The sequence below is a fragment of the uncultured Veillonella sp. genome, from assembly GCF_934230905.1.
In the GTDB taxonomy this organism is placed as follows: Bacteria; Bacillota; Negativicutes; order Veillonellales; family Veillonellaceae; genus Veillonella.
In genome coordinates this window covers 1-88,687 of record NZ_CAKQFJ010000007.1, presented here as the reverse complement: position 1 = coordinate 88,687, position 88,687 = coordinate 1, and the positions used below count along the sequence as shown (strand labels likewise).

Below are 88,687 nucleotides of genomic sequence, written 5' to 3'. Positions count from 1 at the left end.
TATCACCAATTGTTAAGGAACCGGATGGAGTTAAGTTTACAGTATTGTTAAGATCGTATTTAACTACGCCATCAGCATCTACAGAAGCGGTTGTGTTGGAACCATTTGTGAAGTTCAAACCTTTATTCAAGTTAACTGTTTGAGCATTTTGATTATTCGCTTTGTAAGTAATTGTATTACCACCTGTAGGCAAGTTGCTTAAATCAATCTTAGCTGTTTTATCGATTTTCTTATCGTTGCCGTCAACATATTCCAATGTAACTGTTTTATCAGGATCTACAGTGTATGTTTTATCTTTAATGTGAATATCGTTAGCTTTGGAAATGTTTTTAACGTCGCCAATGTTAGCAGCATTTGTATTATCTGTATCATTGTTGTTAATAACGCCAGATTTAAGGTTAGTGATGTTGTTACCACCAAGACTTACATTACCGCCATTGAATGCGAAGTTGTCGCCACCAATTGTGAAAGTAGCATTGCCACCATTCTTAATTGTATTGATGTTGTTCAAATCTTTAGCCAAACCGATGTTGATTTCGCTGTTACCATCAGCACCTTGCGTAATGCTAGTTTTGATGTTAGAGGAATCATATTCGGAATCAGCTTTAGCGCCAGTACCTTTTACAGTGACTTTGGAACCAAGTTTATTTTTCTTTTCTCCACCGGAGTTAGCATCGAAACGTAAACCATCATCCAATGTAGCCACTTCGTGTTTATTGTTGTTGTTATCGTTGTAAACAATACGAGTGATACCATCAGCACCTTTTTCGCCTTTCATAGTAAGACCATCTTTACCGTCTTTACCATTAAGGCCAATGGAGCCGTCTTTACCGTTGATTACAACGGAAGAACCATCTTTACCATTTACGCCGATTGTACCATCAATGCCATCTTTACCGTCTTTGCCATCATTACCAATCTTGATATTGTTAGCCAAGTCGAATTCAACTTTAGCACCGTCATTGTTGCTAGTTTGTTTAACAGTCAAGTTTTTACCGGCTGCCATTTCAACTGTTTTACCATCAGAGATAGTTTTTGCAGTTGTTTCAGAGTCAGCAGTTGTATTACCTGTAGATTTCACATTCCATACGGATTGTGCAGCACCAGGAGCTACATGCAAGTCATAAGTAACTTGATTACCATTTTCTGTTTTATTAATTTTTACAGAATTATCGTTAGAAGTTACTACTGTGCGAGCATCTTTCAATTGTTTTACGTTAACTGCATCAGTATCGTTTACGCCAGCTTTTACATTAATAATGTTTGTATTATTAGCGTTGATACCAGTTTTAGTAATAGATGGACCACCTGTAATTGTTAAGCCACCATTGTTGAGAATCGTGTCACCAATTTTCAAGGAACCATTTGGTGTTAAATCAACATCATTGGACAATGCATATGTGTAAGTATGTTCACCAGTTGCATTATCAATATTTTGAGCAACAGTTAAGTTTTTACCTGCTGCATAAGAAACAGTTTTACCGTTTGCTACAGGTGTAACAGCATGGTTACCAACTACATTACCTTTAGCATCAGTAGAGAAAGAGTAACCGTCTTTGATTTGATCAGCCAAACCGGACAAGTCGATTTTTGCTACTGTACCAGATTGAGTGGCACCATTACCATCGTTATATTTCAATGTAACAGATTTACTTACTGCATCGTAAGCGTAAGATGTAGTTGTTTCACCTTGACGATTAGATGTTGTAGGTGCAATGTGTAAATCGTTTTCTTTAGAAATACGTTTTACGTCGCCGATGTTAGCTGCGTTATTGATAACATCACCACCAGATTTAAGGTTAGTAATGTTTTGGTCACCCATGTTGATAGGACCATTTGTGATGTTAATGGAGTTAGGACCGAATTCCATTTTTGGACCATTTGTAGTATTGGAAATGGAATTGATGTTTACTAAATCTTTATTAACATCGTATTTAACAACGCCTTCAGCATCAACGGAAGCAGTTGTATTTCTGCCATTTGTAAAGTTCAAACCTTTATCCAATGTAACTGTTTGAGCATTCTGGCCATTCGCTTTGTATGTTAAAGGAATTTGAGTAGCTGCTTTGTTACCATCGAATGTCACTGTGTATGTAGTATTATGATTTGGATCATTTTGTACAGGAGTTACAGTGATAGGGTTGTTAGTGGTATTAGTAGTATTGACAGTGATTGCTTCACGAGCTGCGTCTTTTACGTCGTTACGGGATACGTTTACTTCGTAAGTTGCGCCAGCATCGCCGTATTGGTCACCTGCTTGAGGTGTAACCTTAGCAATGTTTGTATCTGTAGAACTACTAGAATTAGCTTTCGCTTTTACCTTTTCAGTAGAAGCAGCTGTAGGTGTTACATTATCAACGTCTACTGTGTAGATTGTTTTAACGCCACCATCATTTGTATTTTCTGTTACAGACGTAACCTTCGCAGCATTTTTACCACGAACCTCTACAGTATTGTTCAATTTAGCTTTTGCTGCATCGGACAAATCAACTGCTACATTTTTACCAGCTGCTGTTGTTTTGATGTATTGGCCATTATTAGCACCAACTACGCCAAAGCTTAAGCCACCAGCTTGATTCAATTTTTGAAGATCAGTAGCACCGGTGTTACCAGTCAAACCAACTGTATTATTGAAACCGTTATTTACGATTTTCAATTGTTCTTCAGTAGCAGCACGACCTTTAGTTGCAAAGTCAGGTGCATTCAAAGTTACATTTGTTAAACCAGTGATGTCACCAACATTAGCATTCAAATTAATGTTGTGATCACCTGCTACGTTAACAGTTTGGTTGCCACCGAATACAACTTTGCCATCGCCAGCTTTATTCGTAATGGATGTAATATCTTGTAAATCACCTTCAACATCTACTTTGAAAGTTTTAACGCCATTTACATCGCGGTGAGAAGCAGTTGTGTTCTTACCGTTTTCCATATCAATGGATTCTTTAGCAAGATTTTTAATAACAGTCTTACCACCATTGTTGATATTGGAAAGATCTTGTTTAGCAATACCTGTGATAACAGCTGTTTCGTTAGGAACGTCTTTGTTATTACCATCAAGGTATGTCATTGTTACTTTGCCGTTGGCATCAACAGCATATTCACCAGGTTTGATGTGACGTTCGTCAGCACGAACTTGTTTCAATTGGCTAACATTAACTGCATCATTGTCGTTTACGCCAGCTTTCACATTAGTAATGTTCAAATCGCCAGCATTGATGCCAGTTTTAGTAATGGAAGGACCACCATTAATAGTCACCCCATTGTCAGTGATGTTAGTATCACCAATTTTAATAGAACCATCTGGAGTGAGGTCCACATTTTTATTCAAGGAGAATTCAACAGCCGCATTACCATTGTTATTAGTTTGTTTAATGGTCATGTTTTTGCCGGCTTGCATTTCTACAGTTTTGCCGTCACGGATTTCTTGAACACCAGCAGAACCTTGTGCCACTTTACCTTCTGTAGCCGTAGATTTTACGTTGAAGGAGCTCATATCGCCAGTTTTCAAACCGCTCAAGTCGATAACAGCTTTAGGACCAGTTACATTTGTACCATTACCATCTTGATATGTTAATGTTACTTTTTTGTTAGCATCTACAGTATATTCAGCTACATTATTGTTAGTACCGGCTGTAGGTGCTACATGCAAATCATTACCCTTGGAAATACGAATAACATCGCCAATGTTAGCAGCGTTGTTGATTGTATCGCCACCAGATTTTAAGTTAGTAATGTTATTGTCACCAAGGTCTAAGTTACCACCAGTAACACTAATGTTATGATCACCAAAGTTTAAAGTAGGGCCACCGGTCTTGTTAGTAATGGATGTAATACCACCAAGATCGCTATTTAAGGAATATGTATATGTTTGTTCACCAAGAGATTGGTCAATATCTTGTTTAACCGTTAAGTTCTTGCCAGCTGCATAGTTAACAGTTTGACCGCTTTGAACCTTTGTAGGTGTTGCAGAGCCATCTAATTTACCACCGTTAGCTTTTGCATTTGTTAAGAAATCGTATTTATCAGCAGCGTCTGCAGCGTTGATTGTGTAAGTAGTACGACCATTTACAGTTTTCTCATCAACAGTAACGTTTTTACCGGCTTTCACCATGCCAGTGTCATCGAATTTCAAAGTTAATTTGGAATCCTTAGCACCATCATCAGCAACAGCTGCGGATACACGACCTTCACCACGAACGTTTAATTTACCGCCATCAGTCAAGAAATCGCTGGAACCAGTATTACCAGTCAATGCAACGCCAACATTTTTCAATTGAGCTACGTTAACAGCATCAGTGTCAGCAGTACCAGCAGCAAGACCAGTCAATTGACGAGTCAATGTTTCGCCATTACCGATGGATACGGCAGCAGTTGTTGCGGTTTGTACATTACCTTGTAAATTTGTATATTTACGAGTATGTAAATCAGAAGGGTTATATCCTAGAACACCCTTATCTGTTGTTGCAACAGAAGAAGAACCAAGAGCTACACTATTAGCAATATTAGCTTGCGCTGCATTACCCAAAGCAGTAGCAGCCTCTGCATTTGCTTCAGTTGTACGACCTAATGCAACACCATATTTACCGCCTGCACGAGATCCAGGACCTTCAGCGATAGCAGATTCACCAGATGCTTGGGATTGCATGCCAATAGCAATAGCATTTACACCAGATGCAATTACTTTAGGGGATCCCTCGCCACTTTGACCAATAGCAATAGCATTATTGCCGGAAGCTTCAGCACGAGCACCGATTACAGTAGCACCAGAGCCAGATGCAGTTGTTTCACGACCAATAGCAATCGTATCTAATTCTGTTGCTTGGTTGTCACGACCGATGGCAATTTGGGAATTCTCTCTATTTCTACGTGCATCACCACGATTACCAGCTGCAGAGTCAGTCAAGTTGTTTTTACCAATGGAGATACCACCCATTGTTTTAGCATTATTTTGTTGACCTAATGTAATAGTATCTGCTACATGGGATGTATTTTCAGAACCAATGGCAACAGAGTTTTGCCCCAATGCATTGTCGCTATAACCAGCAGCAACGGAACCAGGACCAGCAGCATTTGTATATACACCCATTGCAGAAGCACTAGTACCAGTAGCACTGGAGTAGTTACCAATTACTGTAGAGTACTCACCAGCTTGTTTAGGTGTTGTTTGCCAAGTGCCTTGTGTGTAATTAACATTGTTATAGGAACCAACAGCAACAGCACTTCTTGCATTTGCATTACTTACATTACCTACAGCCAAAGAAGCATCGCCAGAAGCATTATTACCAGCACCAACAGCTGTAGCAGCACCACCTGTAGCCGTATTTCTATTACCTACTGCAGTAGTTGCGTTATTTGTTGATGTATTTTTAGCACCAATCGCTACTTTACCATCATTACCAGCTACATTGTCAGTTGTATTTTGGTAACCTACAACAATAGAGTTTTGACCTACATTATAATTACGACCATTAAATCCTGGTTGGGTATCTGCCCAAACATTTACATGGCTATTACCAGTGTCCATACCAGCCATTGCTTGTTGAGGCGCAATGCCGCCCATAGCACCAGCGACAGCTAAACCAGCCAATACGCTAGCTAGGACTTTCTTTTTGCCGCTATTATTTTTCGCAATTTCAGGTACTACAACGTAGCACTCTTTAGATTTGCTCCAAACGACTTTAAAGACCTTATTCATAAAACCTTTGAACCCCTTTCTCATAAGTACATAGAAAATGTAACTTTTACACTTAGTTCACTTCATGAAGAGTGTTTTTTCTCTCATTCACACACACTTCATATAGGATATTTAAATAATATCAATTTATTAATTAATTGTAAATACTTTTTCACCTATTTTTTTAATGAAATTTTATATTTTAGGTGAAAATAAACGAAAATTTATAGGTATGTGTAAAAATATTCTCACACGTATAAAATCAAGCTATTACTATGTTTATATCATAATTTATGCCATTTTCTTCATACAATTTTCATATACTCAACAGTTCTTTTTAGTTTATATTTATGTTAAATAATGTAAAATAGAGCAAAATCACAGCTATTATCCAACACCTTTTATATATAAATTTCATAAACTTGTATTTACAGATAATACAGTAAATATAAGGATTTATAGACATTTTATCAATTCATTAAATTAAACAAGTTATTCATGTATTTTATTATTTATTAATATATATCTATTAATATATGTCTTTATTACAGTACACATACTAACATCGATCTAGAATCAATTCGTATTCTATGCACAAAAAAACGCCCACACATAAGGAGCAGTACTTTCAAAATTGCATGCAATTCTGAAATCTGTTCACCTAGTGTGAGCGTCTTTATTATGGCCCCTATAGATAGAAAGGGGTCGGGATTAGAGAGTCTCTATAAGAGCCATCTGAATGTATCATTCATTATCAGCCAGATTATTTGCCAATAGCATCGCGTAAATTAACTTTACGGGATTGAGGTTGATCTACAGGCACTTTCGCCATAGCTGCACGAAGATCTACTTCATGATCATCATTAGCAGTAGGTTCTTCACTTGCTTTGTTTTTCACCGTTTGTTTTGCGGCGTACCAAATTGTTTCATTCATGTAATGACGAAGTTCATCATTATTTACATGTTCTTGATCATGAGCCATGATATCCAAAATAGAATCTTCCAAAGCTTGTGCTTCTTCGTCAGTCATAGGACCGCCGATTTTCTTTTGCTGTTGGATAACCACATTAATTTGATCTACCATGTCACGAAGTACATTGTAGCCATAGCTATTAGTAAAGCCATCTTGTTCGTTATATTTTGGCATATCAAAATATTCGTATTCATTTTTGTTGCGGTTTTCACCGTTCCAATTCATGAACACTTCTTGACCATGTACACGACCGATAGAATGTGTGCGGAAATAGTCAGCATAATTATGTTTATCATAAGAATGCAACCAAATCTTTTCAGACTTCGTCAATTGTTTATGATCATCGTATTTCACCTTAGCTTTTGCAATATTGATTTCCGCATTTTGCCAAGCTTTCACATAATCATGAACAGCTGCCACAGTTTGTGGGCTCGCTACTGGAACGAGTACAACAGAACCAAGTTGTGGCGTCATTACAGGGTTTTTAACAATTAATACATCATCATATGTAGGTGTGCTAGCTGCGTGACCAGTAAGGGATGCAGCGCTCATTAATACTGCTGCTGTGAAAGCAAGCATTGTAGATTTTTTCATATCTATTCCTCTTTTCTTAGTCGAATCAAAAGGGACGAGAGGGTTCTCGGAACCGAGTTCCCTCTTCCCACTATCTGTGAAAGTATTAGCTATCAAATTATAAACCTAATTTTGCCATCATCGCAGCAATTTGAGCTTTCATTTGTTCATTTTCTGCTTTCAAGTCAGATACTTCGCCTTTTAATCCGGCATTTTGAGCTTTCATAGCTGCCATTTCTTGTTGCATTGCATACGCGGAACTGATAGGGCCTTTGCGGTAACGATCTGCTACAGCAGCTTCGCTATCACGGTTACCAACTTTCCAAGTTACACCAGCATTCGCCATCATGTGGCTAGAACCACCAGCCCAGGAGATGCCACCATGAATCAATGTAGATTCATTTTTGTAGTGTGCAACGCCCATAGCGATTGCAGAAGTACCACGGTAGTTACCATAACCAGCCATGATTTGAGTTGGTTCCAATGGATCGTATTGGATAGGTTTCAAAGCGGAGAGAGCTGCGCCTTGAGCACCTACACGGCCGATTTCTTCGCCAAGCATATCTACACGAGGGTCAGCTGCAGGAGCACCTGGAGTACCTGATACTGCCAAATCGTAAACTGGAGCACCATCAGCATCTGTATATACAGGTTTAATGCTTATACTCCGATTACTAGATATAACCTTAGTCAATTGACCTACATTAGCAGCATCAGTTGGAGCAGTACCTTTTTTAACATTTGTAATTTTGTTACCACCCATATCAAGGTTACCACCTGTTACATTAATGGAGCTACCACCAAATGTCATTTTAGGACCACCAGCAGCATTAGAGATGGATGTAATACCTGTTAGATCACCCATTACATCAAATGTAACTTTACCATCAGCAGCTGTACGAGCTTTTGTATTTGTTCCGTCAATGAAGTTCAAGCCATCAGATAATTTAACTGTACGAGCACTACCACCGTTTTGTTTGTATGTTAAAGGAATTTGAGTTGCAGCTTGATTACCATCGAAACCAACTTTATAAGTTGTTTCATGAGCTACAGATGTATCTGGAGTTACTGTAATAGCAGGGCTCACGGATGTTACTTTAACAGCTTCTTTAGCGGCATCTTTAACAGCATTTTTAGATACGGACACTTCATATGTTGCACCTGCTGCGCCGAATGTATCGCCAGCTTTTGGAGCTACAGTAGCAATATTTGTATCACCAGCGGCTGCAGTACCAGCTTGTACTTTTTCAACAGCTTTTTTCTTAGCCTCAGTAAGAACTTTATCCAATTGTTCTTCAGTTGCTGCACGACCTTTTGTTGCAAATGTAGGATCATTAAGAGTTACATTTGTTAAACCAGTGATATCGCCAGTATGACCGTCGATTTTAACTTTATGAGTATCACCAATAGTTACAACAGGTTCCAAAGATACTTTGTAGTTCGTATGACCATCTGCTGCTGAATTATCAGTTTCAACCTTAACGTTAGTATCGCCAGCTTCTACTGTTGTTTTCGCTGCATCAGTGTATTTCTTCAATTGAGAACCATTCACTGCATCTTTAGATGTTGCATTTACAGCACCATCAGCTACGTTAGTAATTTTCTTGCTACCTGCATCTACACCAGTACTAGTAACGGAAGGACCATTAGCAATTGTCAAACCACCATTATTAATAGTAGTATCACCAATTTTTAAGGAACCAGTATTACCAAGATCAACATCTTTGTTCAATGCATATTCAATATGAGTACCATTAGCATCACTTGTTTGTTTAACAGTTAAGTTGCTAGTAGCATTGAAGTCTACTTTTTTACCATTATCAATAGTTTTACTTGTAGCACCATTGTTAGCAGTTACATCAAAACTATTCATTGTGCCAAGACCAGCACCGCTGATTTCAAGGTTACCAGCTGCATTTTTAGCTACAGTAATGCCATCTGTACCAACAACATTAACTTTGCCATTCGTAGCAGGAACATCTGTACCATTAGCTTGGATAGTCCACAATTGATCTGTAGTAGCTACAGTTTTTGTAGTACCACCTTTTGTAGTGAATTCAATGTTATCGCCATTGCTCTTAATAGTATTATCACCAAGTTGGATACTATTTAAACCTTTAAGGTTTTTATTCAAACGGATTGTTAATGTATCAGTACCATTAGCAGTAACTGCGATATTACCAGTTGCAGATTGGAACGCAGCTTCATCAGCAGCAGTTACACCTTCACCTTGTACTTTTACTAAAGAACCAAGTTTATGTTTATTTTCAGTAGAAGTATTGTTACCAGTGAATTTCAAGCCATCATCCATAGTAGCAACTTCACGTTTAATATCGTTACCATCAGTATCTTTCAATGGATTACCATTAGCATCTTTTGGTACGTATACGATACGTTCAGATTGGTTATTGTTGTTAGCTTCTGGTTTAACAAGTGTTTGTGTACCATGATCTGTAGAAATATCTAGGTTTGCACCATCAGCACCTGGTGTACCAGGAGTACCTTTAGGTCCTTGTAAACCAATGTGGCCTACGCCGTCTTTACCAGAAATGGATACTGCGTCTTTACCATCTTTACCAGCAATACCTACTTTACCGTCAATACCATTTGTACCAGGTATGCCTGTAGCACCAGTTGCGCCTTGTGGGCCAACGATAGTTACACCATCTTTACCAGCAACACCATCTTTACCATTAACAACAACTTTATCTAGATTAGTTAAGTCTTTATCAAGGCTATACGTATAAGTATGTATTTTATTAGTTGCATCAATGTCTTGTTTTACAGTCAAGTTTTTACCTGCTGCATAGTTGATTGTGCCACCATTTGCGACAGCAGTCACTGCAGCTGGATGAGTTGTATCATTAGCAACAGTACCACCATTTGCAGTAGCATTCGCATTAAATGTATAACCAGATGTAATTTTATTAGCCAATGCAGATAAATCGATAACCGCTTTTGGAGCAGCCACTGCTGCGCCATTACCATCTTGGTATGTCAATGTAACTTTATTATTAGCATCAACTGTATATTCAGCTACATTATTTGTAGTGCCAGCTGTTGGTGCGATGTGTAAATCAGTATCTTTAGCAATTTTCTTAACATCACCGATGTTAGCACCATTTTTATTATCTGTATCATTATTGTTTACAATACCTGATTTAAGATTAGTAATGTTGTTATTGCCAGCATTGATGTTACCACCAGTGAATTTGAAAGCATCACCATTGTTACCAGTAGCTGTTGGATTTTGGAATACCAATTTACCAGAATTAGTATCGCCTGTAATAGAGTTAATACCAGCTAAATTTTTATCGAGTTTTACATCAATTGTAGTATCATCACCAGTTTGATTGATGAAAGTTTTGATATTAGCACCGCTATAATCAGCATCTGCACTAGCACCGGCACCTTGTACTTTCACAACGGAACCTAATTTATTAGTTTTTACACCACCAACATTAGCGTCGAATTTCAAACCTTTATCAGTCAACGCATCAGCAGTATTTTTCAAATCGGTTACGTTAACCGCTGCATGTTTTGTATTATTATCACCAACTGCAGCATCTAATTTATCTAAATATGTTGCACCAGTTTTACCATTAATAGCAGAACCAACGTTGTTAACGATCATAGTACCGCCAGTTGTAGAACCTTTTGTTGTACCATTAGCAGGAGTTTCGAAAGATGTAATCACATCACCTGCATTAACTACTGTACCAGTACCATCAGGGCTTGTATTCCACGTAACAGCACCACTTGTAGGATCTACAATTTTATATACTTTAGTACCATCAGCTTTAGTGTAAACCGCTGGTGTTACAGCATTTACAGTATAAATATTATGACCATCTGTTGTATCAGTTGTAAGTTTAACAGTTACATTGTCACCAGCTTTTACTTCTGTTTTAGCTGCTTTCAATTGTTTTAAGTTAACTGCATCGCTATCATTAGTACCATCATCCACATTAGTAACCTTGTTACCACCAACGGATAAGTTACCACCAGAGATTGTTACGGCAGGTGTATTAGCAGCACCACCAGGAGCATTATTCAATGTAATCGTTGTACCACCATTTTTAATAGTGTTAATACCATTAAGATTTTTAGACAATTGAACGAGTAATTTACCATTGCCATCGTTGTTTACACCGATGTTATTCGTAGTTAAATCAGCTTTAGTAGCGCCACCAATAATGTCTACAACATTATTGAGATGTTTTTTAATAACATTAGCATTAGTTGCTTGGTTTGCTTGACCATCATCGCCAGCAAATTTCATGCCATCATCATGTGTTGCCACTTCATGTTCAACATTATTTTTATCTGTGTAAACGATACGAGTCAAGTTAGTACCAGGAGCACCATCAACACCAGGAACACCATCTTTTACTTTCAATGTTGCACTAGCACCAGGAGCACCTGCAGTGCCTCGAGGACCTGTTAGACCGATAGAACCGTCTTTACCATTGATAACTACGGATGCACCGTCTTTACCATTAACACCGATTTTACCATCAACACCATTAGCACCATTAGCACCATCTTTACCAACTGCAATTTCATCGGATAGAGCAAATTCAACCTTAGCACCATTAGTATCGCTAGTTTGTTTAACAGTTAAGTTTTTACCAGCGATCATTTCTACTGTTTTTGCATTAGCAATAGTTTTAGCGGCTGTTTCATGGCCTGCCGCCGTTGCACCACCATTAGCAGCATCTGCAGAGGATTTAATATCCCAAGTAGAAGTGGTACCAGTAGCTGGTGCTACTTGCAAATCGAATGTTGTTACACCATTAGCTGTTGTAGTATTAATTGCTACTGAATTATTACTAGAAGTTACATTATATGTTTTATTTAATTTATCTTTAGCAGCTTGTGTCAAGTCTACTTTGATATCGGAGCCACTAGCAGTTGTGCTGATGTATTGGTTTGCACTACTTGCACCAGAACCATCACCTTTGATGTTGAATTTGATACCACCAGCATTATCTAATGTGAATTTAGTAGTTTCTGTGCTACCATCTGCACCTAAATTGATTTTATTGTTGAATTTTTGATCAACAGTATATAATTGACTACCATTTACAGCATCTTTGGATGTAGGGTTTACATCACCATCTTTAACATTAATGATTTTATTACTGCCATTATCAAGGCCAGATTGAGTCAAAGTAACGTTAGATGTTGTGCCACCAGCAGGAGCAGTAATTGTTACACCACCATTGTTAACTTTAGTACCACCAACAGTTAAGGAACCAGTATTAGTCAAATCAACGTCTTTGTTCAAATGGAATTTAACAACGCCATCGTTACCGATTTCTGCTGTAGTATTTGTGCCATTAGTAAAGTCTAAACCTTTGTCTAATTTAACTGTTTTATCACCAGTACCATTAGCTTTATAAGTTAATGGAATTTGTTTAGCCGCTTTATTACCATCAAATGTAATAGCATATGTTGTATTGTGGTTTGTATTATCTGGTGTTGGTGTTACAGAAATAGGATTATTTGTATCAGCTGTATACGTACCACCAGTTGTTGTACCACCATTATTTACTGTTACCGCTTCACGAGCTGCATCTTTAACAGCATTACGAGATACAGATACTTCATAAGTCGCATTAGCAGCACCAAATGTATCACCAGATTTTGGTCCTACCTCTGCAATATTTTTATCATTAGTAGCATCGGCTGCTTTTTGTACTTTTTCAGTAGAAGTAGTACCACCTGTTGTCAAACTAGATAAATCAATAACTGCTTCTTTACCATTAACTACAGTATTATTACCATTTGTATATGTTAATTTAACTTTTTTATTAGCATCAGGTGTATACGTACCAGGCGTGATATGTAATTCAGTATCTTTCAACTGTTTTACATTAACTGCATCATTATCATCTGTACCAGGAGCCACGTTCACAATTTTATTGTTTGTAGTGCCATCACCCAAGGATAAGTTACCACCAGTAATATTGATGGAACTACCACCAAATGTCATTTTTGGCCCAGTTGTAGCATTAGAAATAGATGTAATACCAGTTAAAGCACCTTCAACATTTACTTTATATGGATCAGCGGCTGTACCTGTACCTACAACAGTTGTATTTTTACCATCTTTTAATATAGTTTTAGCATCTTTTAATTGTTTTACATTAACTGCATCATTATCAGCTTTACCTTCTGCAACATTAGTAATCTTATTACCGCCATTGTTAAGACCAGCATTAGTCAATGTAACATTTGTTGTAGTACCACCAGTAGGAGCAGTAATTGTTACACCACCATTAGTTACTGTTGTACCACCAACAGTCAAGGAACCACCACTAGTCAAATCAACATCTTTATTCAAAGAATATGTGTATTGTTGAGCGTTAGTGCCTAATGTTTGCGCTACTGTGAGGTTTTTACCTGCACTGAAAGTTACTGTATCACCAGGAACTACTTTAGTTGCAGTAGCAGAACCTGTTAATGCACCACCATTAGCAGATGCATTAGCATTCCAACCAGCTTTATTAATAGCTTGTACTACATTATCAGTAGTAGCAACACCATTTGGAGAAGGAGCTACTGCCTTACCATTGTTATTAGTGATATCATTACCTGTTGCAATTTTAACTGTAACACCATTACCATCTGCTTTTGTAGAAATTAAACCTTCACCTTTAAGGTTTAATGTACCATTATTCAACAACACATCGCCACTACCACTATTACCAGCATATTTTAAGTTAACATTTTTTAATTGAGCCACGTTAACTGCATCAGTATCTTCTTTACCTGCTGCAAGGCCTGTAATTTGACGAGTCGCATTAGAACCATCGCCTACAGAAACAGCTGCTAATGTAGATGTTTTTGCATTACCAGATAAACCAGCATATGTATTTGTACGGCTATCAGCAGGATTATAACCATCCACACCTGCTGCAGTAGTTGCTTTGGAATGAGAACCAAGAGCAACACCATCTTTTACAGATGCAACAGATTCTTGACCTAATGCGGTCGCACTTTCAGCAGTAGCATTTGCACTATATCCAAGGGCAGCAGCGCCTGTAGCAGTTGCTTGTGAAACACCACCTACTGCAGTAGAAGCTTTACCTGTGGAGTTAGATTGCATACCAATTGCAATAGAGCCTTGGCCTGTGGATGTAGTTTTGTAACCATCACCATTACCAGCAATTGCAATAGACCCAGAATTTGTTGCTTCGGAACGAGAACCGATTGCTACAGATACAGAGCCAGATGCTGTATTTGCACGACCCAAAGCTAATGTATCTTCTTGAGATGCTTTATTATCACGGCCGATAGCAATTTGAGAGTTACCTGCAGCTCTACCACCATTTGCAGTAGAATCAGCAGTATTCCCTTTACCAATAGTGATACCACCACCAGTATTAGAATTATTAGAGCTACCTACAGAAATTGTATCTTCTTTTTTAGCATTAACATTTTCACCAATAGCCACCGCACGATCGCCTGCTGCAGTAGATAATCTACCAACAGCTACAGCTCCTGTACCTGTTGTTAATTGTTGACCAATAGTAACAGAGTTATCACCTGCAGTATTTTGTGTATTTGTATTTGTTACAGCAGGGCCACCTGGTGTAGGTGTATCAACTCTTTGATTGGACCAAACATTAATATTATTACCATTCGTGTTAGAGCCCGCTTGTACAGGTGTACCCATTTGTGCAGTAGCACCAACCATAGCCAAACCAGCTAATACGCTAGCAAGAACTTTTTTCTTACCACCATTGTTTTTTGCTACTTCGGATACTACTACGTAGCATTCTTTTGTTTTGCTCCAAACTACTTTAAAGATCTTATTCATATTTCTATGAACCCCTTTCTTTTTCTCTTTCTTTAAGACACTTATAATCCTTAATTAATCCCTATTCGATAGAAATAAAAATCATTATATGAAAGACTGTTTTATACCTTTCACTTTTCATTCATCTTACTTCATGTACATACTATAACAAATATTTTTTGTTTTGTAAAACATTTTCTCTCATTTTTTTCTCATAAAATTGGAAAAATGTTTTATTTTTTAATTTTTGTTAAGAAATGGTGTATTTTTTACACATTTTTGTACTATTTTTTTCAATTTTAGTAAACATACATTAAATGTTTTCGATTTATTTATTTATGCAAATATTAATTATCATCACATTTTCATAAATTATCAGTTAATATATTTATGTACTTTCAAAACCATCGATATATTGTAAATCCATAATAAACCATATTAAATAACAGTATATAAACTATTATGTACTACCAAAAATAGTTGTTTACATCACCAAAACTTATCAAATTAGCCTTAGTATACATGAATGAACTATTCATGAATGTAGCTGTAAGCACATATATTATATTGATGGTATAAATATTTCACGCTAGGTCTATATAATTTTCTATATAGGTTTATATATATAAGGAATATAAACTTTCACCATAAAGCAATATAGTATGATATACTAATCTACAGTAATACATGAGGGAGTGTAGACAAAGGGGTTAATCATGAAAAAAGAAACCAAAAAAAATAAAGCCGCATCAGCCTCTGCTGAAACGGCAGCTAACCAAAATATTGTATCCAAACCAGATGTGACGGATACGACGGCACACACAATGGAAATGCCTAGGGATGTAGAAAAGAGTATAAATGATTTAAAGGCGTCCTACGATACGTTCCTTTATATTTCAAAACCATTCTCTAGCACGAACATCAACAATTTATACGCAAAGGCTAAGATTTATGGTCTTGATCCGGTTCCTGTGCACAAGGCGCGCGTGTTAGAACTTGGTGCGTCCTGTGGCGGTAATATCATCCCACAAGCGATGTACTACCCTACGGCAACGTTTACAGGCATCGATCTATCTAGCGTACAGGTACAACATGGTAACGAGATCATCAAATCCATCGGCCTTACGAATGTGACGCTACTAGAAAAAAATATCATGGACGTGGACAAAAGCTTTGGTACCTTCGATTACATCATCGTTCATGGTATCTGGTCTTGGGTACCGGACATGGTAAAAGACAAAATTCTTGATATTTGTAGCGAGAATTTATCGAATCGCGGTATTGCCTATGTATCGTACAATACGTATCCTGGTTGGAAACGATTAGAGCAGTTGCGCGAGATCATGTTGTATGCTGACAAACGAGCAGAAGATAAAGATTTATTGGAACGCACCCTTTACACGAAGAGTGTATTAAAACTCGTAGCAGAAACGATGAACAGCGATGATCGTTCTCGTACACAATCCAATTACAAAATTAACAACATCAATCGGGTGTTACAATCTAATGATTATTACGTAGCACACGAGTACTTGGAAACCTACAATGATCCAGTATATGTATCCGATTTCATTGAACGAGCTCGCCAACACGGCTGTGCCTATGTAGGTGACGAATCATTACAACGCTCCTTTATCACTTGGCTTTCAGGAGACGTGGAAAAAAATATTTCCACCTTATCTAACGGCAATTACATCGATAAGGAACAATTCTACGATTACGTGTATGACACACAATTCCGTATGAGCCTATTAACGAAACTATCCAATGTAGGCAAGATTAAACATGACGAAACGGTAACACAAGACATTTTAAATAACTTGTACTTTATGGCACCATCTAGAAATGTGAAAGGCGTTCCTGAAGAATGGACAAACACGATTTTCATCGCCATTAAAGTATTGATGGATACGTTCAAAGAATTTACCGTTCAGGATATCATCAATTACATCGAAACTCACTATCCAGGCTATGTTATCGATCCTAACGTATTGTATCAACGTCTGTTCTTACTCATCGTAACAGATAACCTCAACATTTTTGGTGCATCCTATCCTCGCACGCCATTTGTTGAAAATGAAAGCTACATCCCAGAGCGCTTTATCAAGTACATTGAAACCATCGTAGATAAAGGAGGACAACAATACCTCACCCCTGGCAATATGTACAACCAAGTCGATGATGTGGTCGATAATGGTTTGCTATACGTAATGAAACAATTAGGTAAACCAATTTCCCTTGCGGACTTAATCGCCAACATTGATGCCAATCTAACGGTTAACCGTACCACTAAGGACGGCTATACCTACAGAGTACCTACCGAAGAATATGTGCACGAAGTATTAGCACACATTGAAATGCTGGGGTACTTTACAAAATAATTTGAATACGAAAAAGGAGCTGTAACTAAACAGCTCCTTTTTATACTATCCATCAGTCCACCCTATATAAAACATAATCCTAAATTAGAATTACGTTCTAATGAGTGATTATCTTGTTTTATATAATCCCACGATTCTTTATAATCTGTGCATTGGGAAAATGCAGACTCACTTATAAATTTAATAAATTCATTTATATCATAATAATACTTTTCGGTAAAAGCCAATGAGTTAATCTTCTTCTCCTCATCTGTAGCATTGGGGTTATCATGTAACACATGATCCAAATTGCAGGACATATAATATATTTTATAAGGAATGCTATTCCACATTACAGAGGTCCGTGAACTTAAGACATTTAAATTCTCACGCTTACGTTCATTTCGCCCAATAGCCTCTTTTCGATTTGGAACTATAATATTTTCAAATGTATATACAAAATTATCTTTTGTCGTATCCTCAATAATAGCAGAGTTATTAATAAAAGCCCCATCCATATCAACTAAATGTATAATTTGCTGAACATCCGTAGCTTTAAAATGATTATTTTCAGCATATATCTTAATTTCATTACCTAATCTAGCCTTAATATTCGACTGATTTATCCCTTTTTTAGAGGTAATATCACCGTACATAATTTTCATATGTACAGTGTTGCTATCAAAAAATTTAGAGAAGAATAATTCCAACGAATCCGCATCAGAAGGTCCTTCAACAATAACAAGTACTATTTTTCGTCGTGCCATTTATATGCACCAGCTTTCCTAAAGGCATAAGAAATTTCAGCATTATTGGTCGATTTATATAATTCTTCGTTCTGTTCCCCCAGCATAATATCTCGATAATAAAAATCACGGAGATTATTACTTGTCTTTACATTGACCATTCGCGTATATCGATTGCTAGGATTAGTTGTGGTAAAAGCAATACAGCCTTTATCAAGTGTTTCTAAAGGTCTTAGGTTATGAGATGTAAATATTAATTGACCCTCACCTTTTTCTGAAATGATTCGTAAAATCTCGCCAAGTAAGTATTCAAAAATACCGGAATCTAGCTCATCTATGGCAACTGTAATGGACTTTCTATTATATACAGATATTAATAAACCTAAAACAGAAATAATTTTACGTATTCCTTCAGATTCATATTTTAATGGAATATACGTATTAGATTTATAAGATACTAACTCAAATCGCTCTCCATCTTGATTATCCTGCAATTTTTCCTTACCTAATGTTTCCACACCTATAGTTAATCCAGGGACAATTTGAGTTAATACCAAATTCATCATAGCTATACTATCTCTGATATCTTGTACAACAGCTATAGGAAATACATTAGGTTGATTTAGAGATAAACCTATCGTCCCTACAATGTGTCTCGTATCAGCCCGATAGTTTATTTCTAGTGGAAGTGCATCGAGACTAATTAAGCCACTATGTTCCGTTGTTACTACAAATAAATCATGATTTCCGTATTTTACTAAGTCTGTCAAAATCGAATATACTAATGCAAAATCTTGATTTGTACCCATCATTTTATTACGATGATAAAGTCGTTTCATAAACTCTGGAGAAAAAATGAAAGATCTAGATTCCGCATTTGCTTGCTTCTTATTTACAATTAGATCTGTAATATCATCAATATCACGACCAACTAGTAAATCTAATTTTGATTTAGGTTTAAAGATTTGTTTGGCCTGTACATCTGTGTCAATTAAAACACTTTTTCTAATATTCGAATCTATACTTTCAAGCTTATATTGTAATCGCTCTTTTGTAATACAAATACGATGTTCTCCAGCTCTGATATCATCCGTTATATTGCTTTCACCAGTAGTCGATGAGGTAATGCCTAATTCCACCTGATAATCTACTAAAATATGCTTATGATTATCCTCTATTAGTAATTCAAAATTTAATTCACACGTATGAGAGGCAGAGGATATATTGATATAGTCACAAATTGTAGAAGGCAATTTCTGGCCTGTAAGTAATAATTTTAAAATGCTAATCGCATCTATAAGAGCTGTTTTACCAGAACCATTTTGACCATATATACCTAATAGACTCGACTTATAGTCTTTTCTGGTGTTTATGAAATTAATACATCCATGTTCAACATTCTTTATATTATCTATCGTCATAGATAGTAAACGAATATATTTGGTAGTGTTCATGTACTTACCTCCTAGTATGCTAAGTGTAACACACCAACTATTTATATTCAAACAAATTGCAAAAACGATATTTTATATTACGATTTCTTATTTTAATTTCCATTTTGTAATACTATATATATAAAACTACGACAGAATAAATCGCTTACGGTTTCGTATACCCTATGGTTGCCAGTTACAATATTAGTACTAAAAAACGGATAGATAATCGCAATGGATTAACTATCCGCTTATATACTGAGGTTTTTATGAATGATCTGTCTCTACTATACAGCTATTTAAGTATCTCAATATTATTTGTTATTTAATTTTTGTACGAGCATATCTACTGTTTCTTGCAACTTTTTGTTTTGAGTTTCCAATGTATTAACTCGTTGTTCGAGAGCATTATAGGAAGCAGGAGAGATTTTTTGTAATGTTTTGTTTTCGCCGAATTTATAGGATACACCAAGGTTGGCCATGATGTGGTCGTTAACTGTAGCACCTGCAGTGAGGAGCAAGTTTTCTTTTGGATAATAACCAACACCGAGAGCGAGGGCATTAGCATCTTTGTAGTGACCAATGCCGCCCATCACTTGTACTCGATTATCTGGATCAAATTGCATTGGATGTAATGCAGCTAGTGCCGCAGCACGAGCATCGCCTTTATTAGCCTCTTTTCCAATGTTATTAATTTTGTTATATAGATTATCGATTTGTTGGTTCGCACCATATAATTGAGAACCATTGATAGCATCCGTAGAGTCTGCACTAACACGGCCAGCAGCTACATGTGTGATGGTCCGTTCTTGACCGGTGGCGCCTACTGATACTGTAGATACTGGTGCAGTACCGGCAAAGTTAACGGTACCACCTGCATAGGTATAGCTTGGAGTGCTCACCACATCACTACTTTCAGCAGTGGAATTATTACCTAATACAACTGCATTATCTAACGATGTGTTCACATTATTGCCCATTACGAATGTATTATTGGCACTAACTTGGTTCTTATTACCTACGCTATAGGAATTATCACCCTTAACGGCGGCCACATTATAGGTACCTACGCCAAAGGCGCCCGATTGGTTACCTTCAATTTTATTGTATGCACCCACGGCAGAGTTTTTGTTACCTTGAAAGATAACGCCATGACCCATGCCATAGTTAAAATCACCATTCACTTTAGAGTTAGAGCCAATCAACACCGTATTGTTACCTGTGCTACCACTAGCTTGTGATCTACCAATCCACACATTTTTATTACCCGTAGCACCGGCACCAGTAAAGTAACCGATAGCAACGGTATCAGAAAGAGTGGCTTTATAACCTGCAGCAAGGGTCCCAAGGAAATTGTAATCGCCCTTGCCTTCAACAAAAGTTTTTCCGCCTAATGCGACATTGCCACCACCATTTGATCCGTTTAACGCTAAACGTCCAATGGCGATATCATTTCCTTTTGCATTTGGATCTCCAACATATGTATATGGATTACTATTAGTAGCACCGGTTTGACCACCTAAGGATACATTGTCCGAATTGGAGAAAGTAGATCCCTGTAATCCTATATTATAGGTTGCACCACCCGTTGAAACGATAGGTGTATCGGCGGCTTGAACCAACCCGATAGAAGATACTCCGAGCAAACTAACCATTGTTATCACACGTAATTTTGTTGCGTAATTCATATTACGTCCCTCCCAGACTCTCTAAATATGTGTTGCTATACTCCCGCTAGTGTTCTCGATGCGCCATAGATTTCAGCCACCACATAAGGGTTACCGCAGGTACTCAATTTAGCAAGCATCCGTTTCGTATAATCTAAATGCTCTAACAAAGCATCACGTAGTTTGCGTTGCACGTGGTCAGGGGAATGAAATACAAGTATAGGATCAAAGTCTCCTATGATGATATACGTTGTATGTGGTTCTGGCCCTGGCTCAATATGGTATTGAAATGGGATAATAACGTTAAATAAACCATATACCACATCGCGCGCAATTGGTTTTCGTGCTTTAAGACAAGCAAATGTCATGTTAGGACCTAATGTTCGTGGATCCGTATACATAGGCTTTGACCGTCTCGTTGATTGAATGCCGTTTGCTAAAACACCCTCGTGACGTGCTACCTCTCGCAATACCGTTTTAATGGATTTGTGAATGATATCACGCCGACCATCTACATAGTAACAGGCTGTGCAATCACCACCATCTATGTAAACAGGGATTAAGCAACATATATGGTGATCTACATCGCCATATATTGCATTTGGATTACAAGAAATTGATTCTTTATTACTTACCTTGTGATACGCTGTATTTTGCATCATTATAACCTTTCTTAAGATTAATGAGTAATAAAACTAAGGAATTCCTCTTGTAAAATTGTATAAATAACACGTGTTATATAAATGTGCTTTAGCAGCACTTATGAGTTAATTGTATACCTATAATTAGAAACTGTAAATATATAAATTAAAAAATATTTTATTTTTTTTAACTTTGATTATTACTATTTATATTTTACATATCTTGCCAATGGAATTGTTTGTTATCAGCTACCATCATGTAGTACCGTAGTTGATCAATCGCCTTTTGATGGCGTTGTTGTACTGCTTGTCTCGATTGATGTGACTCACATCCTATAGCAGCACAGCTTTTACCATCCCGATATAAAGCATACAATAACTGTTGTTGTTCTCGAGGCAGCTGCTTAAATGCAGACCATAGACGATTGCGCAATTCGTCTTCTATCGAGGAACTAATGAGGTCTTGTTCAATATCTACATCATCAGGAAATTGGTCCATCGCTGGCTCCGCTACATCATCCCCTGTACACATAGGTAAGGTCAATTCGTAGCGCCATTGTTGTACTGATTGTTTGTAAAAATTGAGATATCCATAACGGATGTTCGCTTTTACATATCCTGAAAATGGTACTTTCCCTGACGTGTGAAAGCTATAAATCGATTCAATAAAGATAATCCACAGAAATGATTCTACATCATCTGTCAATGTTGCGGTACTCAATCGCCTCGCATAGCTAGCGATGAGTGGCCGATAGCGCCGACACAATTCAACTTGTGCCGCATCAATTGTCAATTCTTCAATAGGCCATATGCCTCGATCTGTACTGAGAACCGATACACGACGCTCCTGACAAACGCGTACTAAACTTAGGTCTGTCACCGATTGCAAAACCTTTGAGGGACATACCACATGTTTTACATTCATATTCAATCCTTTCTGCCTAGGCTCACCTGCAATATACACCTAAATAAATATTTAGACAAACAAGAAATTCCGCCGTAAATGCATAGATTTACAGCGGAATTTTTGTTGTTTCCTATGTAATTGTATAGTATTACAATACTATTACAGAAAAGTACGTGAATTATACAATGTTAGCTAATTGGGGTTTTACAACTGTATCGTAAATATATGGACCCTGTCCAGCATTGATTTCCTCAAGATATGGGAATACAAATTGATACCAAAATTGGAACATCGTATTAACAAAATGGTAGTCTGCGTAACGCAATGGTCCACGACTTCCCCCTTGTATACGTCCAATAATTTCCATATCAAGTAGGTCGGCCATACGAGTTGCAAAGGTGCCGCTTTTCAATTCACTAGCATGACATAATTCTGTATAAAACGGCTTATCTAGTTGTGCCAATGCATATAAAATGGCATTAGCGGCTCCTGTATTCCGAATGTAACGCATCAGTAACCGTTGCGGTTCCACACACAAGAATCCTTGTGGTTTAAAGAATAAACGCACAATATTATCATCTACCGATGCAGATGGATCTATCTGTACAAGATTACCAGGCATCCCACCTGTTACATGGTATAGCTTAGCAAGATATTCATCCGTATAATCCCAACCTAATGCTCTCACATCATCAAGTGTAAATGGATGTACCTTAAAATAGCTATGGATGTAGGCAGCAATCAAACTCGACTCTCCAATGATGCGACCTTTTAATTGATCCACATGAGTTCCCATGAGAAGTATAAATACGTTACCATGGTTAAGATAGGTTTCCATCAAATCGCGTAATATGATAGGTGCCTGTGGCACTGTGTCTACAAACGAAGGATAATCATCTATGATACACATAACTCGTTTGTCAAGACTCGCTTGAAAAACACCGCGCAAAGCCTCTTCCAAGGTCTGATATGTCCCAGATGGCTTTTTTAATTCTCTCTCAATGGATCGAATATGAATAGACTCATTTGCTAATCGTCCAAGTAGATAGACCGTATGCCCCGGTTCTAATCGAGACTGTAACTCTCTAGCAATATGTGTCTTACCTACGCTATAAGGACCATAGACAACACTCATCTCCATATAGTCCTTATTGTACTGTTCCATTATGGCGTCAATGACGGCCTCATGGTTACTACATTTCATATAGGATCTCACCTCCCTTAAAACTAATTCTCAGGAGTTTATTATATCATAATTTAAATAAACTATAAAATATATTCCATAGTTTTTAATAAACTTATAATAATTTCATCTTTTACACATAAAAAAAACTCTTTTCTCATAAGAAGAAAAGAGTTTTTATCTTGTATTTGATAGACCTATACTACTGATCATTGCTGAATTTCATAAGCATAATACGACGCACCGATGCATCAAGGCGATCTTCGGAAATAGTTCCATCGGCTACAGCTTGTAGCAACGCATCACGAACCTCTTTAATATGCTTGGCATCATTGCGTATGATAACCATGTCACTACCTGCATTGATGGTGCGTACGGCATACTCTGCCATAGACATACCAGAAACGGTAGCACCGACCTCAATATCATCGGTAACAACTACACCAGTAAAGCCAAGTTCATTCCGCAACCAATCCGTAAGTATCGGCTTAGATACACTAACAGGATGAGTAGCATCAACAGAGGTGACTTTCACAGCATTCACCATAATCATAGGATGTTCCTCTTTGGTCGCATCGATAAGGCGAGCAAACACGCGCCCATCATCATCCATAAGACTTGCTTTTGATGTATCCACAGTCAGCCCTGGCACAGTATAATCTGCACCACCCGGAAAGAATTGATATCCCGTAAACACATGGTTTGTAGCATATCGTTTGGTAATGATTTCACCAATCCGTGCCGCTCGATCAACATCATCCGTATACGAATAGAACGAATGGGTATTTACCATCACACCCAAATTAAGATTGAACCCTAAGTCACGCATCTCAATGGCCGTACGCGTCGCCAAACTAGATACCGCATCAAGGCCTTGCTTAGATAGTATCTTAGGCTGTATCCAAGGCAGCATTAAGCTAGGTCGATACTGCATACGTTCCCGATTCATAGCGATAAACGGAGGCATCAAACTCGAAACATTCGCATTGTCGCGTATACCTTGTGTGAAAGTCCGTACTTGCTCCTTAGATACCATATTATCATTATCAAGCAAAATACCGCCTACCCGATATTTACGCATGATATCCTTTTGAGGCTCCTCCAATGTAGTGCCTTGAAGACCAACAAACAATAATTGACCTATCTTATCCTCTCGTGACATAGTACGCACACTTTGTTCAGCCTTTTCTGCAGCCGACGCATTCATAGCCGCAATCGCCTTATACCCTACAGGACCACGATCAGCATGTACCGTTGTAGAGGTTTCCTCCCGATTGCATCCAGAAAGAGTGCATACCGTAGATACGATTAATACTCCGTACAACAGCCTTTTTACAAACTGTTTCATTTCTCTCTACCTTCTATAACTCAACTATACATCAATTAATACATCAATACATTTAGACCTATGCCGTCCCAGTCATACGTCTATGGTTACCACTTATATACTTGTATTATATACCATTTGTTTCATTAATGCCTCATCAATGTCTCATCAAACTAGTGATGTACTAATGACGATAAAATAAAACACTGCCATCTAAACATATATAGCTAATATAATTTCAGCATACATATATCTAGATAGCAGTGTTCAAAAATCACATAGAGTAAGAGCTACGAGTTAGGAAACGTTACAGGCTCTTTGTATTATGCGTTTACATTATTTATTTGTCCAACTAACATAATGCGTACCATTTGTCTCATTTTCATCAGATTCATTAGTTGTTTGTTGCGGCGTTTTATGAAGTGTCATCACTGTTTTAGCCGCTACCTTTTTCACTGGACCTGTCGGTAATACAATTGGTACTTGTGTGTTAACTCTTACAGGACCATTAGCAGGTATCGGTGTTTGAACTGGTGTCGACAAAGCCTTAGCGATGATAGGTTGAGGTGCCGTTTGAGGTGTAACAGCTTGCATAGCTGTTTGAGCCGCTACAGATGGTGCTGTCGTTTGTTGTGCCACCACTGGTTTTGGCGCTTTTTTAGGTGCATCTGGTTGTTGACGTGCCACACGAGTCGCTGCCAAGATACCTGGATTTCGATACAATAATTGACCACCTTCGGTAGATAATTTTTGATCATAATAATATACATCGGCATTATAATATTCACTACCACTGGCCACATCATAGCGCAAACCAATCATAGTATACACCGTAAAATGCAATAACCCATCCGGTTTACTGCGATCAACAGAATCACGGTCCACATACCAGTTATTACCATTATAGGTGAAAGCATAAATATCTTGCCGAGCATCGGCATTGGGTATAACAGATATAAACAGCGCTGCTACAAACATAGCCACTGCACATATACGTTGAAACATGAGGCCTCCTCAATATGAAATACTACCTAACACTAATACTATATGTACTATATGAGTCGCACCTTAATACGTATTATATAAATAGTACCTATATATATACATTAATACATACTAATGGTAGGTAGATTATGTAAGTATAAAATGATTGTATACGATTTAACAACTTATTATACCACATTTTCTGAGATTGCGTTCCTGAGATATGCCTATTGGGAATTACTACAGGCGTGTTCTAATTTAAAATCCATATTTTCCTTTAATTCATATATCTGTATTTATAGATACTTATTGCTTAACTCATATGTTCGCATTATAATTGACCTAAGATAGTCGGCGAGGTTGGGCCTCTCTTCGTTAATGGAGGGAGGGGTGCTCTATGAGTGATTATGAGTTAATCATGATAATTCTAGAGGTGATGACTGTTGTTATTGCCTTTGGTGCACTTGTGGCTCTTATTTGTCTTGGAAAAGACAAATAGCCCTTCGTTATCCTAAAATAGCTAGGTAACTGAAAGGCCATTTCATCACTTTTATACTTCTTGAGATGAGCCTGACGGAACTACTCGTCTGACTATCTTCTTATATTATAAAGATAATTATATATATCGTCAAATTCAAATGAACTCAATACATATATGATGTTTCATAAATTAGTACAGGCCTGTAGTATTGGAGAGACCTCTTAACACCTCTCCTAGAAATTAGAACAGGCCTGTTCTAATTCTAAAGAGACCATATTTATAAAAGCCCCAGAGTACTAACAGCTAATATATACAGCTGTTAGTACTCTGGGGCTATTTATATATCGACTATATTCTCAGATTATTTTAGGTAAACATATCTTAGAATTTATGTGTAAATCCAGCGTTCACAGACCATCCTGCTTTATAGTCACCAGATAATCCGGTGCTAATATCAGCATAAAGGCTATTGTTAACATTGATGCCATAGCGGCCACCGAATGCAAGATCAGTCCATGTGCCTTTAAGGTCTTGTTCTGTGGATTTTACAGTGGAACCACTTGTGTATGTAGTTTTCACCGAACCAGAAAAGGCATGGTTAACGCCGACACGAGTATAGATACTGCCTGCGCCAAAGGTCTTGCCAATTTCAAGGCCAAGACCGCCAGCAGTGCTGCTAACGCCAGCTTGGTCTACATGCATAGTGCCTGCATTAAAGCTATCTCCACCAAAGTGAGTATAGCTCAATTGTGCTTGAGGTTCGATGTATACACCATTTTGTAACCTCACAGTCTTACCATAGCGAGCGCCGATAGTGTATGCATTAGCCTTCGTTTCGCCAGATAGGCTTTCACCAATTTCATTACGAGCTGTGAAAGTATTCGTTACGCGACCAACTTGGGATTCAAGTTGAATGTATTGATCTCGGCCAAGGTCTTTCAAACCATATGCACCAACAGCTAAGGCCTTTTCTTTGCCAGAGCCATTGAACACATAATCATCGTGACCACGAAGGTAAGACACTTGACCGCCTACGGTCCAGCCGCTGCTAGTTTTAGCATCGTAACCACCTTGAATGCGTGTATAGGTTGTGTCGGTATCAATACCTTGTGCATCATAGCTGTATTGACCGCCACCGATATGAGCCCAAATACCTGTTGTTGCACCTTGTTGCAATGCACGAGGGCGATACATATTTGTTAATGTGCGCCAGCCGTTGATATTACTCATAATCGCAGAACGAGCGCCACGCATATGCGGAGTATCATATGCCGTTGTTTGAGCAGGTGTTGGGGTTGGCACCGGTTGTGGTGCAGGTTGCGGTGTTGGAGTAGGCGCTGGTGCCGGTTGTGGTGCCGGTGTTGGCGCTGGTGCCGGTTGTGGCGCCGGTGTTGGCGCTGGTGCCGGTGTTGGAGCCGGCGTTGGTATCGGTTGTGGCGCTGGTGTTGGCGCCGGTTGTGGCGTTGGTGTCGGTTGTGGCGTTGGTACCGGTTGTGGCGCTGGTGTTGGTGTTGGCGTCGGTTGCGGTGTAGGTGTTACTGTTGTATTATCATATACATATTTACCTTGTCCGTTTTGATCGGCTTGCCATGTAATAGCACCTTCTTTAGCATAGCCAGACGTTAATACCTTAAAACGTCCAGACTCAGCACCTTCAGAGGCAATAGCTACTGTGCCTTCAAGGTTTCTTTCACCAGTCACATAATTATGGTAATACACCTTATGTGCAAGGTTATCTAAAACCTTATTTACATTATCCTCAGTAGACAAGTCTAGTCCTTTGCGGCTGGTGTATAGATGAGCGCCAGAATTAGGGGCTGCACTTGTGATATGAATATCACCACCCCAGAAGGAATCAGCCGTTAAACCATTATATGTTGTGGTTGGCGGTGTATATTCTGGATCCTCGGTATCTGCATATTCCTCATTAGGATCATAAATAAAATTCACATGGCCTTCGAGCTTATCAATATAGAGTTTATTATGCTCATTTTGCTCTACCATATTTTGGAAATTACGATTCGTAGAGCCAACGAGTCGATGTACACGGCTAGGCATCGTACTGCTATCAAGGTTAGTGCCACTAAGGCCGCCTTGATACAAAAGCTCCCAATCCCCTCTTTCACCAAGGAACACATTGATATTATTAAAATTTCGCCTATTTTCATCAGATAAATTGAAAGCTAGCCCAGACCAATTGGATTCCTCACCATCTATACCGATATTAATGGTTGAGCTATGAATTGGATCATTTTTAACTATAACATCGCCTTCAACGAATATTTTATCACCCGTAAACTGGCCATCTTGGTCCTGAACGCCTATATTAATTGCGCCGCCTTGAGCAAGAGCAACAGGTGTACTCACGCTACCAGAATAATACACACCTTCTTTCAATGTAATGGTACCACCATTTTTACTAGTAGCAAATGCACTATGACCATAACCAATATGAGAACGTCCATCTTCAATAATAACCATACCACCATTCGCTACTATAGAAGATATATTTTTATCGTATTCTGGGAATACACGTATCATATCATCACTGTTAGCTACGATATCTGCATTATTAGTATACGGAGCGGTATACGCCGCATCTACCATCATATTAGGCATTACAGATCCAGCAATCGTCAGCGCTACAGCTAGCGATAGCTTTGCTTTACTTACATGTCTCATAAAAGTCCTCTCACTCTCACAATATAAACAAATCATAAATTATCTTAAATTATAATTTATAATTTGTTGTTTGTAAATATGAGAGAAATAAAATTAGTACAGGACTGTAGTATTGGCTGAGCCCATTAACACCTCTCCTGAAAATTAGAACAGGCCTGTTCTAATTTAAAATCCCCTTGATAAGAGTACCTAGATACTCATCAAGGGGATTGTTTTAGTTATGGAAAAGACAAATAGCCCTTTGTTATCCTTGGATAGCTAGTGAACTCAAGTCACATCTTAGGCTTTAAATATAACACCATTATGCTCTAGTTGTTCCACCGTTTTTTTACCAATGCCCGGTAGCATTAATACTTCTTGTTTAGTAATTGTTTTAAAATCACCTACTGTGTATAGGCCAGCTTGTGAAAGTGTAATCTGTGCACCAAACCGTATATTGTCATATACCGGATTGCTACGCACAGCCCCTTCTTTAGCAACCTCTACGGGACTCACATGAACTGCCTCGCATTTTCCCATATAACTATCATTAGAGTACCGATTCACAACAATTAGACCGGTAACACGTTCATACGCATCATATAAAGTCTGCCATAATGGGCTTTCAAAATTCACCAATTGAGTCGGTAAAAATGAGATAGCAATATATAAGCTTATTAATTCCCGTGGATCGAAATCAATGTCAATCACTTGGTCTACCATATACATAATGGTCTCTAAATGGTCTTCTACAAAATCGTTCCACCGCGTTGCATCTTGTAATAACCAATCAATATCTTCATATTCGTCTACAAGATCTGCTAATACATCATGGGCAATCTTACTTTCACCACACTGCAAAGCCAATAAAATATACAGCATATGCATCGGCAACATGATATCTGGCGCCTGATTAAATGCATTTTGTATATCATCGCAACATGCAAGATAGCGTTGGTACACCTTGCGGCCGCAATCCCAGTTGGCGGCACCACAACAAGCAACCATCATATACACAAGAAATCCCGAATGATCTTGCTTGTCCCCGTGAAAGACAGGCGTAAAGCATGCAATCGCATCATTATACATATTATATTCTAAATATATCATCCCCATGTCGATGAGGCAGCGCATATAAGGACGCGCCTCTATTATATGCCAATCCATTTTCTTAGGCTTTTTCAACGATTCTACTAGCTGTTTTAGCTGATGAAGTTGAAAGCTTGGATGCAACTCAAGAGCTATCAGTTCCCGTTTAGCATCTACTTCGTCAGGGCATAATGTAAGAATCTTATTGTACAATTTCTTTGATTCCTCAGTCGTATCAGCCTCTTTTGCAGCCTCGTATAAATCACGTAATTTCATTTCTATCGTATCATTAAAATCACCACGATTATATTGAGTCATAAATGATTCTATCAAATCCTCAATAGATTTGAATTCAGCCTCATGTTCAGATACAAATTGTTTCTGTAAACGTAATAATAACTCACTTTGAAAGCTAAACATAGAGTGTCTCCTTATACATATGAACGTAAGAATACTACTTATATGTAATATATCACGAGGAGATATATTAATTCTAGAGGTGATAACTCAACCTCTTGATATCTCTTCTGAAAATTAAAACAGGCCTGTAGTATTGACCGCACCCCTTAATACCTCTCCTAAAAATTAGAACAGACCTGTTCTAATTTAAAATCCCCTTGATAAGTACCCAGACTCATCAAGGGGATTATTTTAGGTATGAACGATACCAATCATCATATTAGAATTGGTAGTTAAGGTCTACGCGGTAGTAGTTGGAAAGTGTTTCGTTATTGCCGGTAGCCTTGTTCGTTTTGTTATTGAAACCGTAGTATGCAGTTACACCAAGGTTCTTTTGTAATGCGTAGTTAGCAGTTAATAACCAGCCTTTGAAGCCTTGGTAGTTTCTTGCACTAATTGCACCAGTTGGTGTAGCCACCCAAGCTGTATTGGTTGTATCGTAGGCAATATCCCATGTGGAGGATGCGGCGCCTAGGTTTTGACCGAAGTTGAAGTATTGTGCTTTTACATCCCAAGAACCGCGTTTTGCTTGGTCATAGTTACCATAGCCAAGACCAGCAGTCCATGCAGAACCGTGAGAAACGCCAGCAGCTTTCACCCATTCGCCGCCAATCCAAACTTTATCAAAGTTTAGATCTGTGCTGAAGCCATACATGTTTTTAAGGTCATCACTGCCGGATTTGTGCGCATTTCTACGTGCATAAAAGCCGCCAAGATTTACATGTTTATTAAGTTGACCTTTAAGTCCTGCATAGGTAAATGTTTTGTTGGATTTTTTAGTTAGACCATCAAAAGCACCTGCCACACCATAACCGTAAGCTGCTTGGAATTGAACCTTATCGTTGCCTGCATTGAATTGAACGCCGTCAAATGTATCATCGTAAATCAAACCATTACCAAGCATTTGATCGAAACGACCAGCTTTCACAGACACGCGTTCACCAAATTTGTGATTTACATAAGCCCGGTCAATACTAGCCGTTGCATTGCCACCAGTCGTAGCATCGCCAAATTCAAAGTCCTCAGATGTTACGCGAACCACAGCATCTGTGCGGTCATTTACCTTCGCATTAAATTGAATGCGAGCACGCGCGTCGAATTGAGAACCTTTGCTATAATCGCCCATAGCATTTACATAGTGACCATTTTTCTTTTGGGAACCAAAATAACGAAGACGCATGTCACCGGTTACTTTCACATTACCAACGCGATCTTCTAAACGAGCCACACGAACGCCCAAATTATTCAATTCGTTAGAGAATTCGTCAGCCAAACGATTAATCAAGGCTTGTTGTTCCGCATTCGCACGATCTTGGTTAGCAAGCGCTTTCGCTACCATTTGTGCTACTTGGAAACGAGTAATACCATTTTCGCCTCTGAAAGTACCATCTGGATAGCCAGTAATGATGCCAGTGCTAGCCAATTGGGATACAGCTTGGTATGCCCAAGAATCAGGGGTTACATCGGAAAATGGGTTGGCAGCAAATGCAGTTGTTACACCCAACACAGCAGTTGCTGCAAAGATAGCGGCAAATTGTTTTTTCATAACTATACCTCTCTCCAAAAAAGAACCATACACATCTGCAACTCGGCCTACTAACACTGTATCTCCCTAACCCCTTATAGGTAATAACCGTTACATTACAGAATATAACATAAGTATAACATACTATAACAATTATTTTATAATTTATTATAAAGTTCATTGGATTTTCATGGGGATAAACATAAAACCTCTACCATGACAAAAGAGATGACAAAATATTCATTTCGTCATCTCTTTATATGTAACTAAATTGTACTAGTTTATTTGATTAGAATTGATAATTAAGCTCTACACGGTAGTAGTTTGGTAAATATTCATTAAGTGAACTATCGATGCGATGCGTTTTATTCTTAAATCCATAATATGCATTGAGACTCACATTATCTTGCAATGCGTAGTCCACAGTGGCCATCCAGCCTCTAAAACCACGGAATGTAGACACAACAGACGGTGGTGTCGCATTATAATCCCAATGGAGATTATTAGCATCAAATGGGAATTTCCATTTAGACGCATAAGGTGCTAAATTTTGATCAAAGCTAAAGTATTGCGCCTTTACATCCCAAGTTCCTTTTTTCGCAGCATTGTAATTACCATAGCCGATACCAGCAGTCCAAGCATGGCTATGTGCGGTGCCAACCGCTTTCGCCCATTCGCCGCCAACCCAAAGCTTATTAAAATTCATATCTGTGCTTACACCATACAAATTACCGTATGTATTAAAATAACCGGATTTATCTCTTCTATGACGAGAGTAGAATGCACCCACATCAATATGCTTATGTAATGTACCTTTGAGGCCTGCATAATTATATTGATCTCGCTCTGGCAAGAAACGGTTTTCATTGTTCTCTGCCATCGCATAGCCATGAGTTAATTGAAGTTGAACTTTGTCGTTACCAGTGTTGAACTGAATACCATCGAATGTATCGTCATACAATAAACCATTACCGATGACTTGATTAAAACGGCCCACCTTTACAGACGTATGATTACCAAATTGATGATTTACATAGCCCCGATCGATGGTAAGAGCAGAGTAGATTTCATCACCGTCGCCAAATTCCATTTGATACGTTCTAAAACGAGCCACTACATCGGTGCGGTCATTCACCTTTGCGTTAAACTGCACACGACTACTAACATCAAATTTGGATGGCTTGTAATATTGACCGCCTTGACCGATTAGTACGCCATTTTTCGTAAAGGAACGGCGTAATAAAAACTGCACATCGCCAGATACTTTCACATTACCTACGCGATCCTCTAAACGACCAACACGAACGCCCAAATTGTTCAACTCATTGGCGAACTCATCAGCTAAGCGATTAATCATCGCCTGTTGTTCTGCATTCGCACGATCTTGGTTAGCCATGGCCTTTGCAATCATTTGGGCCATTTCAAAACGGGTTATATCCTTCTGGCCTTTGAAAGTCCCATCTGGATAGCCATTAATAATGCCTGCGCTCGCCAATTGAGATACAGATTGATACGCCCAAGAATCAGGCGTTACATCGGAAAATGGATTTGCTCCGAAGGCAGTCGTTATGCCTAATACAGCCGTTGACGCTACTATAACAGCAAATTGTCGTTTCATAATTTTCCCCCACTCTAAAGCTTATAACTATCACACACAATCGGTTATAAAGAATATGCACAAATTAAAATTGATAATTAAGCTCTACACGGTAGTAATTAGACAATGAACGATACTCACTAGCAAGTTCTGGTTTTGTTTTACCCTTAAATCCAGCATATACACTAAGTCCTAGATTATCTTGTAATGCGTAATCTACAGTGCCTAACCAACCTTTATAACCATTGAACCAATAATGTCCATCATTTAAAGTTTGTGTAGAATCATAAGCAAGATTCCATTTAGAAGATATAGCGCCCATATTTTCATCAAGATTAAAATATTGAGCTTTTACATCCCAAGTTCCCTGTTTAGCTATATCATAATCACCATAACCGACACCAGCAGTCCAGCCTGTACCATGTTCCGTATGGGCTGCTTTCACCCATTCGCCACCAATCCAAACCTTGTCAAAATTCATATCAGTGTGGAAACCATAAAACGTTCTAAATGAGAACCCCCTATTATTTATTGCATTCATACGAGCAAAGAAACCACCTACATTCATATGTTTATGTAACTGACCTCTAAGACTAGTATAGGTAACAGTGTCATTATCTTCTGTAGAAGAATTAAGAAATCTACCTTTTAAGAAATAACCATATGCTGCTTGTAATTGAACTTTTTCATTACCAATATTGATTTGAGCCCCATCAAAAGCATCATCATAGAGATACCCATTTCCGATAACTTGATTAAAGCGGCCCAATTTTGCAGATACATGATTACCAAATCGGTGATTAACATAGGCCTGATCAATGAAAGCTGTATCAGACGGTTCAGTAGTACCAAGATCTATGGTATCACCAAGTTCATACTCTTTCACGGTCATACGTACAACAGCATCAGTATGATTGTTAATCTTCGCATTAAATTTGATACGAGCACGCGCCTCAAATTGGGACTTTTTACTATACTCCCCATCACTTCTTATAAAATTTTCGCCCATAGCCTTAGTGCTAAGATAACGCAACCGTACATCGCCGTTAACCTTCACATTACCAGCACGATCTTCTAATCGGCCTACTCGAACGCCTAAATTATTCAATTCATTAGAGAATTCATCGGCTAAACGATTAATCATCGCTTGTTGCTCTGCATTCGCACGGTCTTGGTTAGCCATCGCCTTTGCAATCATTTGAGCCATTTCAAAACGAGTTATATCCTTTTGGCCTTTGAAAGTCCCATCTGGATACCCATTAACGATACCAGCTGCTGCTAATTGAGATACAGCTTGATAAGCCCAAGAATCTGGTGTTACATCAGAAAATGGATTGGCTGCAAATGCAGTTGTTACACCTAATATAGCAGTTGAAGCTACCATAGTAGCAAATTGTCGTTTCATAAAAATACCTCTCTAAAAACTATATTACACACTCTATAGTTGCTTAAAAATATGCATGATTATTCTCTTATAGCGAAAGTATACAACTATAGTCTTTTTTTTAGTATAACAATGAGAGATAAATTTTCGTTAAGAATATCATAAAATTTTCATATTTTTTTCATTTTTAACAAAACATGAAATTAAAAAGGCTGTACCAAAATATGATTAACTCACATTCTGGTACAGCCTTACGATGCATCACATAATAATTATATATCCCATAGTTTTTATTCATAAAGAATCATGTAATATGTCATCAATAATTTGACCTATATTACTGGTAATTTTACCTTTACAATCATTAATATCTTGATTCAAAAAGCGCTCTTCTTCTATAGCAATAGTAACAAATTCAGCTAATTCACCAATAGCCTTATTACTTTTTGAATCTACACCAGCCTGTTGTTTTAATATGGAATAGGCTAATTTATTTTTCAATCCTTTTGGGGATAATAATTCCGAAATATTTGGTTTAATATATTCAGAAAATCCATTTTCGTAATGTAACAATAAAAATAATTCAAAGCAAGGATTAGTAACACCTACAACAAAATTTTCTTGCCGAGCATTTTCAAGAATATCAGAGTAATGAGGTTGCCCACGTTCAAAAACATCTGCATCAAATACGACAACAATAGTATCTCTTTCACCGTCAAAACAATCTCTAGTTTTATACTCACTCCCGAATTGAACTAATCGCTTAGGTGCAGATATACTCACATCACCTTCGGTCCTCTCTAAAATGCTTATATCAATAAAAGGATGTATACCTAACTTTCTTCGAATTTTCATTAAGTGCTTAAAATAGGCTACTTCCGTTACACTACCTTCACACAAAAATATATACTTCTTTAAAGGTTCTACTTCTTCTTTATCATCTCGTACATTCCAATTAGAAAATTCTCGAAGGCCCATAATTACTCTCCTTTAATGGACACAATAGAAGATAACACCGGTATAGCACCATATCGCCCTTCTAAATAGGCTTTACTCAATTTTGTATCATAGCGTTCCTTGAATTTAGCAAGAGAATAAATATGACTACAGTTTTCATAATCTCGTTCTATAAACCAAATTTCATCACGTCTAAATAATTTTAAATCCATAATGCTTGATTCATGAGTAGTAAATAGTAATTGAGTATCAGAATTCTTATGAGTTTCCATAAACAGTTCTAGGAAATGTTTCGTAAGATTAGGATGTAAGCTACGTTCTAATTCATCGATAATATACACCGTATGCTCCTGATTAGATAATATTAAATCTAATAAATCAAAGATACGTTGTGTCCCATCAGATTCTTCTTTGAAAGAAAAATCGAATGGTGACTCGCCATGGTGTAAACATAATGTTGTAATATCAGGATGTTCTATATCTTGAAAGTCTATAGCAAAGAACATATCATGACTACGCATAATCAGTTTACCACCTTTAAATTCTGTAGTACTTAATTTAATTTTCTCTATCAATTTATTATAGACTTCTATTGGTAAGGACTGTTTTAACTCCTCTTGTGTAATTTTTTTTATCGCAACATTACTAATACCGGTATCAAAATCAGCAAGTAACTTGCTAATTTTTTCTAGTGAGCCTTCTTGATAGTAATATGAAAAACTATTGAGGATTGTATTCGGTGTAATAATTACAATATGGTTACACAACCAATCATAGATTTCAAATAAAAATTCTAAGCCTTTTAACCTATTTATATCTTTACCATGATTCATAACGCCTAAAAATAAACGATTTTGATCTTGTTGAGAAAAATCTTCGGCATATATGGTAAATCGATTTACAGCATCCTTTGTTAGCTTTAAAGATCCCAACGTAGGCATCGCATTCTCTACTTCGAATAAAAGCTTAGCAGACCCATGTGGCCGTAATTCATATAGCCATTCTCCCGTTATTCTCCCTTCAGATAATAATACGGAAAAACCATAAGCATAAAACTTTCCATTAAGAGTAAATTGTAACTCAAATTCACTATCTATATGTTCATTATGCGCTTTAGTTCGAGAAAAAAATAATCTTGATTCAAAAGGTAATCCATGTTGTAAAGTCCACTGCATAAATTGCAAGATTTCAACCAAATTAGATTTGCCTGATGCATTAGCACCATAAATAACCGCATTCTTTAAGATTTTAGTATCTTTAATTTTCTGAACATGATCTGTATGAGTTTGAATCTTACTAGAAGATATCATCGATAAACGTTCTATTTTATCAAATGATTTAAAATTACTTGCACTAATATTTACTAACATAATTCACCTCCAACTACTCTCATCATACATAAACTTGATCTATTTTTCAATATAATTTTATTCATTTGACGAAAAAACCGTTAAATATATAAAATAATATACGATTTACAGCATAAACAGTCGACTGTCTAAGGTTAGAATCAGAACCACCCGTAAAACGGGTGGTTTGCTCACGGGCTATAAGCCCGTAGTACTAGGCCAGCGTCTAAAGGCGCTGGCTTTCACTACGTTCAAGCCGCATAGCCATTGACTCGTAACGGTCCCCTTAAAGGGGATATGTATTACTTGCTACCCTTAAAAGGGTCCTCATATTCTTTTACACTAAGTTTATCTTTCATTTGGTCATGTAACTCTTGCTCACGTATATATTTCTTTACTGTAGCCTCATTTAAACCTACTGTACTAACATAATAACCCTCGGACCAAAAGTGTCTATTTCCAAATTTATACTTTAAGTTTGCGTGTTTATCGAACATCATTAGTGCACTTTTACCTTTTAAATATCCCATAAAAGATGAAACTGATATTTTAGGTGGGATTAATACTAGCATATGCACATGATCTGCCATAAGCTCCCCCTCTATAATCTTGACGCCCTTATATTCACATAAACGTCTCAGTATTTCACGTAAACTATTTCTGTATTGATTATATATAACTTTACGTCTATACTTAGGTGTAAATACTATGTGGTATTTGCATAACCATTTTGTGTGCGCAAGGCTCTGTGTCTTTGTTGCCATATAAAATCACCTTTCTTTTGCATATAATGCGGCTTGAACACCTACATTATACTTAAGTAAGGTGATTTTTTTGTATAACTTTCGTTGCCGCACCCGCATAGCGGGTGGTTTTATGATTCGCGACTACGTCGCGAACCAGTCTAAAGACAATAAATAAAAAAGGTCTGTAACCAAACTGTGGTAAAACCACATCTGTTACAGACCTATTTCTACCTATAGATATATAATTCCTTTCTAAATAGAAAGTTTATTTCTTATGACTTTTATCCTGAGAAGAATTTAGCTCATCGCAAATCTGTGTAACTAATAGAAATAAACTATTAATACTATTATCATCTAATACATCCATTATCATCTTCACTAAAATTTCTCTTAAGTCTTTTGAGTTAGTACTCCCTTGTAACATATGTAAAATAGGTATTGCCTGCTTAAGATAAACTTCATAAACCTCATGTTCTTTAGCTGTATTCTTTACAAATATATTAAAATCATTTGATGTCCAAATTTTATCACATAATGGAAAGTTAGTATTTAGAAATATAGTTGTACTATGTAAATTACAATTAGGTCTAGATCTAAATCGCCTTTGAAGATGTTCATGCTTTATGACTTCAATAGAAGAATCACAATATTTGTGTAATGTATATAAACCAATTCCAATAATCCTGAAAATAGTATCTGCAAAATCTCTTGTCTGCTCCCTTTTAGGAAATTCCCCTTGATGAACAATATGATTTCTAAATTTACGAAACGTATCTTTAAGAATAGGTGTCTTTTCTGTTGAGGTCAATTCTATAAATGTATCTTTAAATAACGCTTCTTGTCTTTTACTCCTATCTTTAATAGGCAACCATATTTCTTCATAAAACTTCTCATTACTATACCCATTATGATGAAATACAACTTGTAAAAAAAATTCGTAAAATCGTTCCAACGCTGCCGCACAATTAATCACACAAGCTCTAAAATTATTTTCTAGAAATTCATGAATTGCTAATTTATATAACATTTCAAACCGTTCTATTTGTAGTACATAAAAGCATTGATGCCCTTTTGAACAAGTATATTCATATGTAATTTGATTTGTTATAATAATATCTCTTTGTTCAATAGAGGGAATAAAAACCCCTTTTTCTCTATTTTCTTGATCACATTGAGGACATGTAAAAGGAAGTTTCATATAAAAACACCTTCTGATCCAAAATTAATAATATCCTAAACTAAAGAGCTGCAACAGAGTGTGGTTTAACCACATTCTAATTGCAGCCCTTTGCATATTCTTGAACTACACTAATCTATACGATTAGAATTGGTAGTTAAGATCAACACGGTAGTAATTGGATAATTTATCGTTAGTACCTGTTGCTTTATTAGTTTTATTATTGAAGCCATAGTATGCAGTCAAGCCTACATTATCTTGTAATGCATAGTTAGCAGTTGCCAACCAACCTTTGAAACCATTGAAGTCAGGTTTTTGAGTGAAGTCATATGCAATATCCCATGTAGAGGAAGTTGCACCCATGTATCGACCAAAGTTAAAGTATTGAGCTTTTACATCCCAAGTACCTTTTTTAGCTTGATCATATGCACCATAACCAACACCTGCTGTCCAAGCAGAACCTTTAGTCATGCCTGCACCTTTAACATATTCACCACCAACCCAAACTTTATCAAAGTTTACATCTGTGCTGAAACCATACAAGTTTTTGAAATCCGTATTATCAGATTTATGTTTGTTATTACGTGCATAGAAGCCACCAAGGTTCACATGTTTATTCAAATTACCTTTGATGCTTGCATATGTGAAAGTACTATTTTGTTTTTGATTTTTACCTTTAACTGCACCTTCTACTGCATAACCATAAGCAGCTTGGAATTGAACTTTATCGTTGCCTGCGTTGAATTGAGCACCATCAAATGCATCATCATAAATCAAGCCATTACCGATAGTTTGATCAAAACGACCTGCTTTCACAGATACGCGTTCACCAAATTTATGATTTACATAAGCACGATCAATGGATGCACTTGCATTGCCACCATTAGTAGCATCCCCTAATTCGAAATCATCAGAAGTCATACGAACAACAGCTTCTGTACGGTCATTTACTTTTGCATTAAATTGAACACGAGCACGAGCATCAAATTGGGAATGTTTACTGTAATCACCATCAGTAGTTACATAGTGACCATCTTTCTTTTGAGCACCAAGATAACGAAGACGCATATCGCCAGTTACTTTCACATTACCAACGCGATCTTCCAAACGAGCTACACGAACGCCCAAATTGTTCAATTCGTTGGAGAATTCATCAGCCAAACGATTAATCATAGCTTGTTGTTCTGCATTAGCACGGTCTTGGTTAGCCATAGCTTTTGCTACCATTTGAGCCATTTCATAACGAGTGATATCATTTTGACCTTTGAAAGTGCCATCTGGATAACCGTTAACGATACCAGCAGCTGCTAATTGAGAAACTGCTTGGTATGCCCAAGAATCAGGAGTTACATCGGAGAATGGGTTAGCTGCAAATGCAGTAGTTACACCCAACACTGCTGTTGCTGCAAAGATTGCTGCGAATTGTTTTTTCATAATACAATACCTCTTCTTTTCACTAAAAACAATTACTATACGATCTTGCAAAGCAATACGCTTACCCCTATGTGTCCATGTTTCCATACAAATAATACGTATACCTTTACAAGATATACGTATACTGTATCATATAGAGATTAAATATCATTTAAATATTCATGAAATTTTCATTTATTTTTATTTATCGATTACTTATCTGTTTCAATAAATCTTCCCACTGTCCCCAAATAGATTCTGGGCTGAATTGTTTCATACGATTACGTCCAGCTTGGCCCATAGTAACGCGGAGGTTTTGATCTTGCATCAAGCGTTCCAAGGCCTCCGTCAATGGTGTTACCCCATCATCACATAAGATGCCTGTTTCCCCATCGATGATAAGTTCATTAACAGCAGAACAGGATTTATAGCCAATTGCTGGCAAGCCCATGCTCATCGCTTCTCCTAGTGAAAGCCCAAATCCTTCATAGGCACTTGGGAAGGCAAATATATCTGCCGTAACGAGTACACTTGGTACATCGGTGGTCGTCCCCATAAAATGAACACGGTCTCCAAGTCCCGCCTTGGATACGATCATATCCAATTCTTTCTTGTAAATCTTGCGGTCCTCTTGGCCCCATAATTCGATATCCCAGTTCGGATACTTCGCGGCCAATGGCGCAAATGCCTCAATCAATAAATGTGGTCGTTTATGGTTCTTATCAAGTCGCGCTACAAATACGATTTTATAACGATCTTTTGCCTGTGAAAGCTCCGCCTGCTCCGCATATTGAGGGATAGCATTACCAATAACAACAGTCTTAGCCTCTGGTAGATGATTTTTAATATGAGATTCAAAAGATGGTAATAACACTTGGTTTACCGTACTCTTTGCAACCGCTTCAACCTCCTCTACAGGGTAGGTATGAAAATAATCCTCAGGATCACCATGGCTCATAGTAATGACAGGAATATTAGTTTTCAAGTCAAGCAACAAAGCCTTTGAGGCTGCTGGTTGATACGATACGATTACATCTGGCTTGGTTCGATCTAGTACAGACTGAAGATGACCTAGTAAATACTTCTTCGTAAACTCATTATTCACACCACGTGCTTTACGCTTGTCAAAGGCACGCAAAATCTCCCGTTTTGCCTTATACCAAAGAGGGATAGAATGACTTTCACCCTCATAATGACATAGATCATATGCCTCGATGCCCGCATCAAGAGGAAAGTAGAAATCCCCAGTTTGCACATCGCTATACACAAGGCTCACCTCGTGCCCACGGCGCTGCATCTCATTGGCAAACGCATCCGTCACCTTAGCAAGGCCGCCTGTATCGCCTACCATCTTTGTTAAATTTGCTAATAAAATACGCATTACACTCACCTTTTTATCTGCTATCCCTTAATCATTATTTTTATATAAGATGATACTTAAGTTTCTAAAATACTTTTGATAATTCATCTGCACTTAATATAAAACTATATTTTTCTATATTAAAACTATCAGATAAAACGATATCAGGGCGTATCATAAGTATAAAATCGTATTCTATATTATTATTTTTAGCATATTATTCACAAAGATTATAGCTAGTTTGCATATTATGATACATAGATTTAATACCAAATAAAGAGATAATTTTATTATCTGAAGTAATAGTTATATTCCCCATATCTTCAACTATTTGTTTTTCAATAATTATATCTTTATATACACTTAAATTTTTCCCTTTAGTTACTATGTCCTTAATATATTTATTATTATGCCAGGTTTTTGTCTTATGATTATACTCAGACCAGGTATGCATAAACAAATCACAATCATAATGTTTCAAAAGATTTCTTTTAATATGTGAAGCACAACGTTTAAAGGTTCTTAAATGCCCAAAAAAGCAAAATGCAATTTTCATTATTTTCCCTACTTTAAATGTGGCTTTAAATTTTCTTGTACTTCCAATTGATATTGATCTAATAAATCATAACGTTTTCGATATTGGCTACGCTTTTGTGATTTAATTTCTTCAATCGGTTTACGATATTCCTCTAATGGAATGATGTAAAATCTAGGATCTTGTGAAAGCTCCCCACCGCTTTCTTGCCACAAGGAATCTAGCTCAGCTACTTTCGCACGATGACCACGTACTAAATGTGTATTTGCATAAAAACCTTCATCAGATACTGCATAGATTATTTTTACTCCACATTGTTGAGCGATTAATCTAAGCAAATACATAATAAAGTTTTTTGGACGATAGCCAAACATCTTTTTGGTAGCTATTTTAGCATTAGCTAACCCATCCTTATACCCCTGAATGGTTCCAATCCACATGGCTTTTTCCCCTTTAATATCTTTACCAAATCGGAAATTAGCATGGTAAACACCTTTAGATTCTAAAGTCAATAATAATGTTAATAAACCTTCTTTACGTTGTCCTGCGCCATAATATACTTGGGCTTTCATCTTTAGTTCTTCAGATTGCCAAAGTACAATTCCACGCTTGATACGACTTACATCATCATAAATATTATCTTCATCTATAGAGTACATTTCTTTGATAAAAGTATCCGTAAATGTAGCTTTTAAAAAATCAAAATGATTAATAATCGCCTCTAATCGTTCTACTGGTGTAGAACCTTTAAATAGAAAATAGCGTGTCATCAACTCAAATAAACCCACTTGTCGATTTAACAAGGTCGGATCTGGCGTATAGTTTTCAAAATATGATTCCAAAGCTTCTATCTGTTTTTTATTGCGAATGGATCGTATTGTATGAAGAAATGTACGACGTGTTTCCCTCCAACTATGGACACCATAAATTTCGCGACCTCGTCGCCATTGTGTTTGTAAATATCCCATTTTATATTCCTATCTATCAATAATACCCTACAAACAATCAATAATTAGGAGTATGTAAATCATCTATAATCTTAATTAATTGATCAGCTACACGATTTACGATAAAGCGTTCTTCCACAACATGACGTGCATTAGTAATAATATTAGGTAAATCAACAGAATTACTCATAACATGTTCCATAGATTGTTGTAATGTTGTTTCGTTTAAAGGATCTACAATAAAGCCAGACGTTCCATCATCTATTATTTCTCGTTGTGCCCCTGTACCACTAGTAATAACAGGTACACCACAATACATAGCTTCACAAATAACTAAACCAAAAGCTTCACGAGTTACTGTTGGTAATAATAGACAATCAATAGACTTATATAAGCCCTCAATATCTCGAGTAAAGCCTATAAAATCAACATAGGAATGCATTTGATGAACATCCAAGTAATTTTTAAGCTTTTTAATTTGATTCTCTGTTCCAGCACCTGATACGATTAATCGCACATTTAGATTTTTTTTATACATTCTTTCAAGAGCAGTTAAAATTAAATAAAGTCCTTTTCTTTCAGTAATACGTGCACTATATCCAAAGGTAGTCACCTTTGATTTCATTGGTAGACTATCGGCAAATGCAGGGAATCGCTTAGGATCAATACCATTATAAACGATATGATATTTGCTTCTATCCTTAATAGCAAAAGTCATTAAATCATCATATACAAGTTTAGACACGCATACAAAAGCATCTACTTGTGCATTAATCCATCTATGATATATATCTGTTTTACCTGGTACTAAATTATGCTTTATAAACACAAGTTTAGCACCTGTTAATTGCTTAAGGGCAATACAAAATGAAATATATTTACCAGAATGACATACGATTGTATTAATTTCTTTAGACTTCACCTGTTTTGCCACCGCATTTATAGTTAAAAAACCTTTTAATCTATATAAATTAGCGGTCATAACATACGCAACTTGTTTATAACGAGACTGCATATCCTCATTTGATTTATCTACTAAGACATAGGCTTTCCTATTCTGCTGTTTAAATTGTTGACATATATCATATACGTATTGTTCACCGCCACCCCAAATCTTGGCCCCCACAACATTTAATATCGACATAGGTTACTCCCATCATATATATAATATAAAATACAGTACGTCATTAATTCATAAATACTATAGAATTATAATTATCCTTACTTAATATCCAACAATACTAAGACTTAAATAGATTGTCTTTATGATTGATAAGCCATGTTGTTAATAAAGTCCAATCACGTGCTTCATCAGCATGATTATCGATAGGTCGAACTTGTTCCACAGGCTCAACTGAAGGCTTATTGCTTTCACCATAATCCATACGGACATCACCCATCATAGTATCAGTTATCCATTGATAAGGAGTTACTAAGGTTTCAGGCTGTTCCTCAAACAATGATGGAGTAATAGAATAATACTCAAACCCTTTAGGTGCAATTGCTTCGATAATCGTTGGCATGAAACTCATATGGGTACCTTTTTGAGTAGTAATCATATGATCATCTAGCTCAGGATGTTGTAATAAACTAACCGTACAGAATGTATCACGCAATGTATAATCGCGATGAATAAGCGACGTATTATTTAAAGAGCCAAATAGATTCGAATGATCTCCTGTAACAATAAATAAGCTATCTGGATACAATTGTTGCATAGATTCAACAAATGTAAAGATTGCCTTATCGCTATAACGATAGGTTGCTAGTTCCTTATTACGCGTTTTATTAGAACGTAAATCCTCACCTACGTCTGGCATGACCTTTTGTGGGTCATAATCAAGTAAGTCATTCTCCATCTTATACGGACCATGATTAGAGGTTGTATAGATAAAATGGAATGTAGGCTCATCAATTTCTTTGATTTGTTGCGCAATATTTTCTAAAAATACATGATCATAAACACCAACCCATGTTTTAGGTGCATTAGGTCCACAGAAGATAGACGCACTTTCCACACGGTCGAAACCTTGTGCTTTCCCAAAGTGATTAAAATTGCCATACGATGCATTACCACCATACCAATATATAGTTTGATATCCTAGTTGCTTCATTTGATGTGCAAATGACGTAGGAAATGCACCCTTCCAAAAACTTTCTCGTTCATTGATTTCTAAGCCCGCATCATAGATACCACTCATAAGGCTAACAATCGATGGTCTCGATACATTGCCAGCTGGTAAAAAATTAGGAATCTGCACCGTATGCTGTTGATTTTTAAAATTCCATAGACCAGGACATATATTAAGTAGCTTATGTGTCTCATCTAACGACCACTGAGGAATACTTTCACCAACAATAAAGAAAATATGTTTAGGTCTAGCAATCTTAGGACCTTTAGCAATTCTTTTAAATGCATATAAAGGATTATCAAGTTTATGCCAAATATCTTTATATTCACTAGGTACAACACGACTAACAGCGTGATTAATATCTTCCTCAGATGCAGTATATTCTGAGCGCAAAGGATGTTTATAAACCGTTTCCAATGCGCATAAATCAGGCACTGTCGCACGAGCAAAGAAAATGTCTTCTTTTACTACGGTAGGAACCGTATCCCATTCAGGTTTATCATCATGAGATAAAGTACCACCATAGCGAAACCAATAAAAACCAATAACTGATACAACTACTAACAATATATTCCATACTACTGTCATCCATGTACTATCTATAACAGGGTAAGGAATAGATGGCAACGATAACAATGCATGACCTACAAACCAGGAAATAATAGCCACTGGAATAAATCCTACTAAGACCAATAATCCTCGATCTTGATTAAAAAATACATCAATAAGATTATGTTTCTCTGCATGCTTACCATAATGGACCATATAATTATACGTATCGTGAAAATGCTTGTAAAATATCATCTTACCTGCAAAGGCAGCATATACTACACAAGAGTAAATCGTTAATCCAATGAGACGCACCATATCTTCATATTGATGATATGTATCAAACCATAATGCTGGAATCGTAACGAGTACTAAAGGTACTAAAAATACATACGCATCAAAGTCCATCCCCCACCAAAATCCATAACGCAATGCACCTAAAACGGATTTCCAACGTCCTTGCCAAGTAGTATACGGATTATAGCTACGCATAAATATTATACGGAATATGGTACTTAAAATAGGAGCCCATATCATTAATTTTATATTTTGTTGTAGGGATAGAAAAAATTGTTCACTCATTATATATTACGGCTTTCTCTCACTATAGATACTTATATATCCCCTTAATTCTTCTTATATAAAGTAAATCACAGTCTCCCATTTGATTTATTTAAGTAGTAAAGTTTTACATATTTTGTCATTGTATACATCATGTGATATACAGAGAGTAAAAATCCTATTTTTCCATCTAATATACCACCCTGTAAAATATATATCTTAAAAAAAGCCCACATAGGACGAAATATAATATCTCCTAAAAAGCTACACTGCTTATTCTGTTTTCTATATTTATTAGCTGCAGCAGTTGTATATTTATTAAACTTCTCAAAGAATTGATGCCAATTATCATAAGTATAATGATACAATTTTCCTTCTAATATACCATTTGGATATGGACTGATAAAGGCTTCATGAACAGCCCCTTCTACAGTAGCTCCTTCACGAGGCATTAACCTAAGCACCTTATCGGGTCTCACAACGCCATGTGTAGCCTGATTATGATGAAATAAATTATATCGCCTTAACCAATATGATTTTAGTTCACCCTGAATAGCCTTTTTTATAGATTTTGCCAATTCAGGTGAAACTCGCTCATCCGAATCAATGAATAATATCCAGTCACATGATGCCTGACTAATGCCAAATCGTCGTTGTTGAGACCAATCACCATTTAATGCATGATGTATAACCTTAGCCTCTAAATTCTCTGCTATTTCAACGGTTCTATCCGTACTACCATCATCTATGACGAGTATTTCATCTGCACATTGAATGCTTTTTATGCAGTCTGCTATATGCTGTTCTTCGTTGCGAGCTAATATAATAGCTGTAATTGTTGACATAAATTGCCTCGATATTCATATAATTTCAATCTGTATATAAAATTAATTACTTATTCAATTATAAAGATTTCTTGATTCGTTCTAATCCAAACATCATATGCCCATACAGTTTTGAAATGAACGGTGCATGGAGTGCACCATATAGTAATACTTGATATTTAGCACCGATTGCAGGCATATCAGAAGACTGTTCCTCTTGTTTTAAGTACTCTAACATATACTCTACCTGTTTTTCTTGTAGTTCTGGTTTCGCTAAGTTAAAACCAATTCCCCCAACAGCACTGCGAATTGCTCTATGACGACAGTATCGCACAAAGTCTGTCATACCTAATTCTTCCGCTAGCGGTTGACGGTATAAATAGGAACAGAACAAACCATATTTACTCTTTGCACTCCAATTACTCGTGATGGAATTTTCATTATCACAATTATAAAAATAGAGTGTTTTTTGTAAATAGTATACAGATGAAAGATTTTTAAAAACTAATGGCATAATCATTAAATCCTCAAAATCTGTATTTTCTTTTAATCGAATTTCTTTCCAAGTATTAGCCTTAAAAAATTTATTACATAGATAATTCGGAATTTTATCCTCAATCAAGGCTATATATGCACTTTTAATATCTATAAAATAACGTTCATCCATATGACGTGGACTAGTCTTACCGTTTTCTACAACAGCGATATCAAAAACAACCACATCTACTTGTTTCTCATCAATTGTTGTTAAACAATCTTCTATCATAGATGGTGCTACATAATCATCACCATCTACAAAGGCGATATAATCCCCTTTTACAATAGCTAATCCATCATTACGGGTCTTACTAACACCCATATTATGTTTATGATGTATAACAGTAATTCGATCATCTTTAGTAGCATAGTCATCACAAATACGCCCACTGGAATCGGGTGACCCATCTTCAATTAAGATAATTTGTAAGTTACTATATGTTTGTTGTTGTAAACTTTCGATGCATTTACCAATATAATCTTCTGCTTTATACACAGGAATAACAATAGATACTAATGGTCTATTCTGATTCTCCATAATTATATACCTCCTTGTTTATGTGCCTGTGCCGCTTTATACCCCTGTTTATATTTCGATTTAACCCTTATATAAGCCAATTTATCTTGTAATTGATTCCATTTTAAAGAACACCAATCCTTAAAACTACCCTTACGAATCGTAGACTCACAAAATACCAATCCATCACTAGACTCTAATCGTAATTGTAAAGGATTAGTACTTAACTCTCGCTCAATTGTACTTTGTAATGCAGAAATATCAATATATTTATCATTAATTAGCCACCTATAAGAGTTTTCTTGTATTGATTCACCATATGTAATAATATCTTTTCTGAAACTTTCAATATAAGGGGTAATCATCGGAATTTTCTCACCAGGATATACAACCCAATCATACATAAACTGATTATCTGCTAATATATGACAATAATCATATATATCATTATTATTACTATATAACTCTATTTCAGATAAACCTAGGCATTGTTTATCTATATATATATCAATCCATTCTACAGACACAGGTTCATCACAAACATAAGATATACCTTGCCCCATATAAGCAATTTCTTTTAATACTATCTGCTTACCATTACTCAATTCTATACGAATAGAGCAATAATTATAAGTATTATGTACATTTCCAAATAATTGTATAACCTGTATATCTGTAATTTTATTAAATGCAATATGGGCCTTGCGTTCCCTATCATCTATTGTTGGTATCCACATATAATCCTCAGGATTATATGAATTTAATGTCATATTTGCTATATTAAATCGCAAAAAATCATTTAGCTGTGAAGCCTCGCCAGAAGATACAGTTATATCTGCATGTAATGCTAAATTATCTGTTCTTCTCCTCCAAAATACTTGATCCCCATTTATAAGGCGTGCCCCCCTTTTATAACCTTCTTGGCTCATATGGGCCGCCATTGCCTTAAAAATAGGATTAGTTACTAATTCTCTATTTCGACAATCATAAGGTACTGGAATTCGAAGGCGATATACCCAAGATAGAGTAGGATTTCCCGTACTAAACTCATTCGATGGCAATGCCCGCTTATTAATTACTGTAGATAACAGATTATTATCATAGTAATCATCTACAGTTTCATATCCTGTTGCATAAGCAAAACCATTAAGAAATTGAGGTCCAAAATCAGTATATTTTATAATCCACTCTATCGCACACGCCACTGTAAAGGTACATAATCTATGATCTACATGAGTATCGTAATCCGTGGCAATAATTGTATCTGGTTTAAAGTGTAATATAACATCAATTAATGACTGAATAATACCAGACCAAGAATAAGGTTTAGCCTCATTCATAACAAGACTAGCAAAATCAAAACCATAGGTTTTATCATGATTAGCACGACTAGTGATAATAGCCGATTTATTCTGAATAATTTCGTGACCAATAAAATCGCCAAAGCCTAAGAAAATAATATTCTCTTGAGGTAGTCCAATTTCTTTAGCCATTTGATAGGTCTCATTACGTCGCACATCAAAAGTATATTCATAATCACCATTTGTAAGAAAAACTACATACACATCTAGCCCTTCTTGTATCGCCCCATATATAGTGGCCCCAGCCATATTGATTTCATCATCTTCGTGAGGAACAATAAACATAACTGAACGACCATGAAAGAATTGTTCATAAGAAAAACTAGATGTATTCATAAATAGAAAAACTCCCGATTACTGATTCTACAGATTATTTACAATTATTGTATAACATCCCCATGTTTCAAACGCCATGCCGTAAGTTCCCGCATGGTTTTCATAGCGTTAGCATAGGCCTGCGGCATTTTTTCATCTTCGACGTAGATACCGATCTTATCCATCCACAAACGATGATTGAATACGAATGGTCCTTGATTAAATAGACTCGGCACCATAGCCTCATAGGTTTGCCCCGTGCGTCCTACGAGTTCAGCCAATGTCGGAATGATTTGGATGCTCATGCCGAATGCGTCTGGTGAAAGCCATTCTTTTTTGATGCCTTGACCGTAGAAAATAATCGGAATCGTGGATGCTACCTTAGGACCTTCCTCATGAGCAAAGGTAAAGCGTTCGCTGTGATCACCAGTGATAACAAATAATGAAGTTGGATCAGATTGTTCCTCTTTACTAATAAATTCACCCATCACATGGTCTGCATACCATATGTGACCCATTTCGTTAATTTGCTTATCCGTATTGGCAATGGAATCTGGCAAGTTCTTACGAACCTTATCCGCATCATAGCCTTCCTTCGCCACATTCACACTATATGGAGGATGATTTGACGTAGTCATGATGACATTGATGATCTTTTCGCCACGATGTTTGTCCATGTATGCATTGATAGCCTTGAACATATCTCCATCGGCTACACCCCAAGCATTTGTTTCATTACTCGGCATTTCAGATGCATCGTGGAATTCATCAAAACCTTGTTCTAAGGCAAAGTTCTTAACATTTTGCCAAGTACTAAAACCGCCATACCAAAATACGGTCTTATAACCTAGTTTTTTCATAACCGGTCCAATACCGAGGCCATACGGTTCTTGTAACATGCCTACGCTATAGTTTGGATACATCCCCGTATCCGGCATGCCCGTCAATAACCCAATAATGGCTGGCATAGTACCCGTTCCTTGGGCCAAGGCCATTTGTGTACCCATCGCCTGTGGACTAGCCGCGTACTTACGACCTTGCTCTACAAGATAAGCACCAGGTTCATTAAATTCAGCAAGGAATGGCCATAAACCATAGGATTCACCGAGAATGATATTAATAGATTGCGGTTGTTGTTGTAATCGCTCTGTTGTTATCGTTTTTGTGAAAGATTCATCAAATTGTGTACTACTAGGATTACCGCCAATGGATTGTATTTTTTCATGTAACTCCGCAGATGTTAAATGAATATCCTCTAATTCTGAAGTCCGTTTAGCAATGGATTTTACACGATATAATGCTTGTGCATCGTCCAAAATTGTTTCATTTAATAGATTAGAATTAAGTCGTGCAGCACTCTCCCAGTTAATGGAATTTGTGTAACTCAAAGCACCACCGAAACGAAATACTACAAATATCAAACTAAATACAATCACTAAACTTATTCCTGTTAGCCACTGAGCAAGCTTTTTTTTTGGATACCATTTAGTACTAATTGCATTATTAATACTATACTTTTTTGTACTAATAGATAGTACTTTTAACAAAAACCCCGTTAACATAACACTTATAACAATAGCACAAATAATATAAAAAAAAGCATTATACTCATTAATAGCTGTGTTGACAATAGCACCAATATCATCATGTTTACCATTGATAAGCATCATATTATAAGAAGAGTTAAAGATTTTATAAAACGGGATTCTTCCCAAAAATAAAAATGTCAGTAAAATAGTTGCAATGGAATATATAATTTGTTTAAGACGTAAAGACGGCCATTTAGGTACAAAAGTTTGTACTAATGTACCTAATATAAATCCAAATAAACAAATGATCCCAACTGTTTTAAGGCTTAATCTAAAACCAAACCATAGGGATTTTAGTATTTCCTCTATAGGAACCGTAGCTAACTGTGACTGAAATATCCAAAGAAATACCACTCTAAAGATAGTTAATAAAACAGAAAAAAATAAAAAAGCCATAATTTCTGTTTTTATACCTTCAAATAATCGTTGCCATCGATTCATAACTACATATCCTCTTTAACCTAATTATAATAATTATTCATTTAAAATCTTATTTACTAATAACAAATCATCCATAGTATCTATATCAATACTACTTTCAGGTTCCATAATATAGGGCACTATATTATCATTAAAACTCAAACCTTTGTGTATTTCACTAACTCTATTAATATATATAGCACCATTTACCTTATAGTACGTTGCCATATCCTGACGTCTAACAGTACTATTTTGACTAATAATAGGTTGTAATATACCATTTTCAATAGTCCTAATCAAAATAGGCTTAGTCTCTACTTTATTAACACTAATAAGTCCCTTCATATCGAAATCAAAGAATTTCTCTAAGGCCTCATCTATATGATTAGTTTGTCGTAATGGCGATGTAGGTTGCAATAACATAATCACATCATAATATCTATTCATCTTCACTAATTTTTCAATGGTATAAACGATGGCATCAATAGTTTTTGCTGTATCGTTAGCTAGTGCTTCTGGACGTAGAAAAGGTACATCTGCACCATAAGCAATACTAACGGTCTCAATATTTTTACCATCTGTACTCACTACAATATCATCAATATATTTTGACTGTTTAGCAGCTTCAATAGTATATGCAATAAGAGGTTTACCATTAATGTCTATAATATTTTTATTTATAATTCCCTTGCTACCTTTTCTAGCGGGAATAATCGCCAGTATTTTTTTATTATTAAACATAATTACCCTTTTTATAAATCATAAGTCAATTTCTTTTGTAAAGGCATAGTCCAAAACTCTGGATTAGTAATAGCTTTCATAAATAACTCTGCACTATTACCATCACCCCAAATTGTATCTACACTTTCATATTTTTGAATTGATAAAATAGCATGTTCTATTTCTTTAATATCATACTCTACATGCGTAATTGTTTTTTCTTTTTCAATATTATAACGACCATGCTGCCTAGAACCTATATCTATGGTATCAATACCAAAGTATGGAGCTTCTCTCACACCAGCACTAGAGTTTCCTATTAAAAATTCCGCATTTTTTAATAAAACTATAAACGATTCAAAACGTATAGAAGGAAAAATCTTAAAATGGTTATCTGATTCTAATTCATGGTAAGCATCTATAATATAATGACTTCCTAAATCATTATTAGGATAAATAACTATAAAATTCTTTTTTGAATTTTGGCAAGCCTTTATAATAATCTCTATTTGTTTCTGTATAAAATCTACTTCTGTTGTTACAGGATGAAATAACATAATCCCGTAATTTTCAAAATCAATACCATAATGATCCTTAATAGATTTAAGGGATGGTAAATTAACACTTTTAATAATATCGATATCTGGAGAACCAATAACACGAATACACTCTTGATTTTCACCTAACAAAATTAACCTTTGTTTAGCCTCTTCATTAGCTACAAAGTGAAAATGAGCTAATTTACTAATAGAGTGACGTATTGACTCGTCAATTGTTCCAGAAATTTCGCCTCCTTCAATATGAATAACCCGAATATTATTAAAAGCACCTACAATAGCACCAGCTAATGCATCAGGTCTATCTCCATGAACAATGATAGCATCTGGATTAATATCTAAAATATACTTTGTTAAATTAGATATAGTAACTGCGATATCTATACTAGAATTACCTGTTGGCATATTTTCCTTTGCAATATAAACTCTCTCATAACCATCTTTTTTTATTTCGTTATATGTACTGCCTCGACTTTCTAATAAATGCATTCCCGTTGTATAAATATATACCTCAAACATCTTATTTTTTGAGATACTCTGTAATAAAGGTTTTATTTTTCCATAATCTGCACGCGTTCCTGTAATAAAAATGATTTTTTTCAACTGAAACACCCCTAACATTGAATTTATTCAAACATCGAATAATCTAAATGTGTATCAGCAGGTATATAACATTTAGCTTTTTTTCCTAATAAAGACTCGAATTCTTTTGCTAAAATTTTGCCTATTCCTGGTCTTTTTACCCAAATATTTTCTCTTGTAAGAATATCGCCAGTTTGGATATCTTTAATGCTTACTACAGTAGCAAAAGCAAAATCTATTGTTACTTGTTCCTCTTTAATAGCCGTTTTAGTACCACCAAGCATCAAAGGAACTTCCTTGGATGCTTGTAATAAATTATGTAAATCATATTCATCCATAGAACAGATAATATCAGGACCTCGTCGATTTTTTGTATCTGTAAAATGACGTTCAAGTATTTTAGCACCTAATGCCATAGCAGCAATACAGGAGTTATTATTTAATGTATGATCTGAAAGACCTATAGGGATATCTGGATATGCATTCATCATCTCTTGCATAGCTCCTAATCTTACCCATTCAGGCTTTGTAGGATATAAATTTGTAGTATGCAACAACGCAAAAGGAATATTATATTCACGTAATATATCTACAGCAATATTGATACTTTCAATATCATTCATACCTGTCGATACAATCATTGGTTTACCAAAGCTAGCAATATGTTTTAACAAAGGATAGTTATTCATCTCACCAGAACCGATCTTATAAGCTTTCACCCCAAAAGATTCTAAACGATCCGCAGCTGCTCTAGAAAAAGGAGTGCTGATAAATTCCAAACCCAATGACTCAGTATATTTCATTAATTCATATTCTTCATCCTCATTTAAAGCTGCATTTTCCATAATTTCATAGATAGAAATATCTGCATTTCCAGGAATAACAGATTGTGCAGCATGACTCATTTCATCTTCTACAACATGAGTTTGATGTTTTACCAGATGTGCTCCTGCCTTATAAGCAGAATATACCATTTCTTTAGCCACTTCTAAAGATCCATTATGGTTAATCCCTATTTCCGGAATAATTAATGGTTTATGATTTCCACCTACATTAATATTTCCAATTTTAAACTCTATCATGTATGATGCCCTCCAATTGATTTATATTGTTAACAGCAACTAAAAGTCCCATTTTTTCTATTTTATTAAAAAATTCAAATAATTCATTGATTAATTTACTGTTCTCTATATTGTATTTATTTTGTAAATGCTTTACCACATAAGGATATAAATACAAACTTCTAATATTATAAGATTCCTTTAATATTAACTGACTACATAAAACGCTAGAGTATAAAGAATATTGGCAAATACTTACATAAGGATTATTTAATAAAAATAGTTCCCAAGGATAATCCATCTTCAAATCATTATCACTACTATTAAACTCTCTAGGATGTTTCTTTCGTTTAAACGTAGACAATTTAGATTTCAAAAATTTTATTAGATAGTCTTGATAATAAGCTATGTCTGATTCAATATATTCATGAATAGATTTATATTGAAATAATCTAATAAATTTTCTAATTTTAGCTTTTCGAGATATCTCCTTTGAAAATGGTTGGGAAAAAAAGATATCTAATTTATGACTTTCACTAACAATAGGCTTATAATTAAATACATAATTATACAATTCTATTAATCTAGTATCTTTATTAGATATTTTATTGATACTATGAATTATATAAGAATCATCATTAGCATAGTTAGCTAATGATGGATTATAAATATATATATCTTTACAAGGTGTAATCCGATTACATTCTATTACAAAATAATTTAAATAGGACATAGTCCCTTCATCAAATAAACTAATTTTAATAGCTTTTTTATTAATTATTTCACTATTATGTTTTAAAAAATCAAAATTTGTAACAAATATATTATTATATGAATTAATAGTAAATGATATATCACTAACTAATACTAATTCATTATTATTGAGCATAATTTTAGTATACGTATTCTCTTCATATATAAATATGCTTTTGAATATTCCTCTCTCATACAAACGACTAACGAGTAATCTCCATCTTACAATGTCCTTTGTTAAAAATAGGATATCTGCCTCTCTATTATTATCTCTATATAAATTTAAAACGGTTAGTAATTGAAATTCAGTACAAACTACATATAAGGTATTTTGTTTAATATCACTATCTATCATATTGTTTTAGTAATCTAACCCCTCAAACATCTTGTAACATGCTTTTTCAAATCGTCTATACTGACTTATAATTTTACCTTTTAGAGACAATTGTCTATATAATTCTTTATAAGCACCATTTTTCTTTGCTGTACGTTGAGACTCACCACTAGAATCTGAATTAGTCCCAGAATCTACGGTAGATGCTATTACTTCTTCATCCTGTTGTACTATAAGATCTTTATCTAAACAATACAATTTACAAAGATTTAACCAATAATAGAACTTAAACGCATCAATTTCAAAACGCACAGGATTTTGAATAGACGCAATATTATTAGCTGCTGCCCTATTAATTACATATCCATGAGTACAAAATAAATTTCTAGCAGAGTAAATATTCATCTTCTCAGCTATATTTTTTACATATTTATGGTGATAAATACTTTTTTGTAATACTACTAAACGTGGCTCATCACTAGATTCGACAAATTCTCTAATTTTTTCTATAACAGTTCTATTAAAATACTCTGTAATAAATATATCATCTTCACAAATCATAATACTTTTTTGATTTGACTTAAGAAATTCCTTATATACACCAATATGACTTAAAGCACAACCAATTTCACTAGGTGTTAAAAAGGTATTCTTTAATGCTTTTGTCGCAAGTTCTTCTTTTGACATTTTATTAGCCATAATAGCATCAAAGAAGCTGAATTCTAGATTATATTTACCAAACTCTTTACAAACATTCTCCCTACGTTCAGCATTATATTTATCAGATATAACTACTATGTTCATATGCTCCCCATTTCATACTAACAGCCTTATGTATTTAATACTTTTTACAACTTGGCCCCTCGCATCGTTTACATCTCCCACAGCCTTTATCCGTAGTTTTCTGGCTATATGTATCTATGAAACCCACGGTTAATCCTTTTTTCCAGATTTTTTAGATTCTTTCTTTAAGGATTTTTCTAATTTCTTAGATTTTTGATCTTTCTTAGCATCCTTGTTTTTCTTATTTTTTTTAGAATCCATATTCCTCTTATTCTTTTTGGATTCTTTATCTTTCTTTTCTTTCTTGGATTTACTAAATTCTTTTACAAGCTCAACATCCTTTTTAGACTTCTTATCTTTTTTATCCTTCTTTTCGTCTCTATCTTTGTCTTTATCTTTATCTTTCTTTTTCTTATCTTTTTTTGTATTTTTTCCTGAAAGCTTCGCCCATTCTTCTTCTACGCGTTTCAGTTGTTTTTTGATAAGTTTATCGATTTCTTTTTGTTGTTTTGTTGTATTCTTATTATCACTAGATTGTTTAGAATACAATAAGGAATTTACCATATCAAAAGGATCTAAAGATGTATGAACATCTTTATGCAAAACACGTTCATCATTTGAATCATTTTCATCATCCAAATGATCCTCTGTATCTAATTTATTATCTTCATTCAATGTATTACTAGATACTGTTTGTTTATGAATAGGATATGTTTCAGTAAGATTAAAATCTTCAAAGTCCTTATCTATATCTTGTAACTTAATTTTTTCCATTGCATAATCTAACTGTTCATGATTCGTTGTACCATAACCCATCGGTTTATCAAAGGAAAGAACATCACCAAATAAATCACGTTCTAAACTTTCATAAGAATTAAGCATACTTATACGTTCTTGAACAACTTCAATTTGATTCCACAATTCCATCAAATTTGCCGTATATTGCATACGTTCCTTAACTTCTAAATAAGCCTGATGAATAATAGACAATTCTTTTTCGTTAAGACCTTCTTCAGCACCGATTTCTTCAATCATTTGCTGAATCTCTTGATCACGGTTATATCGTTCTATTAAGGCACTGCGAATTTCTTCAATAAGACTTACTGATACGCGTTCCATAAGTTCCTCCTATATGGTATATATTCAGTCCTAACTACTAGTATTAATCATTACGAATCAATACATACCATACTGAATAAAAAAAATTAATTTTTATACTCTCTAATTTATTATTATATCAGAAAATACGCTGATTTTCTGCGTGTTTTAGTGAAAGTACGTAAAATTTGACTATCCTTTTATATCATGCTATCCTATTAGTAACAAAGGAAATTAGTATGAGGCAATGTTTTCATACGAAAAAATAGCAGGGTGGCAGCCCTGCTATTTTTTATTGTGCTGGTTACTAACTAAACTATCTATCCAGCCACTTACAAATATAATATGAAACTATACTTGCTATGATAGATAAAAAAAAGGAAATTAATATCTCCGGCAATGTTTTCACCTCCTTTCTGTTACCAGAATGGAGTAGTAACAATTAGATTATATAATGTCTATATGTACTTTTCTATAAGAATAGATAAAATAAAGAGATAATTTAATTCACTAAAATACATTTACCCTATATACCAATATTCGTTCTTTGTCGTCACTTTCTTGAAATAAATCACCGCATTGTATTGATTCTTCTGCTTCGAGGCGCACATGGTTATTCAGGAAGTTTTCTACTTCTTCATTAACATAGTAAAAAAATAATAGAATTTCTCTCGGATGATGATATATAGAATCAAAAATATTGCCAAGTACACGTTTAATCGTATGAAGTGCAAAGGGATTAAAGAGGAAGCAACGATCTACAATATCTGGCAATGTATAAGTAGCTGCATCACCAAGAACAAAGGATACCCGATTCTTAGCAGCTGGGCTTTCACCATTTACGACAGCTCGTTCATACAAACGTTCATCGTATTCAATACCAATGGAATGGCACCGCGTCTGATTAGACATAAAAATATTAACACGCCCCTTGCCACTACCGTAATCGATGAGGGTATTTTGTTTCGTAATATAACCGCTATTTGCAAGACGTTCAAGAACGCAGTAATCCGTCGGCTCATACGGATGATGTTCTGTATCGGAACGACTGTCATCACGACCTGTTGTTTTAATTTGTAATACTTGTTCCCATTCCTGTTCGCTTGTCATCGTAATATATCCCCTATTGATCATATATATGTAAATTATGTTCTTATCAATCATTGTATACATAGATAGCATTATTTACAAATAATGGTAAATTGTGTAATATACTATTAGATGAAGAAATAAGTATTTTGCAAACATTTTAATGCACGCAAAACAAAAGAGGAGGGTGGCAGCCCTCCTTTTTTGTACTATTTACCATATATAATTTGAATATGGTATACTAAAAAATAGTATTTCAATTTTTCTTATATACAAAATTATATCTCATAAAAAGGAGTATTTACTTACATGGACAGTGATCTGACCTTAGATTTTATTATTATCGTCATTTTAATCATCGCAAATGGAATTTTTTCGATGACCGAACTTGCTATCGTTAATGCAAAGAAAAGTCGCCTTGAAGAGATGGCCGAATCTGGTAATGAACGCGCTAAAAAAGCCTTTGAATTAGCAGAGAATCCAAATGATATGTTCTCTACGATTCAAATTGGCATTACCCTTGTAGGAATTTTAACTGGTTTATATTCAGGTGCTACCTTTTCTGCTCCATTAGAAGATATATTGGTGAAAGCAATTCCTAGTATAGCTCCTTATGCGGCTTCTATCAGTTCTTTCTTAATTGTTGCCATCATCACCTATTTGTCTCTTGTTATCGGTGAATTAGTACCAAAACGTTTAGCTATCAATAGTCCTGAAGCAATTGCTGTTATCGTATCTAAGCCAATTTATTGGCTTTCACAAGCATTAAAACCAATTGTACTATTCCTCGGTGTATCTACAGATTCTCTATTAAAATTATTAGGCGTTACTGTAAAAGAAGAAGCGCCTGTAACAGAATCAGAAATCAACAAAATGCTTACCGAAGGCGTAGCCATGGGTGCCTATGAAGAAGAAGAACCTATTCTCGTAGAAAATATTTTCCATCTAGCAGATATGAATGCAGGCGATGTTATGACACCGCGAACACAGCTAAAATGGATTGATTTAAATTCTTCAGAAGAAGAAATAATGGAAGTGCTTAAAACAGCAAATCAATACCGTATTCCTGTAGGTGAAGACTCTCTCGATGAATTACGAGGTATGATCAATGTAACCGACGTTATGGTTCAATGCTTACAAGGAGAAAAATCCTTACATCATGTGATTCATTCTTGCTTGAAAGAACCATTGCTCGTACCTGAGTCCATTTCTCTTATGAAATTGCTAAATACATTGCGTAACGAAGGTGTTCACGAAACCATCGTTCTCGATGAATACGGCGGATTTAGTGGCCTTGTTACCTTGCATGATATCATGGAAGAAATCGTAGGTCTCATGCCATCTGGTGAAGAAGAACGGCAAGAAGAAGAAAATCGAATTGTCGAACGCGAAGATGGTACTTGGCTCGTAGATGGTCTACTCGACGTAGATGAATTTAAAGAATTTTTCCACATCGATAAAGAACTACCAAGAGAAGAGGATGACCTATACAAAACACTAGGTGGTCTCATGAACCTCCTATTCGGTAGAATTCCACGCGAAGGCGATAAAACCACATGGGATGGATACACCTTTGAAATCATGGATATGGATAATACACGGATAGACAAAATTTTGGTTAGTTATGTTGAACCAGTTGTGGAACAAACAGAAGAATAGATTATAAAGCACATGGTGCTACCAAAGCCGACACGCTATCACGCTAAAGCGGGACCCGAAGTCGTTTTGGTAGCACCATGTGCCTTTTTCACTCTTACTGTAGTTCGCACAACTTAGTTCAACATAATCTATAAGAGGAACACGCTACACAGGGCCAAAGTCGTTTTTGGAAGTCTATTTTTTTATTACTAATATCCTATGATCCTACGTGCTCAAATTTTCATTTCTGCTGTAATTCACACAACTGGTTCAACACAATCTATAAGAGAAACACGCTACTGGGCTCCGTGAAGCGCAGTAGCGTGTCGGATTTGGAACAAGGTACACCTTTGTATTTATTTGTAGATATTTGTAGTTAATTAATATATATATATTTTCTAATATACTTATAGAATTTTTATCTAATATGTAGTATTATTTAATTGTATAAAATGTATATTTAGTAATGGATATTACTTTCACAATTATATCTATTATGTGTGTAAAGGAGAGGATTATGAATCGTAGTGTATTAGGATTCACTACCGCATTGTTAATGAGTATACTAATCATTGGCGGATGTGGATCAAATCAAGATGAGCATGATACGAGTCTCAAGGTACGAACTATCACAATTGGTGAGGAGTCTGGCACAACGAGTGCCGGTTATTCTGGAACAATTCGCAATCGAACGGAAACAAATTTAGCATTCCAAGTTGGAGGTCGCGTGATTAATAAATTTGTTTCTGTTGGGTCTACTGTACAAGCAGGTCAAACTATAGCTCAAATCAATGGTGCTGACACGGCAAGTCATGTACAAAATGCGCAAGGCGGTGTTACAGCTGCACAATCAGCTTATGATTTAGCCAGTACCAATGTTGAAAGATATCGTTCATTATATGCTGAACAGGCTATTAGCAAGTTGCAATTAGATCAAGCAGAAAATCAGTTGAATGTTGCAAAAGCGCAATTACAACAAGCACAAGCAAATCTTAATTTAAGTAGTAATCAAAATAGTTATACCACGCTAATAGCTCCAGATAGCGGTATTATAACATCTCTCAATGTCGAAGTTGGTCAGGTCGTAGCAGCTGGTCAGGCTGTAGGTACCTTGGCAGCCGGTCATGAACCTGAGGCAGTCATTTCTTTACCAGAACAAGAAATGAGTAAGGTTCATCCTGGTAGTGCAGCCACTATTAGTTTTTGGGCATTACCTGATGTAAAAGTACAGGGTGTTGTTCGTGAAATTTCACCAGTTCCAGACCCTGTAGCACGGACATATACGGTAAAAATTACCTTACAAAATCCACCAAAAGAAGTACAACTTGGTATGACTATTAACGCTATTTTTAATCAATCGGAAACAACGGATATATCCATACCATTAACAGCTTTGGTAAAAGACAAACAAGGTAATAATGCAGTCTATATCATTCGAGATAATAAAGCACATCTCGTTCCTATCCAAACAGGCGAGTTTGGTAATAATTCTGTTATTGTAAAAAATGGCCTCGCTAAAGGAGATATTGTTATCACCGCAGGAACCCAACAATTACAAGAAGGAACGGCGGTGCATGAATGAAGAAATTTAACTTAGCAGATTGGGCTTTACGCCATAAATCCATTATTTACTACTTCATTGCCGTACTCCTCACCTTTGGCATATTCTCCTTTACCCACATGGGACGCATGGAAGATCCAGACTTTACAATGCGTACCATGGTTGTAGGCGTTGCTTGGCCTGGTGCATCACCAGAACAAATGTCTAATCAGGTAACAGACAAACTAGAGGAGAAATTACGCGATTTACCAGGTGTAGATTATACGAAATCTTTCACAGATGGTAGTAAATCTGTTATTTATATCAATCTGAAAGAAGATTTGCCATCTAACAAAATTCGTCCCGCTTGGGAAGAAGCACGAAATATGATCAATGATGAATGGAAATCTTTGCCATCAGGTGTTCAAGGTCCATCCATCAATGACAGATTTGATGATGTATATGGCACCATTTATGCGCTTTCAGGTGATGAATTCTCATACGAAGAAAAACGACAACAAGCGGAAGATTTAAAACGTCAACTCTTATCCGTTCCTAATGTTAAGAAGATTACCCTCATCGGAGTACAAGAAAAATCCTTAGATGTAACAATTAATAAAGACAAACTCGCCTCATATCAAGTGAGCACACAACAGTTATTGACCGCCCTTAAACAGCAAAGTGCCATGGTACCAGCTGGCATGGTCAATACAGATACAAATAATGTATATTTACGTATCAATGGCGTTTTTGATAGCGTAGATGCAGTAAAAAATATGCCAGTTCGTATCAACAATCAAACGATTCGACTTGGTGATATTGCGGATATAACAATGACCTATAAGGACCCATCTAGTCCTCAATTCTACTACGAAGGTAAACCAGCTATTGGCATTGCTATTTCTATGGATGCTGGAGCCAACAATATCGAATTTGGCAAAGCTATTGATAAAAAACTAAAAGAACTTAAACCGACGATTCCTGTTGGATTAAATCTTGATCAAGTGTCGAATCAACCTCACATAGTTAAGGAATCGATTGGCGATTTCTCGCAATCTCTATTCGAAGCCATCGCCATCGTATTGCTTGTCAGCTTTGCATCACTCGGTATTCGTACAGGTATTGTTGTGGCCCTCACCATTCCGGTTGTGGTATCCACCACCTTTGTGCTGATGTATGAAAACGGCATTTATCTACATAAGGTTAGTCTAGGTGCTCTCATCTTAGCACTAGGCCTACTCGTCGATGATGCTATCATCGTTGTAGAAATGATGAGCGTTAAGCTCGAAGAAGGTTTTAACCACTGGCGCGCCGCTACGTTCGCCTATGAATCAACAGCCTTTCCGATGCTGTCCGGCACGCTCATTACCTGTGCTGGATTCTTACCTCTTGCTTTAGCAGAAGGTATGGTTGCAGAATTTACAAAATCCTTATCTATCGTTGTCTTTATGGCCCTTATCTTATCCTGGGTTGCCTCTGTTCTAGTCAGTCCTGTGCTGGGCTATAAAATTATTGAAAATAAGACCGAAAAACCTGAATCTGAATGGACACGTCGCGATCATATCATGCATCGTTTGAAAACTATTTTTTATGCTCGTTTTGAAAGTCTCCTTCACTGGGCACTCGGTCATCATAAGGCTGTATTACTGTTAACATTAGGAGCTTTCATCCTATCCGTTCTTTCATTTCCACTCATCAAACAGGAATTTTTCCCATCTTCGACGCGAAGTGAAATCATTGTATCCATGCAATTTCCACAAAGCTCATCTATCGATTATACGCAAGGTCAAGCTAAATCGTTAGATGCTCTGTTAAAAGATAACGAACATATTGATCATTTCACCACCTATGTAGGTGAAGGATCGCCGCGATTTGTATTAACCTTGGAACCGGAATTACCACGTGCTAATTTCATGCAAACTATCATCGTTACCAAATCATTAGAAGATCGTGATGCATTGTTTAAGGAATTACAAGATCAATTAAATGAACAGTATCCATCGGCACTCATCAACATGCAATTTGTTCAAATTGGACCACCTTCTAAATACCCTGTTATGCTTCGCGTATCAGGACCTAATGCATCTGAGGTTAAAACAATTGCTAACGATGTAAAAGCCAAGATGCAAGAAGACAAAGATTTACATAATATAGCCTTCGATTGGCCAGATACAGAACCAGTTGCTCAAGTTCATATTGATCCAGATAAAGCACGTCTACTTGGCATCGATAGCTATGCCGTATCACTTCATTTACAAAGTTTATTATCCGGCACTAAATCCGGTGAATACTATGAAGGTAACCAAACCATTCCTGTTACTTTCAGATTAGGGGGCAATGAAAACCATAACTTAGCAGCCCTTTCATCATTACCAATCCAAACAGGTAATGGTTCCTATGTACCGCTCAGCCAAATCGCAACGATTTCTATGAGCCAAGAGGAAGGCATTATTTGGCACCGCAACATGATGCCAACTATTAGCATTCATGCTAATGTAGGCCCAGGCGTACTTGGTAATGCTAAGACGAAAGAAATTTACAATAAACTTGCTGAATATCGTCAAGACTTACCAACTGGCTATACTATTGACCTCGATGGTTCTGCCGAAAAAAGTGTTACTGCTGTACAAAAATTGCTCGTTCCAATGCCAATTATGCTCTTTGCAATTATGACAATTCTCATGTTCCAATTAAAAAGAATTGCCCTTATGTTTATGGCATTATTAACAGCTCCGCTGGGTCTCATCGGCGTTGTACTAGCTCTAAATATTACACGTACACCACTTGGCTTTATGGCTATTCTAGGCATTATTGCCCTCTCCGGCATGATCATTCGTAACTCCATCATCCTATTGGACCAAATCGAAATACACCGTGCCGAAGGACAATCCGCCCGCGAAGCCATCATCAACTCCGCTACATTACGGTTCAGACCAATCATGCTAACCGCTATCGCAGCCATACTTGGTATGATACCACTCATGGGATCCGTATTCTGGAGCCCACTAGCCATTGCATTTAGTGGAGGACTACTCGTAGCAACCATACTAACACTCATCGTACTACCAGTTATGTACGCAACATGGTATAAGATAAAATAAGTGAGTTGCAAATATTCACGCAACAAAGAAAAAACAGCAGGGTGGCAGCCCTGCTGTTTTATATTGCCTTACATACATATCCCTATTTTAAAATAGAACAGGCCTGTTCTATTTTTTAAGAGCCCATTTATTACATACCAAAAAGGCAGCAGATTATAAAATCTGCTGCCTTTTTCTCATTTTCCCAGACTATGATAGTTCTAAGCAAAATAGGATAAGTAGTGTTTCCGAACGACTTTTTTCATTTATCCTGTCGTATTTAATAAGGAAAGCTGAGCATGACTTCTATGCGACTTTGGCCCTGCGGAGCCCGAAGGGCGTAGTCAGATACGGCCGGTGGAGCAGAGAAGTCATGCTCAGCTTTTTCCCCTTATTAAACTACAACAGCCGTCCCATTACATGTCACCATAAGCATACCATTTTCTGCCCCTACAGTACTGTATTGGAATAATACACCAATAACAGCATTAGCACCTAGTTTACTAGCACGTTTTGCCATTTCATCAAGTGCTGCTTGGCGTGCATTCATTAATGAATCTTCATAGCTACCGCTACGTCCACCAACAAAATCACGGATGCCAGACATAAAATCTTTAATAAAATTACGCCCTTCTACGACTTCACCAAATACAATACCTTTGTACTCTTGTACAGGTTTATTTTCAATATGCATAGTTGTTGTAATAATCATAATTGTATCCTTTCTAATTGACTACAATATTTTTGACTTATTATAGCAAGGCTTTCACATAAATACAATCATATATTATGTCATGTACCAAAAAAGACCTATTCACTATTTTCATAATGAACAGATCTTTTTATATAGCTTATATTGCGTTTTTATTTATCAAAATCGCGATCTAAATTGACTTCTTTCAATGGCACTAATTTAGTTTTATTAATCCATTTGTAACCGAGGTATACAGCGAAGAAGATTGGCAATCCAATGTACGCAACAGATACGCCATACCAGTCGATGGTATCACCTGTGAAAGCGGAATAATTTTGACCAGCAATGATGATGACGCAAAGAATGAACGCCAAGATTGGGCCAATTGGGAACAACCATGCTTTGTAAGGTAATTCTTTAAGGTCTCTGCCTTGTGCAATGAAAGCACGACGGAATCGATAATGAGATACTGCAATACCTACCCATGCAATAAAACCGCAAAGACCGGAAATATTAACAATCCATGTATATGCTGTACCTTCACCAATAAAGCTTGTAAGGAATGCAAACAAACCAATAGCTGTAGTTAATATCAATGCTGGTACTGGAACACCACGTTTATTAAGCTTTGTAAAGATTTTAGGCGCTTGGCCTTCTTTAGCAAGAGCATATAACATACGTGTTGAAGAATATAATCCAGAGTTACCTGCACTCAAAACGGCTGTTAAGATAATAGCATTAATAAAGCTAGCTGCAAAGGCAAATCCAAAGCGGTCAAATACGAGTGTAAATGGAGAAATGGATACATTTTCTACACTAGTATTTAATAAATTTGGATCAGTGTAAGGAATTAAGAAACCAATGACTACAAAGGCACCAATATAGAATAATAGGATACGCCAAAAAATGGAGTTAATCGCTTTCGGTACATTCTTTTCAGGATTTTCTGCTTCCCCGGCTGCTACACCAATCAGTTCAGTACCTTGGAAAGAGAAACCAGCTACCATGAATATAGCAAGAATAGATTCCCAACCACCTACGAATGGAGCTTCACCTGTTGTCCAGTTTTCAAATCCCGGAGATGTACCACCAATACCAAAGATAAGCATAAATCCACAGAATAGGAATACGAATACGGTAATAACCTTGATGGATGAAAATACGTATTCGCTTTCACCAAAGGAACGAGTGGACAAATAGTTGAGACAAAATAGAATCAATAAGAACAAAGCGGACCAAACAATAGCTGGTACATCAGGGAACCAATATTTCATAATGAGTGCCCCTGCCAATACTTCGGCAGCCAATGTAATAGCCCAGTTAAACCAGTAGTTCCAACCTAAGGCAAAGCCAAAAGCCGGATCTACATAACGTTTTGCGTAAGTTCCAAACGAACCTGGAATCGGTAAGTACGTCGCCATTTCCCCAAGAGATGTCATGAGGAAATATACCATAAGACCAATCAGGCCATAGGCTACAAGAGCACCACCAGGACCAGCTGTACTTACAACTTCACCACCGGCTACGAATAAACCCGTACCGATAGCACCACCTAATGCAATCATATTCATATGGCGTGCTTTTAGAGATCGTTTTAAATGTTGTTGAGTATTAGACGTATACTCTACGTTTCTCACTTGATTATCTGACATAATTCACCTCTTACAAATCTAGATTACGCACATATTTGGCGTTATCTTCAATAAATTTACGTCGAGGTTCAACCTTATCACCCATGAGTACCGTGAAGATTTTATCAGCTTCGATAGAATCTTCTAAACTAACTTGTAAAATCGTACGATTTTCAGGGTTCATTGTTGTTTCCCACAATTGTTCAGGATTCATTTCACCTAACCCTTTATAACGTTGAATTGTAATACCATCACGGCCTACTTCATCAAGTTTAGCAGTCAACTCTGCATCAGAGTATACATACCAATGGGATTTACCTTTTTTAATTTGATATAAAGGCGGTTGTGCAATGTAGATATGACCTTCTTCTACTAATGGTTTCATATAGCGGTAGAAGAACGTTAATAATAATGTACGGATGTGAGCACCATCAACGTCCGCATCTGTCATAATGATAATCTTGTTATAACGGGATTTTGTAATATCGAATTCGTCACCAATACCAGTGCCAAAAGCAGTAATCATGGAGCGAATTTCATTATTAGCCAAAATTTTATCAAGACGTGCTTTTTCTACGTTAAGAATTTTACCACGCAATGGCAAAATCGCTTGATAACGACGATCGCGACCTTGTTTTGCAGAACCACCCGCAGAATCACCTTCAACAAGATAAATTTCTGTCATCGATGTATCTTTTTCCGAGCAGTCTGCTAATTTACCAGGAAGGCTAGATACTTCCAAAGCATTTTTACGACGAGTTAAGTCACGAGCTTTACGAGCTGCTTCACGGGCACGGCTTGCCATTGTTGCCTTCTCAATAATTTTCTTTGCATCTTGTGGATGTTCTTCAAAGAATGTTCTAAGACCTTCAGATACGACAACATCAGTAATACCTTTTACTTCACTATTACCAAGTTTAGTCTTTGTTTGACCTTCGAACTGCGGTTCTAATACTTTCACAGAAATGACAGCAGTCAACCCTTCACGTACATCCTCACCGGAAAGATTACTTTCATTTTCCTTAATTAAACCAGATTTACGGCCATAATCATTAAGAGTACGTGTTAAGGCAGAACGGAAACCAGATAAATGAGTACCACCATCTACAGTATTGATATTATTAACGAAGGATAATAAGTTTTCACTATAACTATCGTTGTATTGCAATGCAACATCTACAACTACATCATCTTTCGTATTTTCGATATTGATAACTGTAGGATTAATGGTTTCTTTATTTTCATTCAAGAATGAAATGAAAGAACTCAAACCACCTTCATAATGGAAACTTTCAACACGAGGTTCCTCTTGGCGCAAATCGCTTAACGTAATACGAAGTCCTTTATTAAGGAATGCTAATTCTTGTAAACGTAATTTTAATGTATCAAAATTGAATACAGTCGTTTCAAAAATTTCTGGATCTGGTTTAAAAATAACAGTTGTACCAGTACCTTCAGCCTTGCCAATTTCATGCAATTCAGAAGTCTTATGACCACGAGCAAAGGAAATTTCTTGAACAATGCCATTTTGAGATACTTGCACCTTAGTCCATTCACTCAATGCATTTACAACAGAAATACCTACACCATGAAGACCACCAGACACTTTGTAGCCACCGCCACCAAATTTACCGCCTGCATGCAATTTTGTTAATACTAATTCTACAGCAGACATGCCGGATTCATGCATTCCTGTTGGAATACCACGGCCATCATCAACAACGGTAATACTATTATCTTTATTAATGGATACTTCAATATGCGTTGCATAACCTGCAAGCGCTTCGTCCACTGAATTGTCTACTACTTCATAAACGAGGTGATGCAAACCGCGCACAGACGTACTACCAATGTACATTCCTGGACGTTTACGGACCGCGTCTAGACCCTCAAGAACTTGTATATTCTGAGCGCCATAATTTTCTTCAGCCATTAAACAAACTCCTCCTAACGACATAAACCGCAATATGCTTAGACACAACACATCTGCGGTACTAGTTTATCTCTTTATTATACTATATATTGCTTATATCGTGAAAGTCCTATCATTTACCACGTAGTAGCATATAAAACTCATCAATCCGTTTTTTTAAAGTTTTAAGTGATATACCAGAAGCATACACACCATCATCTGTTACAATATACGTTTTTACCTTATTCTCAGGCACCACATACATGATTTCTGCATCATAATGCGAAATTCCCGTCTTATGATGTTTACCAGATTCCGCATGAATCATCGTAAGAATTGAATTCATAGGGATGCTAAAATTATCGCCAATATGTAAGTACATGTTCTCTTTTCCTTATATCTAAATAGAATTTTAATAGATGACCATTAATTTCGCAGCGACTTTGGCCCTGCGAAGCCCGAAGGGCGTAGTCAGACCCGGCCGGTGGAGCGAGAAATAATGGTCATCTATTACAAAATTCCTTTTAGCATATTTAGCTCTTTAATTTTTTCCTCGCTCAAGAATTTTGATCTATATTTGTTACACAAGTTGATAACGTGTTGGTCGGTTAATTCTTCAAGCCGTTTATGGGTGATGAGCATAGAGGCCATATACATATGGTTTCGACTCGTAGATCCATGGTAGACCTTATCTAAATAAAAATAGATGAGTTCTCGCATAGCTATAGAAAAATCTTTAAAGGTACATTTAATATATTGTTGAGCTTCGCTATATTTTATGTACGGACGTCGTCTAATTTGTGTTTTTATATCATTAATATGATTACGATGTATTTCATATTCACAGGATACACAATATTTTGTAGATCTATTCATCATACTATGACACCGATTACATCGATGATAACCATGTTCTAATAAATAGATTTCCTTTTTACGACTACTAATGAGTACCTTTCTGAAAGGTTCTTTTAATGTATCTTCTGATAAGCTATTAACCATCGTATCGATAGCTTTCATATCATCATCAGTTAAGGTGATTTTTGACATATCGATATAACCATCTATATCAGGCATCTCAATGTTAAGAATTTCAGTATTATTTGCTTCTTTCACATAGCTTTGCCGATGCATCATAAGGCTCATTTCCGTAATGATTTCACTTTTATAATAGTCATTAATAGCCTTAAGGATGCGTTTTTGATTCATCTTAACCTCTTGCATCCATTGTGAATTATCTGCACTAAGCACAATTTTTGGAGGTTTAATGTCAATGATACGCGTATGACCAGCAAAAATAGGTCCTACTACATCACGCCAATGATGAACGAGGGTATTCAGTTTAAATTGTTCCAATAAACCTAACTCATGTAGGCCACTAGCTAAGCACACATCAAGGCTTTCCATAATGGATTTGCCCCTCCTGACATTGAATAAATTGAACACCTTGAAGATTTTCAAAATCATGTATATCCGTCGTGGTAATGACGGTTTGAATGCGTTTATGAATGAACTGCAATAAATTGTTCCGTCTAGCCTCATCGAGTTCGCTTAACACATCATCTAACAACAATACAGGATATTCCCCTACTTCAGATTTTATAAATTCTAATTCACTCAATTTTAGAGACAATACAGCGGTCCGTTGTTGTCCTTGAGATCCAAATTTTTTTAAATCGATAGCATCTGAAAAAAATCGTAAATCATCGCGATGAGGACCTACGCTCGTCGTCATGCGATGACGATCTTGAGGTAACGCCTCTTGTAATAAATCGTAAAAGGCCTCTTTCATATATACGATATGACCTTCCTCTCCATACGGTTGTTCATAACCAATCATGAGATTTTCTAAACCATCCGTCAATTTACGATTCATTAAATCAATGAGTAAATTGATTTTTTTTAGACTTTCCATTCGTTTTTTTACGATGAAAGCCGCCATATCCGCTAGTTGTACATCCCATTCAGCAAGAGGAATCTGTTGTTTACCACGATATTCTTTCAATAATGTATTTCGTTGTTGTAATAACCGATTATATTGCAATAGCTGATGATAATAGGTAGCACTGGTTTGAGATATTTCCATATCTAGAAATCTACGACGCCCCGACGGACTGCCCTTAATAAGCTGTAAATCTTCTGGACAAAATATGACCGTATTTAAAGTACCAATTAATTCTTTTTGAGAAATCTTAGTATCATTTAAGCGGATATCCTTAGGACCTTGGCGAAATAGCTTAATATTTACCTTTTGTGGCGTATCCTTTTTCTCAAAATTCACTACAATACCTGCTTCATCAGCATTAAATAACAGCATATCCGATGTATCGTTGGTACGGTGGCTTTTACCAATAGTACCGACGTAAATAGATTCTAGAATATTCGTTTTACCGGCCCCATTAGTACCATACAAGACGATAATTTCAGGCTGCAAATTAATGGTTAAATCCTTATAGTTGCGAAACTGGAACAATTGCAGTGAGTTAATTCTCACCGATTATGCCTCCTCTTTAGTAACGATGAATTCCACATCGAGACCATCTATGCCAATCACATCACCAACGCGACATTTTTTGCGTTTTTCTGTAACGATGGTGCCATTTAATGTCAGCACTTGATCATCGATGAGACCTTTTACTTGGCCCCCTGTTTCAATGACGCCTTCCAATTTAAGCAATTGATCGATTTGAATGTACTCCGTATGGATTGGTACAGGTTGTTGTTTCATAACGTCCTCCCATGGTGGACAAATTACAGAATATACCAAGTATACAATCATAACTAAAACGCATTGTTATATACTTGATATTATGAATTTTTATACATTAAAATATGCAATATAGTATATGTAATACAGTGTTAATTTTCACTAGAAAAGTAATCGTAAATTTATCTTTTATAAAAATGAGAATTAATTACTATATATGATAATTAGGAATTCGTACGAACAGGTGTTACCACATAGGTATAGTTCGGATTATTATCTTGGCGAATTACAACAGGACCATTTTGTTTTAAATACATATGGATATTATCGCCAGTGCTGTGGCGCAAGATATCAGAAATGTAACGACCATTAAAGGAAATCGTAAAAGGTGTTCCTTTAAATTCTACTGGAATTTCTTCTTTTGCCATACCGATTTCAGCATTTTGACTAGACAAAGTCACTTGTTCTTCGGACCAATCATAACGAATGACATTATAACTCATATCTTTTGCCAATAAAGATACACGATCAACAGCGCCTGCAAATTCTTTGCGGTCTACGACAGCACTAGAATCAAATTGAGCAGGAATTACCTTTTCATATTCTGGATATGTACCTTCAATTAAGCGAGAAATAATATAGATAGATTCAAACATAAACACAATTTGTGTGCGGTTCCAAATGATTTTAATAACAGAAGGATTATCTGTTGGTAATAAACGAGACACTTCAGCCAATGTTTTTGTTGGAATAATAACGCGCATAGGAGATGTTGCTGGCTCATCAATGGTTACTTTTTTTACAGCCATACGATGTGTATCTGTTGCAACCATAGTTACTTCTTTGTCGTTTGCATCTTTAATTTCAAGCAAAGCACCAGCAAATACAGGGCGATCATCATCACTTGCTGCTGCATAATTTGTTAAATCGATAAGTTCTTTCATAGCTTGACTATCAATAGTAACAAAATCTTGGTCATGAATTTGTTCTACTAAGGAAAAATCATCTGGATGTAAGGTAACTAAATTGAATTCAGAGGAACCAGATGTAATTTTTAAGGAATTGCCGTCTTCTGGTTTGCTTAATTGAATCGTGTCACCTGGTAATTTGCGAATTAATTCTTGGAAATAACGAGATGCTACTACTAAAGTACCTGGTTCGATGATGTCTGCATCGATGGTAAGTTTAATACCTAATTCAAAATCGTTACCTTGTAATTCTACTTGATTGTTTTTTGTTGTTATATAAATGGAACCTGGTAGATTTGAACTTGTTTTATTTTGAGATACTTTTTGTAGAACGTTAATGGCTTTTTGAAGATTTGCCTTTGGAAATTTGATATTCATATCGTAAATACTCCCCTTGTTTGTAATATTCGTTGTGCGATTATCATTGATGCTCTATAGATAATCAACGATAGATCAGTTTTCTGATGTGTTTTTGATTTGTTTGTTAGTTTAGTAGTATTTGTAGTAGGCACTGTGAATGTGTGTACATGTGAAAGTTTTCTAGCTGTAATGCCTTTCTATAACTGTGGATAACTATGTGTATACCTTGTTTTAGGTTATCCACATACTCACAAAAAATATTAATTTTTATAATATCCACAGAGTTATACACAGTATATCCACAGACTTATCCACACCCGTTTTAATTAAATGATGAAAGCTTAGATTTGATGTCAAGAATGATTTGTTTTGTTTCTGGGTTTTTATCGATTTCTTTACTAATCTTATCGTAAGCATGCAAAATCGTCGTATGATCTCTTGAAAATGCAGCTGCGATTTGTGGGTAGCTTTCATTAATCACATCGCGACACAAATACATGGCAATTTGCCGTGGAAATGCAAATTGTGCCTTACGTTTTTTACCTAATAAATCTTGTTTTTTGATATTGAAATAGGTACTAATAAAGTCTTGGATGGACTCGATATCAATCAGTGTTACACGTTCCGTTGTGATAATGTCGGATAATGTTTTTTTCGTGTATTCCAAATCGATACTGTCTGTTCGTTGTTCAAGAGATGCGGTACCGATGAGTTTATTGAAAGCACCTTGTAGTACACGGATATTTTCATCGAATTGCAATGCTATATAGTTGATGGCATCGTTGTCAATAACGAGATTACGATTTTTATTATTTTCCTTTTCTACTAGAGCTTTTAAGATAGCAATACGTGTTTCTAAATCAGGATTTTCCATGGTTGCTACATAACCCGCTTGGAATCTAGAACGCAATCGTTCTTCGAACTGATCCATATCATTTGGCATAGTGTCACTAGTGAGGACAATTTGCTTGTTATTGTCTAGTAGTTCGTTAAAGGTATTGAAAAATTCTGTTTTAGTACCCTCTTTATTTTCCAAAAATTGGATATCGTCGATGAGTAATACATCAATATTGCGGAATGTATTACGGAATAATTCACCTTGTCGTTTACGTATAGATTCGATGAATAAATTCATGAATTTTTCGCTCGTTGTACACATTACCTTGAGATTAGGATATCTTTCAACGATGGCATTGCCTATAGCGTGCATTAAATGTGTTTTACCGAGACCAGATGGGCCATAGATAAATAGTGGATTATAATCACCGCCTGGATGTTCTGATACATTTTGAGCAGCCCCAAATGGAATGCGGTTCGCATTGCCTGTGATGTAATTATCAAATCGATATCCACGGTTAAGTTGGGATGATGATAAATCGATTGGAATATCTGTAGATTGCAGCGTTTGCGTTGTTTTTTGTTGCTCTACAGGGAACATTGGTTCATCTGGAATTAAATCGTGAACCTCTTTACGCTCGATATATACAGGCTCTGCGTATACGGGTGTGTAAAATTCCTCTTGATATGGAACGTCCTGTTTTGTAGGGGTAGAGGATTTGACAACAGTATTTTCTACGTCATTCACTGCCATACTTGGAGTTGTATTCTCTGTAGTATTACTTGTGAAAGTATCTGTTATTTGCGGTGCTGCTGGAACCTCTTCCTTTGGAGGAAATAAATCTAGTAACACCATATTTAATTGTTTACCAGTTACCTGTTGAATGGCATCTGTTAATAATTTACTGACCGTTTGCTGAGATTCTATGACACTTTTTATAAAACTCTGCATAACTCCAATGTGTATCGAATTATTATCTATACTCATTGGTATGAGAGAAGTACTCAAACTTGAATAAATCGCAGGCGGCAGCGTTTGTTTTGCTACTTGTAATATATGTTCCCATATATCATTAATATCAGCTGCTTGCATTTTGTTCCTCTTGTGTATAACTTCTACTAAACTGTGTATAACTTTTGCAATTATGTGTATAACTTATTTTAAAACTGTGGAAAAAATAGTAAAGCTTGTGAATAAGCTGTGCACAACTTGTAAATGAGAGAAAATAAAATTCCCTTCCAACCTTATAAATACTGGGTTTATACTATTCACAGGTTAAAAGAGAAAAAATGTGGATAACTTTTATAAGCTATCTATAAAAAACTTATAAAAACATATATTTTTTACCAATTTCAATTATGATTGTACCAAAAATGAATAAAATTGTCATTGAATCTGTGGATAACTTTTATGGAATTTGTTTATTTTTGAGTTTTAAATGTTGATAAAATCGGCTAGGCTATGACTTTTTAGCTCCACCGGCCGGGTCTGACTCCGCCCTATGGGCTTCGCAGGGCCAAAGTCGCGAAAAAGTCATAGCCTAGCTTCACTGATTCATCATAGTAGAAACTTAAAAATAAATAAATTCCATATGGGAATAAGGAAAACGGCCTGGTATAATTTATTCCTTTGAGCTTCTTCTTTCTCTCTAAGGGAAGGTGCGCGCAATCTGTTTCAATAAAAAACAGGTATTTTATTATTTGTTTTTATTGATGCGAAACCGATAGGATGATCTTTGAAGGAAATATAATTTGTTTGACGTTTTCATAGTTACAGTAGAATGAGGAAAGGGCCATAATTTTGCAGCGACTTTGGCCCTGCGAAGGCCGTAGGCCGGAGTCAGACCCGGCCGGTGGAGCGAAAAATTATGGCCTTTTCCTCATTACTAAATTATGAAAATGTTGGCAGCAAACAAATTATATATTCAAAAATAGTGTGATATCGGTTTCGCATATAGTAAAAATGCTAAGAAAACACCTGTTTTTTATTGACAGATTTGCGTTTTCCCACTATAATTACCCTGTTATGGTATAAGTAAAACAAATATAAAACGAGGAGGTGTTTTACTAATGAAACGTACATATCAACCAAATACTCTTTGGAGAAAACGTACCCATGGTTTCCGTGAACGCATGAAAACTATCGGTGGCCGTCTCGTATTAAAAAGAAGACGTGCTAAAGGCAGAAAACGCTTATCTGCATAATATAATGGCTCAGCAAGAGCTTTCAGAAAACTTGGCGCTCTTGCCAAGTTTTTCTATTCTATAGGACTCGGACGATACAATGGATTACCGCTTAAATAAAACGAGACGTATTATAAACAATAATGAATATCGCCTTGTGTATAAGCATGGTAAGTACGAGGTAGGACGCATGTGTGTGTTATATCGTATGCCTGTAGCGAAGCAAAAAACTCGTATCGGATTTGTGACGGGTAAAAAGGTAGGTTGTGCAGTTGAACGGAATCGTGCACGGCGCCTTATGAAAGAGGTATATCGCCTCAATCAGCATCAAATTCGTGAAGGGTATCATATTGTTATCGTTGGACGTGGCCCTCTGAAGGACGCAACCTATGAACGAGCGGAAAAGGAAATACTGTACTTATTGCGTAAAAGCAAGCTCTTAGTATAATCCTATATAGGACCACAAGCATGGACAGCGCTATGCTTTGGTCCTATTCGCGTATTATGAGGCTTAAAGGTTTATATTCGTATATTTAAATTAAGCCTTTAAGTTACATTAGGGTGAATTCTATGAAAGAAACATGTATAACTATATCAAATTATATAAAACGAGGTGTAACCTTTGTTTTATGGCTCGTTATTCGCTTCTATCAGATTGCCATATCCCCTCTTAAACCGGGATGTTGCCGATATTATCCCACTTGTTCCGCATATACTTTGCAGGCTATTGAAAAATATGGACCCTTGAAAGGTAGCTGGCTTGGGTTAAAACGCATTTTGCGTTGTCATCCATTCCATAAGGGTGGGTACGATCCCGTTCCGTAGATGGATATTGATGGAAGTTAACACTAGTTGGGACTTTCACTATCAACATTTGCCTAAGTGAGCACAGTTTTGGAAATACCTAAGCATCTGTATGGATGAAATTCAGACCATACCATAACGATATATGGATGCGCAATGGTGTCCTATTTAGGCCTACACTCGAAGGAGAAACAATGGAAATTTTTAACTATTTAGTTGAATTTATGCGCACGCTTGTGACATATGTTTTCAACTTGACTGAAATGGTCGGCTTCCCAAGCTATGGGGTGGCTATTATCATCATTACTATCGTTATTAAAGCGATTTTATCGCCATTGACAGTAAAACAAATTAAATCTATGAAGGCCATGCAAGAGTTGCAACCTCGTATGAAAGCACTTCAAGAAAAATACAAAGGTGACCCTCAAAAATTGCAAGCTGAAATGGGTGCTATGTATAAAGAAATGGGTGTAAATCCATTAGCTGGTTGTTTGCCTCTATTAGTGCAAATGCCGTTCTTGATTGCGATTTTCTATGCATTGCAAGGGTATCCTTACAATCCTGAATTCGAACATTTCTTATGGCTTCCTAGCCTTGGCGAATCAGATCCATACTATGTATTACCAGTATTGAGTGCTTTGTCCACATGGGTTATGTCTAGACAAACTGGTATGGGCGCTGGCGGTGCTGCTGCACAACAACAAAAGATTATGCAAATCTTTATGCCATTGTTCATTGGTTACATTTCCTTGAACTTCCCATCTGGTCTTGTTATTTACTGGATTGTATCTAACGTGTTCCAATTGGTGCAACAACATTTCATTTACAAAGGCTTAGAAGCTAATAAATAGGAGGCACTATGGAATTTATCGATGTATCTGCTAAAACGATTGAAGATGCCATTGCTAAAGGGGTTGCTGAACTTGCTGTAGATGGTCATGAATTGGTAGAAACAAAGGTTATTGAACAACCTTCTAATGGATTTTTAGGTATTGGCCGTAAACCAGCTGTTGTGCGTTTGTTTTACACAGCTATAGCAGCTGCGGCTACGGAAGAAGAAAAAGAAGTTATCGCTGAAACTTCTGATGCTGTGGCAGATGCACCTGTTGCGACTGATGAACGTGACGTGGCCGAAGCTGTTGATAATTCCACAGTATCTGTGAAAGCTAAACAAGAGCTTTCAAAAGAAACACAACAAGTCATCGCTGAAAAAGGTAAGGAATTCCTTGAAAAAATGTTTGCCCAAATGGGCCTTATCGTGATGATTGAAAAGATGTTTACCAATGATAAAATCACGTTCCAAGTACATGGTGAAGACCTTGGTATCTTGATTGGTAAACACGGTCAAACTCTTGATGCTATCCAATATTTAACAAATTTGGTGGCCCATAAAGAGGTATCTGGCCACTGTCACATCGTGGTGGATGTGGAAAATTACCGCGCTCGTCGTGAAGAAACGTTAATTAATCTTGCAAAACGCCTTGCAGCAAAGGTAAAACGCAATCGTCAAAAGGTTTCTTTAGAACCTATGAATGCGTTTGAACGCAAAATCATTCATACGGCGTTGCATGATGATACAAACATCGTTACAGAGTCCGCTGGTGATGAACCTTTCCGTCACATTGTGATTTCTTACAAAAAATAAATTTTTGGTGACGATGGTATTCTGATAACCTCCACCGGCCGGGTCTGACTACGGCCTGCGGCCTTCACAGGGCCAAAGTCGGTTTTAGAATATCATCGCCACCACCATTTTATTTATATGTAATACGATAAGTTATGGTGAAAGCTAACTTAAGGTAATCTTCGCATGGGTAAGATTGGTTTAGTTTAACTTTCACAGGCGAAGAAGATATAAAAGATATTCGAAGTACGGAGATTTTTATGTATATAGATGATACAATAGCGGCCATTGCGACGCCGCCCGGCATCGGCGGGGTTGGTATTATTCGGGTCAGCGGCAAGAATAGTTTTCCTATTGTAAATAGCCTGTTCAAGAGTGCTGGTACCGTTCCCTTGATGGACCGCCCAAATAGAACGATTCAATATGGGACTATTGTGAATCCAGCAACGAATAAGACCATTGATGAGGTTCTAGTGCTATTAATGAAAGGGCCTCATTCCTACACGGCGGAAGATGTAGTAGAAATTCAGTGTCACGGCGGTATTGTGCCGGTTCGACAAATTTTGAAATTGCTTGTCAATCACGATGTACGCATGGCAGAGGCTGGTGAATTTACGAAGCGTGCCTTTATGAACGGCCGTATCGATCTCACCCAAGCGGAGGCAATCATTGATATTATTGAAGCAAAAACGGAGGACTCCCTCTCTCTTGCTGTATCTCAGCTAGATGGAACAGTTTCTTCCTTTGTAAAAGATGTACGCGAACAGCTTATTGCTATGATTGCTCATTTAGAGGTAACTATTGATTATCCGGAAGAGGATATCGAGGACGTAACGAGTCAAGAGGTTCGTGAGCAACTGGTACCGATTTTGAAAGCTATGGATGAGTTATTATCTACAGCTAATACGGGTCGTCTTATCCGAGATGGTATTACGACGGTTATTGTAGGCCGTCCAAATGCAGGCAAATCTAGTCTAATGAATGCTCTCTTGCGTGAAAATCGTGCTATTGTAACAGATATTCCAGGGACAACGAGAGATAGCATTGAAGAATATATGACCATAGAAGGTATTTCATTGCGCCTTATCGATACGGCAGGTATTCGTGATACACAGGATACGGTGGAAGCCCTTGGTGTGGAACGTGCTCGTGAGTATATTAACAAAGCGGATATTATTCTTTGTGTTATTGATGGGTCCACTGATTTAACCCCTGAAGAAATCGAAATTTTGACTTCTGTGAGCGGTTTGAACACGATTGTACTACTTAATAAGTCTGATGTGGCTCAAGTCGTTACAGACGAAGCTATTAAAGAACATGGAACCTTTACAGCTATTGAACGTATTAGTGCCAAAGATGGTGAAGGTTCTGCCGTTCTTTCCAAATGGGTGCAAGAACTTGTCTATGGCGGTCGCGTAAAACAAGACAATAGTGCCATGATCAGTAATGTGCGCCATATCAGCCTCATGGAACAAGCAAAGGCTCAAGTTGAACAAGCCCTTTCCTCTATCGACATGGGCATGCCAGTAGACTTTGTCGCTACCGATTTGCGTAGCGCTTGGGAACTACTAGGCGACATTACGGGCGATACAATTCGTGAAAGTATGATTGATGAATTGTTTAATAGATTTTGTTTAGGTAAATAATGCAGATTTGTAATGATGGCTTTCAAAAAACGACTTTGGCCCTGCGAAGGCCGAAGGCCGTAGTCAGACCTGGCCGGTGGAGTTTTTTGGAAGCTGTCATTACAAATACATTTTTATATAAGGAAATAGATATGTATACTGTAGATAATTATGATGTCATCGTCATCGGTGGTGGTCATGCTGGGTGTGAGGCGGCTCTTGCCTGTGCTCGCATGGGACATCGTACGTTGATGGCGACTATCAGTTTAGATAATATTGCACTTATGCCTTGTAATCCTGCTGTGGGTGGTCCTGGTAAAAGCCATCTCGTGTATGAGCTCGACGCATTGGGCGGCCAAATGGGTATTAATGCGGATGCTACGGCTATTCAAATGCGTATGCTCAACATGGGGAAAGGACCTGCGGTTCATTCCTTGCGTTGCCAATCGGATAAAATTAAATACCAACATTTGATGAAACAAACCTTGGAAAATACGGATCATCTCAATGTTAAGCAAATTATGGTAACTGAGCTTAAGGTTGAGGATGGCAAGGTAACGGGCATCGTTACGGAGCTTGGTGAATTTTATGGTGCTAAGGCTGTCATTCTTTGTACAGGCACCTATTTGAAAGGCAAAATCCTTATCGGCGATATCGACTATGTAGGTGGCCCCAATGGGCAACGGGTAGCAGAACAATTTTCCCAATCTCTATTAGATCATGGTGTTGAGTTGATGCGCTTTAAGACTGGTACGCCAGCTCGCGTAGATAAACGGACCTTAAACATTGAACATATGGCCGTTCAAGAAGGTGATGTGCATCATCATGCATTTTCTTTTATGGATGAATGGATTAACCGTAATGAAGATGTGTGTTGGTTAACGTATACGAATCAGGAAACGCATGAGATTATTAAAAACAACATTCATCGTGCTCCTATGTACAGCGGTAAAATCGAAGGTGTTGGTCCTCGGTACTGCCCTTCTATTGAAGATAAAGTGGTACGTTTTGCCGATAAAGAACGTCATCAATTATTCGTAGAACCGGAAGGTACGGGCACAAATGAAATGTATGTACAAGGTATGAGTACGTCTCTTCCTATGGATGTACAATATGCATTCCTTCGTACCATTCCAGGTCTTGAAAATGTAGAAATCATGCGTCCTGCCTATGCTATTGAATACGATTGCTTGAATCCAACACAATTAACACCTGCTCTTCAAGTAAAACATATTGAAGGACTCTATTCTGCTGGTCAAGCAAACGGTACATCTGGCTACGAAGAAGCTGCTGCACAAGGCCTTATGGCGGGTATCAACGCAGCTTTGTGGCTTCAAGGTAGAGAACCTTTCATCCTTGCTCGCTCCGAAGCATACATCGGCGTTCTCATCGATGATCTCGTAACAAAAGGGACAAATGAACCATACCGCATGATGACGAGCCGTAGCGAATATCGTCTATTACTTCGTCAAGATAATGCAGATATGCGTCTTACTGAAAAAGGTCGTGAAATCGGTCTTGTAAAAGATGATCGTTGGGCTAAATTTACGGCTAAAAAAGCGGCCATCGAAGAAGGCATGGAGCTATTACGAAATACACCTGTTAATCCATCTAAGGAAACACAAGCCTTGCTTGAAAGCTTGGGTACAGCTCCTATTAAGACTGGTATTCACGCTTATGATTTGGTAAAACGTAATGAACTCTCCTATGCTACTGTAGCCGATTCATTTGGTTTAAAACGCTTTGCACCTGACGTTGAGGAAGCTATGGATATTGCCATTACCTACGAAGGATATATCAAAAAACAAATGGAACAAGTTGAGAAGGTCCGTAAACTAGAAGAAAAAATTCTTCCAAAAGAATGGGACTATACAGACATTAAGGGCATCTCCCTTGAAGCACAACAAAAACTCAACAAAATCCGCCCTCATTCCATCGGTCAAGCCAGCCGTATCTCTGGCGTATCCCCGGCGGATGTGTCTGTTCTGTTGATTCAATTAGAACAATACAATCGAAGTAAATAATTGTGATAAGCAATTACATAATAAAAAAGCTAGCTAATCGTTAGATTAACTAGCTTTTTTTGTTATAAGGCTTCCCGTTCTTGATGTTCATCTATTTCTCGTTCTTGGCTCATATAGTCTGGACTAAATAATGATAGTCCTATTTTAAATAATAGCCATATAAATTTCTGTTTCATAGGTACTACTTCCCTATTAATGGTAGTGTATCTATAAATAGGGTGATTAGCAAGTTTTGTTTTTTATGTAACAGAGAGTTATATCAGTAGATGTTTGTATATTTATATGAATATTTATAAAATACATATTATTCTATAGGTAAAATATGTACACTAGGAAAATACATTCAATGTACATTCAGAATAGACAAAATAATCTGTATATGAAGAAAAATTCATAGTAATAAATTTAAAATAAATAGAAAAGTTTTAGTTGATGGAAATAAGATATATAAAATCGAATAAGAATGTGGAAAAGGTTAACAAAATAGATTTACGATTATGAATTGATTTGGATGATCTAAACTTTATGTTTATCTTAAAACAGGATGAAGTATTCGAAACGTACTCCCCTCTTTTGTAGTCTTATTTATATTATAAATGAGAATATATTGAGAATATGGTATAATAGATATAAATATGACTCTTATACTTCGCTTGTATGCTCTTTTTAAGGTATTTTATATATAAGTTATCATAAAAACATATAAACAGGCCTTACAGCGCGAATAAATGAATTTTATCCTGAATTACATATATAGTTAGGAGCACCTATGAAAGAAAAATATGATGTGCCTATCGCTAGTGAATCTGAGTTTGTCGAATATATGCTTTCACAAATGGCAGTATTTGGACTGCCATGCACAGAACAGCAAGCAAAAGATTTCTACGTGTACTATGCACGCATGATTGAAACAAATAAATATCTCAATCTGACGGGTATTACGGAGATGAAAGAAGTCGTGGTTAAGCACATGATTGATTCCCTATCCTGTTATGATCCAGAGATTATTAAATCTGGGTCATCGATTATTGACGTCGGAACTGGTGCTGGATTCCCTGGTATCCCTTTGGCTATCTATGATAGGTCTTTGCACGTGACCTTGTTTGATTCCCTCACGAAACGCCTTATCTTCCTTGAAACCATTATCGACGAGTTACAATTGACGAACTGCAAGACATTGCATGGACGGGCTGAGGATTTGAGTCATCAGGAATATCGCGAAAGCTTTGATATCGCTACAAGCCGTGCCGTTGCGAGACTGCCAATCTTATTAGAATGGACCGTGCCTTATGTTAAACAAGTCGGCTATGTTATCGCCTTAAAAGGCGCCATCTACGAAGAAGAAGTCGGCGAATCCCATAAAGCACTTAGCATTTTAAAAGCATCTATTGAAAACGTAAAAACTGTGACTTTACCAACATTGGATGATAAACGAGCTATTGTGTATATTAAGAAAAAAGGAACAACACCTGGGAAATATCCTAGAAAACCAAAAGAGATAAAAGATAAACCGTTATAAAAAATAGACTATCCCAAAAAACGATACGCTACTGCGCTTTGCGGAGCACGAAATCGTTTTTGGAATGGTCTATTTTTTTCAGTATAACGAAACAGGGAACAAATTAATTTTGATTTGTTCCCTGTTTTGTTTAGATTTGTATATTATTTATCACGTGTAATGGATTTAACAATTAGAAAAACGGAATACCCACCCAAAACTGATTTTGGCCCTGCGAAGCCCGAAGGGCGTAGTCAGACCTGGCCGGTGGAGGTTTTGGGTGGGTATTCCGTTTGCTATTGTATTATAAGGTATTACACGTGATCAATAATATGCAAAGTTGTATCTATATCATTAAGCGGCATGATATGTACGCCAGCAGCAATTTTTTTGATTTGTTCCAGTGTTTCGATGGCGATTTCTGTACCGGCTTCTTTTCCGCCTTTTTCTACGCGGTCTAGAATGTCTTGGGTAAGGTTGATTCCAGGTACTTTTTCATGTAGGTATGTAGCCATTTTAAAGCTTTTAAGAGGAATCAAACCAAGCATAATAGGTATATTGAATTCGGATATTTTATCGATGTAACGTTTAGCTTGTTCTAAATCGTAAATTGGTTGTGTTTGCACAAAATGTGCGCCATTTTTGATTTTAGCAGCTAGTTTTTGACGTTCGATTTCTAAATCAGAAGCACCAGGGTTGCCTGTAGCGCCGATATAGAAATTTGTTGGTTCATCAAGGTCATTACCAGCAAGGTCTTTTCCTGAGTTCAATGTTTTAGCGATATTAAGTAGGCCCATGCAGTCTACTTCAAATACGGATTTTGCAAATGGATGATCGCCATGATCTGGTTTATCGCCAGTTAGTGTCAAAATATTATTAACACCTAGTGCTGCAGCACCGAGTAATTCGGATTGTAAACCGATAATATTGCGGTCCCGACATGTAAGATGGAAAATTGTTTCGATGCCTTCGTTATGTTGTAATAAATAGGACAAAGAAATTGGACTCATGCGCATTTTAGACATAGGGCTATCTGCGATGTTTATGGCATCAACTTTGCCTTTTAGACGCGATGCTTGTTCAAAAACCTTTTGGGCAGAACTGCTTTTTGGTGGATCTAATTCAACGGTAACGGTGAATTGACCATTTTGATGTTTCTCTCGTAATGTCATCATATACCTCGTATGTATTCTATGTATGGTGAAAGCCTCATATGCGTTATGTGAGCATTATTTTAGGCTTTCACCATATGTATTATTTGTATTATATACCTAGCTAAGTGATTATTTCAAAGTTTCAAAGAAATCGTTTGCTTGGTTTACGGCTGCAATGCCATCCTTAGCATAAATATCTGCCCCCGCTTGGTCGGCGTAGTCTTGAGAAACTACGGCACCGCCAACCATAACTTTAGTCTTTAATCCAGCTGCGCGAATAGCAGCGATAGTATTGTCGATTTGAGGCATTGTGGTCGTCATCAAGGAACAGATACCAACGAGGGCTGCCTTGTTGTCCTTAATGGCTTGCACGATAACTTCTGGCTCAACATCTTTACCGAGGTCGACAATCTTATAACCATTATTTTCTAGCAAGGCCGCTACGATATTTTTACCTAAATCGTGGATATCGCCCTTAACAGTGGCTACAACGACGGTTCCTTTATCTAAGCTGTCGCTAGCAGGAATAATCTCCTTGATAGTGTTGAAAGCAGCCTGCATTGTTTCAGCAGCAAGCATAACTTGTGGTAAGAATAATTTACCAGAACCAAATTTGTCCCCTACTACGTTCATGGCTTCTGAAAGCCCTTTTTTTGTAATATCCAATGGATCGATGCCATCTGCTAAGGCCTTTTTAACAAGATCTATAATGGCTTCCTTTTCACCTTGTTCTACACAAGCACGAATATTTGCTAATGGGTCATTGCTATCGAAGGATGCTTTATCTGGACCTTTTGGTGCTGCGTTACCTGGCGCTGTTGTTTCATCTTCGTAGCCATATTCTTTAATGAATTCTGCGGAACCTGGGTCCCAACCGAGAAGTGTAGTACTTGATACAAATGCTTTTTTAGCAGCATAGTTAAGTGGATTCATGATTGGTGTTGTTAAGCCAGATGCGAGAGCCATTGTTAAGAATTGTCCGTTTAGATATGGGCGTTGAGGCATACCGAAGGAAATATTGGATAAGCCCATAACTGTTGGAAAGCCAAATTTTTCTTTATATAAAAGCAATGTGTTAAGGGTTTGTCGTGCACTATCTTCGCCACTGGCAAGTGTTAGCACTAATGGGTCTAGTAATAAGTCGTGTGGTTGTAAACCATAACTATATGCACGATTTACGATGCTTTCAGCTAAAGCAACGCGATCTTCGGCCTTTTCAGGTAAGTCACCACTGCAAATTGGCAAGCAAAGCAATGCAGCACCATAACGTTTAGCTAATGGCATAACGTGTGTAATGGATTCTTCTTCACCGTTTACAGAGTTGATTAACGCACGGCCTGGATAGTTTTTAAGGGCTACTTCCATAGCCTTAGGGTCTAATGTATCGATGGATAGTGGTGTTTCTACAAGCATAGACAATTCAAAAATGGCTTTTTCCATTAAAGGTGTTTGGTCCATACCTGCCACACCCATATTTACATCGAGAATGTCTGCTCCGGCCTCTACTTGGTCTAACGCATCGCGTTTTACACGAATGAAAGAGCCATCACGTAGCTCTTGAGCAAGTACTTTACGGCCCGTTGGGTTAATACGTTCGCCGATGATTAACGGTTTCACATTGTGACCTAGTTCAAGTAATTTTGTACGGCTTGTAATCACTGTTTTAGGTTCAACGTGAGCACGTTCTTTAGGTGTATGTGCTTTTACAGCGTCAGAGATAGATTGAATGTGAGCTGGTGTTGTACCGCAGCAACCGCCTACATAGCTTGCACCAGCATCAACGATTGGAATCATTAATGGGCCCATATCTTCGGCTGAAAGTGGGAATACCGTTTGTTTATTAATAAGTTGTGGCATACCTGCATTTGGTTGGCAAATAATTGGTAAGTTTGTTATACTAGCAATTTTTTCAATAAGTGGCGTGATTTGTTCAGGCCCAAGAGAACAGTTAATACCAATGATATCGGCCCCCATTGCCTCTACAATTGTAGTAGCTACTTCTGGTGGTGTGCCTGTAATGGTACGACCATCTTCACTGAAAGAAAATTGACAAATAATTTGTACATCTTCTTTTGTTTTTCCTGCTGCTTCGCGTGCATCTAGAGATGCTAATAAAGCAGCACGCATTTCTTGTACGTCGATAATAGTTTCAATGATGATAAAATCAACGCCACCTTCAATCAATGCCTCTGCTTGTTCTTTATAGGTATCGTAAATAGAATCAAAGCTCATATTACCCAATGGTTGTAAAAAACGACCTGTAGGGCCCATAGAACCGGCTACACGAGCGGATGGTTTGAACTCTGCAATTGCTTCTTTTGCAACCTTTACTGCGGCAATATTAATTTCTTTTACACGATTTTGTAAGTCATAATCTTCTAATTTAAGACCACATGCTCCAAATGTATTGGTAGTAATTATATCGCTACCATGTTGTAAGTATTGTGCATGTATGTTTTTTACTACTTCTGGTCGTTCTACGTTAAATAATTCTGGGCAATAACCTTCTTCTAGGCCTGCTGCTTGGAGCATTGTGCCCATAGCGCCGTCAAAAATGTACATGTGAATCATCCTTTATATATAATAGATGCAATTATCTTTCTAAACTATTCTATATGCGGGTTTTCAATCCACTAGTTCATTATAACAATTGCATCTTTTCGATAT

The 88,687-nt window shown here is 36.7% G+C and carries 60 protein-coding genes; 12 read left to right on the top strand and 48 right to left on the bottom strand.

What is annotated here, in order from left to right:
• From Q0E20_RS03070 to Q0E20_RS03060, 3 genes are all read right to left on the bottom strand, one after another.
• Positions 1 to 5,698, bottom strand: a 5,698-nt coding sequence (locus Q0E20_RS03070) for an ESPR-type extended signal peptide-containing protein (protein WP_295996128.1), incomplete at its 3' end; no start/stop codon positions are given.
• A 742-nt stretch (positions 5,699 to 6,440) separates the two neighbouring features.
• Positions 6,441 to 7,244, bottom strand: coding sequence for a hypothetical protein (locus Q0E20_RS03065; RefSeq protein WP_295996125.1), 804 nt, complete (start codon positions 7,242 to 7,244; stop codon positions 6,441 to 6,443).
• A 97-nt stretch (positions 7,245 to 7,341) separates the two neighbouring features.
• Entirely contained in the window at positions 7,342 to 15,051 is a 7,710-nt protein-coding gene (locus Q0E20_RS03060; protein WP_295996122.1) for an ESPR-type extended signal peptide-containing protein, read from the bottom strand.
• A 695-nt stretch (positions 15,052 to 15,746) separates the two neighbouring features.
• On the opposite strand from Q0E20_RS03060, the gene Q0E20_RS03055 reads away from it, so the two are divergent.
• A complete protein-coding gene (locus Q0E20_RS03055) occupies positions 15,747 to 17,411 on the top strand; it encodes a methyltransferase regulatory domain-containing protein (protein ID WP_295996119.1) in 1,665 nt (554 codons plus the stop codon).
• Positions 17,412 to 17,473: 62 nt separating this feature from the next.
• Here Q0E20_RS03055 and Q0E20_RS03050 read toward each other — a convergent pair whose 3' ends face one another.
• The 34 genes from Q0E20_RS03050 to Q0E20_RS02885 form a co-directional block, all read right to left on the bottom strand.
• Positions 17,474 to 18,157 (bottom strand): hypothetical protein, encoded by a 684-nt coding sequence (locus Q0E20_RS03050; protein WP_295996116.1) that lies wholly within the window; start codon positions 18,155 to 18,157, stop codon positions 17,474 to 17,476.
• Positions 18,139 to 19,590, bottom strand: coding sequence for an AAA family ATPase (locus Q0E20_RS03045; RefSeq protein ID WP_295996114.1), 1,452 nt, complete (start codon positions 19,588 to 19,590; stop codon positions 18,139 to 18,141). Before Q0E20_RS03045 ends, Q0E20_RS03050 begins: the two co-directional genes overlap by 19 nt.
• A 293-nt stretch (positions 19,591 to 19,883) precedes the next feature.
• On the bottom strand, positions 19,884 to 21,257 hold the full coding sequence (locus tag Q0E20_RS03040) for a YadA-like family protein (RefSeq protein ID WP_295996111.1): 1,374 nt from the start codon (positions 21,255 to 21,257) through the stop codon (positions 19,884 to 19,886).
• A gap of 35 nt (positions 21,258 to 21,292) precedes the next feature.
• A complete protein-coding gene (locus tag Q0E20_RS03035) occupies positions 21,293 to 21,898 on the bottom strand; it encodes a hypothetical protein (protein WP_295996108.1) in 606 nt (201 codons plus the stop codon).
• A 193-nt stretch (positions 21,899 to 22,091) separates the two neighbouring features.
• Positions 22,092 to 22,802 (bottom strand): sigma-70 family RNA polymerase sigma factor, encoded by a 711-nt coding sequence (locus Q0E20_RS03030; protein ID WP_295996105.1) that lies wholly within the window; start codon positions 22,800 to 22,802, stop codon positions 22,092 to 22,094.
• A gap of 160 nt (positions 22,803 to 22,962) precedes the next feature.
• Positions 22,963 to 23,988 (bottom strand): ATP-binding protein, encoded by a 1,026-nt coding sequence (locus Q0E20_RS03025; protein ID WP_295996099.1) that lies wholly within the window; start codon positions 23,986 to 23,988, stop codon positions 22,963 to 22,965.
• A gap of 181 nt (positions 23,989 to 24,169) precedes the next feature.
• Positions 24,170 to 25,315 (bottom strand): glycoside hydrolase family 3 N-terminal domain-containing protein, encoded by a 1,146-nt coding sequence (locus tag Q0E20_RS03020; protein WP_295996095.1) that lies wholly within the window; start codon positions 25,313 to 25,315, stop codon positions 24,170 to 24,172.
• 315 nt (positions 25,316 to 25,630) lie between these two features.
• Positions 25,631 to 26,299 (bottom strand): hypothetical protein, encoded by a 669-nt coding sequence (locus tag Q0E20_RS03015; RefSeq protein WP_295996092.1) that lies wholly within the window; start codon positions 26,297 to 26,299, stop codon positions 25,631 to 25,633.
• A gap of 841 nt (positions 26,300 to 27,140) precedes the next feature.
• Positions 27,141 to 29,441 carry an autotransporter outer membrane beta-barrel domain-containing protein gene (locus Q0E20_RS03010; protein ID WP_295996090.1) on the bottom strand — a complete coding sequence of 767 codons (2,301 nt, stop codon included), beginning with the start codon at positions 29,439 to 29,441 and terminating at the stop codon, positions 27,141 to 27,143.
• A 279-nt stretch (positions 29,442 to 29,720) separates the two neighbouring features.
• Complete coding sequence (locus Q0E20_RS03005) at positions 29,721 to 30,929, bottom strand: lipopolysaccharide assembly protein LapB (protein ID WP_295996087.1); 1,209 nt, start codon at positions 30,927 to 30,929, stop codon at positions 29,721 to 29,723.
• 259 nt (positions 30,930 to 31,188) lie between these two features.
• Positions 31,189 to 32,514 (bottom strand): S-layer homology domain-containing protein, encoded by a 1,326-nt coding sequence (locus Q0E20_RS03000; protein WP_295996085.1) that lies wholly within the window; start codon positions 32,512 to 32,514, stop codon positions 31,189 to 31,191.
• Positions 32,515 to 32,782: 268 nt separating this feature from the next.
• On the bottom strand, positions 32,783 to 34,111 hold the full coding sequence (locus Q0E20_RS02995) for an S-layer homology domain-containing protein (protein ID WP_295996083.1): 1,329 nt from the start codon (positions 34,109 to 34,111) through the stop codon (positions 32,783 to 32,785).
• Between the two features lie 64 nt (positions 34,112 to 34,175).
• The gene (locus Q0E20_RS02990) at positions 34,176 to 35,495 is read right to left on the bottom strand and encodes an S-layer homology domain-containing protein (RefSeq protein ID WP_295996080.1); all 1,320 of its coding nucleotides are present in this window, start codon (positions 35,493 to 35,495) and stop codon (positions 34,176 to 34,178) included.
• 273 nt (positions 35,496 to 35,768) lie between these two features.
• Positions 35,769 to 36,452 carry an RloB family protein gene (locus Q0E20_RS02985; protein ID WP_295996078.1) on the bottom strand — a complete coding sequence of 228 codons (684 nt, stop codon included), beginning with the start codon at positions 36,450 to 36,452 and terminating at the stop codon, positions 35,769 to 35,771.
• A 2-nt stretch (positions 36,453 to 36,454) separates the two neighbouring features.
• The gene (locus Q0E20_RS02980; RefSeq protein ID WP_295996075.1) at positions 36,455 to 37,801 is read right to left on the bottom strand and encodes an ATP/GTP-binding protein; all 1,347 of its coding nucleotides are present in this window, start codon (positions 37,799 to 37,801) and stop codon (positions 36,455 to 36,457) included.
• Between the two features lie 281 nt (positions 37,802 to 38,082).
• Positions 38,083 to 38,544, bottom strand: a complete 462-nt coding sequence (gene tnpA / locus Q0E20_RS02975) for an IS200/IS605 family transposase (protein ID WP_005380067.1) — start codon at positions 38,542 to 38,544, stop codon at positions 38,083 to 38,085.
• 247 nt (positions 38,545 to 38,791) lie between these two features.
• Positions 38,792 to 39,724: a hypothetical protein gene (locus Q0E20_RS02970; protein ID WP_295996072.1), complete on the bottom strand. Its 933-nt coding sequence runs from the start codon at positions 39,722 to 39,724 to the stop codon at positions 38,792 to 38,794.
• A gap of 123 nt (positions 39,725 to 39,847) precedes the next feature.
• Entirely contained in the window at positions 39,848 to 41,137 is a 1,290-nt protein-coding gene (locus tag Q0E20_RS02965) for an S-layer homology domain-containing protein (protein ID WP_295996070.1), read from the bottom strand.
• Positions 41,138 to 41,321: 184 nt separating this feature from the next.
• Positions 41,322 to 42,497: a glycosyltransferase gene (locus Q0E20_RS02960; RefSeq protein ID WP_295996066.1), complete on the bottom strand. Its 1,176-nt coding sequence runs from the start codon at positions 42,495 to 42,497 to the stop codon at positions 41,322 to 41,324.
• Positions 42,498 to 42,693: 196 nt separating this feature from the next.
• Entirely contained in the window at positions 42,694 to 43,032 is a 339-nt protein-coding gene (locus Q0E20_RS02955; RefSeq protein WP_295996063.1) for a hypothetical protein, read from the bottom strand.
• 8 nt (positions 43,033 to 43,040) lie between these two features.
• The gene (locus tag Q0E20_RS02950; protein WP_295996060.1) at positions 43,041 to 43,979 is read right to left on the bottom strand and encodes a DUF535 family protein; all 939 of its coding nucleotides are present in this window, start codon (positions 43,977 to 43,979) and stop codon (positions 43,041 to 43,043) included.
• A 37-nt stretch (positions 43,980 to 44,016) separates the two neighbouring features.
• Positions 44,017 to 45,102 carry a glycosyltransferase family 4 protein gene (locus tag Q0E20_RS02945; protein ID WP_295996057.1) on the bottom strand — a complete coding sequence of 362 codons (1,086 nt, stop codon included), beginning with the start codon at positions 45,100 to 45,102 and terminating at the stop codon, positions 44,017 to 44,019.
• A 97-nt stretch (positions 45,103 to 45,199) separates the two neighbouring features.
• On the bottom strand, positions 45,200 to 47,221 hold the full coding sequence (locus tag Q0E20_RS02940) for an LTA synthase family protein (RefSeq protein ID WP_366509626.1): 2,022 nt from the start codon (positions 47,219 to 47,221) through the stop codon (positions 45,200 to 45,202).
• 68 nt (positions 47,222 to 47,289) lie between these two features.
• Positions 47,290 to 48,045 carry a glycosyltransferase family 2 protein gene (locus Q0E20_RS02935; protein WP_295996053.1) on the bottom strand — a complete coding sequence of 252 codons (756 nt, stop codon included), beginning with the start codon at positions 48,043 to 48,045 and terminating at the stop codon, positions 47,290 to 47,292.
• A 58-nt stretch (positions 48,046 to 48,103) separates the two neighbouring features.
• On the bottom strand, positions 48,104 to 49,099 hold the full coding sequence (locus Q0E20_RS02930) for a glycosyltransferase family 2 protein (protein ID WP_295996051.1): 996 nt from the start codon (positions 49,097 to 49,099) through the stop codon (positions 48,104 to 48,106).
• A 2-nt stretch (positions 49,100 to 49,101) separates the two neighbouring features.
• Positions 49,102 to 50,775, bottom strand: coding sequence for a PIG-L family deacetylase (locus Q0E20_RS02925; protein ID WP_295996048.1), 1,674 nt, complete (start codon positions 50,773 to 50,775; stop codon positions 49,102 to 49,104).
• Positions 50,776 to 50,819: 44 nt separating this feature from the next.
• Entirely contained in the window at positions 50,820 to 52,784 is a 1,965-nt protein-coding gene (locus Q0E20_RS02920; RefSeq protein WP_295996045.1) for an LTA synthase family protein, read from the bottom strand.
• Positions 52,785 to 52,817: 33 nt separating this feature from the next.
• Positions 52,818 to 53,504, bottom strand: a complete 687-nt coding sequence (locus tag Q0E20_RS02915; protein WP_295996041.1) for a cytidylyltransferase domain-containing protein — start codon at positions 53,502 to 53,504, stop codon at positions 52,818 to 52,820.
• A gap of 11 nt (positions 53,505 to 53,515) precedes the next feature.
• Positions 53,516 to 54,652, bottom strand: a complete 1,137-nt coding sequence (neuC, locus tag Q0E20_RS02910; RefSeq protein WP_295996132.1) for a UDP-N-acetylglucosamine 2-epimerase — start codon at positions 54,650 to 54,652, stop codon at positions 53,516 to 53,518.
• A gap of 14 nt (positions 54,653 to 54,666) precedes the next feature.
• A complete protein-coding gene (locus tag Q0E20_RS02905) occupies positions 54,667 to 55,704 on the bottom strand; it encodes an N-acetylneuraminate synthase family protein (protein WP_295996038.1) in 1,038 nt (345 codons plus the stop codon).
• Entirely contained in the window at positions 55,691 to 56,791 is a 1,101-nt protein-coding gene (locus Q0E20_RS02900; RefSeq protein ID WP_295996034.1) for a hypothetical protein, read from the bottom strand. The genes Q0E20_RS02905 and Q0E20_RS02900 overlap by 14 nt, the downstream gene beginning before the upstream one ends.
• A gap of 6 nt (positions 56,792 to 56,797) precedes the next feature.
• Entirely contained in the window at positions 56,798 to 57,574 is a 777-nt protein-coding gene (locus Q0E20_RS02895; protein ID WP_295996032.1) for a glycosyltransferase family 25 protein, read from the bottom strand.
• A gap of 129 nt (positions 57,575 to 57,703) precedes the next feature.
• Positions 57,704 to 58,672 (bottom strand): hypothetical protein, encoded by a 969-nt coding sequence (locus Q0E20_RS02890; RefSeq protein ID WP_295996025.1) that lies wholly within the window; start codon positions 58,670 to 58,672, stop codon positions 57,704 to 57,706.
• Positions 58,673 to 59,161: 489 nt separating this feature from the next.
• Positions 59,162 to 59,761, bottom strand: coding sequence for a class I SAM-dependent methyltransferase (locus Q0E20_RS02885; protein WP_295996021.1), 600 nt, complete (start codon positions 59,759 to 59,761; stop codon positions 59,162 to 59,164).
• 288 nt (positions 59,762 to 60,049) lie between these two features.
• Between Q0E20_RS02885 and Q0E20_RS02880 the strand changes: the two genes are divergently transcribed.
• The 3 genes from Q0E20_RS02880 (at position 60,050) to Q0E20_RS02870 (ending at position 66,019) form a co-directional block, all read left to right on the top strand.
• Positions 60,050 to 61,399 (top strand): hemolysin family protein, encoded by a 1,350-nt coding sequence (locus tag Q0E20_RS02880; protein ID WP_295996018.1) that lies wholly within the window; start codon positions 60,050 to 60,052, stop codon positions 61,397 to 61,399.
• Positions 61,400 to 61,895: 496 nt separating this feature from the next.
• The gene (locus Q0E20_RS02875) at positions 61,896 to 62,960 is read left to right on the top strand and encodes an efflux RND transporter periplasmic adaptor subunit (protein WP_295996013.1); all 1,065 of its coding nucleotides are present in this window, start codon (positions 61,896 to 61,898) and stop codon (positions 62,958 to 62,960) included.
• Positions 62,957 to 66,019: an efflux RND transporter permease subunit gene (locus tag Q0E20_RS02870; protein ID WP_295996010.1), complete on the top strand. Its 3,063-nt coding sequence runs from the start codon at positions 62,957 to 62,959 to the stop codon at positions 66,017 to 66,019. The genes Q0E20_RS02875 and Q0E20_RS02870 overlap by 4 nt, the downstream gene beginning before the upstream one ends.
• Positions 66,020 to 66,392: 373 nt before the next feature.
• Here the strand turns inward: Q0E20_RS02870 and Q0E20_RS02865 are convergent, their stop codons facing one another.
• From Q0E20_RS02865 to dnaA, 9 genes are all read right to left on the bottom strand, one after another.
• Positions 66,393 to 66,710, bottom strand: a complete 318-nt coding sequence (locus Q0E20_RS02865) for a YbjQ family protein (protein WP_295996007.1) — start codon at positions 66,708 to 66,710, stop codon at positions 66,393 to 66,395.
• Between the two features lie 152 nt (positions 66,711 to 66,862).
• A complete protein-coding gene (locus Q0E20_RS02860) occupies positions 66,863 to 68,344 on the bottom strand; it encodes an amino acid permease (RefSeq protein WP_295996005.1) in 1,482 nt (493 codons plus the stop codon).
• Between the two features lie 10 nt (positions 68,345 to 68,354).
• The gene (gyrB, locus tag Q0E20_RS02855; RefSeq protein WP_295996002.1) at positions 68,355 to 70,256 is read right to left on the bottom strand and encodes a DNA topoisomerase (ATP-hydrolyzing) subunit B; all 1,902 of its coding nucleotides are present in this window, start codon (positions 70,254 to 70,256) and stop codon (positions 68,355 to 68,357) included.
• Positions 70,257 to 70,368: 112 nt separating this feature from the next.
• On the bottom strand, positions 70,369 to 70,617 hold the full coding sequence (remB, locus tag Q0E20_RS02850; RefSeq protein ID WP_295995999.1) for an extracellular matrix regulator RemB: 249 nt from the start codon (positions 70,615 to 70,617) through the stop codon (positions 70,369 to 70,371).
• A gap of 128 nt (positions 70,618 to 70,745) precedes the next feature.
• Positions 70,746 to 71,642, bottom strand: coding sequence for a DUF721 domain-containing protein (locus Q0E20_RS02845; RefSeq protein WP_295995996.1), 897 nt, complete (start codon positions 71,640 to 71,642; stop codon positions 70,746 to 70,748).
• Positions 71,629 to 72,729, bottom strand: coding sequence for a DNA replication/repair protein RecF (gene recF / locus Q0E20_RS02840; protein WP_295995993.1), 1,101 nt, complete (start codon positions 72,727 to 72,729; stop codon positions 71,629 to 71,631). Before recF ends, Q0E20_RS02845 begins: the two co-directional genes overlap by 14 nt.
• A 3-nt stretch (positions 72,730 to 72,732) precedes the next feature.
• Positions 72,733 to 72,963 carry an RNA-binding S4 domain-containing protein gene (locus Q0E20_RS02835; RefSeq protein WP_295995990.1) on the bottom strand — a complete coding sequence of 77 codons (231 nt, stop codon included), beginning with the start codon at positions 72,961 to 72,963 and terminating at the stop codon, positions 72,733 to 72,735.
• A gap of 203 nt (positions 72,964 to 73,166) precedes the next feature.
• Positions 73,167 to 74,288, bottom strand: coding sequence for a DNA polymerase III subunit beta (gene dnaN, locus Q0E20_RS02830; protein WP_295995988.1), 1,122 nt, complete (start codon positions 74,286 to 74,288; stop codon positions 73,167 to 73,169).
• Positions 74,289 to 74,592: 304 nt separating this feature from the next.
• A complete protein-coding gene (dnaA, locus tag Q0E20_RS02825; protein ID WP_295995985.1) occupies positions 74,593 to 76,200 on the bottom strand; it encodes a chromosomal replication initiator protein DnaA in 1,608 nt (535 codons plus the stop codon).
• Between the two features lie 977 nt (positions 76,201 to 77,177).
• Between dnaA and rpmH the strand changes: the two genes are divergently transcribed.
• The 8 genes from rpmH to rsmG all read left to right on the top strand — a co-directional run bounded on the left by rpmH (position 77,178) and on the right by rsmG (position 84,887).
• A complete protein-coding gene (gene rpmH / locus Q0E20_RS02820) occupies positions 77,178 to 77,312 on the top strand; it encodes a 50S ribosomal protein L34 (protein ID WP_004692946.1) in 135 nt (44 codons plus the stop codon).
• Positions 77,313 to 77,391: 79 nt separating this feature from the next.
• Positions 77,392 to 77,739 (top strand): ribonuclease P protein component, encoded by a 348-nt coding sequence (gene rnpA / locus Q0E20_RS02815; RefSeq protein WP_295995983.1) that lies wholly within the window; start codon positions 77,392 to 77,394, stop codon positions 77,737 to 77,739.
• Positions 77,740 to 77,861: 122 nt separating this feature from the next.
• Positions 77,862 to 78,116 (top strand): membrane protein insertion efficiency factor YidD, encoded by a 255-nt coding sequence (gene yidD, locus Q0E20_RS02810; RefSeq protein ID WP_105083795.1) that lies wholly within the window; start codon positions 77,862 to 77,864, stop codon positions 78,114 to 78,116.
• Positions 78,117 to 78,289: 173 nt separating this feature from the next.
• Complete coding sequence (locus tag Q0E20_RS02805; protein ID WP_295995979.1) at positions 78,290 to 78,946, top strand: YidC/Oxa1 family membrane protein insertase; 657 nt, start codon at positions 78,290 to 78,292, stop codon at positions 78,944 to 78,946.
• Between the two features lie 8 nt (positions 78,947 to 78,954).
• On the top strand, positions 78,955 to 79,740 hold the full coding sequence (gene jag / locus Q0E20_RS02800) for an RNA-binding cell elongation regulator Jag/EloR (RefSeq protein WP_295995975.1): 786 nt from the start codon (positions 78,955 to 78,957) through the stop codon (positions 79,738 to 79,740).
• A gap of 239 nt (positions 79,741 to 79,979) precedes the next feature.
• Positions 79,980 to 81,365, top strand: coding sequence for a tRNA uridine-5-carboxymethylaminomethyl(34) synthesis GTPase MnmE (gene mnmE, locus Q0E20_RS02795; protein ID WP_295995972.1), 1,386 nt, complete (start codon positions 79,980 to 79,982; stop codon positions 81,363 to 81,365).
• A gap of 131 nt (positions 81,366 to 81,496) precedes the next feature.
• The gene (mnmG, locus tag Q0E20_RS02790; protein WP_295995967.1) at positions 81,497 to 83,368 is read left to right on the top strand and encodes a tRNA uridine-5-carboxymethylaminomethyl(34) synthesis enzyme MnmG; all 1,872 of its coding nucleotides are present in this window, start codon (positions 81,497 to 81,499) and stop codon (positions 83,366 to 83,368) included.
• A gap of 769 nt (positions 83,369 to 84,137) precedes the next feature.
• Positions 84,138 to 84,887, top strand: coding sequence for a 16S rRNA (guanine(527)-N(7))-methyltransferase RsmG (gene rsmG / locus Q0E20_RS02785; protein ID WP_295995964.1), 750 nt, complete (start codon positions 84,138 to 84,140; stop codon positions 84,885 to 84,887).
• Between the two features lie 293 nt (positions 84,888 to 85,180).
• Here rsmG and Q0E20_RS02780 read toward each other — a convergent pair whose 3' ends face one another.
• Together Q0E20_RS02780 and Q0E20_RS02775 are read right to left on the bottom strand one after the other, a co-directional pair.
• A complete protein-coding gene (locus Q0E20_RS02780) occupies positions 85,181 to 86,038 on the bottom strand; it encodes a methylenetetrahydrofolate reductase (protein WP_366509627.1) in 858 nt (285 codons plus the stop codon).
• Between the two features lie 111 nt (positions 86,039 to 86,149).
• Complete coding sequence (locus Q0E20_RS02775; protein ID WP_295995957.1) at positions 86,150 to 88,582, bottom strand: homocysteine S-methyltransferase family protein; 2,433 nt, start codon at positions 88,580 to 88,582, stop codon at positions 86,150 to 86,152.
• Between the last annotated feature and the right edge of the window lie 105 nt (positions 88,583 to 88,687).

Excerpts from the sequence above, each read along its gene's own strand:
- Q0E20_RS02995 (WP_295996083.1), bottom strand. The coding sequence starts at position 34,111 with ATGAAACGACAATTTGCTGTTATAGTAGCGTCAACGGCTGTATTAGGC.
- Q0E20_RS02960 (WP_295996066.1), bottom strand. The coding sequence starts at position 42,497 with ATGCGTATTTTATTAGCAAATTTAACAAAGATGGTAGGCGATACAGGC.
- Q0E20_RS02860 (WP_295996005.1), bottom strand. The coding sequence starts at position 68,344 with ATGTCAGATAATCAAGTGAGAAACGTAGAGTATACGTCTAATACTCAA.
- Q0E20_RS03025 (WP_295996099.1), bottom strand. The coding sequence starts at position 23,988 with ATGAAATGTAGTAACCATGAGGCCGTCATTGACGCCATAATGGAACAG.
- Q0E20_RS02875 (WP_295996013.1), top strand. The coding sequence starts at position 61,896 with ATGAATCGTAGTGTATTAGGATTCACTACCGCATTGTTAATGAGTATA.
- Q0E20_RS02945 (WP_295996057.1), bottom strand. The coding sequence starts at position 45,102 with ATGTCGATATTAAATGTTGTGGGGGCCAAGATTTGGGGTGGCGGTGAA.
- Q0E20_RS03060 (WP_295996122.1), bottom strand. The coding sequence starts at position 15,051 with ATGAATAAGATCTTTAAAGTAGTTTGGAGCAAAACAAAAGAATGCTAC.
- Q0E20_RS02905 (WP_295996038.1), bottom strand. The coding sequence starts at position 55,704 with ATGATAGAGTTTAAAATTGGAAATATTAATGTAGGTGGAAATCATAAA.
- Q0E20_RS02780 (WP_366509627.1), bottom strand. The coding sequence starts at position 86,038 with ATGACATTACGAGAGAAACATCAAAATGGTCAATTCACCGTTACCGTT.
- Q0E20_RS02950 (WP_295996060.1), bottom strand. The coding sequence starts at position 43,979 with ATGGGATATTTACAAACACAATGGCGACGAGGTCGCGAAATTTATGGT.
- Q0E20_RS02895 (WP_295996032.1), bottom strand. The coding sequence starts at position 57,574 with ATGAACATAGTAGTTATATCTGATAAATATAATGCTGAACGTAGGGAG.
- Q0E20_RS02865 (WP_295996007.1), bottom strand. The coding sequence starts at position 66,710 with ATGATTATTACAACAACTATGCATATTGAAAATAAACCTGTACAAGAG.
- Q0E20_RS02970 (WP_295996072.1), bottom strand. The coding sequence starts at position 39,724 with ATGAAACTTCCTTTTACATGTCCTCAATGTGATCAAGAAAATAGAGAA.
- Q0E20_RS03010 (WP_295996090.1), bottom strand. The coding sequence starts at position 29,441 with ATGAGACATGTAAGTAAAGCAAAGCTATCGCTAGCTGTAGCGCTGACG.
- Q0E20_RS02915 (WP_295996041.1), bottom strand. The coding sequence starts at position 53,504 with ATGTTTAATAATAAAAAAATACTGGCGATTATTCCCGCTAGAAAAGGT.
- Q0E20_RS02805 (WP_295995979.1), top strand. The coding sequence starts at position 78,290 with ATGGAAATTTTTAACTATTTAGTTGAATTTATGCGCACGCTTGTGACA.
- Q0E20_RS03055 (WP_295996119.1), top strand. The coding sequence starts at position 15,747 with ATGAAAAAAGAAACCAAAAAAAATAAAGCCGCATCAGCCTCTGCTGAA.
- Q0E20_RS02980 (WP_295996075.1), bottom strand. The coding sequence starts at position 37,801 with ATGTTAGTAAATATTAGTGCAAGTAATTTTAAATCATTTGATAAAATA.
- gyrB (WP_295996002.1), bottom strand. The coding sequence starts at position 70,256 with ATGGCTGAAGAAAATTATGGCGCTCAGAATATACAAGTTCTTGAGGGT.
- dnaN (WP_295995988.1), bottom strand. The coding sequence starts at position 74,288 with ATGAATATCAAATTTCCAAAGGCAAATCTTCAAAAAGCCATTAACGTT.
- Q0E20_RS03050 (WP_295996116.1), bottom strand. The coding sequence starts at position 18,157 with ATGGCACGACGAAAAATAGTACTTGTTATTGTTGAAGGACCTTCTGAT.
- Q0E20_RS03065 (WP_295996125.1), bottom strand. The coding sequence starts at position 7,244 with ATGAAAAAATCTACAATGCTTGCTTTCACAGCAGCAGTATTAATGAGC.
- Q0E20_RS03020 (WP_295996095.1), bottom strand. The coding sequence starts at position 25,315 with ATGAAACAGTTTGTAAAAAGGCTGTTGTACGGAGTATTAATCGTATCT.
- tnpA (WP_005380067.1), bottom strand. The coding sequence starts at position 38,544 with ATGGCAACAAAGACACAGAGCCTTGCGCACACAAAATGGTTATGCAAA.
- Q0E20_RS02835 (WP_295995990.1), bottom strand. The coding sequence starts at position 72,963 with ATGAAACAACAACCTGTACCAATCCATACGGAGTACATTCAAATCGAT.
- Q0E20_RS03040 (WP_295996111.1), bottom strand. The coding sequence starts at position 21,257 with ATGAATTACGCAACAAAATTACGTGTGATAACAATGGTTAGTTTGCTC.
- Q0E20_RS02925 (WP_295996048.1), bottom strand. The coding sequence starts at position 50,775 with ATGAATACATCTAGTTTTTCTTATGAACAATTCTTTCATGGTCGTTCA.
- dnaA (WP_295995985.1), bottom strand. The coding sequence starts at position 76,200 with ATGCAAGCAGCTGATATTAATGATATATGGGAACATATATTACAAGTA.
- Q0E20_RS02885 (WP_295996021.1), bottom strand. The coding sequence starts at position 59,761 with ATGACAAGCGAACAGGAATGGGAACAAGTATTACAAATTAAAACAACA.
- Q0E20_RS02935 (WP_295996053.1), bottom strand. The coding sequence starts at position 48,045 with ATGTCAACAATTACAGCTATTATATTAGCTCGCAACGAAGAACAGCAT.
- Q0E20_RS02955 (WP_295996063.1), bottom strand. The coding sequence starts at position 43,032 with ATGAAAATTGCATTTTGCTTTTTTGGGCATTTAAGAACCTTTAAACGT.
- rnpA (WP_295995983.1), top strand. The coding sequence starts at position 77,392 with ATGGATTACCGCTTAAATAAAACGAGACGTATTATAAACAATAATGAA.
- Q0E20_RS02965 (WP_295996070.1), bottom strand. The coding sequence starts at position 41,137 with ATGAAAAAACAATTCGCAGCAATCTTTGCAGCAACAGCAGTGTTGGGT.
- Q0E20_RS02870 (WP_295996010.1), top strand. The coding sequence starts at position 62,957 with ATGAAGAAATTTAACTTAGCAGATTGGGCTTTACGCCATAAATCCATT.
- rsmG (WP_295995964.1), top strand. The coding sequence starts at position 84,138 with ATGAAAGAAAAATATGATGTGCCTATCGCTAGTGAATCTGAGTTTGTC.
- Q0E20_RS02920 (WP_295996045.1), bottom strand. The coding sequence starts at position 52,784 with ATGAATCGATGGCAACGATTATTTGAAGGTATAAAAACAGAAATTATG.
- Q0E20_RS03045 (WP_295996114.1), bottom strand. The coding sequence starts at position 19,590 with ATGAACACTACCAAATATATTCGTTTACTATCTATGACGATAGATAAT.
- jag (WP_295995975.1), top strand. The coding sequence starts at position 78,955 with ATGGAATTTATCGATGTATCTGCTAAAACGATTGAAGATGCCATTGCT.
- rpmH (WP_004692946.1), top strand. The coding sequence starts at position 77,178 with ATGAAACGTACATATCAACCAAATACTCTTTGGAGAAAACGTACCCAT.
- yidD (WP_105083795.1), top strand. The coding sequence starts at position 77,862 with ATGAAAGAAACATGTATAACTATATCAAATTATATAAAACGAGGTGTA.
- mnmE (WP_295995972.1), top strand. The coding sequence starts at position 79,980 with ATGTATATAGATGATACAATAGCGGCCATTGCGACGCCGCCCGGCATC.
- Q0E20_RS02940 (WP_366509626.1), bottom strand. The coding sequence starts at position 47,221 with ATGAGTGAACAATTTTTTCTATCCCTACAACAAAATATAAAATTAATG.
- Q0E20_RS03030 (WP_295996105.1), bottom strand. The coding sequence starts at position 22,802 with ATGAATGTAAAACATGTGGTATGTCCCTCAAAGGTTTTGCAATCGGTG.
- Q0E20_RS02890 (WP_295996025.1), bottom strand. The coding sequence starts at position 58,672 with ATGGAACGCGTATCAGTAAGTCTTATTGAAGAAATTCGCAGTGCCTTA.
- Q0E20_RS02930 (WP_295996051.1), bottom strand. The coding sequence starts at position 49,099 with ATGGAGAATCAGAATAGACCATTAGTATCTATTGTTATTCCTGTGTAT.
- Q0E20_RS03015 (WP_295996092.1), bottom strand. The coding sequence starts at position 26,299 with ATGTTTCAACGTATATGTGCAGTGGCTATGTTTGTAGCAGCGCTGTTT.
- Q0E20_RS02985 (WP_295996078.1), bottom strand. The coding sequence starts at position 36,452 with ATGGGCCTTCGAGAATTTTCTAATTGGAATGTACGAGATGATAAAGAA.
- Q0E20_RS02900 (WP_295996034.1), bottom strand. The coding sequence starts at position 56,791 with ATGATAGATAGTGATATTAAACAAAATACCTTATATGTAGTTTGTACT.
- Q0E20_RS02990 (WP_295996080.1), bottom strand. The coding sequence starts at position 35,495 with ATGAAACGACAATTTGCTACTATGGTAGCTTCAACTGCTATATTAGGT.
- Q0E20_RS02880 (WP_295996018.1), top strand. The coding sequence starts at position 60,050 with ATGGACAGTGATCTGACCTTAGATTTTATTATTATCGTCATTTTAATC.
- Q0E20_RS03005 (WP_295996087.1), bottom strand. The coding sequence starts at position 30,929 with ATGTTTAGCTTTCAAAGTGAGTTATTATTACGTTTACAGAAACAATTT.
- remB (WP_295995999.1), bottom strand. The coding sequence starts at position 70,617 with ATGTACTTACATATTGGCGATAATTTTAGCATCCCTATGAATTCAATT.
- Q0E20_RS02775 (WP_295995957.1), bottom strand. The coding sequence starts at position 88,582 with ATGTACATTTTTGACGGCGCTATGGGCACAATGCTCCAAGCAGCAGGC.
- Q0E20_RS03035 (WP_295996108.1), bottom strand. The coding sequence starts at position 21,898 with ATGATGCAAAATACAGCGTATCACAAGGTAAGTAATAAAGAATCAATT.
- mnmG (WP_295995967.1), top strand. The coding sequence starts at position 81,497 with ATGTATACTGTAGATAATTATGATGTCATCGTCATCGGTGGTGGTCAT.
- Q0E20_RS02845 (WP_295995996.1), bottom strand. The coding sequence starts at position 71,642 with ATGGAAAGCCTTGATGTGTGCTTAGCTAGTGGCCTACATGAGTTAGGT.
- Q0E20_RS03000 (WP_295996085.1), bottom strand. The coding sequence starts at position 32,514 with ATGAAAAAACAATTTGCCGCTATCTTTGCAGCAACTGCTGTGTTGGGT.